The 113,822-nt window shown below is 68.8% G+C and carries 95 protein-coding genes and 14 pseudogenes; 54 read left to right on the top strand and 55 right to left on the bottom strand.

Going from position 1 to position 113,822, the window contains the following annotated elements:
* Positions 1 to 386: 386 nt before the first annotated feature.
* Positions 387 to 833, top strand: coding sequence for a hypothetical protein (locus IPZ69_RS07445; RefSeq protein ID WP_235453195.1), 447 nt, complete (start codon positions 387 to 389; stop codon positions 831 to 833).
* 65 nt (positions 834 to 898) lie between these two features.
* Here the strand turns inward: IPZ69_RS07445 and IPZ69_RS07440 are convergent, their stop codons facing one another.
* The 6 genes from IPZ69_RS07440 to IPZ69_RS07415 all read right to left on the bottom strand — a co-directional run bounded on the left by IPZ69_RS07440 (position 899) and on the right by IPZ69_RS07415 (position 7,964).
* On the bottom strand, positions 899 to 2,041 hold the full coding sequence (locus IPZ69_RS07440) for a hypothetical protein (RefSeq protein WP_235453194.1): 1,143 nt from the start codon (positions 2,039 to 2,041) through the stop codon (positions 899 to 901).
* Between the two features lie 321 nt (positions 2,042 to 2,362).
* On the bottom strand, positions 2,363 to 2,977 hold the full coding sequence (locus IPZ69_RS07435) for an O-methyltransferase (RefSeq protein ID WP_235453193.1): 615 nt from the start codon (positions 2,975 to 2,977) through the stop codon (positions 2,363 to 2,365).
* Positions 2,974 to 4,452: an O-antigen ligase family protein gene (locus IPZ69_RS07430; protein WP_235453192.1), complete on the bottom strand. Its 1,479-nt coding sequence runs from the start codon at positions 4,450 to 4,452 to the stop codon at positions 2,974 to 2,976. The genes IPZ69_RS07435 and IPZ69_RS07430 overlap by 4 nt, the downstream gene beginning before the upstream one ends.
* A 204-nt stretch (positions 4,453 to 4,656) precedes the next feature.
* Positions 4,657 to 5,514, bottom strand: a complete 858-nt coding sequence (locus IPZ69_RS07425) for a glutaminyl-peptide cyclotransferase (protein WP_235453191.1) — start codon at positions 5,512 to 5,514, stop codon at positions 4,657 to 4,659.
* The gene (locus tag IPZ69_RS07420) at positions 5,507 to 7,396 is read right to left on the bottom strand and encodes a DUF4012 domain-containing protein (RefSeq protein ID WP_235453190.1); all 1,890 of its coding nucleotides are present in this window, start codon (positions 7,394 to 7,396) and stop codon (positions 5,507 to 5,509) included. Before IPZ69_RS07420 ends, IPZ69_RS07425 begins: the two co-directional genes overlap by 8 nt.
* Before the next feature lie 10 nt (positions 7,397 to 7,406).
* Positions 7,407 to 7,964 (bottom strand): LPXTG cell wall anchor domain-containing protein, encoded by a 558-nt coding sequence (locus IPZ69_RS07415; protein WP_235453217.1) that lies wholly within the window; start codon positions 7,962 to 7,964, stop codon positions 7,407 to 7,409.
* A 517-nt stretch (positions 7,965 to 8,481) separates the two neighbouring features.
* On the opposite strand from IPZ69_RS07415, the gene IPZ69_RS07410 reads away from it, so the two are divergent.
* Both IPZ69_RS07410 and IPZ69_RS07405 read left to right on the top strand, forming a co-directional pair.
* On the top strand, positions 8,482 to 9,939 hold the full coding sequence (locus IPZ69_RS07410) for a polysaccharide biosynthesis tyrosine autokinase (RefSeq protein WP_235453189.1): 1,458 nt from the start codon (positions 8,482 to 8,484) through the stop codon (positions 9,937 to 9,939).
* Positions 9,936 to 10,550 carry an arsenate reductase/protein-tyrosine-phosphatase family protein gene (locus tag IPZ69_RS07405; RefSeq protein ID WP_235453188.1) on the top strand — a complete coding sequence of 205 codons (615 nt, stop codon included), beginning with the start codon at positions 9,936 to 9,938 and terminating at the stop codon, positions 10,548 to 10,550. The genes IPZ69_RS07410 and IPZ69_RS07405 overlap by 4 nt, the downstream gene beginning before the upstream one ends.
* Positions 10,551 to 10,726: 176 nt before the next feature.
* Here IPZ69_RS07405 and IPZ69_RS07400 read toward each other — a convergent pair whose 3' ends face one another.
* Both IPZ69_RS07400 and IPZ69_RS07395 read right to left on the bottom strand, forming a co-directional pair.
* Positions 10,727 to 13,360: a TIM-barrel domain-containing protein gene (locus IPZ69_RS07400; protein ID WP_445330168.1), complete on the bottom strand. Its 2,634-nt coding sequence runs from the start codon at positions 13,358 to 13,360 to the stop codon at positions 10,727 to 10,729.
* Positions 13,361 to 13,694: 334 nt separating this feature from the next.
* Complete coding sequence (locus tag IPZ69_RS07395; RefSeq protein ID WP_235453187.1) at positions 13,695 to 13,985, bottom strand: hypothetical protein; 291 nt, start codon at positions 13,983 to 13,985, stop codon at positions 13,695 to 13,697.
* A 29-nt stretch (positions 13,986 to 14,014) separates the two neighbouring features.
* Here IPZ69_RS07395 and IPZ69_RS07390 point away from each other — a divergent pair, with 29 nt between their 5' ends.
* Both IPZ69_RS07390 and IPZ69_RS07385 read left to right on the top strand, forming a co-directional pair.
* Positions 14,015 to 14,521 carry an allene oxide cyclase barrel-like domain-containing protein gene (locus tag IPZ69_RS07390; RefSeq protein WP_235453186.1) on the top strand — a complete coding sequence of 169 codons (507 nt, stop codon included), beginning with the start codon at positions 14,015 to 14,017 and terminating at the stop codon, positions 14,519 to 14,521.
* Positions 14,522 to 15,003: 482 nt separating this feature from the next.
* Positions 15,004 to 15,747 carry an MBL fold metallo-hydrolase gene (locus tag IPZ69_RS07385; RefSeq protein WP_235453185.1) on the top strand — a complete coding sequence of 248 codons (744 nt, stop codon included), beginning with the start codon at positions 15,004 to 15,006 and terminating at the stop codon, positions 15,745 to 15,747.
* Positions 15,748 to 15,984: 237 nt separating this feature from the next.
* Here IPZ69_RS07385 and IPZ69_RS07380 read toward each other — a convergent pair.
* A pseudogene (locus IPZ69_RS07380) lies at positions 15,985 to 16,203 on the bottom strand (transposase); the annotation flags it as partial.
* 152 nt (positions 16,204 to 16,355) lie between these two features.
* On the opposite strand from IPZ69_RS07380, the gene IPZ69_RS07375 reads away from it, so the two are divergent.
* From IPZ69_RS07375 to IPZ69_RS07360, 4 genes are all read left to right on the top strand, one after another.
* On the top strand, positions 16,356 to 16,949 hold the full coding sequence (locus IPZ69_RS07375) for a dihydrofolate reductase family protein (RefSeq protein WP_235453184.1): 594 nt from the start codon (positions 16,356 to 16,358) through the stop codon (positions 16,947 to 16,949).
* Positions 16,946 to 17,299 carry a YciI family protein gene (locus tag IPZ69_RS07370; RefSeq protein WP_235453183.1) on the top strand — a complete coding sequence of 118 codons (354 nt, stop codon included), beginning with the start codon at positions 16,946 to 16,948 and terminating at the stop codon, positions 17,297 to 17,299. The genes IPZ69_RS07375 and IPZ69_RS07370 overlap by 4 nt, the downstream gene beginning before the upstream one ends.
* Before the next feature lie 63 nt (positions 17,300 to 17,362).
* Positions 17,363 to 18,598 (top strand): RNA polymerase sigma factor, encoded by a 1,236-nt coding sequence (locus IPZ69_RS07365; RefSeq protein ID WP_235453215.1) that lies wholly within the window; start codon positions 17,363 to 17,365, stop codon positions 18,596 to 18,598.
* A gap of 519 nt (positions 18,599 to 19,117) precedes the next feature.
* Positions 19,118 to 19,882, top strand: coding sequence for an MBL fold metallo-hydrolase (locus tag IPZ69_RS07360; RefSeq protein WP_235453182.1), 765 nt, complete (start codon positions 19,118 to 19,120; stop codon positions 19,880 to 19,882).
* A gap of 741 nt (positions 19,883 to 20,623) precedes the next feature.
* On the opposite strand, the gene IPZ69_RS07355 is transcribed toward IPZ69_RS07360, so the two are convergent.
* Positions 20,624 to 21,295, bottom strand: coding sequence for an SMI1/KNR4 family protein (locus IPZ69_RS07355; protein WP_235453181.1), 672 nt, complete (start codon positions 21,293 to 21,295; stop codon positions 20,624 to 20,626).
* Between the two features lie 601 nt (positions 21,296 to 21,896).
* Here IPZ69_RS07355 and IPZ69_RS07350 point away from each other — a divergent pair.
* The 3 genes from IPZ69_RS07350 (at position 21,897) to IPZ69_RS07340 (ending at position 23,862) form a co-directional block, all read left to right on the top strand.
* On the top strand, positions 21,897 to 23,120 hold the full coding sequence (locus IPZ69_RS07350; RefSeq protein WP_235453180.1) for a branched-chain amino acid ABC transporter substrate-binding protein: 1,224 nt from the start codon (positions 21,897 to 21,899) through the stop codon (positions 23,118 to 23,120).
* Positions 23,121 to 23,308: 188 nt separating this feature from the next.
* The gene (locus tag IPZ69_RS07345) at positions 23,309 to 23,524 is read left to right on the top strand and encodes a hypothetical protein (protein WP_235453179.1); all 216 of its coding nucleotides are present in this window, start codon (positions 23,309 to 23,311) and stop codon (positions 23,522 to 23,524) included.
* 191 nt (positions 23,525 to 23,715) lie between these two features.
* A complete protein-coding gene (locus tag IPZ69_RS07340) occupies positions 23,716 to 23,862 on the top strand; it encodes a hypothetical protein (protein WP_235453178.1) in 147 nt (48 codons plus the stop codon).
* A 513-nt stretch (positions 23,863 to 24,375) separates the two neighbouring features.
* On the opposite strand, the gene IPZ69_RS07335 is transcribed toward IPZ69_RS07340, so the two are convergent.
* Positions 24,376 to 26,850, bottom strand: coding sequence for a SpoIIE family protein phosphatase (locus IPZ69_RS07335; protein ID WP_235453177.1), 2,475 nt, complete (start codon positions 26,848 to 26,850; stop codon positions 24,376 to 24,378).
* Between the two features lie 375 nt (positions 26,851 to 27,225).
* Entirely contained in the window at positions 27,226 to 27,924 is a 699-nt protein-coding gene (locus IPZ69_RS07330; protein ID WP_235453176.1) for an SDR family oxidoreductase, read from the bottom strand.
* Between the two features lie 575 nt (positions 27,925 to 28,499).
* On the opposite strand from IPZ69_RS07330, the gene IPZ69_RS07325 reads away from it, so the two are divergent.
* Positions 28,500 to 28,943, top strand: a complete 444-nt coding sequence (locus IPZ69_RS07325; RefSeq protein WP_235453175.1) for a winged helix-turn-helix transcriptional regulator — start codon at positions 28,500 to 28,502, stop codon at positions 28,941 to 28,943.
* Positions 28,944 to 30,053: 1,110 nt separating this feature from the next.
* On the opposite strand, the gene IPZ69_RS07320 is transcribed toward IPZ69_RS07325, so the two are convergent.
* The 4 genes from IPZ69_RS07320 to IPZ69_RS07305 form a co-directional block, all read right to left on the bottom strand.
* Complete coding sequence (locus tag IPZ69_RS07320) at positions 30,054 to 30,563, bottom strand: molybdenum cofactor biosysynthesis protein (protein ID WP_235453174.1); 510 nt, start codon at positions 30,561 to 30,563, stop codon at positions 30,054 to 30,056.
* Between the two features lie 831 nt (positions 30,564 to 31,394).
* A complete protein-coding gene (locus IPZ69_RS07315; protein WP_308407434.1) occupies positions 31,395 to 31,607 on the bottom strand; it encodes a hypothetical protein in 213 nt (70 codons plus the stop codon).
* A gap of 96 nt (positions 31,608 to 31,703) precedes the next feature.
* Entirely contained in the window at positions 31,704 to 32,471 is a 768-nt protein-coding gene (locus tag IPZ69_RS07310; RefSeq protein ID WP_235453173.1) for a hypothetical protein, read from the bottom strand.
* Positions 32,472 to 32,561: 90 nt separating this feature from the next.
* On the bottom strand, positions 32,562 to 33,146 hold the full coding sequence (locus IPZ69_RS07305; protein WP_374292941.1) for an RNA polymerase sigma factor: 585 nt from the start codon (positions 33,144 to 33,146) through the stop codon (positions 32,562 to 32,564).
* A gap of 958 nt (positions 33,147 to 34,104) precedes the next feature.
* Here IPZ69_RS07305 and IPZ69_RS07300 point away from each other — a divergent pair.
* The 3 genes from IPZ69_RS07300 (at position 34,105) to IPZ69_RS07290 (ending at position 38,828) form a co-directional block, all read left to right on the top strand.
* Complete coding sequence (locus IPZ69_RS07300) at positions 34,105 to 34,731, top strand: hypothetical protein (RefSeq protein WP_235453171.1); 627 nt, start codon at positions 34,105 to 34,107, stop codon at positions 34,729 to 34,731.
* Positions 34,732 to 34,747: 16 nt separating this feature from the next.
* Positions 34,748 to 37,084 carry a bifunctional polysaccharide deacetylase/glycosyltransferase family 2 protein gene (locus IPZ69_RS07295; RefSeq protein WP_308407433.1) on the top strand — a complete coding sequence of 779 codons (2,337 nt, stop codon included), beginning with the start codon at positions 34,748 to 34,750 and terminating at the stop codon, positions 37,082 to 37,084.
* 448 nt (positions 37,085 to 37,532) lie between these two features.
* Positions 37,533 to 38,828 (top strand): hypothetical protein, encoded by a 1,296-nt coding sequence (locus IPZ69_RS07290; protein ID WP_235453170.1) that lies wholly within the window; start codon positions 37,533 to 37,535, stop codon positions 38,826 to 38,828.
* Between the two features lie 30 nt (positions 38,829 to 38,858).
* Here IPZ69_RS07290 and IPZ69_RS47700 read toward each other — a convergent pair.
* The 5 genes and pseudogenes from IPZ69_RS47700 to IPZ69_RS07270 all read right to left on the bottom strand — a co-directional run.
* Positions 38,859 to 39,299, bottom strand: a pseudogene (locus tag IPZ69_RS47700) (cation:proton antiporter domain-containing protein); the annotation flags it as partial.
* Positions 39,300 to 39,345: 46 nt separating this feature from the next.
* On the bottom strand, positions 39,346 to 40,089 hold the full coding sequence (locus tag IPZ69_RS07285) for an SDR family oxidoreductase (RefSeq protein ID WP_235453169.1): 744 nt from the start codon (positions 40,087 to 40,089) through the stop codon (positions 39,346 to 39,348).
* A 162-nt stretch (positions 40,090 to 40,251) separates the two neighbouring features.
* Positions 40,252 to 40,386 (bottom strand): annotated as a pseudogene (locus tag IPZ69_RS07280) (IS630 family transposase); the annotation flags it as partial.
* 1 nt (position 40,387) lies between these two features.
* A pseudogene (locus tag IPZ69_RS07275) lies at positions 40,388 to 40,495 on the bottom strand (transposase); the annotation flags it as partial.
* Positions 40,496 to 40,733: 238 nt separating this feature from the next.
* Positions 40,734 to 40,961: a hypothetical protein gene (locus tag IPZ69_RS07270; protein WP_235453168.1), complete on the bottom strand. Its 228-nt coding sequence runs from the start codon at positions 40,959 to 40,961 to the stop codon at positions 40,734 to 40,736.
* 456 nt (positions 40,962 to 41,417) lie between these two features.
* On the opposite strand from IPZ69_RS07270, the gene IPZ69_RS07265 reads away from it, so the two are divergent.
* Positions 41,418 to 42,620 carry an alpha/beta hydrolase gene (locus tag IPZ69_RS07265; protein ID WP_235453167.1) on the top strand — a complete coding sequence of 401 codons (1,203 nt, stop codon included), beginning with the start codon at positions 41,418 to 41,420 and terminating at the stop codon, positions 42,618 to 42,620.
* 630 nt (positions 42,621 to 43,250) lie between these two features.
* Here the strand turns inward: IPZ69_RS07265 and IPZ69_RS07260 are convergent.
* A complete protein-coding gene (locus tag IPZ69_RS07260; protein WP_235453166.1) occupies positions 43,251 to 43,862 on the bottom strand; it encodes a DUF6585 family protein in 612 nt (203 codons plus the stop codon).
* A gap of 495 nt (positions 43,863 to 44,357) precedes the next feature.
* Positions 44,358 to 44,864, bottom strand: a pseudogene (locus IPZ69_RS07255) (IS5 family transposase); the annotation flags it as partial.
* A gap of 42 nt (positions 44,865 to 44,906) precedes the next feature.
* Between IPZ69_RS07255 and IPZ69_RS07250 the strand changes: the two are divergent.
* On the top strand, positions 44,907 to 45,248 hold the full coding sequence (locus IPZ69_RS07250; RefSeq protein WP_235453216.1) for a hypothetical protein: 342 nt from the start codon (positions 44,907 to 44,909) through the stop codon (positions 45,246 to 45,248).
* Between the two features lie 363 nt (positions 45,249 to 45,611).
* Here the strand turns inward: IPZ69_RS07250 and IPZ69_RS07245 are convergent, their stop codons facing one another.
* Positions 45,612 to 46,196 (bottom strand): GNAT family N-acetyltransferase, encoded by a 585-nt coding sequence (locus tag IPZ69_RS07245; RefSeq protein ID WP_235453165.1) that lies wholly within the window; start codon positions 46,194 to 46,196, stop codon positions 45,612 to 45,614.
* 244 nt (positions 46,197 to 46,440) lie between these two features.
* Between IPZ69_RS07245 and IPZ69_RS07240 the strand changes: the two are divergent.
* Positions 46,441 to 47,041: pseudogene (locus tag IPZ69_RS07240) on the top strand (IS5/IS1182 family transposase); the annotation flags it as partial.
* A 15-nt stretch (positions 47,042 to 47,056) separates the two neighbouring features.
* On the opposite strand, the gene IPZ69_RS07235 reads toward IPZ69_RS07240, so the two are convergent.
* Complete coding sequence (locus IPZ69_RS07235; RefSeq protein WP_235453164.1) at positions 47,057 to 47,482, bottom strand: VOC family protein; 426 nt, start codon at positions 47,480 to 47,482, stop codon at positions 47,057 to 47,059.
* Positions 47,483 to 48,007: 525 nt separating this feature from the next.
* On the opposite strand from IPZ69_RS07235, the pseudogene IPZ69_RS47360 reads away from it, so the two are divergent.
* Positions 48,008 to 48,362, top strand: a pseudogene (locus tag IPZ69_RS47360) (IS630 family transposase); the annotation flags it as partial.
* Positions 48,363 to 48,477: 115 nt separating this feature from the next.
* Here the strand turns inward: IPZ69_RS47360 and IPZ69_RS07230 are convergent.
* From IPZ69_RS07230 to IPZ69_RS46890, 3 genes are all read right to left on the bottom strand, one after another.
* Complete coding sequence (locus IPZ69_RS07230; RefSeq protein WP_235453163.1) at positions 48,478 to 49,308, bottom strand: hypothetical protein; 831 nt, start codon at positions 49,306 to 49,308, stop codon at positions 48,478 to 48,480.
* A 636-nt stretch (positions 49,309 to 49,944) separates the two neighbouring features.
* Positions 49,945 to 50,328 carry a hypothetical protein gene (locus tag IPZ69_RS07225; protein ID WP_235453162.1) on the bottom strand — a complete coding sequence of 128 codons (384 nt, stop codon included), beginning with the start codon at positions 50,326 to 50,328 and terminating at the stop codon, positions 49,945 to 49,947.
* Positions 50,329 to 50,669: 341 nt separating this feature from the next.
* Positions 50,670 to 50,801 (bottom strand): hypothetical protein, encoded by a 132-nt coding sequence (locus IPZ69_RS46890; RefSeq protein ID WP_268834319.1) that lies wholly within the window; start codon positions 50,799 to 50,801, stop codon positions 50,670 to 50,672.
* A gap of 71 nt (positions 50,802 to 50,872) precedes the next feature.
* Here IPZ69_RS46890 and IPZ69_RS07220 point away from each other — a divergent pair, with 71 nt between their 5' ends.
* The 3 genes from IPZ69_RS07220 to IPZ69_RS07210 all read left to right on the top strand — a co-directional run bounded on the left by IPZ69_RS07220 (position 50,873) and on the right by IPZ69_RS07210 (position 53,213).
* A complete protein-coding gene (locus IPZ69_RS07220) occupies positions 50,873 to 51,154 on the top strand; it encodes a hypothetical protein (RefSeq protein WP_235453161.1) in 282 nt (93 codons plus the stop codon).
* A 148-nt stretch (positions 51,155 to 51,302) separates the two neighbouring features.
* The gene (locus IPZ69_RS07215) at positions 51,303 to 52,127 is read left to right on the top strand and encodes a hypothetical protein (RefSeq protein ID WP_235453160.1); all 825 of its coding nucleotides are present in this window, start codon (positions 51,303 to 51,305) and stop codon (positions 52,125 to 52,127) included.
* Positions 52,128 to 52,475: 348 nt separating this feature from the next.
* A complete protein-coding gene (locus IPZ69_RS07210; RefSeq protein WP_235453159.1) occupies positions 52,476 to 53,213 on the top strand; it encodes an amidase domain-containing protein in 738 nt (245 codons plus the stop codon).
* A 290-nt stretch (positions 53,214 to 53,503) separates the two neighbouring features.
* Here the strand turns inward: IPZ69_RS07210 and IPZ69_RS07205 are convergent, their stop codons facing one another.
* Entirely contained in the window at positions 53,504 to 53,872 is a 369-nt protein-coding gene (locus IPZ69_RS07205; RefSeq protein WP_235453158.1) for a VOC family protein, read from the bottom strand.
* Positions 53,873 to 54,436: 564 nt separating this feature from the next.
* Here IPZ69_RS07205 and IPZ69_RS07200 point away from each other — a divergent pair.
* Positions 54,437 to 54,884: pseudogene (locus IPZ69_RS07200) on the top strand (transposase); the annotation flags it as partial.
* 64 nt (positions 54,885 to 54,948) lie between these two features.
* Here the strand turns inward: IPZ69_RS07200 and IPZ69_RS07195 are convergent.
* Positions 54,949 to 55,689: a class I SAM-dependent methyltransferase gene (locus IPZ69_RS07195; RefSeq protein ID WP_235453157.1), complete on the bottom strand. Its 741-nt coding sequence runs from the start codon at positions 55,687 to 55,689 to the stop codon at positions 54,949 to 54,951.
* A 137-nt stretch (positions 55,690 to 55,826) separates the two neighbouring features.
* On the opposite strand from IPZ69_RS07195, the pseudogene IPZ69_RS07190 reads away from it, so the two are divergent.
* Positions 55,827 to 56,128: pseudogene (locus IPZ69_RS07190) on the top strand (lamin tail domain-containing protein).
* Positions 56,129 to 56,307: 179 nt separating this feature from the next.
* On the opposite strand, the gene IPZ69_RS07185 reads toward IPZ69_RS07190, so the two are convergent.
* The gene (locus IPZ69_RS07185) at positions 56,308 to 56,739 is read right to left on the bottom strand and encodes a cupin domain-containing protein (protein ID WP_235453156.1); all 432 of its coding nucleotides are present in this window, start codon (positions 56,737 to 56,739) and stop codon (positions 56,308 to 56,310) included.
* 1,139 nt (positions 56,740 to 57,878) lie between these two features.
* Between IPZ69_RS07185 and IPZ69_RS07180 the strand changes: the two genes are divergently transcribed.
* The 5 genes from IPZ69_RS07180 to IPZ69_RS07160 all read left to right on the top strand — a co-directional run bounded on the left by IPZ69_RS07180 (position 57,879) and on the right by IPZ69_RS07160 (position 62,633).
* Positions 57,879 to 58,964 (top strand): S-(hydroxymethyl)mycothiol dehydrogenase, encoded by a 1,086-nt coding sequence (locus tag IPZ69_RS07180; RefSeq protein WP_235453155.1) that lies wholly within the window; start codon positions 57,879 to 57,881, stop codon positions 58,962 to 58,964.
* Positions 58,964 to 59,596: an MBL fold metallo-hydrolase gene (locus tag IPZ69_RS07175; protein WP_235453154.1), complete on the top strand. Its 633-nt coding sequence runs from the start codon at positions 58,964 to 58,966 to the stop codon at positions 59,594 to 59,596. Before IPZ69_RS07180 ends, IPZ69_RS07175 begins: the two co-directional genes overlap by 1 nt.
* A 253-nt stretch (positions 59,597 to 59,849) precedes the next feature.
* Positions 59,850 to 60,212: a bifunctional 3-phenylpropionate/cinnamic acid dioxygenase ferredoxin subunit gene (locus IPZ69_RS07170; RefSeq protein ID WP_235453153.1), complete on the top strand. Its 363-nt coding sequence runs from the start codon at positions 59,850 to 59,852 to the stop codon at positions 60,210 to 60,212.
* Positions 60,209 to 61,372 carry an NAD(P)/FAD-dependent oxidoreductase gene (locus IPZ69_RS07165; RefSeq protein WP_235453152.1) on the top strand — a complete coding sequence of 388 codons (1,164 nt, stop codon included), beginning with the start codon at positions 60,209 to 60,211 and terminating at the stop codon, positions 61,370 to 61,372. Before IPZ69_RS07170 ends, IPZ69_RS07165 begins: the two co-directional genes overlap by 4 nt.
* A gap of 130 nt (positions 61,373 to 61,502) precedes the next feature.
* Entirely contained in the window at positions 61,503 to 62,633 is a 1,131-nt protein-coding gene (locus IPZ69_RS07160; protein WP_235453151.1) for an aromatic ring-hydroxylating oxygenase subunit alpha, read from the top strand.
* 12 nt (positions 62,634 to 62,645) lie between these two features.
* Here the strand turns inward: IPZ69_RS07160 and IPZ69_RS07155 are convergent, their stop codons facing one another.
* Entirely contained in the window at positions 62,646 to 63,443 is a 798-nt protein-coding gene (locus IPZ69_RS07155) for an IclR family transcriptional regulator (RefSeq protein ID WP_235453150.1), read from the bottom strand.
* Positions 63,444 to 63,594: 151 nt separating this feature from the next.
* Between IPZ69_RS07155 and betA the strand changes: the two genes are divergently transcribed.
* Positions 63,595 to 65,265 carry a choline dehydrogenase gene (gene betA / locus IPZ69_RS07150; protein ID WP_235453149.1) on the top strand — a complete coding sequence of 557 codons (1,671 nt, stop codon included), beginning with the start codon at positions 63,595 to 63,597 and terminating at the stop codon, positions 65,263 to 65,265.
* A 3-nt stretch (positions 65,266 to 65,268) separates the two neighbouring features.
* Complete coding sequence (locus IPZ69_RS07145; protein WP_235453148.1) at positions 65,269 to 66,105, top strand: 5,10-methylenetetrahydrofolate reductase; 837 nt, start codon at positions 65,269 to 65,271, stop codon at positions 66,103 to 66,105.
* 58 nt (positions 66,106 to 66,163) lie between these two features.
* Here IPZ69_RS07145 and purU read toward each other — a convergent pair whose 3' ends face one another.
* Complete coding sequence (purU, locus tag IPZ69_RS07140; RefSeq protein WP_235453147.1) at positions 66,164 to 67,045, bottom strand: formyltetrahydrofolate deformylase; 882 nt, start codon at positions 67,043 to 67,045, stop codon at positions 66,164 to 66,166.
* A gap of 218 nt (positions 67,046 to 67,263) precedes the next feature.
* Between purU and IPZ69_RS07135 the strand changes: the two genes are divergently transcribed.
* From IPZ69_RS07135 to IPZ69_RS07085, 11 genes and pseudogenes are all read left to right on the top strand, one after another.
* Positions 67,264 to 68,733: an aldehyde dehydrogenase family protein gene (locus IPZ69_RS07135; protein WP_235453146.1), complete on the top strand. Its 1,470-nt coding sequence runs from the start codon at positions 67,264 to 67,266 to the stop codon at positions 68,731 to 68,733.
* 20 nt (positions 68,734 to 68,753) lie between these two features.
* Positions 68,754 to 69,842 (top strand): quaternary amine ABC transporter ATP-binding protein, encoded by a 1,089-nt coding sequence (locus IPZ69_RS07130; RefSeq protein ID WP_235453145.1) that lies wholly within the window; start codon positions 68,754 to 68,756, stop codon positions 69,840 to 69,842.
* Positions 69,842 to 71,842, top strand: coding sequence for an ABC transporter permease (locus IPZ69_RS07125; protein WP_235453144.1), 2,001 nt, complete (start codon positions 69,842 to 69,844; stop codon positions 71,840 to 71,842). The genes IPZ69_RS07130 and IPZ69_RS07125 overlap by 1 nt, the downstream gene beginning before the upstream one ends.
* Before the next feature lie 12 nt (positions 71,843 to 71,854).
* Positions 71,855 to 72,817 carry an ABC transporter substrate-binding protein gene (locus IPZ69_RS07120; protein WP_235453143.1) on the top strand — a complete coding sequence of 321 codons (963 nt, stop codon included), beginning with the start codon at positions 71,855 to 71,857 and terminating at the stop codon, positions 72,815 to 72,817.
* A 218-nt stretch (positions 72,818 to 73,035) separates the two neighbouring features.
* Positions 73,036 to 75,474 carry a GcvT family protein gene (locus tag IPZ69_RS07115; protein WP_235453142.1) on the top strand — a complete coding sequence of 813 codons (2,439 nt, stop codon included), beginning with the start codon at positions 73,036 to 73,038 and terminating at the stop codon, positions 75,472 to 75,474.
* A 22-nt stretch (positions 75,475 to 75,496) separates the two neighbouring features.
* Complete coding sequence (locus IPZ69_RS07110; RefSeq protein ID WP_235453141.1) at positions 75,497 to 76,354, top strand: bifunctional methylenetetrahydrofolate dehydrogenase/methenyltetrahydrofolate cyclohydrolase; 858 nt, start codon at positions 75,497 to 75,499, stop codon at positions 76,352 to 76,354.
* Positions 76,351 to 77,646 (top strand): serine hydroxymethyltransferase, encoded by a 1,296-nt coding sequence (gene glyA, locus IPZ69_RS07105; protein ID WP_235453140.1) that lies wholly within the window; start codon positions 76,351 to 76,353, stop codon positions 77,644 to 77,646. Before IPZ69_RS07110 ends, glyA begins: the two co-directional genes overlap by 4 nt.
* A complete protein-coding gene (locus IPZ69_RS07100) occupies positions 77,643 to 78,875 on the top strand; it encodes a sarcosine oxidase subunit beta family protein (protein WP_235453139.1) in 1,233 nt (410 codons plus the stop codon). The genes glyA and IPZ69_RS07100 overlap by 4 nt, the downstream gene beginning before the upstream one ends.
* A gap of 11 nt (positions 78,876 to 78,886) precedes the next feature.
* Positions 78,887 to 82,120 carry a sarcosine oxidase subunit alpha family protein gene (locus IPZ69_RS07095; RefSeq protein WP_235453138.1) on the top strand — a complete coding sequence of 1,078 codons (3,234 nt, stop codon included), beginning with the start codon at positions 78,887 to 78,889 and terminating at the stop codon, positions 82,118 to 82,120.
* Positions 82,113 to 82,721, top strand: coding sequence for a sarcosine oxidase subunit gamma (locus tag IPZ69_RS07090; RefSeq protein WP_235453137.1), 609 nt, complete (start codon positions 82,113 to 82,115; stop codon positions 82,719 to 82,721). Before IPZ69_RS07095 ends, IPZ69_RS07090 begins: the two co-directional genes overlap by 8 nt.
* Positions 82,722 to 83,146: 425 nt before the next feature.
* A pseudogene (locus IPZ69_RS07085) lies at positions 83,147 to 83,281 on the top strand (enoyl-CoA hydratase-related protein); the annotation flags it as partial.
* A 343-nt stretch (positions 83,282 to 83,624) separates the two neighbouring features.
* Here the strand turns inward: IPZ69_RS07085 and IPZ69_RS07080 are convergent.
* Positions 83,625 to 84,128 (bottom strand): hypothetical protein, encoded by a 504-nt coding sequence (locus tag IPZ69_RS07080; protein ID WP_235453136.1) that lies wholly within the window; start codon positions 84,126 to 84,128, stop codon positions 83,625 to 83,627.
* Positions 84,128 to 85,351, bottom strand: coding sequence for a tyrosinase family protein (locus tag IPZ69_RS07075; RefSeq protein WP_235453135.1), 1,224 nt, complete (start codon positions 85,349 to 85,351; stop codon positions 84,128 to 84,130). The genes IPZ69_RS07080 and IPZ69_RS07075 overlap by 1 nt, the downstream gene beginning before the upstream one ends.
* A gap of 258 nt (positions 85,352 to 85,609) precedes the next feature.
* On the opposite strand from IPZ69_RS07075, the gene IPZ69_RS07070 reads away from it, so the two are divergent.
* The 4 genes from IPZ69_RS07070 (at position 85,610) to IPZ69_RS07055 (ending at position 89,733) form a co-directional block, all read left to right on the top strand.
* The gene (locus IPZ69_RS07070; RefSeq protein ID WP_235453134.1) at positions 85,610 to 86,311 is read left to right on the top strand and encodes a hypothetical protein; all 702 of its coding nucleotides are present in this window, start codon (positions 85,610 to 85,612) and stop codon (positions 86,309 to 86,311) included.
* A 505-nt stretch (positions 86,312 to 86,816) separates the two neighbouring features.
* Positions 86,817 to 87,053: a hypothetical protein gene (locus IPZ69_RS07065; protein ID WP_235453133.1), complete on the top strand. Its 237-nt coding sequence runs from the start codon at positions 86,817 to 86,819 to the stop codon at positions 87,051 to 87,053.
* Positions 87,046 to 88,134: a response regulator gene (locus tag IPZ69_RS07060; protein ID WP_235453132.1), complete on the top strand. Its 1,089-nt coding sequence runs from the start codon at positions 87,046 to 87,048 to the stop codon at positions 88,132 to 88,134. The genes IPZ69_RS07065 and IPZ69_RS07060 overlap by 8 nt, the downstream gene beginning before the upstream one ends.
* Before the next feature lie 492 nt (positions 88,135 to 88,626).
* On the top strand, positions 88,627 to 89,733 hold the full coding sequence (locus IPZ69_RS07055) for a ferritin-like domain-containing protein (protein WP_235453131.1): 1,107 nt from the start codon (positions 88,627 to 88,629) through the stop codon (positions 89,731 to 89,733).
* A gap of 75 nt (positions 89,734 to 89,808) precedes the next feature.
* Here IPZ69_RS07055 and IPZ69_RS07050 read toward each other — a convergent pair.
* Positions 89,809 to 90,271 (bottom strand): annotated as a pseudogene (locus IPZ69_RS07050) (IS5/IS1182 family transposase); the annotation flags it as partial.
* Positions 90,272 to 90,671: 400 nt separating this feature from the next.
* Positions 90,672 to 90,794 carry a trypco2 family protein gene (locus IPZ69_RS46885; RefSeq protein WP_268834317.1) on the bottom strand — a complete coding sequence of 41 codons (123 nt, stop codon included), beginning with the start codon at positions 90,792 to 90,794 and terminating at the stop codon, positions 90,672 to 90,674.
* Positions 90,795 to 91,133: 339 nt separating this feature from the next.
* On the opposite strand from IPZ69_RS46885, the gene IPZ69_RS07045 reads away from it, so the two are divergent.
* Positions 91,134 to 91,553 (top strand): hypothetical protein, encoded by a 420-nt coding sequence (locus IPZ69_RS07045; RefSeq protein WP_235453130.1) that lies wholly within the window; start codon positions 91,134 to 91,136, stop codon positions 91,551 to 91,553.
* Positions 91,554 to 91,912: 359 nt separating this feature from the next.
* A pseudogene (locus IPZ69_RS07040) lies at positions 91,913 to 92,445 on the top strand (transposase).
* Here the strand turns inward: IPZ69_RS07040 and IPZ69_RS07035 are convergent.
* The 4 genes from IPZ69_RS07035 to IPZ69_RS46880 all read right to left on the bottom strand — a co-directional run bounded on the left by IPZ69_RS07035 (position 92,435) and on the right by IPZ69_RS46880 (position 95,861).
* Complete coding sequence (locus IPZ69_RS07035; RefSeq protein WP_235453129.1) at positions 92,435 to 92,716, bottom strand: hypothetical protein; 282 nt, start codon at positions 92,714 to 92,716, stop codon at positions 92,435 to 92,437. The pseudogene IPZ69_RS07040 and the gene IPZ69_RS07035 overlap by 11 nt on opposite strands.
* A 123-nt stretch (positions 92,717 to 92,839) precedes the next feature.
* Positions 92,840 to 93,259, bottom strand: a complete 420-nt coding sequence (locus IPZ69_RS07030) for a roadblock/LC7 domain-containing protein (protein ID WP_235453128.1) — start codon at positions 93,257 to 93,259, stop codon at positions 92,840 to 92,842.
* Positions 93,256 to 95,229, bottom strand: a complete 1,974-nt coding sequence (locus IPZ69_RS07025) for a sensor histidine kinase (protein WP_235453127.1) — start codon at positions 95,227 to 95,229, stop codon at positions 93,256 to 93,258. The genes IPZ69_RS07030 and IPZ69_RS07025 overlap by 4 nt, the downstream gene beginning before the upstream one ends.
* Positions 95,230 to 95,735: 506 nt before the next feature.
* Positions 95,736 to 95,861, bottom strand: a complete 126-nt coding sequence (locus IPZ69_RS46880) for a hypothetical protein (protein ID WP_268834316.1) — start codon at positions 95,859 to 95,861, stop codon at positions 95,736 to 95,738.
* Between the two features lie 141 nt (positions 95,862 to 96,002).
* Here IPZ69_RS46880 and IPZ69_RS07020 point away from each other — a divergent pair, with 141 nt between their 5' ends.
* Positions 96,003 to 96,365: an aldo/keto reductase gene (locus IPZ69_RS07020; protein ID WP_374292923.1), complete on the top strand. Its 363-nt coding sequence runs from the start codon at positions 96,003 to 96,005 to the stop codon at positions 96,363 to 96,365.
* A 139-nt stretch (positions 96,366 to 96,504) separates the two neighbouring features.
* Here IPZ69_RS07020 and IPZ69_RS07015 read toward each other — a convergent pair whose 3' ends face one another.
* The gene (locus IPZ69_RS07015) at positions 96,505 to 97,620 is read right to left on the bottom strand and encodes a serine hydrolase domain-containing protein (protein WP_235453126.1); all 1,116 of its coding nucleotides are present in this window, start codon (positions 97,618 to 97,620) and stop codon (positions 96,505 to 96,507) included.
* 272 nt (positions 97,621 to 97,892) lie between these two features.
* On the opposite strand from IPZ69_RS07015, the gene IPZ69_RS07010 reads away from it, so the two are divergent.
* Positions 97,893 to 98,774 (top strand): AraC family transcriptional regulator, encoded by an 882-nt coding sequence (locus tag IPZ69_RS07010; RefSeq protein ID WP_235453125.1) that lies wholly within the window; start codon positions 97,893 to 97,895, stop codon positions 98,772 to 98,774.
* 158 nt (positions 98,775 to 98,932) lie between these two features.
* Here IPZ69_RS07010 and IPZ69_RS07005 read toward each other — a convergent pair whose 3' ends face one another.
* Positions 98,933 to 99,565: a DUF1345 domain-containing protein gene (locus IPZ69_RS07005; RefSeq protein ID WP_235453124.1), complete on the bottom strand. Its 633-nt coding sequence runs from the start codon at positions 99,563 to 99,565 to the stop codon at positions 98,933 to 98,935.
* A 565-nt stretch (positions 99,566 to 100,130) separates the two neighbouring features.
* On the opposite strand from IPZ69_RS07005, the gene IPZ69_RS07000 reads away from it, so the two are divergent.
* The gene (locus IPZ69_RS07000; RefSeq protein WP_235453123.1) at positions 100,131 to 100,454 is read left to right on the top strand and encodes a hypothetical protein; all 324 of its coding nucleotides are present in this window, start codon (positions 100,131 to 100,133) and stop codon (positions 100,452 to 100,454) included.
* A gap of 631 nt (positions 100,455 to 101,085) precedes the next feature.
* Here the strand turns inward: IPZ69_RS07000 and IPZ69_RS06995 are convergent.
* The 6 genes from IPZ69_RS06995 to IPZ69_RS06970 form a co-directional block, all read right to left on the bottom strand.
* Positions 101,086 to 101,634: an SMI1/KNR4 family protein gene (locus IPZ69_RS06995; protein WP_235453122.1), complete on the bottom strand. Its 549-nt coding sequence runs from the start codon at positions 101,632 to 101,634 to the stop codon at positions 101,086 to 101,088.
* 145 nt (positions 101,635 to 101,779) lie between these two features.
* A complete protein-coding gene (locus IPZ69_RS06990) occupies positions 101,780 to 102,253 on the bottom strand; it encodes a hypothetical protein (protein WP_235453121.1) in 474 nt (157 codons plus the stop codon).
* 239 nt (positions 102,254 to 102,492) lie between these two features.
* Positions 102,493 to 104,385 (bottom strand): endonuclease/exonuclease/phosphatase family protein, encoded by a 1,893-nt coding sequence (locus tag IPZ69_RS06985; protein ID WP_235453120.1) that lies wholly within the window; start codon positions 104,383 to 104,385, stop codon positions 102,493 to 102,495.
* A gap of 329 nt (positions 104,386 to 104,714) precedes the next feature.
* Positions 104,715 to 105,566: an NAD(P)H-binding protein gene (locus tag IPZ69_RS06980; RefSeq protein WP_235453119.1), complete on the bottom strand. Its 852-nt coding sequence runs from the start codon at positions 105,564 to 105,566 to the stop codon at positions 104,715 to 104,717.
* A 189-nt stretch (positions 105,567 to 105,755) separates the two neighbouring features.
* On the bottom strand, positions 105,756 to 106,373 hold the full coding sequence (locus tag IPZ69_RS06975; protein ID WP_235453213.1) for an SUKH-4 family immunity protein: 618 nt from the start codon (positions 106,371 to 106,373) through the stop codon (positions 105,756 to 105,758).
* A gap of 303 nt (positions 106,374 to 106,676) precedes the next feature.
* A complete protein-coding gene (locus tag IPZ69_RS06970; RefSeq protein ID WP_235453118.1) occupies positions 106,677 to 106,871 on the bottom strand; it encodes a hypothetical protein in 195 nt (64 codons plus the stop codon).
* A gap of 413 nt (positions 106,872 to 107,284) precedes the next feature.
* Between IPZ69_RS06970 and IPZ69_RS06965 the strand changes: the two genes are divergently transcribed.
* On the top strand, positions 107,285 to 107,740 hold the full coding sequence (locus IPZ69_RS06965) for a VOC family protein (RefSeq protein ID WP_235453117.1): 456 nt from the start codon (positions 107,285 to 107,287) through the stop codon (positions 107,738 to 107,740).
* A 6-nt stretch (positions 107,741 to 107,746) separates the two neighbouring features.
* Here the strand turns inward: IPZ69_RS06965 and IPZ69_RS06960 are convergent, their stop codons facing one another.
* Together IPZ69_RS06960 and IPZ69_RS06955 are read right to left on the bottom strand one after the other, a co-directional pair.
* A complete protein-coding gene (locus IPZ69_RS06960; protein ID WP_235453116.1) occupies positions 107,747 to 108,304 on the bottom strand; it encodes a transposase in 558 nt (185 codons plus the stop codon).
* 61 nt (positions 108,305 to 108,365) lie between these two features.
* Entirely contained in the window at positions 108,366 to 108,950 is a 585-nt protein-coding gene (locus tag IPZ69_RS06955) for a TetR/AcrR family transcriptional regulator (protein ID WP_235453115.1), read from the bottom strand.
* Between the two features lie 96 nt (positions 108,951 to 109,046).
* Between IPZ69_RS06955 and IPZ69_RS06950 the strand changes: the two genes are divergently transcribed.
* Positions 109,047 to 110,291 (top strand): NADH:flavin oxidoreductase/NADH oxidase family protein, encoded by a 1,245-nt coding sequence (locus IPZ69_RS06950; protein WP_235453114.1) that lies wholly within the window; start codon positions 109,047 to 109,049, stop codon positions 110,289 to 110,291.
* Positions 110,292 to 110,356: 65 nt separating this feature from the next.
* On the opposite strand, the pseudogene IPZ69_RS06945 reads toward IPZ69_RS06950, so the two are convergent.
* From IPZ69_RS06945 to IPZ69_RS06930, 4 genes and pseudogenes are all read right to left on the bottom strand, one after another.
* Positions 110,357 to 111,870, bottom strand: a pseudogene (locus IPZ69_RS06945) (succinic semialdehyde dehydrogenase).
* Between the two features lie 14 nt (positions 111,871 to 111,884).
* Positions 111,885 to 112,292: pseudogene (locus IPZ69_RS06940) on the bottom strand (acetoacetate decarboxylase); the annotation flags it as partial.
* Entirely contained in the window at positions 112,253 to 112,534 is a 282-nt protein-coding gene (locus IPZ69_RS06935; RefSeq protein WP_235453113.1) for a hypothetical protein, read from the bottom strand. The pseudogene IPZ69_RS06940 and the gene IPZ69_RS06935, both read right to left, overlap by 40 nt.
* Entirely contained in the window at positions 112,531 to 113,487 is a 957-nt protein-coding gene (locus tag IPZ69_RS06930) for a tyrosine-type recombinase/integrase (RefSeq protein WP_235453112.1), read from the bottom strand. The genes IPZ69_RS06935 and IPZ69_RS06930 overlap by 4 nt, the downstream gene beginning before the upstream one ends.
* Between the last annotated feature and the right edge of the window lie 335 nt (positions 113,488 to 113,822).

Here is a 113,822-nt window from a genome sequence, read left to right as displayed (position 1 = left end):
GCATCGGCGCGGACTCGTTGGCCGTCGCCCTGAAGGCCAGGCTGGCGAGACCTGCTCGAGCGACGGTTGCGATGAGCCCCTGGCCGGGTGTCGCCTGTCGAAGCGTCGGGATCAAGAATCTTGCGGTGGTGGGACTTTATGCGACGCTACGCTCCAAGCCATGGGATTTCCTTGTCCGGAGACTCGGTGACACGCCTCTCGTCGTGACGTCCGAGCGAGAGGCCTCTGACTGGATCGCGGCAGGAGGCCGCGCTCGTCCCGTGGTTTGGGGAGGCACGTTCGGGAGTTCGCTGAGCAAGCCGAAGTCCCAATCTGTGCCCCGAGTCTTCGTGGGGGGCACGTCGGACAGAGACGCGAGGGCGCTCGGCCGCTTCGTGGAGTCCGTGATGCGTGATCGCGTGGCCGTGGAGCTTGTGATCGCGGACGGATCGGGACCCAGACGATGGGCCGGTCGCCGGGCTACGGTCGAATGGCTGCCCTACATTCCTCAATCGCAATTCACTGACGCCCTCTCACGTTCGCATGCCGTGTATCTCCCCGTACGGGAGACGGGTCGATCCGCCGGACAGATGGTCCTGGTCGCCTCGATGGAGGCCGGTCTGCCCACGCTGGTTCACCCCAACGAGAGTTTGCGGCCCTACCGCGGCGAAGGGATTGAGGGCGTTGATGCAGTGGAGCATCCGCTCGACCGGCTGATCCAGATGGCCGACACGACGGAGACCGCACGTCGAAGCATTCGCAAGCGTTGGGAACGCGACTTCAGCCTGGGCGCATTCTCATCCAATGTCCTCTGTGCGCTCGGTCGGATGGGTTGGCCTGAGCCGACCCGGTGAGCGGCGCGAAACCTTGGCTCTGCGGGTGCCCGAGCGTGCTCAGCGCCGCTTGATCCCGCGACCCGCTACGCGCCGACTGTTGACGCGATCCAGATCGCGACGAGCATGGCCGTCGCCGTGCGCGCACCGATGGTCATCACCTTGTCACGCAGAGCGGCAAGCAGGAACGCGGCTGTTGCCGCGTCGACAAGGGCTTGGGCGGCGACCAGGTTCGTCAGGTTGAGCTCGCCCTCGGTCGCAGTGGCGACACTCGCAAGGACCACGATGGGCAGCACCAGCAGGGTCACGATCGAGGATTTCGCCGCCAGGAACCGGAACGCAACGCGCTGCGCAGCGGCTGCCGTGGCGGCTGCCACCAGCCAGGTTGCGACCGCGACGGTCAGGAGAAGTCGGCTGCCGGGGAAGAAGGTTGTTGCGACCACCCCTGACAGCCCGAGAACCAGCAATGCGACACCAGTGAGTCGCATGTACCTGCGCGCTGCACATGGTGAATCCGTATCGGCATGCACAAGGGTGGGCAGTACGGCGTTCACGAAGACGGACGCCACTGAGCCCACGAGTTTGGTCACTACCGCCAGGACCGTGAGGGCACTGGGCGGGAGAAGGACGGCCAACGAGGAGAGTACGGCCAGCCCCCCGTAGCCCGTCCCGGCGCGGGCCAGGTACCACCAAGCCGCCTGTGCCCCTGTTGACTGCTCCGGAAGGCGGCTGACGGCATCGCTTCCAATGCGCCGACGGACCATGAACCCGAGGTAGCCCGCGTTTCCCACGACCAACGCCAAGAGCATGACAGTGAGCGCCTGTTTCTCGTTCCCCCAAGGGAAGAGCAGAGCAATGACCGCGAGGGTGTTGGCCGGGAGCGCGACTGCCGCGAACCATTGGGACTCACCGGTCGATTCCGCTGCCACACCTCGTGACCAGATCATCGACTGGAGCGCGCTGTTGACGGCTGACAGCACAAGGAGTGGAACAAGGTCGGCAGTCACGCGGCCTCTGGTCGCCAACCAAACGATGCCCGTCGCCGTCACGAGGACTGCGAGGACTGGAACGAACGAGGCCAACCGGCGAGCCGCCCTCCTGCCGATCGAGGCTTGCCGGTTGATCATCAGTGGGTACATCACACCCACAGTGAGGATCTGCGAGGGCAGGAGTCCCAGGCTGAACAGGTAGAAGTACGTGTCCGTCGCATTCGAGCCTCCTTCGGACATCCAAAGGATCATTGCGAGTTGAAGCGCGCCCACGGCCTGGGAAGCGATGGAAAGTGCGGGGGACCTCATGATCCGACGCTCAGTGGTCCGCCCAGGCGGAAGAGAGAGCAACCCCATGTAAAGCCCCTTCCTGCCGCACCCTTGGGTGAGCCCGCCCGATACGTACCTGTCGAGTTCAATTCCGAAAAGACACAGCGAAATCAACTACCGTGTCGCCGGGCCGGCAGTGAATGAATCTCCATCAGAATGAGTACGCGGTTGAGCGTGCCGCCCCCTTGGCCCGCCAAGTACAGGTCAGTTTCTGTACGTCCTCATACTGGGCTAGGCCGGCCTGCGCCACACGGTGGTAACCCCCGCGATGGCCTTCGAGGGGGTGAGACCTCGGTAGGCAACATGCGGCCACGCTGCGGCGATCACGAACGCTTCGGAATATCGGGTGCGATCGGAGTCGTCGAGGATGAGGAGCCCACCCGGACGTACCTTCTCCATCGCGGAGTGCAGGCAACGGATCCGATTGCGTCCGTCGACGAGAACGACGTCGAAGTACCCGTCGGCGTAGTCCGCGATTGCACCGACGTACCCCGCGAAGTCGTCGTCGGCCGCCCGGTACAGGACCTGGCAGTTGTCCCTCTCCGAGACGGCCTCTTCCACGGCACGGAACCATTTCTCATCGTGCTCGACCGTGACAACCTGGCCGACGCGGTCGGCGAACCACAGCGTGGAACCGCCTCCGCCGAACTCGAACACGCGGCTTTCATTCGTCAGGTGTTTCTCAAGGCGCTCGATGACCCTGAACGGCAGCCACGGCACTCGGGTCGTCAGGGGAGACTTCCGAAGGGCGCGTCCCCAAGCCGGCAGAAAGCGGGCCTGGCCCGGGTCGCTGGCTACGATCTGCGCGATGCCGGCGATACGACCGACGCGGCTTGTTTCCCTCATGTCCACTCCTCAGTAGGGCGGTGTCGCGGGGTGTGGGCGACCATGCGCCGCGGCGGCCGTGGGCTCTCCGTCGTACTCACCCCATCAGGTCTTTCGTGAGATGTGTGGTATTGCTCGCCGTCTACGGCATCGTGTTCCGGCTGATCGCTGACTGGGACTGATCGAGCCGCAAGCACAAGCCCGAGCAGCAGCCACGTGATCGGGGAGAACGAGGCGTTCGAGAACAGGTTGTTGACCACGACGACGGCGAGGCCCTGACCCGCAACGGTTCGCGCACTCGCGGCCGCCGCGCCAATGAGTAGCAAGATCAATGGGGCGGCCAGGTACTTCGCGTCAACCCACAGGGAGAGCACCCAGTTGCTCCCGACGCTGTTCTCGGATCGTGGGTCGTAGATGCCGGAGACACCCACGCGGCCGCTCGCGCTGATGCCGTGCCCAAACCATGGCGCAGTCTCGGCCAGCTGGATCAGGGTCTCTGCCTGCTGCACCCGCGCTCGGCCAGAGACGTCGCTGGCGTTTGAGAAGAAGATCGACTGAGCCCGAGCTGTGAGGTCGGTTCTCAGGCCGGGCGACGCTGCCAAGCCAACGCCGGCGAAGGCCACGAGGAACAGGAGAGTTGGAACAGTTCGGCTCTTCGCCTGCCGACTTTCTCGGCGTCGACCTACCAGCGAGAACGCCACGTGGAGCACAACGGCCGCAGCCAGCCCGACCCATGCGGCTCGGGCGAAGGCCAGGGCGAGGGTGGCTGCGTTGAGAGCGAGCACCAGGTTGCGCAACGTTGACCGCGGCAACATCCGCCACGCCAGGACGAGACCGATTGCGCCGAAGAGGCCGAGCCAGTCGGGCTCGGGGTAGATCCCCTGCGGGCGGCCGAGCGAACTGATGTTGTGGTGCCACAGTTCGACACCGGGGACGCCGCTCACCTGAATGAGGGCGACCACGGACGCGAGGGTTGAGGTCGACAGGACGCCATACAGCATCAGGCGACGGTCGTCCCGGTCGCTCTTGGCCGCGATCATGATTGCGTTGCCGGCCAGGGCGAGCAACTGCAAGCCCAGGGTGGCATTGTTCACCAGGTCGCCTGTGAGCGCGGTGATGGCAACCGGGATCACGGCAAGCCCGAGTCCGATGGCGACGCCCCAGCGGCCAGGCTTCGCCTTTGCGCTCAGCAACCAGAAGACCGTGACCACCGTGAATACGTGGACGTGCGCAAACTGGACGCCGATCAGCGCGGCAGTGGCACCGACTCCCCAAGCCAACGCGTTCGAGCGGCGCTTGTAGGTCGCCTTCGACCGCATCAGCGGGGTTTTCGTGATCCGGGACTCGCGCACCACCCGGGTCGGGTGGCGAAGGCTCGCGCCGTCGTTCCAGACGCGCCGCACCTCCGCATCCGGAAATGTCTCGACCATGACGTCGCGCACCTTTTCGGAGCCACCCATCGAACTGATCCAATCAAGGGCGATAACGCCGCTCATGATGACCCACGGGCCATCGACGGAATGCGAACTATGTCAGGACACTAGTGGTTTGGTCGGCCACCGCTGGTCTTTTGGCAGGGCTCCGGAGTGTTCCCGGTTCGTCCAGGTTGATCACGGTGGGGGAGGAAGGAGCGCAAGCCCCGTGCGGTGCGTCGTGGCGGCGGTCCGCCCAGGCGCCGGCTCCTGCCGCCGCACCCCGGTTCAGCCGCTGTGGCCGCCCGTCTGTCGAGCCGGAACCAATGCCACCTTGAACATTTTGGGCCAGAACTTCCCGGTGATCAGGAACTGATCCGTGCCCGGGATCGCCGCGATGCCGTTCAGCGTGGAACCAGTGACGAGTTCGTCGCCGCGCAGCAGGCCCGAGGCGTCGATGCTCGCCGTCACCGCTCCGGTGGCGGGATCGATGCGCACGATGCGGTTGGTGAAGAGCACGTTGGCGTACACAGCGGCGCCGACGCACTCCAACTCGTTCAACTCCGTCACCGGCCGGCCCCCTTCGGTCACGGTGACCTCGCCCGTCTTCGCGAGCGTCCCGGGGTCGCGGAACGTCAGCCGTGACGAGCCGTCACTGGTCACCAGCCGGTGCCGAGCCCGCTGGAGGCACACGCCCCAGCCGTCGTCCGGGTACGGGACGCGACGCAGCTCCGCGAGCGTCTTGGCGTCGCGCTCGATGGCGATCCGGTTTTGCCAGGTGAGCTGCCACAGGGTTCGGCCGAGCACGGTGATGCCCTCACCGAACAAGGGTCCGGGGAGTGCCGCGCGGACCGTGGGCGTCTTGCCGGGAGGCCCTGCTCGTACCGAGGACCGGCCAAAGATGCCGGTGCCTTCGTAGAGCGTGTGGCCGGCCATCTCGAGTCCCTGGGTGAACGCCTGCGGGTCGTGCGGCAGGGTCTTGAGCACCTTGACCCGCAGGTGCTCGACCCGGTGCGCCGCCGCCTGCTGCCCGTCCATGGCTCGGCCTGCCGGGTCGTCGAGGGCACGGTCTGCCGGTGGGCGTGACGCGAGCAGCAGTGCGGCCGCGAGCACGGCCCCTGCCGCGCGGCCCACACGCTCAGACACGGCAGGCGCCTCCTGGCTTGAGTGTGGTCCGCTGCGGCGTCGCCAGGGATTGCCGCAGCAGGGTCGGCGCGCCGTCCGCGTGCGGCTCCAGGAGATGCAGCACCAGGGTGCGGCTGGAGGTGGCGGGCAGTTCCAGGTCCAGCGTGAACACGGAGTGGCCGCGTTCGACGGCGGGTGCGAGCAGCGCGCGGCGGCCATCCAGGGTTGCGTCGACGAGGGTGGCTCCGACCCCGGCGTAGTACGACACCATGAGTCGGTTGTCACCCGGCCGGGTTCGGTAGGGAGGGGAGTCCGCCCTCATGGTCACGTAGTCGGGTAGGCCGGAGGTCGGCGCCCGGTTGGTCAGGGTCATGGTCGCGGTGACCGTGCGGTGGCCGCCGGAGCATGCGCCTGCTTCCCAGGTCAGGCTTCGGCCGAGGTAGTAGTCCAGTTTGCCGCCGGCCGCGTTGTTCACCACCAGTCCCGCGAAGGGGCCGGGAGTGTTCGGGAGCGTGCCTGAATAGGGGCGGGACTCCAGGACGCGCTGTTCCGCCGCGTGGGCGCTCCAGACCTTCAGCCGTCCGTCCCGCTGGGCGTCGTTCACGGCGACGAGCAGTGCGGGCAGTCGAAGCGTGTCGTCGAGCGCACCCATCAGCCGTGCGGCGGCGGCACGGGCGGCGTCGACGAAGAACGCCTTGCGCCGGGCGATGTCGTCGTACTTCGAGTAGCTGGCCCGTTCGGTGAGGTCCACGACGTTGTCGGCGGTGAGCTCGGTGCCGTCGGCCATGCGGGCCGGGCCGGTGACCCGCAGGAGACGGCTCAGCGTGACAGGGTCCACGGCGATCGCCCCGTCCACGCGTTCGCCGGTGTGCTTGCGCCATGCCGCTGCCCAGATGCGGGCCGCGTAGGGGAAGTGCGGGCTCATGTTGGAGTTGGGCCACACGTGGATGGGGTCGCTGCCCGCGTAGCGGGCGTCGAAGTCGGCTCCGAGGTCGACGTCCGGCATCGCCGTTTCCATCATCTCCGTGTTGTTGCCGAACCGCTCGAAGGACAGCCGGCCCCGGTCGGCTCGCAGCACGGCGAAGGCGCCCGGGACGCCCCCTGTGCCGCGTGCCTCGGCGATGTTCTGGAACGCGAGGAAGTAGCGCCGTTGTCCTTGCGTGCCGAGCATGGGCGGCAGGACGCGAGCCGCCACGGCGGCGTCGGTCATCACCGGGGCGAGGCGGTCCAGCTGCCGTTGCAGTCCGGCACGGGCTCGGTCGGCCGGTGTCAGCCAGGTGGACCGGGGCAGACTGTGCACGTCGGTCCGCACCTCGGCAACGACGCCTGCCGCCCGGACGATTTCCGGCCCGTGCCGCTGCAACGCCGTGAGCGCGTCGGACATGCCGCCGCCGCTTCCGTGCGCCGTGGACGGCGGCAGGACGCCGGTCAGCGAGGGCAGTACGTCGCCGGCCAGCCGGTCCGCCGCGTACGCGGCGCCGCGCACGGTTCTCACGGGACCTCCGAGAAAGGGCAGCTCGGCGGCGGAGCACCAGGCCGGCCCGGTGGTGAGACGATGCGCCCGAGACGCGTGCGCGGCGGCCGAGCGCACGGCCTGTTCCGCTACCCCGGCGGGCGCGGTCGCCTTGCCGGAGGCGGAGCCGGGCGCCGCCGCCACCGAGTGCCGCAGCGCGTCGAGGTCCTGCTGGGCCGCGAGCAGTTCCCAGCGGGCGATCAACCCGGTGACGCCGATCCAGAGGGCGCCGGCCAGCGGGAGCAGCGCGATGGCCAGGATTGCTTGGCTGAGCACGCGGCGGCGACCCGGTGCCCGTTCGCCGGAGCGGTTTGCCCCGGGCATGCGGATGGCGTCCCGGCCGGGGCCGGGACGCCGTTGTACCGCCGTACGGATGTCTCGCTCCGTCATGAACTGCCCGTCATGAGCTGCGGCGACGGCGCACGACCAGCATCGTGCCAACGCCGGCCACGACCAACGCTGCCGCGGTGCCGCCCACGGTCAAGGCCTTCGCACTGCCCGTCTCCGCGAGGCTTTCGCCGTTCTGGTGTTGAGTCTGGTGCTGGTAGTCCACCGGGTCGGCGGCTTTGTCGCGTCCGTAGGATCCGTTGTCTCCGTCGTCATGTCCGTCGTGCCCACCGGGGGGCTCTGGCTTGTCCGATTGGGTGGGCCGGTCGGTCGGTTTCGGGGGCTTGGTCGGTTTCGGGGGCTTGGTCGGACTGGGTGTCGGAGTCGGCGTCGGGGTGCCAACGATCCCGCCCTTCACATAGATGGTGGCGCCGACGCTGCGGTCAGGGTTGTCCGAGGTGAGCCGGAAGACGTGCCAGCCGCCAGGGGCCGTCTCCGGGATGGTCACAGTCCCCGCCACCGATCCGTCGTCCCCGGCCTGGAAATGGCCGAGGACGATCGGCCTTGACTCCAGCAGTGCCGTGACGCCCTGCCCGGAATCGAAGATTCCCGGGGGCGTGTCGAAGCTCAACAGTCCTCCCGTCGTCACCGTGGTGGTGCTGACGTTCAGGGGCGGGGGCGACCCCGGATATGGCTGTGCGTAGGCGGCCTGCGCACCAACCAGGGGTGCCGCGATGAGCATGGCAGCCGACGCGGCCGATGCCAGGGCGACCCGGCATCTGGGCGACGTTGTCATCTTCTTCACTCTCCTCGACTCGACTTCAGTCCGGGCCAGGCTGCGGCGCCGGCCGTAACCAAGATCTGGGTACCAAGACCTTGCTACATGGGGTAAATGAGATATATAGGCATATGCCGGTGCGGCGGCGCCCAGAAGCCACCGGATGGTGGAGCGCTTGTCCGCCATTGGCCAGCCCTCCGCGTCGAGTGGCGGGGCGGCCTGCGCCAACGGTGTCGTCCGGCAGTCCGACATAGGGGTGCCTCCCCCGCTTTGAGCGCGCGAGTCCCTATCTTCGGCTGTGCACATAGGGAACAGAACGTTAGATTTCGGACGGTCTCCTCGATCTGCGAGGGGCTATGAGGGGTGCAGCTTGGATCTCCACGGATTCCTGAAAGCGATTGCCAGGCACTGGCCGGTCGTCGTGGTCTGTCTGGTTCTCGCGATCGGGGCGGCACTCGCCGCGACAGGCCTGAGCACCCCCGTCTACGAGTCGAGGACCCAGCTCTTCGTCGCCACCCGCACCAGTGAGGACACCGCCCAGCTGAACCAGGGGCAGAGCTTCTCGCAGGCGCGCGTTCAGTCGTACGCCTCGATCGTGACGACCCGTCAGGTAACCGCACCCGTGGTGAAGAAGCTGGGGCTGCGCACCACACCGGAGGAACTGGCTTCCCGGATCACCGCCGTCGCCCCGCTCAACACCGTGCTCATCGACATCACCGTCCGGGATACCGTGCCCCAGCGGGCGGCACGCATCGCCAACGCCGTGGCGGAGCGGTTCAGCGCGGTCGTCGAGCGGCTGGAGACGCCCAAGCGCACCGTCCTGCGGCCTGGCAAGGACGACGCGGACGATGCCCCGCCGGTCTCGCCCGTCTCCCTGGGCGTCACCCAGGAGGCCGTCGCCCCCACCGGTCCGGTCTCGCCCCGACCGCTGCTGAACCTGGCCGCGGGCGTGCTCGGCGGTCTGCTGCTCGGCGCCGGACTCGTCGCACTGCGCGAGACCCTCGACACCACACTCAAGACGAGCGAGGCGCTGGGCGAGTTCACCGCGCTGCCGGGGCTCGGCACCATCCCTTACGACAGGAACGCCCCCAGGCAACCGCTCGTCAGCGCCGACGTTCGCTCCAACCGCGCAGAGGCCTTCCGCAAGCTCCGCACCAATTTGCAGTTCTCCCAGGTCGACGACCCGCCGCGGATCATCGTGGTGACGAGCTCGGTGCCCGGTGAGGGCAAGACCAACACCGCGGTGAACCTCGCCCTCTCGCTCGCCGAGGCAGGCGTTTCCACCTGCCTGGTGGACGCCGACCTGCGCCGTCCGTGCGTGGCCGGCACCTTCGGCCTCGTCCGGGACGCCGGTCTGACCACGGTGCTGATCGGACGGGCCCGCATCGAGGACGTGATGCAGCAGGCCGAGGGCCGGCTCTCGGTGCTCGCCAGCGGCGCGGTGCCGCCGAATCCAACGGAGCTGCTTGCCTCGGCGCGCATGGGAGAAGTGCTGTGCGAGCTGGCGGACACCTACGAGGTCGTGATCGTCGACACCGCGCCGCTGCTGCCGGTCGCCGACACCGTCGGACTCGCCTCGCTCGCCCAGGGCGCGCTGCTCGTCGTCCGAGCCGCGAAGACCAGCCGGGACCAGGTCCGCACCGCCGCGGAATCACTGAACCGCGTGGGTGTCCGCGTTCTCGGCACCGTCTTCAACATGGCTCCGGTCCCCAGGGGGAACCGTTACGGCAGCTACGGATCGTACGGCGAGCTGCCCGCTCCTCGTGTGTCGGATCGCCGGGAGGAGGCCGACGCGGCCGTGTCGGGGCATCTCGCGGGCGAGAAATGACCCGGGTCCTGTTCGTCTGCACGGGCAACGTGCACCGATCGGTGCTCGCCGAGCGGCTGCTGGCCGCGCGGCTTCCACCCGACTCGGCCGTGTGGCCGGAGAGCGCCGGCACGGAGGCGTGGGCCCGGGCCGGCATGGAGAGCTCCACCAGGGCGGTGCTGGAGAAGCTGGGCGGTGACGGCTCCGGCTTCGCGGCCCGCCCGCTCACCGCACAACTCGTCGCGGGAGCGGCCTTGGTCCTCGGGCTCGCGCGCGAGCACCGGGAGGCGGCCGTGCGGCTCGCGCCGTCGTCGATGCGGCGCTGCTTCACCCTGAAGGAGTTCGTGCGTCTCGCCGCGGGGGGAGTCGGCCAAGTCCAGGGCGGGAAGGGCGCGGCGACCGCGTACGGCGGCGAACCGGACGGGGAGGGCCCGCGGGTCGTGGACAGTGTCGACGTCGTGGTCGCGGCAGCGGCCGGCCGCCGGGGTACCGCCGCCCCGGTCCCGTCGGCCGAGGACGACGTCGCGGACCCGTGGGGGAGCCCCGACCTTGTGCTGTACGGGTGCGCCCGCGAGATCGACGGGGCGGTGAGCACGCTCGCCCGGCTGCTGGGCGGCGGGACATGTGTCTGAATCGCGGGTCGATGGAAGAGCCCGACCGCGAGGAAGAGCAGGCTGTCGAAAGCTGAGCGCTAGGCGCCCGTCGGGGCCGGCGGCACCGGCCCGGCCATCGGCCGGTGGCTGTTGAGTCCACGCCAATAGTTGGGTCTGGCCCAGAGTGTCCCTTTGGGCCAGACCCTAAGAGCTCTCTACCGAAGGCGCAGCGTGAAGCCCCGATCCAGGCTCAGGCTCGGAGTACGGATGGTCGTCACACGACTGGCGGTGTCGTAGGACCAGGCGGAGTCCGGGAGTTGACGCCCGTCGAGGAACACGTGCGTAGGTGCCCTGCCCTCGTGCACAGTGAACCGGTACGACCGCTCGTCCACCTTGCCCGTGTACGCGCCCCTGCTCGCGCCGACCGTGACCGTCGTCCCTCCGTCGCCGGTGTGCACCGACGCCCGCTGAGTGGCCGCCGCCCCCTTGGCGAAGTCGCGGGTCACGCCGTCGTCCTCGTAGAGCGTGTAATGGCTCGTGCCGTGTGTCGACGGGTACACGTCCCAGTCCAGCTCGTGCCGGTCGCGGGTCTGCCAACTCGTCGTCCCCTCGGGCCACATGGGGACGATCGCGCCCTCGCGCACGAAGAGCGGCAGCGTGTCGAGCGGGGCGTGGTAGCCGTTGACGGTGGTCGGGCCCTGGTACGTGCGGCCGCTCCAGTAGTCGGTCCAGGTGCCCTTGGGCAGGTAGATGCCGTCACGGGTGTCGGAGTCCTGGTAGACCGGGGCGACGAGGAAGTCGCTGCCCGACAGGAACTCGTACTTGGCCTGCGCGCCCAGTGTGTTCGGGTCGTCCGGGTACTCCAGCCACAGCGGACGCACCGCACCCACCCCCGACTTCGCCGCCTCGGCGGACAGGGTGTACATGTACGGCAGTAGCCGTTCCTTGAGCTGAAGGTACTTGCGGTTGACCGAGGTGTACGGCTCGCCGTCGAGCCACGGCTGCTGGTCGGCGGGCTTGCCCGTGGTGATGTCGCTGGCCCAGCCGTCCATGGTCATGATGGCCGGCAGGAACGCCTTCCACTGGAGGTCGCGGGCGTACATCTTCGCGTCGTGGCGGTAGATGCTGCCCACGTCACCGGTGTTGTAGGCGATGCCGGACATGGTCGCCCCGGCGTACGTCGGGATCTGCCAGCGGATGTAGTCCCAGGACAGCTTCTGGTCGCCGCTCCACAGGACCCCGCAGCGCTGGGCGCCCGCCCAGGAGACGGGCAGCCACACGAACCCGCGCGCGTCGCTGTTGTCCTCGATCCCCTTCTTCGCCGCGTCGCACGCGTCCAGCGCGAACTTGTAGCCGTTGCCGACCCAGGCCACGTCCAGCTTGGCCACCCGCTGACCGGCCTTGACCTGGTCGGCGAGCTTGCCGATGCCGTCCTGGGTCCACAGGCCGAGCTGAGCCTGGTGGTCCTGCAGGCCCTTCGCGGTCTGCTCCAGGTTCTCGTACCCGCAGCCGTACCCGTCGTTGACCAGCATCCAGCCCAGCGGCATCTGGTGCTCGGTGTAGCCGTCGGCGATCTTCAGCGCGTCCAGGGTGTGCCGCTCGCCCCGGTTGGCGTTGTGCAGATAACAGTCGGAGTCGCCGGGTTCCAGGCCGTAGACCGGAGGCATGAAGGGCCTGCCCACCAGGGCCGTGTACTTGCCGATGACCTGCTTGGGACCGCCGAGGAAGTAGTAGGCGTCCAGCCGTCGTTCCTGCTGCCCCGTCGTCACCGGCGAGCCGAACGTGTAGATGCCCGGCGCGAAGGTGTTGCGGAGTACGCCGTAGCCCGCGCTGGAGAGGTAGAATGGCTGGGAGTTGTTGTAGCCGCCCTCGTTCCAGTCGAAGCTGTTGGCCACGTACATGGTCTGCCCGCGGTGCGAGAAGCTGCCGTTCTGCTCGCCGCCGCCGAAGAACTGCTCGTCCGCTCCCCGCTGAAGGCTTTGCCGCATCCCGCCGGTGGACCAGCGCAGCGGCTTGTCCTCCTGCCAGATCCGGGTGCGGTTGTCGGGCTTGTACAGCCCGAACCGCAGCGGCTTCTTGTACACCCGCAGTACGGCCTCGGGGGAGCGGATGCCGTAATAGTCGCCTGTGTCGAAGGATGACGTGTGGCGCTGGAGCGCGGGCTCGTTGCGCACGATGGCCGTGCCCGCCGGGTCGCTCAGCGAGCCCGACGGGTCGGCCTGAAGCCGGAGCCGACCCCCGGTCAGGAAGTCCGCGCGGGTCGTGAGCGTGCCCGCTCCGATCGTGTAGCTGCCGTCCCGGCCCGAGAAGGACGTGAGATTCCCGGCATCGGTGGTCGCGGGCAGATACGCGGTGCCCGTGAACGAGTTGTCGTGCACGTCGTACGGCACGACCAGGACGTGGTACGTCCCGGTAGCCCTCGGGATCACCGTGGCCTCCGGGTCGGCGGTGCCGGCGCTGGACGCCACCTGCTTGCCATGATCGTCGTAGACGTACAGGTCGAAGTCGTCGGCGGGCTTCTCCCACTTGATCGACAGGGGTACGCCGCCCTCGGGGTTGTCGTCCCAGTAGCCGTCCGGCACCGAGACGGTCAGGTCGAAACGGTCGCAGACCTTGCTGTCGGGGTCGGCAGCGGCATCGGGGCAGCTCTCGACGCCGCCGCCGGTGCCCTTGGCGTAGACGGGGCTCTGCCAATCGACGCTGCTGTGAGCCGAGTCGAGCACAGCGCCGGCCGTTGTCGTGGCGGCCTCCGCGGGCGCCGGGGCGGAGAGCACCGTCCCGGCCAGGACGGCCGCCAGCCCCAGCGGAACCCAGGACGGCCACGGCACACGGTGTCGGAGTCTTCTCACGTCGGAACAGCTCCCATCGCACCATCGCGGACTGACTGATCTTGCGCTTGTTGCGCGGAGTCGCTCGAAATGAGCCTCAAGCGAGCAACTTCACGCACGAAGCCTCAAGGTTGACGCAGGGTCATGTCAATATGGCGGAGGGGAACACGGTCGGCTCCTACGGATGGCGGGGCAGAGGGGTTCCAGTTGGAGATGCTGGTTCGACCCCACAGTGACCTGGAACCGATGGTGTTCGTTGAAGCGGCCCGAATCGCCGGACCGGGCTGACATGACTGCTGTACGGCAGTCGATCCCGCCCTGGCCGGGAGGGGTCTCCGGCCCTGCCGCCCCTGCCTCATAGCGCTCGTTCGATCTCGCGAAGATCGCCCACGTGCTCGCGCTCCAGCTCCACCGCCACGTCGCTCGCGGGCCAGACGCTGCACCCGTCGGCTTCGTCGGCTTCGTCGGCCTGGGCGTAGTCGTAATCCTGGAAGTAGTGGGGGCTGCCCTCGACATCGGCGAGGGCAGCGCGCGGTCCGCCGGGCCGTCTCCCGTCCCGGTTTGGTCCGACTGATCTGACGGTGGGTCCCGCCGGGACGTTCCGGGCGGCGGCAGAGCCGAGGTTATGAATGCGGTACCTGACCATCCATGCACTTCAACCTCAGGAGCCACACGATGCGCCCCATCAGGACAGCCAGTATCGGCACGGCCACTGCGCTGGTCACCCTTCTCGCCTGCGCGCCTGTCGCGGGCGCAGCGACGGACACCGATTTCGCCCAGGCCAAGGGCGGAGACCGAGTCATCACACTCATCGGCCATCTCGCGCAGCAGTCGCGCTTCCCGGTCAACCCCGGCGGTAGCCCCGCCCAGGGCGATCGGACCGTCTTCCGCTCGGACCTCTTCGACCAGCTCGGCAACCAGGTCGGCGACACCGGCGGCACCTGCACCACCACCCGGGTCGACAACGGTGGCGCGGAGGAGTGCGTCGTGAACTACAACCTCCCGGGCGGCCAACTCACCGTGCAGGGAATGGTCTTCGGCATTCTCAACCCGGGCCCTCCCCCTTCGTTCGACAACGCGATCACCGGCGGCACCGGGGCATACGACCGGGCTCGTGGATGGGTCCACGCCGACACGATCGGTACCGGCACGAGGCGCTTCACGATCGACCTCGACCGCTGACGGACCCTGCACCCGCCCCCGCCCGGTGAGAAGGCTGGGCCGTCCACGGCTCGGCCCATCGGCTCGATTGGTCCCACTAGTGGCGCCGCAACCAGGCTCCATCCCAGGCCATCCACCGTCAGCTACAAGTCGCCCAGGCATGAAGATCGCGATGTATAGCTGGAATACTCGGGGATCAGGCGCCACTCAGCTGGGCGGCGACGGCGTTGTGCAGGGTGGGCGAGTGCTGCTCGCTCGCCGGGGCGCCGTTCATCACTCATATCGGGCAGCGTCCGCTCGTCGCCCGCGCGGGCGCGCGTGGCCTCGAACGGGTCCTCCCGGACCGGTCGGGGTGCCGGTAAGGCCGGCGGTGCCCTCGGCCGAGGCAACCGCCCCGGGGGGGCGGCGGCGCCGCTCGACAGTGCGCGGCAGCAGCGGGGCCACCCACGCACAAGACCCGTAGCTCAACTCATTCTGAAACGATCAGTAAGTAAGGTCGCCGCATGCGACTCACCGTTCTCGGCGGCTGCGGAGCCTGGCCGACCGCACAACAGGCCTGCAGTGGCTATCTCGTTGAGCACGACGGATTCCGGCTGCTGATCGACCCGGGGTACGCGACCTTCCCCCGGCTCCTTGACCACGTCACCCCCGACGGGGTCGACGCCGTGCTCGTCAGCCACGGTCACCCCGACCACTGCGCCGACCTCAACCCGCTGCTGCGGGCCCGTGGCCTGAGCGACACACCTGCGCCCGCGCTGCCGTTGCACGCCCCGCATGGGGCGCTCGACGCGGTACTGGCGCTGGACAAGCCGAGCATGCTGGCCGCCGCGTACACGCTGTGCCCCTTCCGGCCGGGGGAGCAGTTCGGGATCGGCCCGTTCGCCGTCGATACCTGGGAGCTGCCGCACTTCGTGCCCAACGCGGGCCTACGGCTGACCGCCGGCGGCACCACCCTCGCGTACACCGGCGACACCGGGCCGAGCCCCGAGATCGTCCGGCTCGCCCGCGGTGCCGACCTGTTCCTGTCCGAGGCCACGTATCTGTACGAAGTGCCCGACCCGGGCGATGCCCCGTACCTGCTCACCGCGCGCGGCGCCGGACAGTACGCCGCCGCGGCCGCCACCGGACGGCTGCTGCTCACCCATCTGTGGCCCGGCACCGACGCCGACGCGGCGACCAGGGCGGCGGGGAAGGCGTACGGCGGGCCGGTGGCCATAGCGACCACCGGCCTCGTCGTCGAGCTCTAGCTGCTACCCCGGGGCCGGACCGGGAACCTACCGGCTCCACGTCGGCTCCGGGTCGCCGATGGCACCGGCTCATCGACCGCGGCGTCCTCGGCCAGTTGGCTGCCGTCGTCCCGGCGCCCGAACGCGCGCTCCACGATCCAGCGTTGGGCGCCGAATCCGGAGCCGTGCTCGGTGCCTTGGCGGGCGATCAACGGTCTCACGCGTAGCCGCGGTCGGTCGGCACGACGTCCGGTCGGCCCGCTGTAACCGGGGCCGCACCCCGGCCCCGGTCCACGCGGCCAGGCGGCGCCAGCAGCTCATGCCCGAGCCGAAGCCGAGTTCCTGCGGCAGGTGTTGCCAGGCGATCCCGATGTGCAGGACGAACAGGACGCCCTGGAACACCAGCTGGTCCGGATCCCGATTGCGGCCACGATGCGGGGCCCGACGCTCGACCCTGGGCGGCAGCGGCTCGATCACCTCCCAGAGCTGACCACCTCGAAGATCGTTTCGTTAGGAGTCCTTCGCGCTCAATTCAGCAGCATGATCGGCGGGAACCGGTGACGGATGGCTGTCGATTTCGCCCGGGCGCGTTCGTGTAGGGGGTGAGACCGAGCGAAGGAGTGTGGATCATGGCCAGGATCACGGTGACCGAGAGTGTGACGCTGGACGGCGTGATGCAGGGGCTGGGGCGGCCCGACGAGGACAACCGCGACGGGTTCCGGCACGGCGGCTGGGGCCCCGCCTACATGGACGCCGTGATGATGGAGGTGATGGGCCGGGGCATGGCCGCGACCGGGGCGATGCTCTTCGGCCGACGGACCTACCTGGACTTCTTCGGTGCCTGGGCCGACCGCACCGACGGCAACCCGTTCACCCAGAAGCTGAACGGAGCTGTGAAGTACGTTGCGTCGCGGAGCCTGGCCGAGCCGCTGCCCTGGCAGAATTCCACCCTGCTGAGCGGCGACGCCGGCGAGACGGTGGCGGCGCTGAAGAAGGAGTTGGACGAGGATCTCGTCGTGCTCGGCAGCGGCGAGCTTGTCCGGTCGCTGGCCGCGGCCGGGCTGGTGGACCGGTATGTGCTGTCGATCCACCCGCTGGTCCTCGGATCGGGGCGGCGGCTCTTCGCGGACAGCGCTCCGCTCGCCCGGTTCCGGCTGGTGGAGAGCGTGTCCACCGGCACCGGCGTGGTGATCGCGACGTACGAGCGGAGTGAGGCGCGATGAAGCAGTACCTGCTCAGCATCTACCAGCCTGAGGGCGGCGTCCCCGAGCCGGAGGTCCTGGCCCGGGTGATGGCCGAACTCGTGGACCTGCGCCAGGAGTTGGAGTCCACCGGAGCGTGGGTGTTCGGAGCAGGCCTGCACGACCCAAGTACCGCCACGGTGCTGCGACCGCAGGGTGGGCAGGTGCTGGTCACCGACGGCCCGTTCGCCGAGGGCAAGGAGTTCCTGGGCGGTTTCACCATCGTCAGGGCGGCCGACCTGGACGCCGCGCTGTCCTGGGGGCGGCGCTATGCACTGGCCACGGGCCTGCCGGTCGAGGTCCGGCCGTTCCAGGGCAAGGCCGAGGACTGACGCGTGGCGGACGCGAGCGACGCCGCCACGGCCGGACATGCCGGCGGCCCGGCCGTACCCGCTGTGCCCGCAGTGTCCGCCGTGGAGATCGAGCGGGTCTTCCGGGAGGAGTACGGGCGCTCCGTCGCTGTCCTGGTACGGCTCGTCGGCGACATCGACCTCGCCGAGGAAGCGGTCCAGGACGCGTTCGAGAAGGCGGTCGAGCGCTGGCCGTCCGTCGGGCTGCCGCCCAGCCCGGCGGGCTGGATCATCACCACCGCCCGCAACCGGGCCATCGACCGGCAGCGCCGGGAGGCGTCCCGCGGCAGTCGGCAGGCCCAGGCCTTGCTGCTGTACACCCAGGACGATCCGGTGGAGGAGGGGCCTGTGCACGACGACCGGCTGCGGTTGATCTTCACCTGTTGCCACCCTGCCCTTGCCGAGCCCGCACAGGTCGCGCTCACTCTGCGGCTGCTCGGCGGACTGAGTACCGCCGAGATCGCCCGCGCCCTGCTGGTGAGCGAGCCGACCATGGCCCAGCGGATCGCCCGTGCCAAGGCGAAGATCCGCGACGCCGGGATCCCTTACCGCCTCCCCGCCGACACCGACCTGCCGGAGCGGCTGCGGCCGGTCCTGGCCGTGGTCTACCTGATCTACAACGAGGGCTACCTCTCCGCCGGTTTCGGCGGTGAACCCTCGCGCGAGCAGCTGTGCGCGGAGGCGATCCGGCTGGGCCGGCTGCTCGTCGAGCTGATGCCGGACGAGCCCGAAGCGCTGGGCCTGCTCGCGTTGATGCTGCTGATCCAGTCGCGCCGGCCTGCACGGGTCACCCCGGACGGCGCCCTGGTGCTGCTGGCAGACCAGGACCGCTCCCGATGGGACCGCGAACTCGTCGCCCAGGGCCAGGCCCTGGTCCGCCGCTGCCTGCGGCGCGGCCGACCGGGGCCGTACCAGATCCAGGCAGCCGTCAACGCCGTGCACAGCGACGCCCCGACAGCCGCCGCCACCGACTGGCGACAGATCGTCCAGCTCTACGACCAGCAGATGGCGCTCGCGCCCACCCCGGTCGTAGCGCTCCACCGTGCGGTAGCGGTCGCCGAGACCGACGGCCCCGCCGCAGCGCTGGCCCTGGTTGAACCGCTCGCCCTGGACGGCTACTACCTCTGGCACGCCGTCCGGGCCGACCTGCTGCAGCGGCTGGACCGCCCCGACGAGGCGGTCCCGGCGTACAAAGCGGCACTCGCCCGCACCCGCAACCCCGCCGAACGCGACCAACTGGAGCGCAAACTCCGCGCCCTCAGCCCTCCCCAAGCGCACTGAGGCGCAGGACGTCGCGGGTCAGTGCGGTGGCCTGGATGCCGTAGCCAACCATTACCGCGACCAGCGCGTAGGCACCGGCCAGGGACCCCATCCACCCTGCCATCAGCGAGGCAGACCGGCAGGCGCGTGCCGAGTACGCCGCCGACACGGCCGGCGCGGTGGAGGAACCCACCGCCGAGTACGCGCCGCACCTCAGCGGCGACGATCTCGCGGGTGAGTAAATTGCGTCCGTCATGGTGTTCCGGCGCGTGCACGAATTCGACCAGCGCCCGCCCCAGCCGTCCACTGAGAAGACGATGGCGAGTTCACCGCCCGTGCGACGGCCAAGACCATGAGCCCGGCGAACCTGTGAGATCACAGCGCTAGCTCGCCCTGCGGACGGCCGGTCAGCGGATGACGTGAACGCCGGCGACAACGTCTTTCACCTCAACCACAACATCGCGCCCAGTGGGTGCTGAAAGCGATGAATTTGGCTGCGGTTCGCAGTCTCAGCGCTGTAACCAACCGATTGGAGTGGAGATGGGCAAGCTGAATCAGGTGGCCGACGGCGTCTGGGTACGGCAGAGCGAGTGGGTCTGGAGCAATTCCATCGTGGTGCGAGGGGAGGACGGGTTGATCCTGATCGATCCCGGCATCGATGGCTCCGAGTTGAACCAACTCGCCGATGACGTGGACCGGCTCGGCATTCCGGTGGTCGCCGGTTTCTGCACCCATCCCCACTGGGACCATCTGCTCTGGCATCCCCGGTTCGGCGACGTGCCGCGCTACGCAACCCCCGCCGCCGCCCACCTTGCCAGTCAAGCCCGAGAGCGGGCGCAGGCGATGGCGGCGGAGAGCGCGTCCGGTATCCCTCTCGACGTGGTCGCGCTCGTCACCCCGCTGCCCGCGGACGGCGGACCGGTACCGGGCGAGATCATCGAGCATCAGGCGCACGCTGTCGGTCACGCCGCGGTCCTCCTCGCGGATCGGGGCGTCCTGCTCGCCGGCGACATGCTCTCCGACGTCCTGATCCCGCTCTTCGACTTTCGCCAAGACGATCAGGTGGGAGCCTACGAGGCCGCGCTCGGCCGGCTGGGTGAGGCCGCCCGGCACGTCGATGTCGTGGTCCCCGGCCACGGTGCCGTTGCCGAAGGTCCCGAGGTGGCGGCCCGCCTCGCCGCCGATCACGCCTACATCGATGCGCTCCGGCGAGGAGAGGAACCGGTCGACGCGCGCCTGGGGCCGCATGCGGACTGGCTCTCCGGCCCCCACCGGTCGAACCTGGAGCAGGCCCGAGGGCGGTAGGGCCCGGGCGGTCCCTGGCGGGTCTGCCGGATCGACACCCAGACCAAGCTGGTCGGCTCGATGGTGGTCCCGCCGGGAGACCTCCCCACCCCCTGCTCCTCCTCACCCGGATCTTGCAGCAAGCCATCAACTGCGAGTCGACGGAGCGCTCACGGGGGCGAAAGAAGCGATAACTGTGTGTTTATCGAAGGCCACGCAAGCCGAGCTGTGCGAGTCGGGACTCGCCCCGTGACAACCGCGCCAGTCCCGGCAACCGATCTGGAGACCGGTGGTCCCAAGACAAGCCGCCACCCGGAGCCACTTCACAACGCCTGATCTTCACAAACCACCTGCGAATTGGGGCCAGTTGGAGCCGCCTTGGTGGGGTCTGACACAGCGTCGTAGGTGCGCTTCGACTCCCTCGGCCCCGGCTACGGGTCGTGCGACGAGTACGCACCCGTGAGTAGACGCCAGAGCGGCCGCATACCGGGGGGCCCGAACCAGGTCGGCTCAGGAAACGAGTGCGCACAGCTCTACACGAGGCTGATGACCGGCGGAACGTGGGGCCTGTTCGCTTGAACCGCAATGGCTGCACCGGTCCGAAGTGGGACGAGAAGTGCGGTCGGGACCCCGTGCCGGAAGAGCAGAACGAAGCCGTGCAAGAACGCTGACACGGTCTGCGCGTGGAAGAAGGTGGGCTGACCTGCCCTTTGACTGACCGGTCCTGTGGCCGGAACATTCCGTGGTGTTTCGGCCTCAGTGCTATGCGAAGCGTGTCCAGTTCGGGTCCAGTGGATAGGAGGGGCCGTCCCACGCCAGGGCCTGATCGACGAGTCCGGGCACGTTCTTGTCCTGGTGCCCGTCCGCGTACTCCACGCCGCGGTTCTCGTACAGGGCATCGGCGACTTCGATGAGGTAGTCGGCGAACGAGGGCCACACGCCCAGCTTGGGGATGCCGGCCTCCTCGAAGGTTCCGATGCGTCCGTAGCCGGGTCCTGGGGTGCAGTCCGTGAACAGCCCGTACAGCCCGCTGCGGTCGGTCGCGGCGAAGGCGAGGTACCGCATTGCGGGGTCGACCGGCATGCCGATGGTGTGGGGGCCTTCGTCCCAGTACGGCAGATGCTGTACCGGAGGGATCCCATGCTTCCTCGGCAGCAGCCAGGCTGTCTCCTGTCCTTGCGGCGCGAGCCCGGTTTCGGGTTCGGGTGTCCAGCCGAAGTCGGCCGGGTGGCCGGTGCCGTTGCGGAGGCCGTAGAAGGCTCTGAGGCCCGGTGGCACGGTGAGGTCGAGTTCCTGCTCAACCGCAAGGATGTCGGGTTCCGGGGCGGGTGGAGGAAGCATCCGGTAGGAGCGTGGGGCGTTCTGCCTCAGCCACGCTTCGATCCTCGCCCAGGCGCCCGCTACAGCCTCTTCCTGCTGTCGGTCGTCGGTCATGCCCGCGACCCTACGGTTCTCTTGCGCGCGCAATGCCTGTATCCGGACAAGCGCCCTGGTCACTGCCGACGCGATCGACCGATGCATGCAAGAGGCCACCGTCGCCGTGTCCCACCACCACATCGACCGGCCGCCGGACCCCCGCAAGCGCCCCCTGCCACCTGGACGCCACCGCCACGTCATGGTGTGCGCCGGCAGCGGCGGCACCACGAACGCCTGCGCAGGTGCTGCACCAGCGCAGACGAAGACGCAGGGCGTGAAGACCACGACGGACTTGTGTGTCTCGTCGACGTGGGTGGTGCCCATCCTGGCCACGCCGACGCCGACGCCGACGCCGACGCCGACGCCGACGCCGATGGCCGCGGCGCCAGAGTCATCCCCAGGCCGCCATCGCCACGCCTCGGTAGCGCTGTTCCCGTACCGTGCTGCGACCGTCGTCGGGCTCTCGTAGCGGAGCCCCCACCTGGCTCGCCCATAACAAGAGAATCACATCGCTTCTTCCCTTCTGCTGGTTTCGGAGGACGGCATCTAAGGTCGCGCCAGCCGCTGCGCCGGAAGATCCCGGCAATGCGGCATGCGCCTCGAAGGGAAAGGACCGATCGTGCGCAAGCGTTCTCTCATAGCTGTCACCGCCGCGTTCGCCGCTGGAGCGCTCTCGCTCACAGCGTGCGGCTCTCGTGACGCAGGATCAGCCGACGACTCCTCCGGCGGTTCCACCGTCGTCACCATCGGCTTCGATGCCCCTCTGACCGGTGACCTGTCGGCTCTCGGCATCGGTATGAAGAACTCGGTCGACCTCGCCGTCAACCAGGCCAACGAGAACAAGGAGGTTCCGGGCGTCACCTTCAAGGTCGTGGCGCTCGACGACCAGGCCCAGCCGTCCTCCGGCCAGCAGAACGCCACCAAGCTCGTCGCCGACAAGAACGTGCTCGGCGTCGTCGGCCCGCTGAACTCTTCCGTGGCCCAGTCCATGCAGAAGGTCTTCGACACCGCCCAGGTGTCCGAGGTCTCGGTGAACACCAACCCCGCCCTCACCCAGGGTGACAAGTGGGACACGGGCGAGAAGGTACGACCGTTCAAGACGTACTTCCGCACCGCGACCACGGACGCCATCCAGGGCCCGTACGCCGCCGAGTACCTGTACAACACCGCCAAGAAGAAGAAGGTCTTCGTCGTCGACGACAAGAAGACCTACGGCGCCGGCCTGGCCGCGACCTTCTCCGCCCACTTCAAGAAGCTCGGCGGCACGGTGGTCGGCAACGACCACGTCAACCCCGACGCCAAGGACTTCTCAGCCGTCGCCACCAAGATCAAGAACTCGGGCGCGGACGTCGTCTACTACGGCGGTGAGTACCCGGCGGCCGGCCCGCTCAGCGCACAGGTCAAGAAGGCGGGCGCCGCGATCCCGCTCATCGGCGGCGACGCGATCTACAGCGATGAGTACCTCAAGCTCACCGGCCCGCGCGGCGAAGGCGACCTGGCCACCTCGGTCGGTGCGCCCGTCGAGAGCCTGCCCTCCGCGAAGAAGTTCATCGCGGACTACAAGGCGGCCGGGTACAAGGAGGCGTACGGAGCCTATGGCGGCTTCTCCTACGACTCTGCCTGGGCGATCATCCAGGCAGTGAAGGCCGTGGCCAAGGACGGAAAGCTGCCCTCCGACGCCCGCGCCAAGGTCACCGAGGCCCTGCAGAAGGTCTCCTTCGACGGGGTCATGGGCAAGGTCTCCTTCGACGAGTACGGCGACGCCACCAACAAGCAGCTCACCGTCTACAAGGTCAAGAGCGGTGCCTGGAAGGCCGAGACCACCGGCACGTTCACCGGCTGACCGAACCCGGTCACTGAGTGAGCCGCGCGCGACGCGGCACGTCTCGCTCTTCCGGGCGGGCGGCGGCCGTTCGCTCGCAGCGACACGAGGCCGGGCTGCCCCTCCCCATACGGGACGGGGCAGCCCGGCCACGCCGGTACTGCGCCCGCGGCAGTCGGGCGCGCCTCCGTCAGCGGCAGGGAGAAGGGGTGAGCGCTGCTCCCTACGGCTCCACAGGCCGGATGGGGGATGCCGAGTACGACCACTTGATCAGCCTGCAGCTCCGCGGCGACCCCGACGACCGGCGCAACCTCTGCGTGCAGCCGCCGGGCCCCGGCCACAGGACGGGCGGCGGGGTCTACAGCAAGAAGAACCCGGTGGACACGAGGCTGCAAGCACACCGCGGTCTGCTCCGGCAAGGTTGACCTCGCGGCCGCGTAGCGCGCCATTGCCGCTGACTGGAGCACTGCCCTGATCAGCCGCGGACTCGGCCGAAGCCGGTCGGCTGCTGCGCCGCGATGCACGGTGCCGTTGGCGCGAGCCAACCTCAGCGGGGCTGCTGAGGCGGCTCGCCCCCGGTTGAGCCGGGCGGAGGCTCTGGGGGCAGGATGCCTTCGTGCCCACCATGGTTGTTGAGATCCACGTGCCGTTGCTACCGACGCCCGACCTGCAGGACGGCTCCTACCCGTTTCCCTGGATCGAGGAGGTCGAGGACTTCCTGTCCGATCTCGAAGACCAAGGTGACATGGAAGTCTTCGATTAGGGAGAGGAGGACGGGGACGTCTACGTCTTCTTCGTCACCGGAGCCAGTCAGGGAGATCTTCTGGCGGTGGCGTCCCGCGTGGCCATGCTGCCCGGGGTCCCGGCGGGAACCATTGCGGTCGTCGGTACCGACGAGGCCGAGGAGTTCGGTCTGGGACGACGGGTGGCGCTTCCACTACCTGCGCTCTGAAGGCCGGTGTGGCGCCTCCGTCCCCTGCTGCGTGCCCGGTGATCTGCCCCTTGGGCAGGGTGAACGTGGTTTCGGTGTGTGGCTCAGAAGACCTGGAGGAAGCAGCCGCAAGCGATGGCGATCACGGCCGCTGCTACCACGACCGCGTTGAGTATTTTGGAGAGTTTCACGGGGATCCTTTGTTGTGGGATGGGTGGAACAGTTGCGTCCGCATGGGCGGCACGGGGCGGCGTCCGCACGGCCTCGTCACCGGTCAACATGGCCTCGTCACCGGTCAGGGGGAGGGGCACGCCCCGGCTGGCACAGGGTGTGTGCGGGTGCGAGTTACTGGCTGGGTGTCAGTTGCTGTTCGGCCCAGACGAGTTTTCCCTCCAGAGTGTGCCGGGTTCCCCATCTGCGGGACAGTTGCGAGACGAGGAGGAGGCCGCGGCCGTTCTCGTCCATCGTGTGGGGGCGGCGCAGGCGCGGGTGGCTGTTGCTGGTGTCGTAGACCTCACAGGTCAGTACCTCGTGGTGGATGAGGCGCAGGCCGATCGTGCCGTCGCTGTGCCGGATGGCGTTCGTGACCATTTCGCTGACGATCAGTTCCGTGGACGGGGACAGGTAATCCAGTCCCCACTGGGCCAGTTGCCCGGTGGCCAGGGCCCGGGCGCGGCCGGCGGCGGCCGGGTCGGCCGGAAGCTGCCACGAGGCGACTTGGTCCGGGCCCAGTGAGCGGGTCTGGGCGAGGAGCAGGGTGACGTCGTCGCCCGGTGCGCTGGCCGAGAGCGTGTCCACCACCGATGCACCCAGTTCGTCCGGCGGGAGGCCGGGCTGTGCCAGGGCGGTTCCCAGGCGCTGCATTCCGGTGTCGATGTCCTGGTTGCGGTCCTCGATCAGGCCGTCGGTGTAGAGGGCGAGCACGCTGTCCTCGGGCAGCTGGAGTGTCACGGATTCGAAGGGGACCAGTCCGAGGCCGAGCGGTGCTCCGGCGGGCAGATCCGGAAAGGTGACGCCTCCGTGTGGATCGATGATCGCGGGCGGCGGGTGGCCGGCCCGCGCGATTGTGCAGCTCCGGGTCACCGGGTCGTACACGGCATACAGGCATGTGGCGGCCATCGTCGCGCCGGACGCGTCCCCGGGGTCGGCATCGGCCTCGGCGAGGCGGATGACCTGCTCGTCGAGACGGGCCATCAGTTCATCGGGAGGTATGTCCATGCCGGCCAGGGTGCGCACGGCGGTGCGGAGTTGGCCCATCGTCGCGGCCGCATTGATGCCGTGCCCCACCACGTCTCCGACGACCAGGGCCACCCGGGCGCCTGGCAGCGCAATCACGTCGAACCAGTCGCCCCCGACGCCGTGGTGACTGTCCGCCGGCACGTAGCGCCAGGCCACGTCGGCGGCGGACCCGCCCGTTGCGTGGTGGGGGAGCAGGTGGCGCTGCAGGGCCAGGGCCGCGGATCGTTCGCGCGCGTACTGGCGGGCGTTGTCCAAGGCCAGTGCGGCCCAGCTGACCAGTTCTTCGGCCAGGAGCAGGTCGTCCTCCTCGAACGGCGCGCGGTCAGCCGTCCGCACGAACATCGCCACGCCCAGCACGGCGCCGCGCGCGTGGATCGGGACGATCATCCGCGAGTGCGCCGTGCCCTCGTGAATCGCCGCCGGCGCCGCATCGTGGCTCTCCGCCCAGGTTCCGGGCGAGGTGTCCAGCACCGGCTCGAAGTGGGACTTTCCAGAGTGCAGGACGCCGACGAAGGGCGACGCCGGTGGGACGGGGACCGGCTCCCCCCGCAAGGTGGGGGAGTCTGGGGCCCCTTGGTGGATCGAGGCCAGGCCCGCACGGCGGAAGGCGCGGGGGTGTCCGCCCTGCGGGCCGAGGGGGGCCAGGGGCCCCTCGCCGAGGGGAACCGACTCGGCCAGGTCGACGGTGGCGTAGTCCGCGAGGAGCGGCACCGCGAGGTCGGCCAGCTCCTGACCGGTCTGCATCACATCCAGGGTGGTTCCGATCCGCTTGCTGGCCTCGCCCAGGATCGCCAGACGCTCGCGTGCCCGTCGGCTGTCGGTGACATCCACGCTCACAGCGCACACGCCCAGGGCCCGGCCCTGTGCGTCGTCGAGGCGGAAGAGGGAGGCCGTCAGCGTACGTTCCTTGCGTGCCTGCGCCGGCAGGAACGCCCGGTATTCCACGTTGAGCGTTGGGACGCCGCTCCGCAGCACCTGGCGCATCAGGGCCTCAAGCGTTTCGGCTTCGCTGCCGGGGGCCGCCTCTGTCAGTCGGCGCCCCAGCCGCCGGGTGAGGGGGATGCCGTCCTTGAGGCCCTGGGTGTCGTTCACCCAGGTGCAGCGCAGCTCGGTGTCGCGGATCGCGACACCGACCGGCAGGCGGCTGGGGAGATGCAGCGCCCCCGGGAGCGCATCCAGCGCCGCCCCGTCCGCCGCCCACGAGGGAGGCGTTGCCTTGTCGCTCGCCGATACGACCCACTGGGCCCGGCCGTCCTGTCCGGACAGCGACTGCACACACAGACGTACGTCGATCCTGTGGCCGTTGCGGTGACGGATCTTCGCGAAGCCGGACCAGCGGCCGGGGGCAGTTTCCTGCTCGAAGAACGCGGAGACTTTCGCCCGGTCTTCACCGTCCGCCAGAAGAATGGCAGCGGAGCGGCCCACCACGTCCGCGGGCGCGTAGCCGACCAGCCGCTCGGCGGCCTGGGTCCACCCGACGACCCTCTCGTCCGCATCCAGCAGGGCTATGGCCGCGCCGGTGCCGGCCGCGTCAACGGCTGTTTGGGCTACGGTGAATGCCGCTTCCATGGAACTGCCCATCGATCGTCCTTTCTGTGTCCCCCACGTCTGCGTCTGTCGCGCCTGCGTCCGCCGTGGCGAGGCGTACCTGCTGGTCGGCGTCGGCGGTTGTGCTCGCGCGCCGGTCACCGGCTGCCCGCTGTGCTGCCATCCCCCACGTGCCGGGATTCGTGCGGGCCGCCCGCGGTCCGGAAGGAGTGCCCGCCCGGCGGCAGACCCCGGGAGCGGACGTGCGCAAGGGGCGGGATTTTCAGGCCGGCCGGGTCTGCAACACCCAGCGCAAGAACCTCGTGCGTCGGCCGCTTGCGGCCTTGGCGGGCGCACCGCCGACCGGGGGAAAGGCCGCTGCGTCCGTTCCCCGGAGAGCAGGGCTTCACCGCCGGGTGCCGCGTGGCATCAGATGCCGGAAGGCGCGCTGACCGGCTGCGACAGTGCGGCTTTGATGCGCCGGGTCTCCTCGTCGGCGAGGACTTCGAACTGGTCGCCGGTCAGGGCGTCCATGGTCAGCTCGGCCACGGTGGCGGGGCTGACCTTCGGTGCGTTCGTCCAGGCGCTGAGTTCCGTGTCCACGAAACCGGCATGCACCCCGACCACCAGGGTTCCTTGCGGGTGCAGGGCCTGCCGCAGGGAGTCCGTCAGTGACCACTGCGCGGCCTTGGAGGCCGCGTATCCGGGGAACTGTGGTTGGCCGACCCAGGACGCCAGCGACAGCATGTTGACCAGTGCTCCACCGCCGTTGCGCGCCAGGACCGGGGCGAAGGCCCGGGACACCGCCCAGGTGCCGAAGTAGTTGACCTCCATCGCCTGGTGCGCACCGTCGAAGGTGCCTTCCAGGAGCTTGGTGCTCCCGCCGCCGACTCCCGCGTTGTTGATCACGATGGAGACGTCGTTCGCGAGAGCGGCGGCCGCGGCGACGTCCTCATGGTCGGTGACGTCCAGGCGCAGCGGGACGAGGTCGGCATCTGTCACGTCGGCCGGGTCGCGGACGCCGGCGTAGACCTTCGCTGCGCCGTGGTTGATCAGTGCGCGGGCGAACGCACGGCCGATGCCGCGATTGGCGCCCGTCACGAGGGCGACTGATCCTTTGATCTCCATCGTGCTTCCTTTGCAACAGGCACGCCCTGTTCGGGCGGGCTCTTGGCAGGTGGTCGCGCCGGCCGGGGAGGACCGGGATAGACGGGGGAATCCGGATGCGATCGGCTTGACGGCCGCTGCCGCACCATCCGGCGCGGCCGGATGGGCATCCCGCGGTCCGGCGTTCCCGAGCGGCCCGCGTCCAGCACGCCGCTCATGAGTCTCAGGCTAGCCTCTAGATTTAAATATGCAAGCCAGGGTGGGGGGAATTTGAGTGCATTTCCTAGCTAGGTGCTGCACTTTTCTGGGTGTCGTGTGGTACTTCGGCCGCTGGGTGTGCGAGGTGTGCAGGCAGTGGCAGTGGCAGTGGCAGTGGCAGTGGCAGCGGCGGGCGGGCAGAGGGGTGGTGGGGTGCGGGCTCGGGGCATGTGGCCTCGTCTGAGACGTGCCGGTCGAAGCGGTGGCCGCGCACCTGAATTGCAATATGAAACTCAGGGGGTAAACTCTTTCCTGCACCGTGCCGCAGTCGGCACAAACGGGACGTGGCACCACGTGGGAGGTGGACAGTGCCAGCCGAACGGCAGTGGTCAGACCCCATGAATGACGAACCAGCGTGCTCCATCGAGCGAAGTCTGCAGATACTCGGCGAGCGCTGGTCCTTCCTGGTGCTCCGCGAGATCTTCGCCGGCAAGCACAAGTTCGCCGAGATCCAGTCAGCCCTGGGCATCGCATCGAACCTGCTGAGCGCCCGGCTCAAGCTTCTTGTCGAAAGCGGCGTGCTGCGCACGAAGACCTATCAGGAGCCGGGCAGCAGGCCGCGGCAGAGCTACCACCTGACAGAGGCGGGGCGAGACCTGCGGGTGGTGCTGTCCGCACTCCAGCAGTGGGGCGACCTCCATCGCCCACGCCCCTCGGGCCCCTCCGCGCTACGGCGGACGCGTTCCGGCTCGCCCGTTCATGTGGGGTTCGTCGACGACGACGGTCACGAGGTGCCCCCCGCTGACGTGGTCATCGTCACGGACGCGGTGGCCAGGACCTGACCGACGCTGCGGGCAGGCCGGGCCGGACCTTCTGTGCTGGCGGCTGGAGAGCCCTCGCTCTTCCGGTCGAGTGGCGCCCGTGGATGATGAAGCGTCAGCGTATGGGGACTTGCCGACGACTTCGTCCGCCCACATGGGCGCCGTCACTACCGGCGGCGCCTGCCGCAGAGGCGGCGGTCTTGAGAGGACGGGTGTCCGTGCCTGCGCTGCACGCTCTCGCTCGCTACCACCTTGGCCAGCGCGACGTCGTGATCGGCGGCATTCGCCTCGATCTGTAACTCGCCCAGGATCCGCTGCCAGGTGTCGTCCGTTGGCCAGCGGCGGTGCTGCTCGTAGACGTGCCAAGCCCACGACCAGCGCGAGAACCCCCGACGGCCGTCACACCAGCCCTTTGCCCTGCGCCTTCACGGTGGCGGAGGCTCACTGCACACAATGCACACCCCTCGGCGCCGACTGCATCGCCGACCAGGCCATCGCCTTCGAGTGGCACTGGCAGGCACTGACCCGCCACTATGCGCAGTCACAACAGTCAGCGCCCACGCCCTGCTCTTGCCACTTCGTATATGAGACAAACCGCAGGTCACCCCAGCACAAGGCAGCCGCGATGCCCCTTGCACGGCCAGTGCGCACAGCGATCTGCGCACTACGCGCCACCCACCGAGACCGGAGGACCCATGCGTGCCCATCCATGGCGACGGCCTTGGGAATGGACTGGCGCAGAACATCACCGTGTAAGCCGTGGCGAGCGCCCGGCGAGGCATCGCCCTGTACGTGATCCACGGGCCGGTCGTTGTCAGCGGGCGTGCCCAGGACGGGGGAGTGGCTAGCCTGGACGACGACCTGGCTCAGCAGGCGCACGCGGTTGCGTAGACCGTACGGAAAACACCGGGGGAGTGGCGCGCCCGGCCCCCGTGTCAAACGAGGCGTACCTCAGCGAACTGCTCGCCTACACGGCCCGCGACCCCGTGTCAGGCACGCACCGAGCACCGAACGACCCGCCGCACCGGACACCAATGTCACGACCCACAGAGTCGAGAAAAGGGGCCAATGGCTCCGTAGGCCGCCCCAGGGAAGGGGCACAAAGATCGGGGAGCCTCGAGCGCGCGTCGGCTAAGACGGGCTCCGCTCCTCCTCCACGACCGCGAACTCCGCCATCCCCACGGTGAGTACGCCGTCCGTCAGCGGTGTGCACCGTACGCCGCCCTTGCCCCGCAGGGCGCGCTGCGCGCCCGGACCGACGATGGCGTCCATCCACGCGCAGGGCCGGGCCGGACGGTGGACGGCCAGCAGGACGGGGCCCGCGCCGGTGTCCAGCGATATTGTCGAGCCCACATGCGCGTCGATATCGACGCCACGGAGCAGGATGTTCCGGCGGGTGAGCCCGAGGTCCGTTTGCGGATTGATGTCCAGTGGCAGGTTCTCTGCCGACATGAGCGTGATGGCGGCGTCGCGATGAGCCGGGCGTGCGTAGTAGCGGTCGCCCACGATGCCCAGGTTCCGTCGTACCTCGACGCTCCGGACCAGTTCCTCCCCGGTCGCGGCGGAGGGGCCCTCGGACGGCCGCCCCATGTACCGGTGCACCGGCGACACCAGCAACTGCACGACTTCCACCACGGACATGCCTGCCACCCTAATGTGTGGGCGCCGACGAGCGACTCGTCAGGGTACGTGCCCGCTGCTGCTTGTCCCACTGAGCCCGCGAAAGGGCGATGGGCCGCGGGAGCCGGACGCCGTCCACGTACAGGTCGACGCGCTCGTTGTAAGAAGACGACCCTCGCTCCCGGTCCGCGTTGGGCGGAACTGCTGAGCCCGTGACCAGCGTGGATGCCAGGACTAGTTGTCGTCATCTGCCAACGTCGGTTCGCCTCGGACGGCCCAGAGACGGCCCAAGGAATGTCTAGAGCTGGTCTCGCCACCACGGGACGTCGGGGGAATGAGCGCGGATGACCTCGGCTCGTCTGAGGATCTTGGAGTCGAGATCCCATACGAGCATGCGCAGCTCTCGTGCCGACTTCTTGGGTAGGGCATGCAGGATCTCTTCGAGGTGATCGCGGAAGTATCCGGGATCGCAGCCACACTCTGGGATCCCACACCTGGTCGAAGTGAAGCGATCAGCGATCCTCTTCAGCGGGCCGTGAGCGAGGGCAGCCCAGTGCCAGAAGGCCTTCTCCGTGGCGCCCGGCCAGAAGCGCATGTGTTCGAGCCTGCGGATGTGGGCTCTGCACGCCCCGGACAGCCTGTTGATCGGCGGATACGGGTAGCGGAAGTAGTGCCTGGGGAGGCGTACGGGGAGGCTGTCCCGTACGGCAGATGGGCGCCTACGCGGCATTGCCCTTTCGGCTGTGAGTCATGGTGACAAGGTACCGTCGGTCGCGCGGATGATCTAGAGCCTGCGCAGGGGCACGCGGTCGGCGTAGCGAACTTGGCCGGGTGCTGCTTTGGCGCCAGTGATCACGGCTCCGTAAGCTCCGGCGCGTCGGGCAGTCGGTGGATTTGCCACGGACGGCTGTTGATGCGCAGCTCGCGTAGGTCGTGGCACTGGTTGCCGCTGAGGTTCAAGGCGTCGGTGATGTGGCGGAACGTGGTGTGGGTGACTCCGCGGCTTCGGGCTTCGGCCTCGAAGTGGTCCACCTGGACCAAGACAACCTCGGGGTCGAGCTGCACCGGGGGCTGCTCGCTGAGCCACGCGGACTTGTTGCGCGCGGCGACTGATCGATGTTCAGCCGCAGCTGCATTGCGCTGCCGCCGTTGGATCTACCACTACTTGTGCTTCTCGTTGCCCTTGTCGCTGCTTGCCCGGCCGCTCGCTCCGGCAGTGCTGTCCGCGCCACCGTTTTCGTTGCCGGACGCGCCGGTGTTCCCTGCCGAGCCCTTGCCCGAATCCGCAGCGCCCGTGTGGCCCGGCCCGCTCCGCGCGGCTGTCGCCCGCGCGAGTTGCTCGGAGCAGTACGCGGCGACCTTGTCCCGCCCGCCCGCGGCGGCGACGAGTCGCTGCCAGGCCGTCGAGTCCATCGCCTTGCCGCCGTCCTTCACGTGCTCGTAGGTGCGGCAGTGGGCCTCGGTGTCCTGGGCGGTGGCAGGGCGCTTCGTCGGGCCGAGGTCGCCGGACGACGCCGACGACGCGCCCGGTCGGTCTGGAGTGACCGCCGACGGGTGCGTCGCCCCCCGGTCGCGACCACCTGCGGATGAGCCCACCGAACCGATGGCAGCGACCGCGACACCGCCCAGGGCGACACTGGCGAACACCGCGCCGAACGTCGTCTTGAGACGGCGCCCGGCACGCTGCCCCGCGGGCAGCCGCCAGTCGTCCCGGCGCCGAGTACGTGCCTGGTGCGCGCCCGCGTCGCGAGCGGCCCGGAAAGCGGCCACCGCTCGTTGTTCGGCCTCGGGGTCGAGATCACCTCCGCGCATGACGGCGGCCAGCACTGTCTCCAGCGCGGAGTCGTCGCGCACGTCCCCAGGGCCCGACGTGCCGCCGGTGTGCACGCGGCGGCGGGGAACGCCCTCGCCGCTCAGCCGCTCACCCATGTCCGTTTCCGTTCCTGTCCGACGTGCTCGATTCATTCGGGGCGCCGGACCCTGGTGCCTGGATTGCCTGCCCTCTACTGCCGGCGTCGTTCATGCCGACTCTCCCAGCGTCCGGGAAGCCTCACCCGTCACGCTTTCTCCGACTTCGTCGCCGACGCCCAGCTGGCGGGCGAGGCGTTTCAGGCCTCGGTGGGCGGCGGTGCGTACCGCTCCCGGGCGTTTGCCGAGGACGCGTGCGGCGGTGGGGCCGTCCAGACCGATGACGACCCGCAGGAGCACTGCCTCGGCCTGGTCCCGCGGCAGCCCGCGGACCAGTTCCAGGGCCTGCCCGGTGGAGAGGGACTCCAAGGCCTGTTCATGCGTGCTGTGCGGGCTGGGCAGGTCCAGCACGTCCTGCTCGGTCCCGCCCGCCCGGGGCCGCACGCGCTGGCGGCGTAGATGGTCCAGCGCCCGGTGCCGGGCGATGGTCGCGGTCCAGCCGCGGAACCCGGCTCCGTCGCCCTTGAAGCGTCCGAGGTCGCGGGCGATCTCCAGCCAGGCGTCGGACGCCACGTCCTCGGCGTCGTCGCCGACGAGTCCGCGCAGATAGCCGAGCAGGCCCGGCTGCACGATCCGGTAGGCGACCGCGAAGGCCGCCTCGTCGCCGTCCTGGGCGCGAGCGACTGCCACCGTCAAATTCTGGTCGTTCGCCTGTACGCGCCCGGGTTGTCGTGCCTGGCCCAAGACTGTCCTCGTTCGCACGGGATCCACTTCGAGTCCGTGCCGTCCCATGTGCTCCGGTCGCGACGACGGCCTCATGGTGACCAGCGTCAGCCAGAACAGAAGTGTCACAACGCATCAGGCGTCCTTCGCGTTCTCGCCGGAGTCGCTCGCCGGCGCGCTGTCGCCACCCCGGCCGGGACCAAGTGGGCGCGGCAGCTCGTTGGCGCTCCGCTGATCCGGTGCCTGACCGGCACCGTCCCCGCCGGGTGACGCTTCGCGCCGACCATGCGCTGTGTGAGTGCCGAGTCCGTGCGGAGCGGGCTCTGGTCGACCGCCCGGCGGTCGTAGGCACGCGTCTTTCCCAGACCACTCTCCGTGTTGCTCTTGACTCCCCCCGAGAGTGGCACGGAGAGGTACGGGGGCGGCCGGACCCCGCCCACCTCACGGGGTCCGGCCGCCCCACATACGCATCGGACCAGCGGCGGGCGGTCAGGCGTGGATCACGGACCGTACCGGGGTCGTCGATCCGGGTTCGGGTGTGGCTCTCCATCGAGTCGCGGTCAGCCACCGCGGCGAGCCGTATCCCCTGAAGCAGCGGGGGCCTCATGCCGTCGTCCTGCTGGTTCCGTCGTTGGCCGACTCATCCCTTGCAGTCCATGCGTTTTCAGTCGATTTGGTCTGTTCTGCGAGGTCGAGGTGTAACACATCCGGCCGAGTTGGCCCTTTACACTTCGGGCGACCGCGTGGGTCGGCCAGGACAGGGGCACGACTCGTGCAGTGGACGGACGATAGCGGCGGAGCGTACGGCGAGGATCCGTACGGAGGCGTTGGGTACGGGTATGCCCACGGCTACGAGCACAGCGGAAGTGCCACCAGCGGCACAGCCACGCACCCCTGGGACCCGGTACAACCCGCGCAACCGATGTACCCGATGGGAAGCGCCCGTGTGGCGGGGACGGGCCCCTACGCCACCGGGCCGTATCCCTACGCTGCCGGGACGGGGCCTGCCACGACGGCGTGGGCCGCTGCCCACGGCGACGTCCTCACCGTGCCGCCTTCAGAACTCGACACACCCAGCTCTCCCGTACCAGGATCGGACACGCCGAAGAGCGAGTCGGTGCGGCCGGTCTTCGTCGACTCCTCGGGGCGACGCCAGCGCCGCGTGCTGCGCGCCGCCCGGCTGCTGGTCATCCCCGCCGGTGGCTACGTCGCTCTGCTGATCAGCGCTGTGCTGGGCGGACCCAGCCTCGACGCCCCGTTCGTCCCGCAACTGGACTCCACGCACCCGACCACGCCCCATGTGTCCGCGCCCGACGCTTCCCCCGGCACAGGCCACTCCGCAGGGAGCGAGAGCCCTGCCGCAGTGCACAAGAACTCCCGCCCCACGGCGGCGCGGAAGACCTCCGGCCCCGCCGACCGTCCGGCAGCCGCCACCTCTGCGGCCACACCCGTGCCCGCCGCGGCGCCCAGCGGTATCGCGTCCCCGGCCGTAACCTCCACTCCCCATCACACATCCAGGGGCCGCGCGGTCGGCTCGTCCCACAACCCCGTGAAGTGATCCAAGGCCCCCTGACGTGACCAACCGCAGACTCCGCAACCCGCTTCCTCGTCGCGGCCGCACCCGCCAGATCACACCTCGCGCCCATTGGCTGCTGCTGAGCGTGTTCGTGGTGACCTTGTCGATGGCCCTTCTGCTGCAGGGTTACACCAAACACATGTTCGGCATCACCTCGGACAGCGTGACCGGTGCCCGTGGCCGGAACGACGCGGTGCCCAGCCAGGTGGTCCACGGTGGCCCGGTGATCGCGAACGCCGCCACCTCCGCGCACACAGCCCGGGTGAAGGCCCGCACCATCGCACTGACCTTCGACGACGGCCCGGATCCCGTGTGGACGCCGCGCATCCTGGATGTGCTGCGTCGCAACCATGTGCGCGCGACGTTCTTCGTCGTGGGCACTCAGGTCGTGGCCCATCCGGAGCTGGTCCGCCGGATCGTCGCCGAGGGCCACCAGATCGGTATCCACACCTTCACCCATCCGGACCTGGCCCGCCTCGCCCCCTGGCAGCGGTCCCTGGAGCTGCGCGAGACGCAGCTTGCGGTGGCCGGCGCCGCCGGGGTCACCACCGCACTGCTGAGGCCGCCCTACTCCTCGGAGAACGACGCGCTGGACGACGCCGACTGGTCCGTCCTCCAGCAGGCCGACAAGGCGGGCTATGTCACGGTGCTCACCACCCAGGACGCCGAGGACTGGCAGCGCCCCGGTGTGGACCGCATCATCGCCAACGCGACCCCGCACGGCCATGGCGGGCAGGTCGTGCTGATGCACGACGCCGGTGGTGACCGGTCACAGACCGTCGCCGCTCTGAGCGCCCTGATCCCTCGGCTCAAGGCACAGGGCTTCAAGTTCGCGACGGTCGGTGCCGCGGTCGGCATGGCCGCACCCGTCCAGCGCGCCGGGCTCGGCGACCATCTGCAGGGGCTCGCCCTCATCAAGGTGCTGCAGGCCGGCGACTGGGTCGTGTGGTTGCTGGGCCTGCTGATGTACGCGGCCGGGGCGATCAGTGTGCTGCGTGCGGTGGTCGTGCTGGTCGCGGCCCGGCGGCACCGGCGCCTGCGGGCCAAGGGCGGCGTCCGGTCCTGGGGGCCGCCGGTGAACGAGCCGGTCAGTGTCATCGTCCCCGCGTACAACGAGAGCGCCGGAATCGAGGCGGCCGTACGCTCCCTGCTCGCCTCCGACCATCCGGTCGAGATCATTGTGGTGGACGACGGTTCGACCGACGGCACCGCCGACCTGGTGGAGTCGCTCCGCCTGCCGGTGCGGGTGATCCGGCAGCGGAACGCGGGCAAGCCCGCCGCGCTCAACACCGGGCTCGCCGCCGCCTCCTTCGACCTGGTGGTCATGGTCGACGGCGACACGGTCTTCGAACCCGACACCGTCCGCGCCATTGTGCAGCCCTTCGCCGACCCACGCGTGGGCGCCGTCTCGGGCAACGCCAAGGTCATCAACCGGGGCGGCCTGCTGGGCCGTTGGCAGCACATCGAGTACGTGGTCGGGTTCAACCTCGACCGCCGCCTGTTCGACCTCGCCGAATGCATGCCGACGGTTCCCGGAGCGGTCGGCGCGTTCCGCCGCCGGGCGCTGCTGGCCCTCGGCGGCGTCAGTGACGTCACCCTCGCCGAGGACACCGACCTCACCATGGCGCTGTGCCGCGCCGGCTGGCGCGTGGTGTACGAGGAGGGCGCGAGGGCTTGGACCGAGGCGCCCGCGTCACTGAACGCCCTGTGGCGCCAGCGATACCGTTGGTGCTACGGCACCCTGCAAGCGATGTGGAAGCATCGCGGCGCGCTGGTGCAGCGCGGCCCGGCCGGGAAACTGGGCCGCCGAGGCCTGGTCTATCTGCTGCTCTTCCAGCTACTACTGCCCTTGCTCGCTCCCGTCGTGGACATCTTCGCCCTGTACGGGCTGGTCTTCCTCGACCCGGTCCGGGTCATCGGGCTCTGGCTCGCCGTCTTGCTGTTGCAACTCCTTATGGGCCTGTACGCGTTCCGCTTGGACGGAGAACGCCCGGGGCCGCTGTGGAGCCTGCCGCTGCAACAGTTCGTCTACCGTCAGCTGATGTACCTCGTCGTCATCCAGTCCGTCTTCACCGCCGTGTCGGGCTCACGGCTGCGGTGGCAGCGCATGGAGCGGTACGGCAGCCTGCAGGCCCCGGGAGGCGCCGAGGCGCCCCACAAGGACCGCACCCCGCAACAGTCCGGCTTTGCGCAGCCAGCGCCGTACGAGGGCTATCCGCAGCCAGTGCCGTACGACGCCCTCCACCAGCCGGCGCCCCACGACGGCCTTCCGCAGCCCCCGCCCCACGACGGCTTCCGGCAGCCCGCACCCCACGAGACACCGCAGTGGTACTGAACGGAGAGAAGTGACGCGGAGGTCCTCTAACTTGCGCCTGCCTACCCGATCGGAGCTGTGGCCTGCTGCAGCTGTCGACGGTTGTCAACGCTGTTCATCATTGAGAGCCGTTCCACGGCCCAGAGACAGTCCCGGGATCCATACTCGGGCCCGCTTCCATCCCGTCCGCCGTTGACCCACACACCGTGGTTCCACTGTGGCTGGCCAAGTGGGCCCCTGACTGATTGCAGTCAGGGGCTGTTGCGCTCTCAGGCGGCTGGCAGCCATGGCGCACGTCGAGGAGCGCCTGTGGTGACGGTGACTCCGACACTTGTCCGTACCGCATGTGACGTTCGAGCATGCAGGTGCGCTGGGTACTGGGGGCAGCCTGTGTGACGGCTGCGCTCAAGTCACCGAAATAAACTGGAGGATGAGAGTGGCTCCGCGTGCAGCACGTCATCGGCGTTCGGTGAAGCGTCGTGTTCTTGCCGGCGTTTCTGTCGCGGCGGCGGCCGGGATCGCGTTCACGGCGACGATGGTCCTGAACGCCCAGGCTGCCTGGACGTCGGGGTGGAACGTGTCGGCCGCCGGCTGGACTCCTGACGATTCGCCCACGGTGTCGGTCGACCGGCAGGGTGACGCCCTGCTGGCCTGGAATGCCTGCGACCTGTCGACACCGGGCTGCTACTACCGGATCCAGGCCAGAGTGAAGACCGCGAGCGGTACGGTGACTGCGATCCGCACCCTGTCGCCGGACGGTGCCGCGCCGTCCTGGCCGCAGGCCGACTCCGACGACACCGGTGACTCGGCCGTGGTCTGGCAACAGGACAGTCAGGTCGTGGGCCGACGGGTCTCGGCCTCCGGCAGCCTTGTCGGGCCGCTCCAGAAATTGTCCACCTCGGCGCCCGCGACGACTCCGGTGGTCGCCGTGACGCCGGGCGGCACCGCGATGGCGGCGTGGACGGAGGTCCGCGACGGAAGCTGGTACGCGGTCGCCCGCCGCCTCAAGCTCGACGGAACCGTCGGCGCAGCCATCACCCTCGGCTCGAGCTCGGCCGACAGGCCGGCCATCGGCGTCGACCGCAACGGCCAGTTCGTCGTCGCCTGGGCGCGGGCCTCGGACGTCGTCGCCAAGCGGATCACGTCGACGTCGGTCTCCTCGACGAAGGTGCTCACCTCGCCGATCGCGTCGTACGGCGGCTTCGGCATGGTGCGGGTCGGCGTCGACCGGGACGGCGACGCGGTCATCACCTACCACTCCGGCGGCGGTGCCCGCTCACAGGTATGGGCCTCTCGCTGGAGCCGTACCGGTACGTTGGCGGCCCCTCTGCGTATCTCGGCCTCTACGGACAACGTGGGCTTCCACCACGCCCTCGCGACCGACCTCGACGGCGACTCGATGATCGTGTGGACCCGCTACAACAGCAGCGGAAAACTCGAGCTGCTGGGCCGCCGCCTGTCAGCCGCCGGTGCCCGGGGCGCGGTCACCAGCCTAGGTCTCGGCGACCGCCCCGACCTGGCCCTCGACGACGACGGCGACGGCATGCTGGTCTTCCATACGGTCGTCCCCAAGTCGACGCCCCCGTACAGCTACACCAAGACCAGCGCCCGCCTGATCAGCCGTTCCGGCACCTTCGGCACCACGAAGACACTCACGTCGGACGGCCGGGTACCCCAGGTCGACAGCCGCCCGACCGCCCGGTTCACGGTGATCTGGCAGCAGGAGAGCTTCCCGTACACGATCAAGTCGGTCACTGGTCCCTGACCGGCTTCGATTGCCGGTCACGAAGAAGACGGGCACGAGGAATCCATAGCCGAGGCCCTCCAGTTTGACGTGGAACTGCGGATGCGTCCGTTCGGCGTCGGGGTCGACCAGCCGCAGCACGGCCCCGGCGATGAAGGCACCCAAAATCGCTTCGAATCCGAGATGGAGGGCGACCGCGGACAGACCAACAATCAGAACCATTGTCAGGCGGACCCGGATTTGGGTGCTCGTATCCGCCAGATGCACTACGGCCTCGGACAGCCACATGGAGCGCCCGGCACGCATCGATGCCACCACGATGAGCCCCACCAGGCACGCAAGGCTGAGCAACAGAACCAGCCTGGAGGTTGGGCCCGATGAATGCTCGGAGAAGAACAACGACAGCAGCACTACAGCGCTGATCTGACCTGCGGAGGCTCCACCGATGGTCAGTTGGCCGACCGGCAAGCAGGCTGAGAAACGGGCATCCACCGGGCCGCGATCGCGGTGGTGGGTGGGGCTCGGCGCCGGAGTGCCGCTACTGCGGCATTGCGAGCCATACGTCGAAGGTGGTGGGCGCGATGCGGGCGTCCTCGCCGGGCAGGAGTACGTCGCCGGCCATCTCGGGTCCCAGCAGCGATGACCAGGTGGGCACGAGCTTGACCGTGTGTCCGCGTGCGTCGTTGGTGCGCCGGGCCATGTCCACCAGGTCCTGCGGTTCCGGGCCGGCGACGTCTCGGTAACGTCCTTGCGGTGTGCCCGTGGCGATCTCGGCGAGGATGTCGGCCACATCCGCGGGGGCGATCGGCTGGACGAGCAGCGGTGGGATCGGGGCGACGCCGTCTTGTTCGGTCCAGCTCGTCATCGTCGCGGCGAAGTCGTGGAACTGCGTGAAGGGAACAATCGTCCACGGCACCGGGCTCTCGGCCACGAGGTGCTCCTGCTCACGCTTGCCGGCGTAGTGTGCGTTGCCTTCGACACGGTCGATGCCGACGATCGAGAGCAGTACATGGTGCCGGACACCGGCTCGTTCCTCGGCGGCGAGCAGGTTCCGGGTGGCGGTGCCGAAGTACGCCACCGCGTCGTCCCGGTCGGTTGCCTCGTAGCTCATGGCGTCCACGACTGCGTCGACACCGGTCAGGGCGGAGTCGAGGCCGCGCCCGGTGATCATGTCCACGCCGAGTGAGCGGCTGATACGAACGACTTCGTGTCCGGCCTGCTCCAAAGCGGCGACGGTGCGGGCCCCGATGTTCCCGGTTGCTCCGGCGACGGCGATTCGCATGGCGCTCTCTCCTCTGTCATGTGCGATGCCTCCCAGCCTTCCCCCGCTGTTGGCATCCGTAAGCCCCATGCGCTGCCGTCCACCGCCGCCCTACCGAACGGCAAGCCAGATCACGGTTGCACCGCATAACGCAGTCGGGGTGAAGTGGACGTGGAAGCCTCACACCAGGTGCACATTCAGATCGGCCGGCACACCCTTGTCTATCGTGACCAGGAACTTCTTGAACTCGATGGCCCGGTGGCGGTGGTGCAGTTCACCGATGACGGTCCCGTCGGCGAGGTTGAAGTCAGCGAACAGGTGCCGTGCCGGAGAACTGCCGCTGCACCCCGGCCGAGCGCACCCGCTTCCTCAGGACGCCGGTGTCGTCCACGATGAGCACGGCATCCCGGTCGCCCAGGTGGTTCATCGCCGCGAAGTGGGATTGCACGGCGCCTCGGCGTGCCGGACGGCCGCCCACCCAGGCAGCGATCAAAGACACTCGTGTTACGGCTGGCCCGAGAGAATCCAAGGTGGGGCCATTGAGGCATCCAAGGCCCACCCTCAAACAGTCGACCGTCGTCCTCTGCAAATGGCGTATTGGACGAGCGACCATCCGCTTTCCGAACGTGATCCGTTGGTTCTGGGTGGGCGAGCATGAGCCCCAGTCAGCGTCGGGAGAGTTGAGCGAGGTTCGTCCGCTCGTCTGGCTCGTGGAGGTGGCTGGGGTCCCGCATCGCGCCCCGCGCCAGCTCCGCCACTGCCGAAGACGGCTCAGCCGATATCTCAGCCATCATGGCCCCGCCATCCACCAGACGCTGAAGCGCGCGTTCCGCCTCGCCAAGCGGGGCCAGCAGCAGCGACAACACGAGCGTCGGCACGAACAAGCCGAGCATCGACTGGTTCTGCTGCCGAGCCCGCTCACCCCACCCAAGCAACTGCCCGTACGCTGCGAGCGCTGTGCCCAGCCCGTCACCGGCGCCCCTAACATCGGCGACGAAAACGCCCCGCCCGAGGACGGCCGGCACCGCCCCGACTGCCGTACCGACCTCTCTCGGCAGCCTCCGGTACTGCTCAAAGCCCCCTTCGGCCGGACGACCAACACCTGACCGTCAACGTGATGCGCGCGCCCCGCACTCGCCCCGCCTCCGGACGGGTTTTCGGGCCTGCAGCGCGGTCGCTGGCGTGCTATCCCCGTGCGCCCCGCCGATCGGAGGAGCCGCGCCCACCCGATCAGTCACCATCCGTGCGCCCCGCCGTCCCGGCTCCCCGTACGGCCCGGGGGCGGCGGAGATGCTGACCACCCACGGGAACAACCGTTCCTCAGGGCGAACAAGCAATCGGAGGCGACCATGTCACAACTGACTCTCGTCAACCACAAGGTCAAGCACAAATCGACCATCCCGGCGAATTCCGGCGAAGAGATCGAACTCTTCGTACGGGAATACAAGGCTGCCGGATCCGGTGGTACACCCAAGCCGGTTCTCATGCTCCACGGCAGGAGCGTTCCGGCCCTGCCCGGCTTCGACCTCGTGCTCCCTGCGAAGGGCAGCTCAGCGCACCCGGACACCAGCTACAGCTGGGCGCAGGACCTGGCGGGCAAGGGCTACGACGTGTTCGTCATGGACCTCCAGGGCTCCGGGCTCTCCCCCCGCCCGAAGATGGAGGACCCGTGCAACGCCAACCCGGCCCAGCGGGGCCTCTTGGAGACCAATCCCGGCACGGGGACCTGCTCCCCGACAGCGCCCTACCCACACCAACTGGGCAACTCCCAGAGCGAATGGGACGAGCTGGCCACCGTCGTCAAGTTCATCAGGGCGCGGTGCAGCAACGAGAAGGTCTCCTTCATCGGCTGGTCCGCGGCCGCGTTCGTCATGGGTCCGTACGCGCTGCAGAATCCGGGGGACGTGGCGAGAATGTTCCTTCTCGCACCCATCTTTCCCCCGAACGGCCGGTGGTCGACGCACGCCGCCGCACCCTTCGCTCCACCTCCCGGAACGGGTCTGCCGACGCAGCCCGAGTCCAAGCCGCCCGCGGTCTTCGGCTTCCCGATGAACCTGACCAGCAAGGCGGGCCTGCAAGCCACCATCAGTGACAAGGAGCTGGCCGGCCACGTCTGGCAGGCCATCATGGACTGCGACAGCATCGGCGAGAAGTGGGGCGGCCCCATCGCGGGGACACCCGAAGGCGTCATGCGGTGGCGCAACTCCTACTGGTGGGGCTGGAACACGAGCACCGTGCCGTACGGCTCCACGCTCGGCACCGCTGTGCCAGTGTGCATCGTCTACGGAGACCGGGACACGACGGCCAACACGTCGGAGGAGCTGGGGCCGGTGCTCCACTTTTCCGTTCCGAAGCTCTACAAGGCGATTCCGGGTGCCGACAAGCTGATGATCCGTGTCGAGGGCTGGGACCACAATCCGGTCTGGGAACGTCGGGCCAACCAGGTCCTGCAGCAGATGTCCTGGAAGTGGCTCGAAGACAAAAAGGTGTACGGCGTCGAGACCGGAAGCTGGGTGATGGACGCGGACGGCGTGGTGACGGAATTGGAGTGAGTCCCCGGCCGCGGGAGACACGCGGACGAGCGGGGGCCGACCTGACACCGGGCCCGGCGTGAGCACGGCCCGGTGTCGGCGGCTGGAACCGAAGACCAATGACCACCGCCCGGACAGACATGTCCGACCGACTGGCCCAACCGGCCAAGAGGCACGCTCTGGCCGTCACCCTGGCGGAAAACCAGCAGTCCGAGGTCCGCACCAGGGGTCGCGAGGCGCACCTGCCCCGGGCTGGTACGCGGACCGTGCAGACGAAGTGCCCTTGTGCCCGCCCGGTAGGCCACAGCAGGTCGCAGCGAAGGTCTACGTGACGCCGGCCCGGCACCATCGGCGGGGCTGTGTCGGCGCCGGGCCAGTCGCGAAGACCCGATTGAGGTGGAGTGGGTCGGCGGCCGCGGCCAGGCGGGCGAGGGGAGAGCACTGTTCGCTGATGCCGTGGCATCCGTGCAGGGGGGCGCTGGGTGTCTGATCGTACGGCGGTGACGGCGTCGACATACGCGCGACCGCCCAGGGTGACCAGGTCGCGGGCCGCGAGCATGCCGAGCCCAGCGGCCTGCGCGCGCAGTTGCTCGACGCTGATGTGACCGTGGGTGTCCATCCAATGCCTTGCCTTCGACCGTGCTCCGGCGGTCAGGCGTCCTGGCGCGGCCAGCCGTATCGGAGCTGCTCCACGAGGGCGAGGAAGAGGAAGAGATTCGGGATCTTCTTGACCGGCATCCTTGCCCAGGGCAGCTTCTTGCCGACCTTGCGCAGCACCAGCACTCCCTGTGAGAGCTCGGCCTTCTCGATCTGCGGCCACGTCAGGCTGTCCTTTGAGGTGGCCGCACCGCCCAGGTTCACCGAGAGCTCCCCGTAGGTCAGGGTCCCGCCCTGCTCCAGCCCGGCGAGCAGTCCGGGGAGCTGTGCCCGGGTGATCTCCTGCTGCAACGCCGGGCCCCAGCGCTCGGGCTGGGCGTAGAAGCCGGTGACCTTGAGCGTCGTACCGTCCGCGCGGTGGAGCGTGTAGACGTAGGTGGTGCCGACATATACGCCGTTTGCGTACCGCTCGGTGATCTCCTGAAGCACCGTCATCGTGTCCCAGCGGAAAACGGACACTTCGCCGCTCTTCCCCACCTCGGCCAGGCCATGCTCGAAGAGGTGCAGTCGGCGGGCAGCCTGCTTGCGCGAGAGATTGGGCGTCTGGGCAGCGAGCCAGAGGAAGTAGGCGCCCAGGGGAGGAAGGATCAGGGAAACGGTCCCCATCAGCAGAAGGGCGGCCAGTCGCACAGGGCCGACACGCTTCGGCAGGAACGTCTCACGCAGCTGTCCGAGGCCTTCGGTCCCCGGAGGTGCCGTCTGGGGGGTTGATGTCTGCCCGGGGTCCTGCTGAGCGGCGGATCTTACCATGCGTCGTACTCCTTACCGTGGCGTTTCAGAAATTCTGTGACCATTGTGCGGTCGGGCCCAACGGCGGTACGCGCCGGGGGGCTCGGCGGGCACCGGAACCGGCACGCCGGCCCGGAGGCCGAGGATCCACACGCGGCGACCAAGGCGACCGGCCGATGAAGATCGACGAATATGCCGCCACACACCACGCCAGGAACGCGACGCTCGCGGGGGTCCGCATAGGACGGACTCGTGGCCCTCGGCCCGGGACCAGGAGGCTCTCTCGGGCTGCATGCCGGCTGCTGCCGCCCGTCGAAGCGCGGGTCTTCGCGGTCCCCCGCAGTCCGCCGTCCAGCCCCGCCCGCTAGTAGCGCGTTCGTAGCGGCGGTGTAAGCGTCGGCAGCCGGACAGCCAGGCCATGCTGCGCTCGACGACTCACCGGTGGTAGCCGAGGCGCTGGGAGGAATCGATGCCGGGGCGGGCGATGCGCGGGACGACGCCCCGGCCGCGGAGCCATCGGCGCGGGTGGTCGTAGTCGTAATCCTTGTCCGCATGGAGCCGTGCGGGTCGGCGGCGACGCGGGCCCCGCCGGCCTCGGACTGGCGGCATTTCCCTTGACCAGTGGCTGGAGAGCGAGGCTGTCGTGGGTGTTGGCGGCGGTGATCGCTACCGAGATCGGCAGGCCGTTGCGGTCCACGGTTAAGTGGATTGTTGACCCGTTCTTGCCACGGCCGGTCGGGTTCGGTCCCGCCAGCTGCCCCCTTTGAGAGCACGGACGCTGACGGAGTCGATCGCGCACCGAGACCAGTCCAACTTGCTGGCGGCACCGAGTTCGTCGAGGATCACGCGGTGGAGCCGGGCCCTGACACGGGCTTGGGACTACTGGGCGAAACGGCGATAGACCGCCGCCAGGACCTCACGGTGCCGACCCCCGCCATCGGCGAGACCGCCTGGGGCTTTGGAGAGCTCCTGCGGGCCCAACTGCCCGGTACACAGGTGGTCCGGGTCACCGTCGAGGGGGATCTCACCAGGGCGTTCGCCCCAGTGGCCCTCGCGGCGAGTGAGCCCGGCGGAGGGGTGGTTGCGGTGGCCCGGGACATCCACCGGCCCCCCTCTGTCGCTGCGTCGCTTGAGCGGCTGCTCCGGATCCGCCCGGACACGGTCGTGGTCGAGATGGGACTGCCCCCACGCGCCCCCGCCACCTCCCACCGCGTTCCTGGACACCCATGGATCGTCCCGAGCCTGTGCAGTTGCCGCCATTGAAGTCCTGCTCGGCCGTCCATACCGGACGGGGCTGCAACACTGACAGGCCGGCAGCGGACGGCGGCCGACGGGTGTCGGCCGGCGGCTTGCCGTCCCGGTCGACGCGCTGGGCCTGGGACGGAACTTGGGAGGGGGTCGGTGGTGCAGCGCCGCGCTGGGCCTGCCGCTGTACGGCACGCAGGGTCGGCCCCGCAAGCGGGGTGCCGGGCGGCTGACGGCATGACACCATCACCGCGTCGGCCTGGGCAGGCTTGCCGGAGTTCCGCGTCTCATCGCAGAGTTGAGCGTTGTTCAGAGCAACAACGGATGCCCATTCGCTGGACACCGCGCCGTGTCCACTAGGTACGACAAGCTCGCGGTCCGCTACGAGGCGACTGTCCTCGTCGCGGCCATCAATGAATGGCTGTGACCAGCGTCGTTGAGAGTGATCCAGTAGCGGCGTTTGAGCCCGGCTTCGGTGCTGCGCACATCCTCGAGGATGCCGCCATTGCTTTCGATGGTGCGCGCCGAGCCGAGGTTGCCGTCGTCACAGGTGAGGAGGACCCGGTCGAGACCGAGCGCCGGCGCCTTCAGCAGCACCGCTCCCAGCGCCCACGAGGCCAGTCCTCGCCTCCTGGCGGAAGGCCGAATGCTGTAGCCGATGTTTCCGCCGCCTTCCAACAGAAAGGCGTTCAGATAGTGCCGAAGGTCGATGGCCCCGAGGTACGTCTCGCCGCTGACGATCCACCAGTGCGTAGCGTGGACGCGTCCTTCCCCGACAGGCAGCGAACGGTCCGATTGCTGCCGCAGTCGCTCGACCCACGAGGCGAACCCTTCCGGGCTGTCGAGGTCGTCGTCACCAACCAGACGCAGGCCAGCACCGTCCTGGTGAGCACCAGGCTGCCACTCGTCACGTGCCGTGAGCCACGAGGAATGCAACTGTTCCGTGGGAGTGATCAGTTCAGCCATGCGAGGGACCATAACACCCGCACCCCTGTGTGATCAGGCACTTTCTACCAAGGCGGGAGCCTGGCCCGTCGGATGGGGTGCAGGTAGCCAGATCGAAAGCGAGATCGTCTCATTCCGTCGCGATTGCTCAACCACTACCTTGATCCACTTTCGACACAGCCCCAGCCATCTGGGCAGCGTGCGGCAGGAGTTGCGGCCCTCGACATCCTGGGCCCGGGCCTGAGGGGGCCCGGGCTACGGGCCGCCTTGGCGGGACCTACCCGACGAGCTCGGCTCATTGCAGGCCGCCAACAAACGGCTGATCAGATGGGCTGTCGACGGCACTTGGGAAATGATCCTCACCGCCGTCATGGCGGCAGCAGACGCCGATGACGGCATCGAATGGATGGTGTCAGTGGACTCCACGGTCGTCCGGGTCCCCCAGCGCCCTTGCCGGAGCACTCATAAGGGGGCGACCCGCTCCGGCGAGCCCGCCGACCACGCGCTCGGACGCTCCCGCGGCGGGCTGAGTACCAAGTTCCGCCTGGCCGCGGACGGCCGGGCACGGAGCCCCGCCTTCACCGTCACCGCAGGCCAGGCAGGTGATGCACCAGTCCGCGGCGCCGGGGCATCCGTGCGGTCATCCCACAGCCGTACGACCAAGTCAGCCACCGCCTGCGACGAGGCCGACTTGGTGGCCGCCTGCCGGCTTCGACACCGAGGCATACAAGCGGCGCAACACCGTCGAGCGGTGCATCAACCGCCTCAAGCAGTGGCGCGGCCTGGCCACACGAAACGACATACTCGCGATCGCCTACCAGGCCGCACTCCACCTCGCGAGCATCCTCATCTGGACCCGACACTGACCAAGGAGCCAGAACCTAGCCGATCCGTTCGGCCAGAGCGACGATGATTCCCGAGGGACCGCGGAGGTTGCAGAGTCGGTAGATGTTCTCGTACTGCGCCACCTCGCCGAGGAGTTCGGCGCCATGGCGGCGCAGGCGGGTGATCGTATCGTCGATGTCGTCGACGGCGAACATGACACGGTGCAGGCCCAGAGTGTTGGGTGGCGGGTTGAGCGGTCCGGCAGTGATCGCCGCGGGGGAGTGGAACTTCGTCAGCTCCAGCTTGCCGTGGCCGTCCGGGGTGCGCATCATCGCGATGGCGCTGCGGACCCCGTCGAGGCCGACCGTCTGGTCTGCGTAGATTCCCTCGATCTGCGCTTCGCCTTCGAGCTCCATGCCGAGCTCGGTGAAGAAGGCGATGGCAGCCTCCAGGTCGTCGACGACGATACCTACGTTGTCCATCCGCTGAATAGTCAAGGGGTGCTCCTTCTTCGTCGCGCAGTCCGTTCCGGCTACTGGTACCCCTGAGACGGAGCCGGTGCCGCATTCTCGACACCCGGAAGTGTCGATGTTTTGGGGGCTTCACCTTGCCGACGAGGCCAGCGCAAGATTGAGCCTCAAGCGATAGCCAGGCCGCGATCGGCAGGCCTCTGAGCGGGGCCGTACGACTCAAAGGATGTGAGGGATTCATCCGAAAGCGCGAATCTGCGGGGCTGTCGCACTCCTTCTTCCTCCACAAGGGTGACGGACTGTCAGTGGCGCTTACTAGCCTCCGGCCACGACGACTCGACCGCGCCTGCATGGCGCACGCTTCGGGGTGGTGACCGGTGAGCCTGACGTCCGGGCCAAGGAATCCCCGCACGCCACTGCGCCGGTTCCTCGACTGGGAACTGTCTGCCGGCGCCCGCCCATTGCGTCTGAACTTCTGTGCACGGCACCGCGATGAACGCGTGCTTCTGCCGCCGCCACGGCGTCGGCGGAGATCGCCAAGCCAAGTCCACCGACCACGACCCGCCGTTCTCCACCTGGAGCCTGACCAAGCCGGCGGACTTCCTGGTCGCCGAGAGGGTGGTCGACGAAGGAGCTGGGCCAGCCGCGCCTGCGATGCCCAGGTCGACCACCTCTACGCGATCGCCGACGGCGAGGTGGTACCCGAGGACGGCGAGCCCGAAGTGGTCTTCTGCACAGACGAGTTCGGCCCGCTCAACTTGATCCCCACTCCGGCCGACACTGGGCTGCGCGCGGTGGCAGGCACAAAGCCCCCGACCGCGGCCTCCGCCGCAAGCGCTGGGTCACCCATAACCGGTACGGCGGGGTACGACACCTGTTCGCCACCCTGGACAGCCACGCCAGCGACCGACGTCTATGCACCGTCATCGACACGGTGAACGTCACCTGATACGGCACCAGCGCATCCCCGACGCTCCGGGCCTCGTCGCGGTGCGGCCCAGCCTGCGTTAGCCCATGAACACGTCGACGAGCTGCCAGAGGGTGAGCCACAGTCCCACAGCGAGGAGACCCGCCAGCATGGGGGTCACGACGACCCCGACCACCACGTACACGAGCACCGGCTGAGGGGCGTACAGCTTGTCGGGGTGGCGTAGGTCATAGCGCACCTCGATCCTGCGCGGGTCGCGACTGACGATCTTCCCGCTGCCGACGTAGGTGCGTGCCCGGCCCTCCGGATCGGTGAACCGCCAGATCTCCTTGTGCGCGCTGTTTCGTCCTGCGAAGGTCGCGGCGACCGTGATGCCGTTACGACGGGTGGACCAGTGCTCACGCATAATGCCGCCGGCCAGCTGCAGATAGCGGCCCGCGGCAAGCAGGAGCAGCGCCCCGAAGAGTGGCAGGAGCCACTGGCCCGGCTCTCCCGTCGCCGCGACGCAAACCACGAGGGCGGCCCAGAGGACCACCGCGCACACGGCCGCCGCGACCGCTCTGGAGTGCCCTGCCAGGAACAGCCGCCACGCCGGAGCCGCAGGCGTCTCCTCACTCACTAGCTCCATACCGTCGCGAGAAGCACGCCGTTCGGGCAGCACCGAGGTCACCGCCGAGACGAAGGCCGTCACGGCCGCCGGGGAGGACCGGGTCACCACGAAGACGGTGGGATCGCCTCCGGCGCTGGTCAGTTCGATCTCGGCCGTGTCGCCCCTGGCCCCGGCCGTCCGTACCTCCTGGATCGCCTGCACCGGAATGCGCCGGTGGGTGCCGTTCTGCTCCAGCAGGACCGACCGGCCTTCGAAATGGGCCGTGGTGCCACGGCCTCGCAGGATCAGGGGGGAGATCACACCGGTATGACCACGCATGGGGCAACAAGGTTGTCCGCGGAACAGCCGTCGGTTTCGCGGACACCGGCAACGGACCGGAAGCGAAGGGGCCTTCGGGGCGCGCGCGGGTCCTCGTCGTCCCGGCGACGGACCTTGGCCGGGCTTCGGCGCCGGCGTTCCTCATATCGTGAAGTGTCCCCACGCCGGCTGCCCGGCGGAGCCGGCAGGACCTGGGTGCGGGCCGACTACCTGTCGACGTCCGCAGAGGCGAACGTTGCCTGATGCGGCACTAGCCGCATCGGTGATCGTGTCCGGCGCGCCGGCTGAAGCGGTGCCGATCGCGGCCGGGCAGGCCTGACTCTGGTCCGTAACTGGAGAGCGGCGATGGCGAGATGATGTATCCGTCGTGCACGGGACGTCAGCCGGGCCCGGCGGACCTGGCCGGGGCCGGCTGACGAGGATAGAGAAGACCGCTACGCGATGCCGGGGTCGACCTGCGTATTGAGGTCCCCGGAGGCCGCTCGCCTGTCCGCGTCATGCTGGTCGACGTGGCCGATGGCGCCGCGCGATGGATGCGCACCCCTCGATGAGTCGCACCAGGAATTGCGTGTGTGCCTGCGTGCCGTGTCGGCTTCCCACCGGAGTCCTTTGTGGTGGTCAGTAGGCGGCGACCCCCTGGACGCTGGTGCTCCCGAATATCAGCCAGAAGTTGGTGCCGTCCCTGACGTCGGTGGCCGCCAGCCCCCAAGTATTGGCATAGAGCGTGCGGAAGCCGTTGCAGTAGTAGCCGCCGCTGGACGGCGCGAAGCAGGTCTCCACCTCGGTCTGCTGGTTGACCTTGACGTTGATGTCGTTGCAGTAGGACGTGGTGTAGGTGGAGCTGTAGGGAGGCCAATGGCCGTTGGGATCGGTTCCGTTGATGGACTTGAGGTGGTCGCGGCAGTACGTGGCTGTGGCGGAGGCCGGGGCCGCGGGAACGAGCAGCACTCCGGCCGCGGCGGACGCTGCCGCGGCGAGCGCGATCATTCTTCGTGTGTTCATAGTCCTCACCTGTCATATGCAGGTCGTGGGGAGTCGGACCCGCCCAGTGTGGCGAAGGCCGGTCTGAGCGGCAATGCTTCCAACGCCCTCTCGTAGATGGTCAGTTGAGGGCACACGGAGTGGCCGGGGCGGCAACTTCGGCTTGTGCGCCGTCTCCAGGTCGTCGGGTGGTCAGGCACTCGCACCAGGCGCGCCCCGGAAGTCGCCGCCGCGCTGAACAACGGCGCGAAGTCCACAATCCGCACCGTCTGTCGGGAACCCGTTCGAGATCTTGGGGCTTGTGACGTGCACGAAGCAGTTGACGTACTTCTGAATGTCATGGCTCTTGGGAACCGAATGGTTCAGCGCCAGCTCATTCGGTAGTCCGGCTCACCGACGGCATGCTCATCGAGCGCGAAACGGTCCGTGAGCGATGCGCCCAGTACCGCTGCGCGGGCGCCTTTCACCAGTTCGTCGCGCTGAATGCTTGCCATTCCGGCGCCGCCGTCGGGGAGGCCGACCGGGCCTGCCTCGGACGGTCCTGATCAGAGACGGAGCGCAAGGTGTGCTCGGCCCCCAGATTGAGGTGCCGCAGGTGTTCGTTGCCGAATATGCGTTGGCGTTCGTTCAGCGGTACCTCGACGGTGTCTCTGCCGCGACCGCCGAACAGATCACGTACAAACTCGCCGAACACCTCGCGCGTCGATACCGCAACCCCTTGGGTTCGCGCACGCGCTGCACTGCGGCATGGACCATTCCTGTGAAACACCGGCTCAAGCAGATCCCATACCGCCCGCCCCTGGTCGACGGCTGCCTGGCCGACGGCGGTCTGGCCCTGGGCAGCTGAGGGGCACGGAGACCGGGGCCGCGCAAGCTGCATTGCCGGGACGACGATCGGGCGCCAGGCTCCGCGTCGAGCGCGTCCACCGGCCGTGGTGGTCCTTGGCGCGTCAATCCCCTCCGTTGCCGCCGGACAGGGGCGGTACCTTGCCGCCATGTGTATCTCGACCGGCGAGGCCGCGTTCTCCGGCACGATCGTGTACTGCGGGCGGCAGCACCACGACGTGTACGGCCTCATCCATGTCCTGGGCTACCAGAACACCGCCGTCAACCTGGCGGACGGGCCGAACGCCATGCTGCTGCACCTGCCCACCAGGCAGCTCACCCCTCGGCACTTCCTCTCCGCCGGGCGCACCGGCGACGTCCTGCACCGCATGGTCGCCGCCGTCGAATCCGTCGCAGCCGCAGCTGACGACATCGCGTGGATGAGCGCGGAACCCCAACCCGTCCAGGTCTTCGACCACGACGTCTACACGGTGCTCCTGGCAGAAGACCCCACCGCAGTCCCCGCCGCGCTGCGGCAGGTGCCGCCGCACCGGCGTCCCGATCTCGACCCGGACCTTCTACGCTTCTACGCCGACCACTTCCCCGACCACACCATCGCCGTGTGCTGCTTCGACAACGCCGACGCGCAAAGCGCCAAGCCACTGCTGTTGTGGTACCCGCCCCTCGACCCCGACCGGCTGACCGTGCCGGCCTTGGACAGCCACACCGGCAAGGCGCCGGACCTCGACGCCGCCGTGCCCGTGGACCACTGGGTCCTGTTCTCCACCGACCAGGCCCCCGCTGGCTGGGGCACCCCCGTCGACTACCCCGGGGACATGCGTCACCGCCTGCGCGCCTTCCTCCCCGCCGCCGTCGTGGGCCGGCGCTACGGCGAAGGGCAGGCCCTGCCCAACGGAGACTTCACCATTGGTCACAGCGACCTGCTCGCCGGCGACCTCGACCGCATCGAGCGCCTGCAACCGACCCACCGCTGAAGGGCGGGAGCGCCAGGCCATCGCACGTTCGCCGAACCCCACATCACCCGATCAAGTTCCGTAGCCGATCAGCAAGGTCAGTACCTCCACCTGGTCGGCCATTCCTCCGGCCGCCGGCTCCGCTGCGAGGCGGCGCAGTGGGCAGCGGAAGCCTCGCTCGGCGACACGCCGGGGTGGAGCTCAGGAAATGGGTGGAGGGGATTTCCTTCGGCCTACCGAGTGAGTTTTTGATCCGGACCCTGGTATGCGGTCGCTCCGCGGACAAAATCGTCGTGAGGCGCGGCAGCGTGTTGCCGCGCAACTGCACGACCGCGCGCGATACCTGTGAACTGCCGAGAGGTGACCGCCATGTCCTTCCTGGGTAAATCCCTTCACACTTTTCCCGCTGTCACCCTGGGAGTTGCACTTGTGGGGATGAGCGCCGGTCCCGTGCAAGCGGTTCCCGTCGGGCACCAGAAAACACAGAAAACCGCCCGGGCTTCCGACGAATGGCGCGAGACGGCCGTCAAGTACGCGGATGCCCACTGGAACTGGACCACATGGGACGACAGCACCCCCCGGGCGAAGGACGGCCAGGCACAGCCCTACTTCGAGTGCGCCGAGTTCGTCGCTCGCGCCCTTGCCGCGGGAGGCCTCGTCCCCGGACTGAAGCCGGGTGACCCTCAAGACTCCTACTACCACTACATGGCGCCGAACGGCAAGGAATACGATCTCCTGCTGATCTCGGACGTGATCGGCTACCGAAGTCTGTACGACTTCATCATGGACTACGATCTCGGCGCGGACGTCGGCGACGATCCCGCCAAGGCTCGGCCCGGCGACATGGTGGTCATCTTCAACTCGGACTACTCGAACAAGCTGCATACGGGTCTCGTGGCGCAAGAGGTGAAGGGCGACATGGATTCGACCGTCGACGCCCACAACAATGCGCACTACCGGCGCACGTACCAGAAATTCGACGCGGACGGACGCGCTCACGTCGTCCATATCGATCCGGGTGTGATCAAATCACAGAAGCCCGTCGTTCAGCCGCCCTCCGACCCGGATCTCATCCGATCCCACGCCAGCCACGTCCGCCCCTCCTAGCAGGCCTTCGTCGTGCGGCGTGTTCACGCCGGCAGGCACCGGTGCCCGGGCGGTGTAACCGCCGCGGCCTGCGCGAGAGGACGAAGCCGCCCGCGTCCTCGGGACCGTCAGCAGGGTGCGGCGGAACAGGATCGCCGTGTCGGAGCCCGCGAACAGCAGGGGCGCCGGCCGGGAGCCAGGTCCGCCGGTCACGCCTGTTTCGCGCGTTGCCCATCCTGACGAACACCGAGGCCACTACGGGCGATTGATCCTGCAGCTAGCTCACGATCAGCACATGCCCCGGAGCAGCGTCACTGAGTCGGGATCGGCTGGGTGAGGTTCACCGGGTTGCCGTCGGGGTCCTGGATGTGGGCGACGCGCTGGCCCCACGGCATGTCGTTGGGGCCGCTGCGGACCGAGCCGCCCAGCGCGGTCACCCGGCCGAGCGTCTCGTCGACGTCGTCGACACCGATGCTGAGCAGGATCCGCGATGCCACCACGGTCCCCGGGTTCGTCTTGGCCACCAGCCCGAGGTCGGTGTCGCCGATGCGCAAGCCGAGGTAGAAGGCCGGGCCTTCCGCCGGTATCCGGAAGATCTCCTCGGCGCCGAACAATTTCGTATAGAAGCCAAGCAGGACGTCCTGGTCGGCAGTGATGATCACTGGCTGGATGGTGGACATGGCACTCCTGTCGAGAACGGTCGTGTCGCTGGGTAGACCGTTCGAGGACGGTGAACTCATCGGCAAACCACCCCGCAAGGCGATCACTACACTCCAGACTGCCGCCCGCGACCAGTACGAGCAGCCCGAAACGGATCACACCACCCCTGCTGACCAGCCACTTCAACATGGCGCAGCCTCAATGAACCTGGTGTAGCGGACTTCTCCTACGGCAAGACGGAGATGCGCCGCCACGACCCGAAAGGTTCGCTCAGCGAGCGCGGACTGCTGTGGGCGTACCGGCTGCTCTCAGAGCACGGTCAACGGGCCTCCCGAGCCCTCTTCACTGGGCCTGCACTGTGTGCGTGCGCGGCCGGCCAGCCGCCGATTCGCACGAGGCACCTGGGGTGGCCTGCGGATGTCATGTTGCGAGGTGCTGCGGGGTGTGCGCACGAAGGCGGACCGTGTGTCCGTTTCTGCTTCCGTCTGTCACCTGTCACCTGTCACCTGTCACCTGTCCGCTGCCGCAGCGGGCGCCGTGGTGGGGGCGATGGCGCTGCCGACCTCAGCTGCGGCTGCGACGGTGGGCACGGCGGCGTCGAGGTCCGGCGCCTGGCGCTGCTGATCACGCCGGGCCAGTGGGGCGACGCCCCGCAGCTCATCCCGGTCATGGAACGCATCCGTGTCCACCGTTCGGGTGATGGGCATCCGCGCACCCGATCCGACCACCTGGGCGGCGATAAGGCGTATTCCTCCCGGCGCAACCGCCGCTACCTGCGACGTCGCCAGATCAAGCACACCATTCCCGAGCCCCGAGATCAGCCGGCCCAACGCAAAGGACGCGGCAGCAGGGGCGGACGGCCCGCCGGCTTCGACAAGACGATCTACAAACGCAGGAACGAAGTGGAGCGGACGATCAACGCGTCGAAGAACTTCCGGGCCGTGACCACACACTTCGACAAACGCGCCTACGTCTTCCACGTGGACCGTCACCCTCGCCTCGACCCGGCTCTGGCTCTGGCTCCGCCCATGATCAGCCGGACAGGCCCTCGGCCTGCCCGGTGCGGGGATGCCTTCACGTCTCGGCGCGCCGGAGCCTACGGTTTGTGGGTTACCCAGAGCAGTTCCGCCGGCCAGCGGTGTGCCCAGTCGGGTGGGTCGGTTTCGTTGTACCCGTTGGGTGTTCCGAGTTCGGGCCGCGGCTCGATGAGGTCGTCGATGATGAGACCCGCGCCGCGCAGGACCTTGACCCAGTCGCCGTAGGTGAGCTGATAGCTGGTCGCGCCGTCGCCTTCGGCGATCGTGCTCAGCCCGAAGTAGTCCTGCTGCAGCGTCGTGGTCACGCGGCTGGCGGCTTCGTCGTAGCAAGCTTCGAACCATGGGCTGGCGACGTTGAACACCAGGCGCCCGCCTCGGCTCAAGACGCGTGCGGCCTGCGGGACGGCCAGGTGCGGGGGCGCCCAGCTGAGCCCACCGAAGTCGCAGAACACCAGGTCGAAGCTGTCGGCGGCGAAGGGGAGTTGTTCGGCGGCGCCTTGCACCAGCGGGTAGCGGGCCGCTCCCATCGCGCGGGCCGCTGCCGCGAGTTGGGCTTCGGACAGGTCGAGCCTGACCACGGTGGCGCCCTCGGCGGCGAGCGCCCTGGACCACTGGCCGGCGCCGCAGCCGAGTTCGAGGACGCGCTTGCCGGTGACGTCGCCCAGGGCGTGCAGGTGCGCGTCGGGGATGGAGTACATGCCCCACAGCCGGGGTGTGGCGCCGGTTTGCGGGTCGTGCTCGTGCTGGTAGGCGCTGCTGATCCGGTTCCAGAGCCGCCGGTTGGCGGGGATGCTGTCCACGTGCCGACTCCAGCACTGCCTGCCGGGGGCGGTCAACACGATTAGGGCACTGGCCGGCCCTCGCCTCGGTCCGGCCCTGGCTCGGCCCATGATCCGTCGGACGAGCCCAAGGGCCATGACGATCGCGCCCGGGGGCGATCAGTGAGGTGCAGTACGACTCCCCGGGCCGGGACGATCGCTCCAACTGCTCGCTGAACAAGGAGTGTGCGGACCTCACCAAGACCACTCGCTGGGTGGTGAAGCTGGACGGCTGGACCTTCTCGAGCGAGGCGGGCCACACCTATATCTACCGCCACTTCCGCCTGGAGGGACGCTCGACCCCGTCCGGGTCCACACGGGTGAGGGTCGCGACAGCCGCACGGACGTGTACCAGGACCGGCGCAACCACGTCTGGAACAACGACACCGGCACCCCCCGCCACGGCGGCGTGCGTCGCTGACGCGACTGCGGGTGCCGTCAGCCGGCCACACCGGCCCGGTCCCCGCGGTGCCCGCACCACCGTTCATCGTGTCGGTGCCGCCTCCTCGTGCGCCGCCTGCCACCCTTATCCGGGGTGGCGGACCGCCTCGACCACCAGCATTCCGGACTCCGCACGCTTGTCGCTCTCGCGGGTCATTCTTAGGAGGGACGCGGGGCGCGCAGGTGCGCCCGTTCCTTCAGTTCCTCCTCGTCGACCAACGTGAGCATCGGCTGACCCGGCGCGCACACCATCGTCACCACGAATTTGGTCGCTGCGTCCGACAGGGCGTTGCCGTCCTGGTAGTGGATCACGTCACCGCCTGGTTCCCAGAACGTCCCGCCGGCCTTGACCACACGCTCCGGCTCACCCTCGAGCTCGAACCGGAGCGCGCCCTCCATCACGTAGCCGAACGACGGGCCCGAGTGGCGATGCGGAGGGAGTCCGGGGTGACCGGGAGGCCAGTCGACGAGGATGGTCATTCCCGAACCACCTTCGGGAAAGAAGGGCGGAGTGACTTCCTGCAGCAACTTGACTTCGGGCGGCAAGGAGGCCTCGTGGGCGGTCCCGTGCTCTGGGTTCTTCTCTGACATGTACTACACCTCCGTAAGCCTGCCCGGAATGGGCGATCTTGCGTCGGCCGCCGCATTCCGGACGGGTACATCGGCCCACTCGTTCGGCGGTGACCAAGTTCGCCGGTTCCCGGCTCACACATCTCGCTTCGCGATGAGGACAAGCCGTAGCCCACGTCCGTGACAGGCCGTGTGCCTTCTGCCTCGCTCACGCGGTCTTGAGACCACCCTGCCTCTCGTCGGCGGCGGCCACAATCCGGGAGTCGGCGGCATCGAGACCGCATCGCACCATGTCATCGACGGGCATCCAGCTACCTGAGGTTTTCGGTTCGGGGTGACGTCATCGCGGTGTTGTGAGCAGTCTGGTCTGAGCGATGAATCCGTCGAGCACGCTCGGCCGGTACGGCATGCGTTTGAGGCGGGTGCGGGCCAGCCCGGCGGCGGCTGGTTCGACGTCATCCCGCTGCCGGGCATCCGGGTGACACTGGTGGTCGGCGACCTCGTGTGCCACGGGTTGCACGCCCCGGTGACCATCGCCCGGTCACGGACCGCAGTGCTGAACTTCCCCGTCTCCGCACTGAACCTGCCATCGGACGAACTGCTGAGCACGTCAATGAGAGGGTGACCCGGCTGGGTAACCAGACGGCGGACTCCGACGACGACCATGCACCGCTGATCGGTGCCACCTGCCTCTACGCCATTTGAGCCCCGGTCGGCGGGCAGCGCACGCTGTCCCGGGACGGGCGCGTCGCACCGGCTGTGGTGGATGCCCGATGGTCTGAACGAGGAACGCGGACGGGACATCGACGAGTGCTTGGAGATGATGCGTTCGGTCGTCGCCGGGGCGGGCCGGATGCCGGAAAGGTGATCTGGGTCGAGCAGAGCCTCGACCGCACCCGGCAACCGGACGTGACGGCACTGATGGGCGAGATGGCCTGGTGAGCGGATGGGGGGGTGCGGCCTGGCGGTAGGCCGCAGGGCACCGCGCGCGCCCCGGCCCAGGGTGCGTGCTGGCGTGGTCCGGCTTCCTGAGCGGTGTGCTGTGCGCCGACGCCTTGACCCTCGGTCGGCGCTCCACGATGCTTTGTTGCGGCACATGAGATGTGTGCCGTAATGAGAAACGCTCGACATCAGACCCGGACACCAGTCGAGGAGTGGCCATGACGCACCAGGTCCGTGCAGTCGTCGCGCGGGAGCAGGGCGCCCCCGTCAGCCTGGAAACGATCATCGTGCCGGACCCCGGTCCGGGTGAGGCGCTGGTGAAGGTCGAGGCCTGCGGGGTGTGCCACACCGATCTGCACTATCGCGAGGGTGGCATCAACGACGACTTCCCCTTCCTGCTGGGCCACGAGGCCGCGGGCGTGGTGGAGGCGGTGGGGGAGGGTGTCACCGACGTCGCCCCGGGTGACTTCGTCATCCTCAACTGGCGTGCCGTGTGCGGGCAGTGCCGGGCCTGTCTGCGTGGACGGCCGTGGTACTGCTTCGACACCCACAACGCGAAGCAGAAGATGACCCTGCTCGACGGGACCGAGTTGTCCCCGGCGCTGGGCATCGGCGCGTTCGCGGAGAAGACGCTGGTGGCGGCGGGGCAGTGCACCAAGGTCGACCGGGCCGCGTCGCCGGCCGCCGCCGGACTGCTGGGGTGCGGGGTGATGGCGGGCATCGGCGCCGCCATCAACACCGGTAACGTCGGGCGCGGCGACACTGTGGCCGTCATCGGCTGCGGTGGTGTCGGGGACGCGGCGGTCGTCGGGGCGAACCTGGCGGGCGCGGCGAAGATCATCGCTGTGGACCTCGACGACCGGAAGCTGGCCACCGCCGTGAAACTGGGCGCGACCCATACCGTCAACTCCCAGCAGACTGATCCAGTCGAGGCGATCCGTGAACTGACCGCCGGCTTCGGCGCCGATGTCGTCATCGAGGCGGTCGGCCGCCCGGAGACGTACAAGCAGGCCTTCTATGCCCGCGACCTGGCCGGCACGGTCGTCCTGGTCGGTGTGCCGACTCCCGAGATGAAGCTCGAACTGCCGCTGCTGGACGTGTTCGGCCGAGGTGGCGCGCTCAAGTCCTCCTGGTACGGGGACTGCCTGCCCTCTCGTGACTTCCCGATGCTCATCGACCTCCATCTGCAGGGCCGCCTGCCGTTGGACGCGTTCGTCACGGAGACCATCGCGCTGGACGAGGTGGAGAAGGCGTTCGAGCGGATGCACGCCGGCGACGTCCTGCGCTCGGTGGTGGTGTTCTGATGACATCCGCCCGCATTGAACGCCTCGTCACTTCGGGGACGTTCTCCCTGGACGGCGGCACCTGGGACGTCGACAACAACGTGTGGATCATCGGCGACGACCGCGAGGCCGTCGTCGTCGACGCCGCGCACGACGCCGAGGCCATCGCCGAGGCGCTCGGCGGGCGCAGCCTGCGAGCCATTGTGTGCACCCACGCCCACAACGACCATATCGACGCCGCGCCGGCACTCGCGGCACGCACCCGTGCCCCGATCCTGCTCCATGGCGACGACCTGCCACTGTGGAAGCAGACTCACCCCGACCGGAAGCCCGACGGCGAACTGGCCGACGGCCAGGTGCTCGCGGTGGCGGGTGTCGAGCTGACCGTGTTGCACACGCCCGGCCACGCACCCGGCGCGGTCTGCCTGTACGCACCGGGTCTCACCGCGCTCTTCAGCGGTGACACGCTCTTCGCGGGCGGGCCGGGGGCGACGGGAAGGTCGTACAGCGACTTCCCCACCATCGTCGACTCGATCCGGCACCGTCTGCTCACGCTGCCGGGTGACACCGTCGTCCACACCGGACACGGGGCTACGACCACCATTGCCGCCGAGGCGCCGCATCTTCAGGAGTGGATCGACCGGGGCTTCTGACCGTCCGGCAGGCGCGGGGCAGTTCACGCCCGTCTCCTCGTCCCTTGTGGGGCGGGGAGACGGGCTGCCTTCATGTGCCCTGCAGTGGTCGGATTTCTCTTTCGTTCTGTTCCCTATCGCGCACAGCGTTGCGCAGAGGGGAACGGAAACGTCGGGGTGTCTCGGCTCGGGAACGCCTTGACAAGGGTTCTGGGCGACTTCAGACTGATGTTGCGCTTACTGCAATCCGTTTCGCTATACGCACCGAGGTGTCATGATGATTCCCGCGTGCCGTCTCGTGGATCTTCCGCGAGGCGAGGCTTTCCGGCTCGACATCGATCCGCCGGTCTCGGTGTTCCACACCGACGATGGCGAGGTCTTCGCCATCGACGACACCTGCACCCATCAGGACGCCTCGCTCGCCGACGGCTGGCTGGAGGGCTGCGAGGTGGAATGCCCGCTGCATGCCTCGAAGTTCGACCTGAGGACCGGCGCCGTCGACGCCCCGCCGGCCAAGCTCCCGGTCCGGACGCACGAGGTCGTGGTCGAGGACGGCATGATCTACGTCCGTGTGTCCACGGAGGCGCCCAACCTGCCGCCCTGCATCGCTTCCCGGCTCGCCGGGGGGCCCGCGTGAGGACCGTGGCCGTGGTGGGCGCCTCGCTGGCCGGTTTGTCGGCGGCGCGGTCGCTGCGGAAGCAGGGCTACGACGGGCGGCTGGTCGTCATCGGCGACGAGTGGCACCGCCCGTACGACAGGCCGCCACTGTCCAAGGAGTTCTTGGCCGGCACCGTCGGCGAAGCGGACCTGGCCCTGGAGACGGACGAAGAGGACCTGGGGGCGGAGTGGCTGCTCGGCACCCGCGCCACCGGACTCGACCGCACCGACCGCGCCGTCCGGCTCGCCGGTGGACGCGAGTTGCGCGCCGACGGCATCGTCATCGCGACCGGCGCTGCCGCACGCACCCTGCCGGGCAGCGAGGGCCTCGCCGGAGTGCACCTGCTGCGCACCCTCGACGACGCCCGCGCCTTGCGCGACGAACTGGCCCTGGGTGGACGGCTGGTCGTGATCGGCGGCGGATTCATCGGCGCCGAAGTCGCCTCCACCGCGTACACCCTCGGACTCGACGTGACGGTCGTCGAGGTGGCCCCGACGCCGCTCGCCGGACCGCTGGGCGAGGCGATGGGCGGCATCGTCTCCGGCCTGCACGCGGACCACGGTGTACGGCTGTTGTGCGGTGTCGGCGTCAAGGGGCTGAGTGGGGAGACCCGGGTGGACGCCGTCCTGCTGGCGGACGGACGCAGCCTCGCCGCCGACATCGTGGTCGTCGGTGTCGGCGCGAGCCCGTGTGTCGAGTGGCTGGAAGGCTCCGGCGTCGCGCTCGACAACGGCGTCAAGTGCGGCGCCGACGGCCGCACCAGCCTGGCCGGCGTGGTCGCGGTCGGCGACTGTGCCAACTGGTACGACCCCCGGGTCGGCGCCCACCGCAGGGTCGAACACTGGACCGGTGCGCGGGAGCGTCCCGACGCCGCCGTCGCCACGCTGCTGGCGGGCGGTGCCGCGCAGCCGGGTGTGCCCCGGCCGCCGTACTTCTGGTCGGATCAGTACGGCGTGAAGATCCAGTTCGCCGGCCACGCGGCCGGCGCCGACAGTGTGACCGTCGAGGCCGGTGCGGCGGACGACCGCGACGTCCTGGCCGTCTACCGGCGAGGCGGTCAGCCGGTGGCCGTGCTCGGGATGAATCAGCCGCGGCTGTTCACCCGCTGGCGCAAGCAGCTCGCCGCCGCCATGTCTTGACAGCACTCATGCGGCATCCCATGCTGCGGTTGCCTATGGCGCGCAGTGTTGCTGAGTACACAACGCCGTCCGGAGTCGATCTTCCCGGCGCGTGAATGACCCCTCCACGACGTTTCCCGAGGAGTGCACCGTGACCTCGACCAGCCTGCCGGACAGCCTGATCGCCACCCTCCCCGGCTCCTCCTACACGGATCCCGGGATCTTCGCCCAGGAGCAGGAGCGCATATTCGAGACCATGTGGTTCTGCGTCGCGCGCGCCTCCGAACTGGCGAAGCCCGGGGCCTTCCGCACCGTCGACGTGGGCCGCGAGAGCATCCTGGTCACGCGTGCCAGGGACAACTCCGTCCGCGCCTACTTCAACGTCTGCCGGCACCGCGGGGCCAAGCTCTGCACGGAGGAGAGCGGCGAGGTCAAGCGGGCCTTCCAGTGCCCGTACCACGCCTGGACATATGACCTGAACGGCAAGCTGGTCGCCGCGCCCAACCTCACGAAGATGCCGGACGTCGGCCGTACCGAGTACGGCCTGGTGAGCGTGGCCACCCGCGAATGGCTCGGCTACGTCTGGGTCTGCCTCGCCGAGAACCCGCCCTCCTTCGAGGAGGACGTCGTAGGCGAAGTCGTGGGCCGTCTCGGCGACGTGGAATCGATCGAGCGCTACGACATCGACAACCTCTCGGTGGGCAAGCGGATCGTCTACGACGTCAAGGCGAACTGGAAGCTCATCATCGAGAACTTCATGGAGTGCTACCACTGCGCCACGATCCACCCCGAACTCACCGAGGTGCTCCCCGAGTTCGCCGACGGCTATGCCGCCCAGTACTACGTCGGTCACGGCGCCGAGTTCGGTGAGGAGGTCCAGGGCTTCACCGTCGACGGTTCCGAGGGCCTGGACCGCATCCCCGGGGTGTCCGAGGGCCAGGACCGCCGCTACTACGCGATCACCGTCAAGCCGCAGGTCTTCATCAACCTCGTCCCCGACCACGTGATCTTCCACCGGATGTACCCGGTGGCAGTCGACCGCACGATCGTCGAGTGCGACTGGCTCTACCTCCCGCACGTCGTCGACAGCGGCAAGGACGTCAGCCGGTCCGTGGAACTCTTCGACCGGGTCAACCGCCAGGACTTCGACGCGTGCGAGCGCACCCAGCCCGGAATGAGCTCCCGGATGTACGCCAAGGGCGGCGTCCTCGTCCCCAGCGAGCACCACATCGGGGCCTTCCACGACTGGGTGAACGAGCGCCTGGGCGTCCGTCCGCAGTAGACGAGGCGTCGGTCAGCCCAGGTAGCCCATCCGGTGGCTGATCTCCTCCGCGCCCTTGAGCAGGACCGGGGAGAGCTCGTGCAGACGCTCCTCGGTGAAGCGGTACGAGGGCCCGGAGGCGCTGAGCGCCGCGATGACCTGGCCGTCCCGGTCGCGGATCGGCGCGGCCATCGCGTGCAGACCGATCTCCAGCTCCTCCACGGTCCACGCGTAGCCGCGCTCCCGGGCCTCGGCGAGGTTCTTCTCCAGCTTCGCCTTCGTGGTGATGGTGTGCGGGGTGACCTTCTTCAGGCCGGCCTCGGACAGCAGCGCGGCGCGCTCCTTGGTGGGCAGGTGCGCCAGCAGGATCTTGCCGCTGGACGTGGCGTGCAGTGGGGTCAGCTCCCCGACCCAGTTGTGCGCGGCGACGGCCGCCGGGCCGCGCACCTGGTAGAGATTGATCGCGTAGTGCTCCTGCATGACGGCGATGTTGACGGTCTCGCCGATCTCCTCGGCGAGCCGCTCGCACACCGGGCGGCCCTGCTGGGTGATGTCGAGGCGTCCCGTGACGGCGCCGGCCAGGCGTACGATGCCGAAGCCGAGACGGTACTTTCCGCGCTCGCCCGCCTGCTCCACCAGGCCGCGCGCCTCCAGGGCGCCGAGCAGCCGGAACGCGGTGGACTTGTGGACGTCGATCTCGGCGGCCACCTCGCTGACGCCGGCCTCGCCGCGCTGGGCCAGGATCTCGAGGACGCTGATGGCTCGGTCGACCGACTGTACGCCGCCGGCCTGCGAATTTGACGTTTCGGTGTCTTGGCTGTGGTTGCTCACAACGAAACTATACGCGTAGTAAACAACGCAGGTGCAAGTAACCGGGCTGAAATGAAGGCCTTGCAAGTTGCGTGGCTCGCAACCTGGTGCGTATAGCGCTACCGGTACTAGCATGCCTCGCGTATCTACGGCGCGAGCGAGACGAGGCACCATGGCTCCCCTGCAATACGACTTCGTCATCGTCGGCGGCGGTTCGGCCGGCAGCGCACTGGCGAACAGGCTCTCCGCAGATCCGGCGAACCGGGTGCTGGTCCTGGAGGCCGGCCGGTCCGACTACCCGTGGGACGTCTTCATCCACATGCCCGCGGCGCTGACCTATCCGATCGGCAGCCGCTTCTACGACTGGAAGTACGAGTCCGAGCCCGAGCCCCACATGGGCGGCCGGCGCGTCTACCACGCGCGCGGCAAGGTGCTGGGCGGCTCCAGCAGCATCAACGGCATGATCTTCCAGCGCGGCAACCCCATGGACTACGAGCGCTGGGCGGCCGATCCGGGCATGGAGAGCTGGGACTATGCGCACTGTCTGCCGTACTTCCGGCGGATGGAGAACTGTCTGGCCGCCGACCCGGACGACGAGTTCCGTGGCCATGACGGGCCCCTCGTGCTGGAACGCGGCCCCGCGACCAACCCGCTCTTCGGTGCCTTCCTCAAGGCCACCGAGGAGGCGGGCTACGCCCCCACGGACGACGTCAACGGCTACCGGCAGGAGGGTTTCGCCAAGTTCGACCGCAATGTCCACCGTGGACGCCGGCTCTCGGCCTCCAAGGCGTACCTCAAGCCCGCGATGAAGCGGCCCAACCTCACGGTCAGGACCCGCGCCCTCGTCACCCGCGTCCTGTTCGAGGGCAAGCGCGCCGTCGGGGTCGAGTACCAGCGCGGCCGCGGCGAGCTCCAGCAGGTCCGCGCCAAGGAGGTCATTCTCTGCGGCGGGGCGATCAACTCCCCGCAGCTGCTGCAGCTCTCCGGCGTCGGCAACGCCGAGGAGCTGAGCGCCCTCGGCATCGACGTCGTCCACGACCTCCCGGGCGTCGGCGAGAACATGCAGGACCACCTGGAGGTGTACGTCCAGTACGCCTGCAAGCAGCCGGTGTCCATGCAGCCGTACATGGCGAAGTGGCGCGCCCCCTTCATCGGGCTGCAGTGGCTGTTCCGCAAGGGCCCGGCCGCCACCAACCACTTCGAAGCCGGTGGCTTCGCCCGCAGCAACGAGCAGGTGGACTATCCCAACCTGATGTTCCACTTCCTGCCCGTCGCGGTCCGCTACGACGGCTCCTCGCCGGCCGGCGGCCACGGTTACCAGGTGCACGTCGGGCCCATGTACTCCGACGCCATCGGCTCGGTGAAGATCAAGAGCAGGGATCCGCGCGAGCACCCGGCGCTGCGCTTCAACTACCTCTCCACCGAGCAGGACCGCCGCGAATGGGTCGAGGCGATCCGCGTCGCCCGCAAGCTCCTGAACCAGCCCGCGCTCGCCCCGTACAACGCCGGGGAGGTCTCGCCCGGTCCCGTGGTGGAGACGGACGAGGAGATCCTCGACTGGGTCGCGAAGGAGGGCGAGACCGCCCTGCACCCGTCCTGCACCTGCAAGATGGGGACCGACGAGATGGCCGTCGTCGACCCGGCCAGCATGCGCGTGCACGGGCTGGAGGGCCTGCGCGTGGTGGACGCCTCCGTCATGCCCTATGTCACCAACGGCAACATCTACGCACCGGTGATGATGATCGCCGAGAAGGCCGCCGACCTGATCCTGGGCAAGGAGCCGCAGGCGCCGTCGAAGGCCGCGTACTACCGCCACCGTGACGCCCAGAAGCAGGCCGGGTAGACCTTGGGTGCCGTAGGGCTGCGGCCGCTGCTGGACAGCGTCCGCTACGAGGTGCTGCCCGCGAAGGCGACCGAGGACAAGGTCCTCGCCCATGTCCCGCGCGACATCGTCGTCACCGTGACGGCGTCGCCGGTGAAGGGTCTGGAACCGACCCTCGATCTGGCCGGCCGGCTCGCGGCGCACGGCTACCGCATCGTCCCGCACGTGCCCGCGCGGCTGCTGCGGGACGACGCGCACCTGAAGGAGGTCGTCGACCGGCTCCGTGCGGCGGGCGTGGACGACGTCTTCGTCCCGGCGGGCGACGCCGACCCGCAGGCCGGGGCCTACGACGGCGCCCTGCCGGTGCTGCGCAGGCTGACCGAGCTGGGCCGGCCCTTCACCCACGTCGGGGTCACCGGCTATCCCGAGAGCCATCCGCTCATCCACGACGACATCACCATCCAGGCCATGTGGGACAAGCGCGAGCACGCCACGTACATCGTGAGCAACCTCTGCTTCGACCCGCGCGTACTGGGGGAATGGGTCGCTCGGATCCGGCGCCGGGACGTCACCCTGCCCGTCCACCTGGGCGTCGCGGGGCCCGTGCAGCGGGCGAAGCTGCTGGCGATGGCGACGAAGATCGGTGTGGGGGAGTCGACGCGCTTCCTGACCAAGCACGCCTCGTGGTTCCTGCGGTTCGCGGCGCCCGGGGGGTACTCACCGGACAGGCTGCTGGGGAGCTGCGGGGAGGCCCTCACCGCGCCCTCGGCGGGAGTGGCGGGGCTGCACCTGTTCACCTTCAACCAGATCGCCGAGACCGAGCGATGGCGCCGCGCGCTGCTGGACCGACTGGGCGGCTGAAGGCCGTATACGACCGCGGGCGGGCTGGAGATCCAGCCCGCCCGCCGAGTCGTGTCGCTCAGCGGAAGACCACCGTGCGGTTGCCGTCCACCATGACGCGGCTCTCGCTGTGCCACTTCACCGCATGTGCGAGTACCTGCGCCTCCACGTCCCGGCCGACCGTGACCAGCTCCCCGGGGTCGAGCGAATGGTCCACCCGGACCACGTCCTGCTCGATGATCTGCCCTTCGTCCAGGTCGGGCGTCACGTAGTGCGCCGTCGCGCCGACGAGCTTCACCCCGCGGTCGTAGGCCTGCTCGTAGGGGCGTGCGCCCTTGAAACTGGGCAGGAAGGAGTGGTGGATGTTGATGGCGCGGCCTTCGAGCTGCTTGCACAGGTCGTCGGAGAGGATCTGCATGTACCGGGCGAGCACCACCAGGTCGACGTCCAGCTCGCGCGTCAGCTCCAGCAGCCGTGCCTCGGCCTCGGCCTTGGTGTCCCTGGTGACCGGGATGTGGTGGAAGGGGATGCCGTAGGTTTCCGCCAGTCCCTCGAAGTCCCGGTGGTTGGAGACGATCGCGGGGATCTCGATGTTGAGGGAACCCGTGTGCCGGCGGAAGAGCAGGTCGTTCAGGCAGTGGCCGAACTTCGAGACCATGATCAGCGTCCGGGTCGGGGTGGCGGCGTCCCGCAGGGTCCAGGAGATGCGATAGGCCTCCGCCACGGGGCCGAACCGGTAACGCAGGGTTTTCAGATCGACGGTGGGGTCGGAAACGTCGAAGTGGACCCTCATGAAGAAACGGTCCTGGAGCCGATCGTCGAACTGCTGGCTCTCCTGGATGTTTCCGGAGTTCCGGACGAGGAAGCCGCTCACGGCGTGGACCAGTCCCGCGCTGTCGGGACACGAGAGGGTGAGGACGTACTCACGGCCAGGTTGCGGTCGGGGGAAGTTAGGGGACACGTCGGCCTCCGTCGGTGCGTATTGCACAACTGGGTGAGCGATACGCAACATGGTCGGCGCGGCGCACGCTTCCGGTCAAGGGCGGCCGGGCAAGTGCTCACATGGCGAAATCGTCATCGGCCAACCTCTTGACGTATGTCTACACATTCGCGAGTGTGTTCCACCACAAGCAATTGGGTGCACGATGCGCAACGCATTTCAGCTGAAGGGCTTGGCGCGTGGCAGACCTGTATGTGGATGGAGAATGGCGGCATCCGGTGGCCGGAGACCTCCGGGAAATCCGCTGTCCCGCTGACGGCACGCTCTCCGCGACCGTGTCGGAGGGGACACGTCCCGATGCCGAGGCGGCGATCGCCGCGGCCCGCCGCGCCTTCGACGAGGGCCCCTGGCCGCGCACCCCCGAACGCGAGCGCGGCGCGCTGCTGCTGCGTACCGCCGACCTCATCGAGCGCGACGCCAAGGAGTTCGCCCGCGCCGAGTCGCTGGACACCGGCAAGCGGCTGGTGGAGAGCGAGTACGACATCGCCGACGTCGTCTCCTGCTTCCGCTACTACGGCGGACTCGCCGGCACGGACGCCGGCCGCGTGATCGACACCGGCCGCGACGAAGCCGTCAGCCGCGTCGTGTACGAGCCGATCGGCGTGTGCGGTCTGATCACCCCCTGGAACTACCCGCTGCTCCAGGCGTCCTGGAAGGTCGCGCCCGCCCTGCTCGCGGGCAACACGATCGTCCTCAAGCCCAGTGAGCTCACCCCCTCCACCTCGATCCTGCTGATGAAGGCACTTGAGGAGGCCGGGCTCCCGGCCGGCGCCGCCAACCTCGTCCTCGGCACCGGGCCCGAGGTGGGCGCACCGCTCTCCGAGGACCCGGCCGTCGACATGGTCTCCTTCACCGGTGGCCTGGAGACCGGCAAGCGGATCATGGCCACCGCCGCCTCGACGGTGAAGAAGGTGGCGCTGGAGCTCGGCGGCAAGAACCCGAACGTCGTGTTCGCGGACGCCGACTTCGAGACGGCCGTGGACTTCGCGCTCACGGCCGTCTTCCTGCACTCGGGGCAGGTCTGCTCGGCGGGTGCCCGGCTGATCGTCGAGGACTCGCTGCACGACCGGTTCGTCGACGAGGTCGTCCGCCGCGCGCGGCAGATCCGTCTGGGCGGCCCCTTCGACTCCGAGGCCGAGACCGGAGCGTTGATCTCCGCCCAGCACCTGGAGAAGGTCGAGGCGTACGTCGCCGCGGGCCTCGCCGAGGGCGCCGTGCTGCGCTGCGGCGGCGAACGGCCCGGCGATCCTGACCTCGCGAACGGCCACTACTACCCGCCGACCGTCCTCGACGAATGCCGGCAGGACATGCACGTGGTGCACGAGGAGTCCTTCGGACCCGTGCTCACCGTGGAGCGCTTCACCGACGAGGACGATGCCGTACGCATCGCCAACGACACCGAGTACGGACTCGCCGGGGCCGTGTGGACGCAGGACGCCGGAAAGGCTCAGCGAGTCGCCCGGCGGCTGCGGCACGGCACGGTGTGGATCAACGACTACCACCCCTATGTGCCGCAGGCGGAATGGGGTGGCTTCGGGCACTCGGGCGTGGGCCGGGAGCTGGGACCGACCGGCCTGGACGAGTACCGAGAGCCCAAGCACATCTGGCAGAACATCCAACCCCGGCCGCAGCACTGGTTCCGCGGCTGAACGCCGAAAAGAGGTCGATCGTGACCCCCACACAGACCGAGGTGCCGCAGCGGCGCGGCACACCCCAGGACTCGGACGGCTCTCCGGTCATTTCCGTGCGCAATCTGTGGAAGGTGTTCGGGCCGAAGGCCGACCGGGTACCGGGATCGCAGGAGCTGTGTGGCCTCACCCGCCGCGAGCTCATGGACCGCACGGGATGCACCGCCGCCGTACGTGACGCGAGCTTCGACGTCGCGCCGGGCGAGGTCTTCGTCGTCATGGGGCTGTCCGGCTCCGGCAAGTCCACGCTGGTGCGATGTCTGACCCGGCTGATCGAACCCACTGCCGGGGAGGTCGTCTTCGAGGGCCAGGACATCCGCGAGGCCGACGCCAAGCGCCTGCGCGACCTGCGCCGCAGCAAGTTCTCCATGGTCTTCCAGCACTTCGGGCTGCTGCCGCACCGCCGGGTGGTGGACAACGTGGCCTTCGGCCTGGAGATCCGCGGGATGAGCAAGGCCGAACGCACCAAGCGGGCCTTGGAGGTTGTCGAACTGGTCGGCCTCGCCGGATACGAGAACTCCTACCCCGACCAGCTCTCCGGCGGTATGCAGCAGCGCGTCGGTCTCGCCCGCGCGCTCGCCGGTGACCCGGACGTGCTCTTCTTCGACGAGCCGTTCTCGGCGCTGGACCCGCTGATCCGCCGCGACATGCAGAACGAGGTCATCCGGCTGCACCACGAGGTCGGTAAGACGATGGTGTTCATCACCCACGACCTCTCCGAGGCGCTCAAGCTGGGCGACCGCATCCTGATCATGCGCGACGGCAAGACGGTCCAGTGCGGCACCGGCGATGAACTGGTCGGCGCCCCCGCCGACGACTACGTACGCGAGTTCGTCAAGGACGTGCCGCGCGGCGACGTCCTCACCCTGCGGTGGATCATGCGCCCGCCGGAGGACGGCGACGCCCTGGACGGCCCCGAGTTGGGCCCGGACGTCGTGGTGCGGGAAGCCACCCGGGCCGTCCTCGCGGCCGAGAAGCCGGTCAAGGTCGTCGAGGACGGCAAGCTGCTCGGCATCGTCGGTGACGAGGAGATCCTCGCGGTGGTCGCCGGACAGGAAGGCGACATGTGATGACCGTCGCCATGGAGAAACCGGAGCAGACACAGACGGCGGAGCCGATCGCTCCCGCGGTCCGCGTGCGCAGGATCAGCCGGGCCATGGTGGTGGCCGCGATCCTGGTCCTGTGGCTGGTGCTCTTCGCCGTGCTGCGCGGAAAGCAGACCCTGTCCCTGGCCGCGGCGGACCTCACCGGTCTGCACCGCTGGCTCAATGATGTCAACGACTCCATCGGTGCCGACCGCAACTCCAACCCGCTCTTCCTGTACTTCTTCAACGAGATCCGGCTGATCATCGACAACCTGGTCACCTTCATCCAGGACCTGATCTCCCAGCCGTCCGACACCCGGCCGGTCCCGCAGATCGGCTGGCTGGGAGTCGTCGGCCTCACCGGATACGTCTCGTGGGCGGCGGGCAACTGGCGGGTGGCGCTGCTGGCCGTGGCCGGCTTCACCTTCTTCGGGCTGCAGGGCCTGTGGCAGGAGAGCATGGACACCCTGGCCCTCACCCTCTCCGCGGTCGTCGTGGCGCTGCTGTTCGCCATCCCGCTGGGTGTGTGGGCGGGACTGTCCGACCGGGTCAACCGGATCATGACGCCCGTCCTGGACTTCATGCAGACGATGCCGACGTTCGTCTACCTGGCGCCGCTGACGCTGTTCTTCCTCATCGGCGGTGCCTCGGCCGTGATCGCCACCGTCATCTACGCGGCCCCGCCGGCGATTCGCATCACCGCGCACGCCATCCGTTCCGTACCCGAGACGACGGTGGAGGCGGCCGACTCATTGGGCGCGACGCGCCGTCAGTCGTTGCTCAAGGTCCTGCTGCCGATGTCCAAGCGGACCGTGGTGATGGGCGTCAACCAGACCATCATGGCCGCCCTGGCGATGGTGACGATCGCGGCCCTGATCGACGCGCCCGGCCTCGGCAAGACCGTGCTGCAGGCCCTGCAGTCGCTCGACGTCGGTACGGCCTTCAACGCGGGCCTGGCCATCGTGGTCATGGCCATCGTCCTGGACCGGGTCACGACCGCGGCGAGCGCCCGCGAGGAGGCGGCCCGGCGTTCGAGGAACCGTTTCCCGAAGTGGCGCCGGCCGCTGCTGGGGGCGGGGGCGGCGGTCACGGCGGTACTGGTCTACATGTCGCACACCTATGTGTGGGCCGCCGAGTTCCCCGGCGACGGCGGCATGGGCAGCTCCATCGCCGGCGGGGCCGACGACGTCACCACCTGGCTGCAGGACAATCTGTCCGGCCTGACGAACGCCTTCCGCGACACGATCACCAACGGCCTGCTCAATCCCTTCCAGTCGCTGCTCACCGACTCCCCGTGGTGGCTCGTGGGCGCGGTCCTGATCGGACTCGGTGTGGTGCTCGGCGGCTGGCGCGCCGGGATCACCACCGTCGTGTGCCTGGGCCTGCTTCTCGGCACGGGGCTGTGGTCGGACGCCATGACGACGCTGGCGTCGACCGTCGTCGCGACCGTGCTGGTGATGGTGCTCGGTGTCGTCTTCGGGGTGTGGATGGGGCGCAGCATGCTCGTGGACCGGGTGCTGCGGCCCAGCCTGGACGCGGCACAGGTCATGCCGCCGTTCGTCTATCTCGTGCCGTTCCTCGCACTGTTCGGCGCGACCCGCTTCACCGCCATCGTCGCCGCGATCGTCTACGCGGCGCCGGTCGCCATGAAGATCATCGCGGACGGGGTTCGGGCCGTGCCCGAGACCACCGTCGAGGCGGCCACCTCCGCCGGGTGCAACACCTGGCAGATCATCACCAAGGTTCAACTGCCGATGTCACGCAGTGCCCTGACGCTCGCGACCAACCAGGGCCTGATCTACGTGCTGTCGATGGTTGTTGTGGGCGGCCTGGTAGGCGCGGGCGCCCTCGGCTACGACGTCGTGGCCGGATTCTCGCAGGGAGAGCTGTACGGCAAGGGGCTGGCGGCGGGACTCGCCATCGTACTGCTCGGAGTCATGTTCGACCGGATCACTCAGGCAGCGGCGCGACGCGCGAGCGCTTAAGGAGCACGAACCATGGCAAGACACTGGCGAGCCGGCGCGGCCGGCCTGGCCGTCCTCGGCCTCACCCTCACCGCGTGCGGCGGGGCGAAGGTCGGCGACAGCTCCTCCTCCGGCTCCAAGAGCTCCGGCAAGTGCGGCACGTTCAACCTTGCCGTCAACCCGTGGGTGGGCTACGAGGCGGACGCGGCGGTCGTCGCGTACGTCGCGCAGCACAACCTCGGCTGTACGGTCAACAAGAAGGACCTCAAGGAGGAGATCGCCTGGCAGGGCTTCGGCACCGGGGAGGTCGACGCCGTCCTGGAGAACTGGGGTCACGACGACCTGAAGAAGAAGTACATCACCGGGCAGAAGACCGCCGTCGAGGCCGGCCAGACCGGCAACAAGGGCCTCATCGGCTGGTACGTGCCGCCGTGGCTGGCGAAGGCGCACCCGGACATCACCGACTGGAAGAACCTCAACAAGTACGCGTCCCACTTCAAGACCTCCGAGTCGGGCGGCAAGGGTCAGCTCCTCGACGGCGACCCGTCGTACGTCACCAATGACGCGGCACTGGTGAAGAACCTGAAGCTGGACTTCAAGGTGGTGTACGCGGGCAGCGAGACCGCGCTCATCCAGGCCTTCCGGAAGGCCGAGAAGAACAAGGAATGGGTACTCGGCTACTTCTACGAGCCGCAGTGGTTCATGTCCGAGGTGCCCCTGGTCAAGGTCAAGCTGCCCGCGTACAAGACGGGTTGCGACGCGGATGCGGCCAAGGTCGCCTGCGACTATCCCGTCTACGACCTCGACAAGATCGTCAGTGCCAAGTTCGCCAAGTCGGGCAGCCCCGCCTATGACCTGGTGAAGAACTTCAACTGGACCAACGACGACCAGAACACCGTGGCCAAGTACATCGCGGTGGACAAGATGTCGCCCGACGCGGCGGCCGAGAAGTGGGTCGAGGCCAACAAGGACAAGGTGGACGCCTGGGTGAAGTAGCCCGGGGCCGGCAGACGGTCGAACATGCCCGGCGGGCGATGCGCATCCGTGCGCATCGCCCGCCGGGCATCGCCGTGTTCAGGGGTGGGTTCCGGCCTGTCCTCCGACGTCACGGACCCCTTGACACCCTCTCCCCGAGACGGGCACATTGAGTTGCGCAACCTGAAGCATGTTGCGCAGGCAGCAACTGAACCGGTTTTGAAATCGGAGGTGCGGCGATGGCGGGACCCCGAGTGGTCATCATCGGAGCGGGCGTCGTGGGAGCGGCGCTCGCCGACGAGATCTCCGCGCGAGGCTGGACCGAAGTGACCGTGGTCGACCAGGGCCCGCTCCCCGCGACCGGGGGCTCCACCTCACATGCTCCCGGCCTGGTCTTCCAGACGAACTCCTCCAAGACCATGACCGAACTGGCCCGCTACACCGTCGAGAAGTTCCGCTCCCTCGACGTCGACGGCCGGCCCTGTTTCCTCCAGGTCGGCGGCCTCGAAGTGGCCACCACCCCCGAGCGTCTGACCGAACTCCGACGCCGCCACGGCTGGATCACCGCCTGGGGCATCGAGGCCCGGCTGCTGAGCCCCGAGGAATGCGTCGCACAGCACCCCCTGGTCAACCGGGACAGGGTCCTCGGCGGCCTCCTGGTCCCCACGGACGGTCTCGCCAAGGCCGTCCTCGCCGTCGAGGCCCAGATCCGCCGGGCCACCGAACGCGGCGTGCGCTTCCTGGCGCGCCACGAGGTCCTCGATGTGCTGCAGGCCGACGGCGAAGTGACCGGTGTCCGCACCGACCAGGGGGAGATCCCCGCCGACATCGTCGTGTGCTGCGCCGGCATCTGGGGACCGAAGATCGCCCGCATGGCCGGACTGAACCTCCCGCTCACCCCGCTCGCCCACCAGCTCGCCTGGACCGGCCCGGTCCCCGCGCTGGCAGGCCAGACCGAGGAGGCGGTGCGCCCGATCCTGCGCCACCAGGACGGCGACCTCTACTACCGCGACCGCTTCGACACCCTGGGCATCGGCTACTACGGCCACCGCCCGATGCCCGTCTCCGCCGATGACATCCTGTCCGTGGACGAGGCCGAGGCGATGCCGTCGGTCCTGAAGTTCACCGAGGACGACTTCGCCGACGCCTGGACCGAGACCCAGTCCCTGCTCCCCGCGACGAAGGACGCCAAGATCGAGGAGGGCATCAACGGCCTCTTCTCCTTCACCACCGACAACTTCCCGCTGCTCGGCGAGTCCCCGGCGGTCAAGGGCTTCTGGGTCGCCGAGGCCGTCTGGGTCACCCACTCCGCGGGGGTCGGGCGGGCCATGGCCGAATGGCTGGTCGACGGCTACTGCTCGTCCTTCGACCTGCACGAGTGCGACGTCAACCGCTTCGAGCCGCACCAGCTGACCCCGGAGTACGTCCTCGCCCGCGACTGCCAGAACTTCGTCGAGGTCTACGACATCCTCCACCCCCTCCAGCCGTCCGGGAAACCGCGTCCGATCCGCACCAGCCCCTTCTACGCCCGCCAGCAGGAGCGGGGCGCCTGCTTCCTGGAGGCGAACGGCTGGGAGCGCCCGCAGTGGTACGAGGCCAACGCCGCCCTCGTCGAGGGCCGCTCCATCCCGACCCCCAACGACTGGGCCGCGCAGTACTGGTCTCCCATCGTCGGCGCCGAGGCACAGGCCACCCGCGAGACCGTCGCGATGTACGACATGACGGCCCTGAAGCGCCTGGAGGTCTTCGGCCCCGGTGCCGCCGCCTTCCTGGAGCGCCTGTGCACCGGCAAGGTCGCCAAGTCCGTCGGTTCGGTGACGTACACCCTCCTCCTCGACCACGACGGCGGCATCCGCAGCGACGTCACCGTGGCCCGACTGGCCCGCGACCTCTTCCAGGTCGGTGCCAACGGCAACCTCGACCTCGACTGGTTCACCCGCCACCTCCCCGCCGACGGCACGGTCCATGTCCGTGACATCACCCCCGGCACCTGCTGCATCGGCCTGTGGGGACCACTCGCCCGCAAGGTGCTGCAACCCCTCACCGACGAGGACTTCTCGAACGACGGCCTCAAGTACTTCCGCGCCAAGCGCGCCCACATCGGCAGCGTCCCGGTGACGGCGATGCGCCTGTCGTACGTGGGTGAACTCGGCTGGGAGCTGTACACGACAGCCGACCTGGGCCAGAAGCTCTGGGACACCCTGTGGCAGGCGGCCGAGCCGCTGGGCGGCATCGTCGCCGGCCGCGGCGCCTTCAACAGCCTGCGCCTGGAAAAGGGATACCGCTCCTTCGGCACCGACATGACCTACGAGCACGACCCCTACGAGGCCGGCGTCGGCTTCGCCGTCAAGCTCGACAAGGACGACTTCGTCGGCAAGGCGGCGCTGGAGCGGCGCAAGGCAGACGTACGGCGCCGCCTCACCTGCCTCACCGTCGACGACCCGCAGGCCGTCGTCATGGGCAAGGAGCCGGTGTACGACGGCGACCGCGCGGTCGGGTACATCACCAGCGCCGCCTACGGCTACACGATCGGCAAGGGCATCGCGTACGCATGGCTGCCCACGGAACTCACCACCCCCGGCACCACCGTGCACATCGGCTACTTCGACCAGCGCGTCGAGGCCGTCGTCGCCGAGGAGCCCCTGTTCGACCCGACCATGTCCCGTCTTCGTGGCTAGCAGTGGGGAAGAGGTACCGCCGGTGACCGCACGACTGCTCGACGGCAAGACGACGGCCGCCCGGATCCGTGGCGAACTTGCCGAGCGGGTTGCCAAGTTGACCGCGACCGGCCGCCCGCCCGGACTCGGCACCGTCCTGGTCGGCGACGACCCGGGCAGCCACGCCTACGTCGCGGGCAAGCACCGCGACTGCGCGCAGGTGGGCCTCGCCTCCCTCCGCCGCGAACTGCCCGCCGACGCCGGCCAACGGCAGGTCGAGGACGTCATCGACGAACTCAACGCCGACCCGGCCTGCACCGGCTACATCGTCCAGCTCCCGCTGCCGCGCCACCTGGACGCCAACGCCGTACTGGAACGCATGGACCCGGCCAAGGACGCCGACGGCCTGCACCCCGTCAACCTCGGCCGGCTCGTCCTCGGCGTCGACGCCCCGCTGCCCTGCACCCCACGCGGCATCGTCGAACTGCTGCGCCGCTACGAGGTGCCGCTCGCGGGAGCGCGTGTGTGCGTGATCGGACGCGGCATCACCGTGGGACGGCCCATCGGGCTCCTCCTCACCCGCAGGTCGGAGAACGCCACCGTCACCCTGTGCCACACCGGAACCAAGGGCCTGGCCTGGCACGTGCGCGAGGCGGACATCGTCATCGCCGCCGCCGGCTCGCCCGGCCTGATCACCAAGGACATGCTGCGCCCCGGCGCCGCGGTCCTGGACGTCGGCATCACCCGTACCGAGCACGGGCTGGTCGGCGACGTGCACCCGGAGGCCGCCACGGTCGCCGGATGGCTGGCGCCGATGCCCGGGGGCGTGGGCCCCATGACCCGAGCCATGCTGCTCGCCAATGTCGTCGAGGCCGCCGAGAGGAACGCGAACGCCGTATGAACGCGCTGAACACCCCCCTGGTGGACCTGGATCCCGAGGTCCACGCCGCACTCCGAGCCGAACTGCACCGCCAGCAGTCCACCCTCGAAATGATCGCCTCCGAGAACTTCGCGCCCGCCGCGGTGATGGAGGCCCAGGGCTCGGTCCTCACCAACAAGTACGCCGAGGGCTACCCCGGCCGTCGCTACTACGGCGGCTGCGAGCACGTCGACGTCACCGAGCGGCTCGCCATCGAGCGGATCAAGTCCCTCTTCGGCGCGGGCTTCGCCAACGTCCAGCCGCACTCCGGCGCCCAGGCGAACACCGCGGTCTTCTTCGCGCTGCTCCAGCCCGGCGACACCATCCTCGGCCTCGACCTCGCCCACGGCGGGCACCTCACCCACGGCATGCGCATCAACTACAGCGGCAAGATGCTCAACGTCGTGCCTTACCACGTGTCCGAGGCGGACAACCTCGTCGACCTGGACGAGGTGGAGCGGCTCGCCAAGGAACACCGCCCCAAGATGATCATCGCGGGCTGGTCGGCGTACCCGAGGCAGCTGGACTTCGCGGCCTTCCGCCGGATCGCCGACGAGGTGGGTGCCCTCCTCATGGTCGACATGGCCCACTTCGCGGGCCTCGTCGCCGCCGGACTGCACCCCAACCCCGTACCGCACGCCCATGTCACCACCACGACGACCCACAAGACGCTCGGCGGCCCGCGTGGCGGGGTCATCCTCACCAACGAGGCCGACCTCGCCAAGAAGATCAACTCCGCGGTCTTCCCCGGCATGCAGGGCGGCCCGCTGGAGCACGTCATCGCCGCTAAGGCCGTCTCCTTCAAGGTCGCCGCCTCGCCCGAGTTCGCGGAGCGCCAGGCCCGCACCCTCGCAGGCGCCCGCATCCTCGCCGACCGCCTCACCCGCCCGGACGCGGCCGCCGCCGGGGTGAAGGTGCTGACCGGCGGTACGGACGTCCATCTGGTACTGGTGGACCTGCGCGACTCCGAACTGGACGGCAGACAGGCCGAGGACCTGCTCCACGAGATCGGCATCACCGTCAACCGCAACGCCGTGCCCTTCGACCCGCGCCCGCCCATGGTCACCTCTGGCCTGCGCATCGGCACCCCAGCCTTGGCCACCCGAGGATTCACCGACGAGGACTTCGCCGAGGTCGCCGATGTGATCGCGCTGGCACTCCAGCCCGAGCCCGACATCGCCGCCCTGCGCGCCCGCACCGAGGCACTGGCCGCGAAGCACCCGCTCTACCCGCACCTCTCAGGTCCTACAGGTTCTTCAGGAGACGTCCGATGAGCCCCCGCACCCCCGGCGCCGACCTTCCCGAACACCCGGACTGGCTGTGGCGCACGCCCGAGCCGAAGCGGTCCTACGACGTGATCGTCGTCGGCGGTGGCGGACACGGCCTGGCCACCGCCCACTACCTGGCGAAGAACCACGGCATCACCAAGGTCGCCGTACTGGAGAAGGGGTGGCTGGCGGGCGGCAACATGGCCCGCAACACCACGATCATCCGCTCCAACTACCTGTGGGACGAGAGCGCCGGCATCTACGAGCACGCGCTCAAACTGTGGGAGGGGCTGGCGGAGGAGCTCGACTACCCGATCCTCTTCTCCCAGCGCGGAGTGCTCAACCTCGCCCACAGCCTTCAGGACGTCCGCGACAGCGTGCGCCGCGTTGAGGCGAACCGCCTGAACGGCGTGGACGCGCAATGGCTCGACGCCGAGCAGGTCAGGGAGGTCTGCCCGATCGTCAACATCTCCCCGGACGTGCGCTATCCGGTGATGGGCGGCACCTACCAGCCGCGGGCCGGCATCGCCAAGCACGACCACGTCGCCTGGGGCCTGGCCCGCTCGGCGGACGCCGCCGGCATCGACATCATCCAGAACTGCGAGGTCACCGGCCTGGACGTGGTCGGCGGCCGGGTGGTCGGAGTCCAGACCACACTGGGCCCGATCGCCGCGGGCAAGGTGGCGCTCTGCTCGGCCGGCCACACCTCGGTGCTGGCCGCGATGGCGGGCATCGAACTCCCGCTGCAGAGCCACCCGTTGCAGGCGCTGGTCTCCGAACTCCTGGAACCCGTACACCCGACGGTCGTCATGTCCAACGCGGTACACGTGTACGTCAGCCAGGCCCACAAGGGCGAGCTGGTGATGGGCGCGGGCATCGACGCGTACAACTCCTACACCCAGCGCGGCGCCTTCCACATCATCGAAGAGCAGATGTCGGCCGCCCTGGAACTCTTCCCGGTCTTCGCACGTGCCCACGTGCTGCGCACCTGGGGCGGCATCGTCGACGTCAGCCCCGACGCCTCGCCCATCGTCGGACTCAGCCCGGTCGACAACCTCTACCTCAACTGTGGCTGGGGCACGGGCGGGTTCAAAGCCACCCCGGGCGTCGGCTGGGTGTACGCCCACACCATCGCCCACGACACCCCCCACCCCCTCAACGCCCCCTTCTCGCTCGACCGTTTCACCACCGGCGCGCTCGTCGACGAGCACGGCGCGGCCGCGGTGGCCCACTAGGGAGCCGAACCATGCTGCTCATCCCCTGCCCGTGGTGCGGGCCCCGCGACGAGGCCGAGTTCCACTACGGCGGCCAGGCACACGTGCCGTATCCCGAGGACCCGGCGGCCCTGACCGACGAGGAGTGGGCCCGCTATCTCTTCTTCCGTGACAACCCCAAGGGCCCCTTCGCCGAGCGCTGGAGCCACGCGGCAGGCTGCCGCCGCTGGTTCAACGCGGTGCGGGACACGGCGACGAACGAGATCCTCGCCGTGTACCGGGCGGGGGAGCAGCGTCCGGCCGCTGTCGAGCCCCGAACGCCGCAATCAGCCCGTCCGACGCTTGCGGACATGGCCCCCGAGGAGCCGCAGGCGGGTCCGGCAGCGGAGCCCCCGGCGGGGGTCCAGAAAGCGGACCCCCTGGTTTCGGGAGCGAGCGGGGTGGGGGAGGACCAGCCGTTCCGCCTGCCCACCCGCGGCCGCATCCACCGCGACGCGCCCCTGACCTTCACCTTCGACGGCACCGAATACCAGGGCTACCGAGGCGACACCCTCGCCTCCGCCCTCCTCGCCAACGGCGTCATCCAGGCCGGCACCAGCACCAAGCTCGGCCGTCCCCGCGGTATCTTCTCCGCCGGAGTCGAGGAACCCAACGCCGTCGTCCAGATCGAGGCCCCCTTCCCCGAGCCGATGCTCCCCGCGACGACCGTCGAACTGTACGACGGCCTGGTCGCGACCAGCCTCCCGGGCCAGGGCCGCCTCGCCACCGCTCCGGACCCGGCCCGCTACGACGCCGTACACGCCCACTGCGACCTGCTCGTGGTCGGCGCCGGACCGGCCGGCCTCGCCGCGGCGGCAGCCGCCGCCCGCAGCGGAGCACGCGTCATCCTCGCCGACGACCAGCCGGAGCCGGGCGGCAGCCTCCTGGGTACGGCCGAACACCTCGACTGGGTGGACGAGGTCGCCGGACTGCTCGACACCGCCCCCGACGTCCGCGTACTGCGCCGCACCACCGTCTTCGGCCACTACGACGACAACCACCTCCTCGCCGTCGAGCGCCGCACCAACCACCTCGGCGCCCAGGCCCCGGACAACGTCTCGCGTGAACGAGTCTGGCGCATCCGGGCCCGCCGCGTCGTCCTGGCCACCGGCGCCCACGAACGCTCGCTCGCCTTCGCGGACAACGACCGCCCCGGTGTGATGCTGGCCGCCTCGGCCCGCGCCTACGCCAACCGTCACGGTGTCCTGCCCGGCCGCCACGCCGTCGTCTTCACGACCAACGACAGCGCCTACGCGGCGGCGCTGGACCTCACCGCGGCGGGCCTGGACATCACGGCGATCGTCGACACCCGCAGCGAGCCGGGGGAGTGGGCGGAGCGTGCCCGGGCGGCCGGCATCGAGGTGCTGGCCGGGCACGCGGTCACCGGCACGGAGGGCGCCCCGCGACTCACCGCCGTGACCGTCGCGCCGTACGGACAGTCCACGGGGCAGCGGGAGTTCAGCGCCGACCTGCTGCTGGTCTCCGGCGGCTGGAACCCGGTGGCGCACCTGTTCAGTCAGGCGGGCGGCAAGCTGCGCTACGACGAGGCCCTCGGCTCCTTCGTTCCCGACGCCTGCCGCCAGGCGGTCGAGGTCGTGGGCGGCGCCGACGGTGTCCTCGACCTGGCCCGCGCCCTCGCGCAGGGCGCAGCGGCCGGCAGGCGGGCGATCGAGGCCGAGGGCTACACCTCCGAGACGCCCCGCCTCCCGCAGGTGGCCGCGCAGCCGCAGACGCCGGCCATGCAGGTCTTCACCGTTCCCGGCCGGGACGGCGCCCCGCGCTTCGTCGACCTCCAACGCGACGTCACCGTGGACGACTTGGCCCGGGCAACCGGTGCCGGAATGCGCTCGGTCGAGCACACCAAGCGCTACACCACGGCCGGCACGGCCAACGACCAGGGCAAGACCTCCGGCGTCCTGGCCAGTGGCGTGGTCGCCGAACTGCTCGGGGTGGACGTCTCCGCGCTCGGCACGACCACGTTCCGGCCGCCGTACACACCGGTCTCCTTCGCCACGCTCGCGGGCCGCGACCGCGGGACGCTGCACGACCCGGTCCGCACGACGGCCCTGCACGAGTGGCACGTCGCGCACGGCGCCCTGTTCGAGAACGTCGGCCAGTGGAAGCGGCCCTGGTACTACCCGCAGAACGGCGAGGACATGGAGGCGGCCGTGCTGCGCGAATGCGCCGCCGCCCGCGAGGGCGTCGCCTTCATGGACGCCTCCACCCTCGGCAAGATCGACGTGCAGGGCCCGGACGCCGCCGCATTCCTCGACCGGCTCTACACCAACATGATGAGCACCCTGAAGGTCGGCATGATCCGCTACGGCGTGATGTGCCGCCTGGACGGCATGGTCTTCGACGACGGCACGGTCATCCGGCTCGCCCCGGACCGCTTCCTGGTCACCACGACCACGGGCAACGCGGCCGCCGTACTGGACTGGATGGAGGAGTGGCTCCAGACGGAGTGGCCGGAACTGAGGGTCCACTGCACGTCCGTGACCGAGCAGTGGGCCACCGTCGCCCTCGTCGGCCCCCGCTCCCGCGAGGTCCTCGGCGCACTGGCACCCCAACTGGCTGTCGAGAACGAGGACTTCCCGTTCATGGCATGGCGGGAGACGACCGTCGCAGGCGTCGCCGCCAGGGTCTGTCGCATCAGCTTCTCCGGCGAACTGGCCTACGAGATCAACGTGTCGCCGTGGGAGGCCCGTGCCCTCTGGGAGGCACTGTACGAGGCCGGTGCCCAGTACGGCATCACTCCCTACGGCACGGAGACGATGCACGTGCTGCGGGCCGAGAAGGGCTATCCGATCATCGGCCAGGACACCGACGGCACGGTCACTCCCCAGGACCTCGGCATGAGCTGGGCGGTGTCCAAGAAGAAGCCCGACTTCATCGGCAAGCGCTCCTACGCCCGCGCCGACACCGTCCGCCCCGACCGCAAGCACCTCGTCGGCCTGCTCCCCGAGGACCCGGCCGCCTTCCTCCCCGAGGGCACCCACCTGGTCGCCGACAGCGAGCTGCCCGCCCCGCCCGTCCCGATGCTCGGCCACGTCACCTCCAGCTACCGCAGCGCGGCCCTCGGCCGGACGTTCGCGCTCGCCCTGATCAAGGGCGGCCGCGACCGCATCGGCGAACGCCTCTACGCCCCCGTGGGCGACCGCCTGCTCCCGGTGACCGTCGCAAGCCCCGTCCTCTACGACCCCGAGGGAGCCCGCCGCGATGGCTGACACCGCCCTGACCGCACAGCACCGCAGCCCCCTGGCGGACGCGACCGACCGCCTGGCCGCCGCGACGCGCTCCTGCGCGGGCGCGCTCCGGCTGGCCGAACTCCCCTTCCTGGCCCAGGTCAACGTCCGCCTGGACGCCAAGGGGGCGGCAGCGGACGCCGTCGGACTCGCCTTGGACCTCGCCCTGCCCCTCGAACCCAACACCGTCGTACGGGCAGGGGGGTTGACCGCGCTGTGGCTCGGCCCGGACGAATGGCTGCTGGTGGGCCGTCCCGGGATCCAGCGGGACCTGGAGAGCCGGATCCGGTCGGCCGCCGCGGACGAACCGGTGTCCGTCACCGACGTTTCGGCCCAGCGCACCACACTCCTCGTCTCGGGCCCCCGCGCCCGCGACCTGCTGGCCCACGGCTGCCCACTGGACCTGCACCCGCGCGTCTTCGGCCCCGGACGCTGCGCCCAGACCACCCTGGGCCGTGCCCAGGCCGTACTGGTCTCCCGTGACGAACCCAGGGCCGGATTCTGGGTACTGGTCCGCTCGTCCTTCGCGGGCTACCTGACGGACTGGTTGCTGGACGCGGCGACGGAATACGCGTGGTCGTAGGTCGCCGCGACGGTTCTCGGGCCGTCTTCGAACGACGGCACGCGAAGGATCGCGGCTCCCAAGCGATCGACAGCGCAGAGGCGATCGTCCCCAGCACCAGGTCTTGGCCAGGTCGGGCTGCCGCCGGCTGGGCTCTCCTGGACCGACGCCCGCGACCGCTGCCGCGCCGCCCACATCCTTGACGAGGTGGCCGTCATGGGACGGCCCCAGCACAGAGTCGTACCGCCTGCCCGCGTCTGGACGAGAATGTAACTCGCCGTGTCTGGTCGATTATCGGCAAGGTGATGTGAAAGGCCAGGCCAGTTGTCTTGCCGCTGTGGTGCGGGAGCGGCGTCGGATCAGGTCCCCGACCACACTCGCCTACGCGCTCTGGTCAACTCCGCGTTCGTGCCTCGCCGGATCGCGATGCTGGAACCCTTCATGCCGGGCTCACCCGCGCCCGCCGAACCAAGCCGCTCATCGCTGCCGTCGAAGGCGCGGCGGTGGCCGGCGGCCTCGAACTCGTCCTCGCCTGCGACCTCATCACCGCCGCCGACACCGCATTCTTCGCACTGCCCGAAGAGGAGGATCGCTGTGGCGGAATGCGATCTGTTCACCGATGGTGAGGTGATCGGCGAATTGTTTCCGGAGAAGGAGGATTTCTCCGGGGGCGTTGATCCGGTTGGCTTCCGTGCACTTGGTGAGGAAATAGCCCGCGAGGGCGGGAGCGGTGTTCCGGACTCATGGAAGCGCGGTGAGGGTTGGTGCTGCGGGCTCAGTCGGACCCGCTCGGGATGCGTGTGCTGGCCGCAGACGGCGCTGATGTTCATTCGGTGGCAGCGTCGCCCTCGGAGACGCCGAAGTAGCTCACCAGCGAGGCTCCCGCCGCTCCCGCGGCGGCGGCCCCTGACCGTCGTGGCGTGATCAGTGCTCCTGGACGCCTGTGCTGTCGTGGATGAACAGGGTCCGGGTGTCCGAGGAGCTGTAGCGCTCCTTGAATTCAAACTCGTCGGCTTCACCGGCCACCGGTGCGTCCGGCGCTTCGAAGTACAGGACGTACGTCTTGGCCGTGTCGGACTCGCTCTCCAGCTGAAGCCACCCCAGGAAGCCCGCCGCGGGATACGTCCCGGTCGCCTTCACCGTGACCGCACTGGGCGAGCGGGTGACCGCGAACTGGGCTTTGCCGAGCTCAAGGCGCTTGAAACCACCCTCCTTCCAGCGCCGGAAGAGGTCGATCCACTCCTGCGGCCATGGCCCGCCGAGCGCCCTGGTTGGCATGGTGCCGGCTTCCAGGCGTTCGAGGACGTGCTGAGCGTGCTCGACCACGGCGTCGTACTCCCAGAGGTTGAGTCCGAACGGGATCATGTGATCGCGGTCCGTCGCCCTGAACATAGGCTGGATGTGCAGCTCGTACACCGGGGTGCGCATCAGGAGTACACCTCCATGCGTACGTCCTTGAGCTCAACCTCGTCGAGGGGCGGTGCGGGGTGTGGAGGCAGGCCGGTCGGGCTGGGTGCGGGGATGAACTGCAGGCTGAACACGAGGTCGGCGCCGTTCGCGCCCAGCGAGTCCAGCGCATGCGTTACGTCGAAGCGCGCCGTACGGGAGACGGGGTGGTGGGCGGCGGCCGGACCGTCGTGGTGCAGGTGCGGGTGGGCGCGCCACAGGGCCACGTAGCCCACGGCGAACCTGTCCGTGAACTCGCTGTCGTCCGGCTGGAAGAGCACGTCGGAGGGATGAACGTAGCCGCGCAGCATGTAGCTTCCGGTCTGCGGCACCTTGAGTTCGTCGAGTCGTACGAGCAGCCGCTGCCCCTTCGTCTCGGGCACCGCGAGCCCGAGGTGGACAATCTCCTTGTCGCGCAGCTCCGTCGCGAGGTCGGCGCCGCCGAGCGGGGTGAGCGGCTCGGTCGCCAGCAGACTGAGGGGGACCGGGGGCGGCACCGGCACGGCGAATGCTGCTTTGAGCCGGTCGGTGTACTCGTACTCGTAGTCGAGGTCCACGGTGTTGGTGAAGTCGGAGACCTTGTTCCTGGGCTGTGTGGTGAAACCCCTGAGAACGTGGTCCGGCGACGTCAGGAGCGGTGTTCCGTTGCGTTGCTGCCATTCGGCCCACATCAGGTCGATGAAGGCGTGAAAGCTGAAGTAGATCGCGTCCTCGGCCGCCGTCGACGGATTCCCCATGGCTCCGCCGATGTAGAAGCCGTGCATGTAGTCGTGCGGACCCCTTTCGAGCCGTCCTGCGTTTCCGGCGAGATCGCCGTTGGGATAGCCGGCGAACTCCTTCTGGTTCGTCTCCGTCGTGACGATGGAAAGGGTGTCGGGAGGCAGCGCTGCGGCCTGGGAGCTGCGCGGAGACTTCAGCCCGGGCTTCTTGAACGCAAGAGGGAACTTCGCCGGCGTCTGCTCGCTGATCCAGTCCCAGTAGGGAATGGTGACGTTCTGAGTGCGCGGCGGATCGGCTGCTTGGAGCAACTTTTCGAAGTAGTGCAGGTGTGCTCGGTGCCAGGGCAGGAAGAGGTCGCTCTGGTGCTCGCAGGGGCCTGCGGAACCGTTGTGCAGAGACGCCTGGAAAGCGTACCCGGTCGGATCGTTCTCGTTCACCTCCGATCGCTGCCGCAGAATGTCGAGCGCGTGGATATAGTCGTTCAATTGCGTGTCGGTGAGTGAATTGATGTCTTTGCGGGCCTTCGGCATTTTGCCTCCCGTGGGCGCCACTGTGGCGGGCAGGTCGGCCGCCTGCTTCAGCCTTCAGCATCAGGCGAGAGGAAGGCTGTCGCAAACCGACAGAGTGCCCAGTACCTCACGGTGATCGAAGCTTCTGAAGGGCCCCGGCAGAGCAGCGTTGTCGGGTTCCTGGACCGGGCACTCGGCTCCGGTGTCCGATCCCACCCGGCGGCAAGGGAGACTATGCCGCTGCTAGCGGGATTCGGATTTCGGCGGCTTGGGCGCGAGGGCGGTTGCCGGATCCAGCGAAGCGAAATAGTCACGCAACAGCGCGTGAGGAAATCTGTATCCGTTGTCGTCACGGATCAACAGGTGATGGTCGCCGGCCCGGCGGAGAAAACGTCGCAGGCGCAGCGGAACCCGCCCGTGCGCCGGATGCCGACCCGAAGGATCGAAGGGCCCTGGGGCGGAGCCGACACCAGAGGACAGTGGTTCGAGGACGAGACGGAGACCCCAGAACGGAAGCGAGATGACCACACCGGCCACTTGGTGACCGAACGCGCACCGCCCCTCGCAGCGTCCTTCCGCTGCTGGAGAGCCTTCACCAGTTCACGCAGCAGAGTGGCGAAGTCCTCATCCGCCTCGGCCGCGTCCGCAACCGCAAGGGGCGACCCGCCGCTCGGTCCGCTCGGCCACCACGCCCGTCTGAGCCTGTTCCGCCAGCCGATCCAGCACAGGATCCGCGCCCAGCTTCTCCCCGATCAGCTCATGCAGACGATCCATCCCCTCATCAAGGGCACGATCCACCTCTCCATCCGCGCGCCCACCAACCCGACCGGCCTTACGCACCAGATACGTCACCGCAGCGGCTGCGACAACTTCCACACCCGTCACCGCAACACCCTCCCCGTCGACCCGGCCACACCCCGTCACGATGCATCATGAAGCCGAGGCCATAGGCACGAGTGGTGATGCCGCAAAGCCGGCAGGAGAACGTGTGCGAGGGCCATCGGCTCCCGTCGCCTCGCCGTTGTCCGTGAGCTCCTGGCCATCGCATATCAGCGGTGCGCGTGCACCGTCCTTGGTGCTGGACGGGATGACCCACCCCAGCCGCCACTCGTGCGGCACACGGGGTGAACGGTCTGCGGCATCAAACGGTGCTGGCCAAGGAGGGGCGGACAACTGCTGCTGCATGGCCGACGGGCATCGCCCACGTTGCATGCAACGCAACTGGCAACGATGTACAGGCGCGCCATCCTGACCTGGTCAAACGCCATTCTGTGTCAGGGGGTTGACGGCTGCAACACCTCGATTCGGGTGCTGCGCCGAAGATTATGGCGTGCAACAGGTGCGTGACACTCCATGCTTTGTGTCCCAGGCGGCGAACCACCGTTCGCACCGATGACAGGCCTCCTTGCCCTCGGCTAGGGGTCCTGAGGGGGAAGGCACCATGGATAAGCCCTTGTTAACAGCCCGCTCCGCTCTCGTGCTCCTGCTCGCCGTGCTCAGTGGCGCCATTGCCACGGCCCTGTCCCTGACGGCCGGTGAGAATGCATCCCGCAGCACCCTCGCCGGACTGGGCGCCGCCGCATTGGCAGTGCCGTTCTTCAACCGGCTCATCGAGCCCGACCAAGAACGCACCTGCCGGCACACACCAGAGCGGGAAGAGGGAGAGGGACGTGGGTGACCTCAGGCCACTCGGCAGCGATCTGCCCGAGGCGTCGCGTGCCCTTGCCCAGGCACTCAGAGAGCTGTTCGAAGGGCTGGACGTCTCCGTTCGCCGCTACGCCGCCCGACGGCAGTGGGATCCCGGCACGCTCTCGCGATACCTCAACGGCAACCGGATCCCGCCGTGGAAGGCCGTGCAGGAACTGCTGGCCGATCTCGGGGAGCACCGGGGCACGGCCGTCACTACCGATGCCGTCGAAATGGTCCGTGACCTCTACCGGGCCGCAGTCGACTCCGGCTCCTCGCAGCATCACGCGATGGAGGTGATCGAGGAGCAGTTGGCAGACGAGGACCGTCGATCCCGTCGCTCCAGTGTGCAAGGAGACGTTCTGGGCGATGCGCTCCTGGAGCGAACCAGCCGGATCCACGACCTGGAGGTGCGTCTGTCGCAGCTGGAGGCGGACTGGAAGGCCGAGCGCGGGCGCGCGGACGAACTCGCAGCAGCGCACCCCAAGGTCTCCCAGCTCATCGAGGAGCGCGATCTGTTGCAGCAGCAGGTCACCAAGCTGGGCGCGGAACTGCAGAGCATGCGGGACGAGCGAGCCGCTGCCGAAGAACGCTGTAGGCTGCTCGAGCGGCAGCTCGAAACGCTCGAAAGCCCCCAAGCGCTGCCGGGGGCGCCGGACGCCGCGCTGCCGAAGATCCTGGTCGTCGATGACCAGCCGGACAATCTTCTGGCCCTCACCGCGGTGCTCGGCACGCTGGACCAAGAGCTGGTCACCGTCTCGTCCGGGCGCGAGGCACTGAAAGCCCTCCTGGACAACGATGACTTCGCCGTCATCATCATGGATGTACAGATGCCCGAGATGGACGGCTACGAGACAGCTGCCCAGATCAAGCGCCGTCATCGCAACCGAGACGTTCCCATCATCTTCTTGACTGCCATGGGCGCAGATCCCGTGCACGCAAACCAGGGATACCTTGTGGGTGGAGTGGACTACATCACCAAACCGTTCGACCCCTGGGCCTTGCGAGCCAAGGTTGCGGTGTTCACCCAGATCCACATCGAGCGACGGATGACACGCACGACACCCGGCTAGCGGGAACAGTTCCCTCCGACAGACCGTCGCAGTCAAGCGCCCGAGCTGCCGGTGGGTGGCCTGCCAGGATGGTGGGCATAGGCGTCCGGGGTCACCTCGGCCACCGCGCGGCGGTGGCCGACGGCCTCCTCCGGTTGGTCTCGGACAGGGTGCGGCTGATTCCGGCGGCCTCCTGAATAGCGGTCAAGCCTTCCTGGCGCGGCCCCACCCAGAGGTTGTTCAGGGAGCCAGAACTTGTCCGGTGGGTTGGCAGGGGCGGCCGGCGAGCCGGATCCCGCACGATGGCGCCTTCCTCCGCGACATGACCCTAGGGGCGGCTGAGCAGCTGCACAGGACCACCCACAAGGCTTGTGATGGTCAGCGAGCTGTTCGGCAGGGTGCGCTCCTCCGGGCGGGTGGTCCATGCGAACACCTCAGCGGATGTCGCATGTCGTGGCGGTCGTTGCGTCGAGGGTGGGCAGCGACAGTCGTTCGTCGACGAAAGGACACGTTGTGACCACCGTGGAGCTCGGCTACACCAACGACGGGATCGTCCAGCTGATGAGGACGCCGTCGGAACAGCGGTCCCTTGGCTGGCTGCAGAGCGCGCTGCAACAGGCGATCACGCTGGAGATCGCCACTCTGCCGCCGTACCTGTGCGGGTACTGGTCGATCCTCGGCGGCTCGGAGGCGAGTGCGGCCGCACGCAAGGCCATCCTGACGATCATCTACGACGAGATGTCTCACCTGGGACATGTGTGCAACATGCTGACCACGATCGGCGGCCAGCCGCTGCTGGCTGACGAGAAGGTGATCGCGCCGTATCCCTGCCCTCTGCCTGGTGGGGTGCGACCCAAGCTCAACCCCAAGCTAGAGGTCTATCTCAGCGGCTTTACCCGGGAATCCGTCAAGATGTTCTCCGAGATCGAAGCTCCCGAGAAACCGCTCGCCAGCTTCGGTGCCGACGAGGAGGAGTTTCGCTCGATCGGCCTCTTCTACAGCGCCATCCTGGAGGTGTTCGAGCAGCACCTGGACTGGATCAACGGCCGTCGGCAGGTGATCGTAGACATGAAGGGACAGGGAGAGGGAAACAGCCTCTTCGCGATCGAGTCGATCGAGGACGTCCGCCTGGCGATCACGATCATCAAGGAGCAGGGGGAGGGAACCGACAAGACTCCGGAAAACAAGTTTCCCGGATACAAGGGAGAGCTCGCCCACTACTACGTGTTCCGCGAGATTTATCGCGGCAAGAAGCTGGCCAAGGTGAGCGACGACCCGCCGAAGTGGGACTTCGCCGGCGCCGACATCCCTATGCCGAGCGCCTACCCGATGGGAACGGTGCCGAAGGGCGGCTGGGCGAAAAACCCGGACACTGTGCCCGATGAACCGGTACGAAAGGTATTGGACGCCTTCAACATGACGTTCAGCAACCTGTTGCGCGCCCTGGATGACGCATGGAATCAGGACGATCCGAACGAAGCCGACAAGCACTTGTTCAGCGCGTACGCCCACATGAGGTCCCTCGAAGGGGACGCGCTGGATCTGATGCAGATGCCCCTTCCCAAGGACCGGAAGAGGAGCTACGGCCCAGAATTCCGGTACGTCCCACGAAAGCCCTGAACTCCCTGACAGCCGACCCGCACACACGCCGGTCAGCCTCCTGAGGCCGCTACTGACCTTGTTGACGTGGTGTCGTCATGGTGAGGCCGGTTTCAGCGAGGCATCCGTTGATGAGGTTGCTGCGGTACTGGATCTGGCGGAGACCGTGTTGTCGAAGCGCGTGGCGAGTGCCAGGTAGGTCTTCAAGCGGTGGATCAGGCGCTCGATCTCGTTCCTGTGCGCATGGCGTGCCGGGTCAAAGCCGGTGAGCCTTCCGGCATCGCTGCCGCGGCGGTGAGCCTGTTGGTCACGGCGTTCGGGAACAGTGTGTTTGATCTGTCGGCGCCGCAGGTAACGGCGGTTGCGGCGTGATGAGTGAGCATTGTCGCCGCTCAGGTGGTCCGGCCGGATACGGGGGTGCCCGTCGGCCGGACGAGGCACGGGAATGCACTCCTGGACCGGAATTCCCGGCTTTTCTCGGCGCCTGTTTGCGTGCGCTAGCGGCGTGCTGGTGAGCACGGCACACGGTGGAGTCCGCGCTCACCATCGACCAATCGATGGGCCGATTGGCGACAAGGCGACCCCACCGCACCAGAGGCCCGGGCAGGGGTTCCCAGTCCGGTCGTCGATGTGGAGGACGGCATCGTCGCGGCATGCTGTGGGTCCGCGCCAGATGGCGGTCCGATCATCTACGAGGGATCCCCGCCCGCTGGGCCCGTCCACGTCGGGCACACGCACACGTTCCACTCTGCACCCGCGAAACCTTCGACTTCTTCGCCGCGGCCTGCCTACGCCCGCCTACGGTTCGATGTGGCCGGAGACATCGCCGGGGCTTTGCGGCCGGTCGGGAAGGCCGTGGACGAGGAGGTCACGCCGGCGGGCTGCTGCGGGGTAAGAGCGAACTTCACCCGATGAGTACGCGTTCACGCCAGTCCGGCTCCCACATCACCTGTGATCACTCAGGCCTTGAAGCCAGCCTTGGCCTTGGCAGCCGCACGGAACTCCATCGCGAGCTCGAGTTCGACCGGTCCGACCTTGAAGGCGAGGTCCTGCCCCCTGGGCTGCAGCCTTGAGTAGCTCATCCCGCGCTGCCGCCACTGCGTCCGCCAGCTCGATCTCCACCGTCTTACCTTCCCCCGGCCCGACGTCTGAAGCGGACAGGGCATCGTGTCGTGCTGGTCACTCACCGTGGAAGAAGACAGATGCACGGCGCAGGCGGTTCCGTGGTCGGATCGACGAAGGCACTACTGGTGCGCCCAATTGCCGGCACGGTGGCGCCACCGGATTGCTCCCCTGCGATCCCTGCCGTTCCGGTGAAACGGTCACCGTCCGCGATTGCCCGCATACGTCGCGGGCAACGCTGTCTGCTGGGGACGTCACGGTGGCGGCCCCGGCGTTCGACACCGACGAAAGGGTGTGGCGTGGCCGCTATCTCCGACGGTCTCTACCAGATCGCGTTCACCGATGAACAACTCCTCACTGCGATGGGACCGGGGCCCGGCGACCCCCTCATGCTGCTACCCCCGGGCGACGGCATGCAGGAGTGGCGGGTCCGCAGCGACGGCAACAGTGCGTACACGATCGAGGCGACCCATGCCCACCTGCCTCTCTTCGTCAGCTACGAGGGCGACCCGGACATGCACGAGCTGACCATGCTGCTGTCCGATGAACGCGCGTGGAAGCTGTTGCCCGGACACGAGCCGGACTCCTTCGCCATCGCCGTACCGGGCGCCCCCATGCGGCTAGGTATGAGCCTGCTGCGCATCTTCCCGCCACGCGTGGCCCTCGCTCCCGAGTACGGCGACCCGTACCAGGCCTGGACGTTCCGTAAGGCTGGCTGAGCCGTCACCTCGTCATGGGGCTGACCTGGAACCGCGGCTTCACCCTGCCGCCGTGCCGAGATGGTGCGTGACCTGGCGGTCACCGATGGGCCGTCCACCACGACATCATGAGGTGCACCACGATGGATCCGATGGCCGCATTGGCGACGAACGCCAGTTCGCTGACGGCCGGGCCCTGCCGACCGCGGTCCATGGCGGCACGAGATGTACCGACGACTGCAACTGCTCTTTTTCATGCCGCTCCTTCCGGTCCGGCCCGTTGCTGGGAAACACGACGTCCGGACCCTGCGGCTCGCTGGCGGTACCAGCTGGGAGAGGCAGTCCCGCAACGGGTGTGGCGCTTGGTGCGTTGCTTGGTCATGGGTGGGGTGATCTCAGCGGATGATCCGAGGTGGATCGAGCCGGTCTCCGGGCTGACCGAGGGGCAGTTCGACAAGTTGATGGCGTTGGTGCGGCGCCGTGGAGGTGACGTCAAGCGAGGTAGGCCGTGGCGGCTGCCGCTGGCGGACCGGGTCTTGTTGGTGGCAGCGTACTTGCAAGGACACGGTCTACATCGTCGACGGCACCCTGGTACCCACTCGCGAGGGCAGCATCGCCGCCTCCAGCAAGAACTACCGGTATTCGACCAAGCTGCAGGTCGTCATCGACACCGACAGCCGCCTGGTCGTGGCGATTGGTATCCCGCTGCCGGTAGTCGCCATCACTGCAGAGCTTTTGCCGAGTCAGGTGTCGACCGGGCTTGCCGCGGACCCCGGTCATCGCGGATGGTGGCTACCAGGGCACCGGCGTCCTCAACTGGAAGGTCCCACGGGACTGCCGTCTCAAGGGGAACGGTGTTCACCAGGCCATGCTCGCCATCGCCCGGCTTCACAATCTCGCGCTCACGGGATGAGCTGGCTCTGTTTCACAGCGAAGGTGTCCCGTCCGTCCGGCGTCGTGACCCCGTCCGGCGAAGTGGAGACGGTCAGGACTTCGTCGCCGGCCGTCGCCTCGATGTCGCCCTGGACCTCGCACGCCACCGTGACCTTCACCGGGTAGACCGAATCGGGGGTCAGCTCAGCGAACTGCGCGAAGATCGAGCTCTTGTCGATCAAGGACCAACGTTGGCCCGCGGCGTCAACAAACTGAACCTCGACGATGCCGGGAAACGGCTCGTCGTCCACCCAACGAACCGCCTCACAACGCAGCTCAGGCACTCAGGCTCCCGTCCTGGATCCGGACCTCAGCGGCAACGAGCGCCAGTATGCCTGAGACGCCAGCCCTCCGGTATGCGGGGCGTGCTGCCATTATCTCGAGGCCAGGGGAGCGGAGTTGAGGTCGCGTACCAACTGCGGGGTGAGCAGTTCGCCGGCGCGGTCGGCGAGGACGGCCATTTCATAGCCGACCAGGCCGATGTCGCACCCCTCGGCGGCGAGGACCCCGAGACAGCTGCCGTCGCGGATGCGTCCGACCATGAGGAAGCCCCCGAGCATTTCGATCATCACGAGCTTCATGCCGTGGAAGCCGTGTGCCGTTGCCGCGTTCTGGGCGAGGCTGGTGATTCCGGAGACGACGGCGGCGAGGTGATCGGCGCGATCTCGATCGAGGCTGTCCGAGGCGGCCATCAGCAGGCCGTCGGAGGAGACGGCGACCGCGTCGGTGACACCGTCGGCGGTGCGTGCGAACTCCGAGATGAGCCAGCCGAAATTCTGGACGGCGGTGGTCACGATGACGCTCCTTGTGTGCTTTGCGCCTCGGCACGGGCCACACCTGCTCGGAAGCCGTTGAGCAGGGAGGAGACAGCGGGCCTGGCGGTCAGGGGTGCGGTGGAGGGGCCGTCCGCGGGGGCGAGCAGGCGCCTGGGGAGGGCGAGGAGTGCGGACAGACCGCCGCCAGTCGTGTCGAACAGGTGGACTTGGGTGCCGTCGCCGAGGCGGTGGGCGAGTCGGCCGATGACAAGGTGGCCGAGGAACCGGGTGGGCGCGGTGAGGAAAGCCTCCTCGCCAACGTCGGCGAGGCGGGCGTTGGCACGCTCCTTTTCAGCTTCGGACATCCCGACGCCGTGGTCGACGACAGCGAAGCAGTACGTGTCGTCCTCGTTGTCGTACCAGCCGTGCACCTCGACCGGCTCGTTCGGTGGCGAGAAAGTCAGCCCGTTCTCGATGAGTTCGGCGAGGAGGTGGGCGATGTCGGCGACGGCGTGCCCGCGCACCCGCACGGGCTCCACGGCCGCGATCAAGACCCGCCGGTAGTGCTCGACTTCAGCGACGGCGGACTGGACGACTTCCAGGCCGTCGGCGGGTGCTGTCGAGGGCCGCGGCGTATTCTGACCGGCCAGGACCAGAAGACTCTCTGCGTTTCGCCGCATACGGGTGGCGAGATGGTCGAGCTCGAAGAAATCCGCAAGGGCGTCGGGGTCGAGTTCCTTGCGCTCCAAGCGGGTGATGAGGCTGAGCTGACGACGCACGAGGTTCTGGTTGCGGCGGCCGAGATTGGCGAGCGATTCGGTGGTGTTACGGCGCAGACCGGCCTGCTGGGCAGCCAGCTGGACGGCGGTGCGTTCCACCTGGTGCAGGGACGCAGCGACCTCGGCGATCTCCGCCGCACCGCCCAGCATCCGTGCGTCGGCGTGGTCCGGCACGTCGGCCGGCGGGAGGAGCCCAGCATGGTCCTGCGGGGACTGCTGGATCCGGGCGACGGTTGCGGGCAGCCGGTGCTGCGCCACCTGATGGGCGGCCTCTGCGAGCGCACTCAGCGGGCGCGTGAGGGAACGGGAGGCAAAGGCCGCGAGGCCCGCGACGAGCGCGGCCATGAGCGCGCCCGCGACGAGATAGACGGCGAGGCTCGTCTCGGCGTCGTGGCTGAGTCGGTCGGCCCTCTGTCTTGCGTCGTCACCGACCGACTGCTGCACGGCGTACAGATCGTCGACGAGTGCGGTCATCGCATCCCACCAGGCGGTGGCGTCGACGCGCAGCGTGGAGCGGTCGGCGGCGCCTTCCGCCCGGTTCTCGGAGGCGGTGGCGCGTTCGGCGTCCTGCGTGCCGAAGGCGTTCCTCAGAGCCGCGCGCTGGGGTGCGGTGGCGATGTGCCGGAAGCGGGCGAGGGCGGCGACGCGAGTGGCACGTATCTCGGTGAAGGTGAGGAATTCGCGGCCGTGAAAGCCGCCCTGGGCGAACACGCCGCTGAGGAAGCCACGTTCGAGTGCGACTGACTCCTTGGCCGTGGCCAGTTCGTGCAACGCCGCGATGTTGTCGCGGAGTTGACGGTCCGTGCCAGTCGAGGATCCCAAAACCGGGTCGACGGCATTGAGGGCGTCGATGGCGGTGGTGTAGAAGGTGAGGGTCGCGGCACGGTTCGCTGTGTCCCTGTCGGCGGCGTTCCGGATGGCGGCGAGGTGTTGCAAGTGCTGCCGAATGACTTCCTCGGCGGCGCTTTCGCGGCGCATCGCGCGTAGCGCCCTGTCGACGCGCTTGCGGGTACCGGCGAGGGGTGAGCGAAACTCTTCCTCTCCTCCCAACAGACCATTGGTGAGGCCGCGTTCGCGCTGCAGTTGGTGCACGAGAGCCTGGATTCGCAGGCTGAGGCCAACCTCGGAGCGGGTTGTGCGGGCGTCGGTGAGGGCTTCAGCGCTGCCGTGCACGGCAAGGCCGGCCACCGTCAGCAGCAGGCAGATCGGGATGGTGATGACCACCGCCACACGGCCCCTGATGCTCCGCCAGCCAGGGATCGGCCGACGGCCGTGAGACGGTCGGATGCTCCGACGGCGTGCCGAACTGCCCGTTCCTAAGCTGACCTTGGCGGCTGCGCCAAGCTTGCCGAGCGCCGACCGTATCGGCGTCCACACCTTCATAATCACGAAGCTAGTCCGAATGCTGTAGCGGGCGGTTTCCGACCTGTAAGGCCGCGTGGGAGATTCGGTTGCGCCGCCCTCACACCGCGGCCCACGAGAGTGAGACCCCGGATGGCAAGACAGGTGGTCGTCCAAGAGGCAAGGCGGTGTCAGGCACCATCGGCTGCCAAGACATCCCGAGCCGAGGTCGCGCACGGTGTGGCCCAACGCAAGGACAAGGAAGCGAACCCGGCAGGCTCCCCGGGGCAGCGCGCAGCAACTTGCCGACGCGCTTTGTCCTGGTCCTCGGCGACGTACTTTCTCGCTCCGCCCGCACCTCGGGCTGCGACGGGTCGGCCGCGGGGGCTGACCGGTCAGGCGTTGTCCGCCTCGTCCTCCCGGGCGGTGGCCCGGGCGAGCGCGGCGAGGTCCGGAAGCAGCCCGGTCAGTTCCTCCTGCAGCTTGACCATGTGCGCGACGGCCGGTCCGGCGAACCTCACCAGGCGCTTGGGTAGATCCGAGTCCTTTCGCTCCACCCCGGGTAGTACGTTCTCCCACATCTTCACGTGCCGGGTCGCCGCAGGACATCGGGGGAACTACGTACGGCGCCACGGCCGCACCGGGCTGTGGGTCTCCTAGACATGTTCACGGCGTACGCGGAGGCGAGAGGGAACGTGATCGACACCGCCAACCGCTACAGGGAAGGCGGCAGCGAAAGAATCGTCGGCGAGCTGCTGGGCTCGGACCGCGACCGATTCGTGCTCTCCATGAAGTACATGCTGGCCATGGACGGCACCGCCCCCAACGCCGCCGGCAACCACGACAAGAACCTGATCCGTTGCGTGGAGGCCAGCCCGCGGCGGCTGGGCACCGACTACATCGATCTGCTGTGGGTGCACATCTGGGAAGTGGTGAACAACAGTAGGGGTGATTGGCCGGGTCCGAGGCCGAGCCAATGGCCAACGCCCTGGGATCGACTCCGAGCGGGGTCGGCCACTCATTGACAAGTGGGTGTCGACGGGGCCTCGGAGCCGCAGGCCACAGGCCGTCGAGCGTGACTGGCAGTGTCCCCGCCCACCCGCGGAATTGCGAGCGGCAGAGGAGAGGGGCAACCTGTGCGGGCCCAGACCGCTCCGTTGCCTGTCAGTGCAGTCCGCCATAGGCGGCCATGATGATCTCCATGCCGCGGTCGTCCTCCTGCTGGTCTCGGTCGATCATCTGATTTATGACGTAGGCCACCGTCATGCGTGAGCCTGGGTCGCTCGCGACCAGCGAGCCGCCCCAGCCGCCCCAGCCGAAGGTGTTGCCGAACTTGCCGAAGCCCACCGTCCAGCACATCGGCGTCCCCAGGATGCGGTCCTCACCGCGGAACACCTCCTGCCAGGCGGGCTCGCAACCCTGGGGGGACAGCAGCCGCACGCCGCCGGCCGTTCCCCGGTTTGCCAGTACCGACTGAACAACGGCGACAGAGCGAGCGTTGCCGAAGCCGTTCACCGCAGGGATCTGCGCACGGCGCCAGGCCACTGAGTTGGCGTCCTTGACCCGGATCGCGGCACCGGTGACCTCCCGTGGTACGCCGTCCGGTCCGGGCGGACCGCTGGCGGCGTACTCGTCGGTCAGTGACGGCGGCGGGATGAGCGGTGCGACGCGGTCGTCATGCTCGGCGGGGAGCCCGATGTGGAAGTCCGCGCCCAGCGGCTTGGCCACCTCCTCTGCGAAGAACTCGCCGAGGCTGCGGCCGGTGATGCGGCGGACGATCTCACCGATGAGGAACCCGAAGGTGAGCGCGTGATAGCCGGCGGCCGTCCCGGGTTCCCAGTCAGGGGCCCGCGCAGCCAGCTCTGCTGTCACGTTCTCCCAGTCGTAGAGGTCCTCGACCGCCGTCAGCCCGGACAGGTCCGGCAGCCCCGCGGTATGAGACAGCACATGTCGTACCAGCACGCCCTCCTTGCCGGCCGCGGCGAACTCGGGCCAGTAGGCGGCGACCGGCGCGGACAGATCGAGCCGGCCTCGGTCGGCCAGGATGAGCGCGCACAGGGCGGTCATGTTCTTGGTCGTCGAGTTCACGCCGGTGAGGGTGTCGCGCTCCCAGCTGATGGAGCGGTCCGCATCGGCGTACCCGCCCCAGATGTCGACCACCGGATCGCCATCGAGGTAGACAGCGACCGAGGCGCCCACGTCGTGCTTGTCGAGCGAAGCTGCAAGGGCCGAACGTACTGCGGCGAACCGCGGCTCGCATAGCCCCTTAATATCAGTCATGGGTGTAAGCCTCAGATAACGCCGGGACTTCCTGCCCAACAATTCCCGCACCGATTTTGTCGGGCGGGGCGCGTCGAACTTTCTCTAACTCCAGCAAGGCGGCCTGACGGCCGCGCGGTCGGCTCGTGGGCCGACCGGCCGTATCGGTGGTTGCTCCGACAGGCAACACCCCGGCTTTACGCGTCGAGCACGCGCGTTACGACAGCCCGGTGGCTGGTTGGCAGGGTGGGCGTTCCCCACAGGGAAGACACAAGAAGGAAGGACGGAGACGCGTGCTGGAGCGGCTGAATCAGGCGCTGAACCACCTGGAGGCCAGCCTCGAAGGGGAGATCGACATGGCCGAGGTGGCCCGGATCGCCGCGGTGTCGGAGTACCACTTCCGGCGGCTGTTCTCCGCGCTCGCCGGGATGCCGCTCCCGGTCTACGTGCGGCGCCGCCGGATGACGCTCGCCGGGGCCGAGGTGCTGGCGGGGGAGTTGACGCTGCTCGATGTCGCGGTGCGGTACGGGTACGGCTCGGGCGAGGCGTTCGCCCGGGCATTCCGGTCGGTGCACGGCATCGGGCCGGGCGAGGCCCGGCGCACGGGTGCGGTGCTCACGGCACAGCCGCGCATGTCCTTCCGTGTCGTCGTCGAAGGGAGTACGACGATGCGGTACCGGATTGTGGAGAAGGAGTCGTTTCGCATCGTCGGCAAGAAGGCCCGGGTCCCGCTCGTGCACGAGGGGGTCAACGCGGCCGCCGCGGCGCACGTGGAGAGCCTGGACAAGCAGGCGATCGTACGGATGAAGGAGCTGTCCGGCCGGGAGCCGGAGGGGATCCTGTCGGCGGCGGTGTACCTGACCGACAGCCGGGAGGAGGGCGCCGAGGCGGACTACTGGATCGGCGTGGCGACTGGTCCTGAGGCAGCCGCCGAGGAACTCGACGCCCTCGACGTGCCGGCCGGGACCTGGGCGGTCTTCGACAACCACGGTCCCTATCCGAGCGCGCTCCAGGGGTTGTGGCGGGACGTGTTCACGCAGTGGTTCCCCTCGAACTCCTACATGAGCCGGCCAGGCCCGGAGCTCCTGCGGACGCAGCCGGTGGAGATCGGCGCGGAGACCGACTCCCAGCTGTGGATCCCGGTCGTGCGGGGCAGCGGGAGCGGTGGGGCGTGAACACAGCTGCTTTCACAAGCGATCTGTTGCACGAGCAAGATCAACCATGGGCCGTCGGTGTCAGTTTCCGAAGTCGCATGCACAGATGAGCTGGTGATTCGCTGTCGCGTCCAGGGAACCGCGAACGCGCCGCACGGGTTGAACTCGTGATGGAGCCGTCAGCCGCTGACCAGTCCCACGACGAGATTGATGGCGGTGGCGAGGATGCTGGTACCGAAGACGTATGACAGCAGCGCGTGCCGCAGCACGATCGCCCGGATCGCCGAGCTCGACACACTGGTGTCGGAAACCTGATAGGTCATGCCGAGGTTGTAGCTGAAGTAGAGGAAGTCCCGGTACGCCGGCGGCTGGTCCGAGTTGAAGTCGATGCCCTCCGCGTTCTCGTAGTACATGTAGGCGTAGCGGGTGGCGTACGTGAGGTGCAGCGCGGCCCAGGCCAGGAAGACCCCGCCCAATGCGGTCGCGGCCGCGACGTGGCCGGTGTCGGACTTGCCGCGCACAAGCAGCAGCACGATGGCGACCAGTCCGCACAGGGACACCGCGACGACCAACAGCTCCTCGGCGACAGGCCGAAAGTCCTCGCGCCTGGCGTTGCTGTGGGTGTCCCTGGCGTCCATGGGCCACAGCACCACCCAGCCCGCCACGACGAAGAACAGTTCCGTCGCGGCGATACCGGCCAGAACACCCAGCGCTACGTCGGTCGCGAACCACACGGCCACGCCGACCGCGGCTCCGAGGACGACCGCGCCGGCGAGGCGGGGCCCGGCGTCCATGGGCAACCAGGTGCTCATGCACCACCACGGTAGTCCCGTTGCCGCTGGTGAGCTCGGAGGCCGGGCCGACGCCCGGCTGGCCTCGGTCCTGGGGATGGCCGTCGGCCGGAGTACCGTCTTGCGCCTCGTCAGTGCGGTGCCGGAACCAGACATTGCGGCACCGCGGGTGGCCGGTGTCGATGAGTAGGCCACCCGCAAGGGTCGGCGTTACGGCACCGTGCTCGTGGACGTCGGGCCACGCCGCCACTGCCGGAGCACCGGCAGGCCATCCAGATCGCTGACCGCTGGCACGCGGGCATCCGCTACATCCAACTGCACGCCGGCTGCTGAACAGCTGGCCGGTGCGGGGCGCGGTTCGGGCCTGGGTGAGTGTCAGGTCCATCATGCCTGCTCGGAGGTGGTTTGCGGTAGGACGGAGAGCACGTCCGTTCGGTCTTGGCGTAGGGAGTGGTCTGCCCGCAGACTCGTCGTCATCCACTCTCCGGCGTACGTATCGGCACCTGTTCCTGGCTGCCGATGCGTTCGTTTTGCTGTCCCGTCGTGTGACGGAGCTGGCCGGGGGTGGTGGAGCGAAGGGGGATTGATGGATCAGGACATCGTCTTGCGGGCGAGGGTCATGCTGCTGAGCGCCAACCGGCGGGTGGTGCGCGGTGCCGAAGGGTTGTGGATCTACCGGCTTCTGGCACAGGTCGAGCCGGAGGTGTACGGGTCGAAGCTGGCATACGTCCTGGTGGAGGCCAGCGGCTCGACCTTGGTACGGGACCTGCCTGAGCGACGGCTGGCTCTGCTGGACGAGGCGGTGGCGGTGGCAACGGCCCTGAGCCCTGCGAATCCGTACCGGACCAAGGTATTGGCGAGAGCACTGGCCGCCAAGCGGCGGGAACTCGACGGGCGCTCGGCGACGTAACAGCGGTCACTTGGGCTCAGGGCGGCGGCGTACCTCAAGCCGCTCAGCGGGTCAGCCTTGGCAGCCGTACCCTGAGCCCCGGGGGTTCTCTGACCCCGCGACGCCTTCTGCTGATCGCTATCGCGGGGGTTGCCGACACCGCCGGCGGTGACCGGTGCGGTGCTGACAGCGGGCGTTGCGGTCATCAGGACTGCAGCTTGCGTGGCGAGAGTTGTGGCTGTCTTCATCGGATCCTCACTTGGTGATCTGATGCTCGTGTGCGCCCTGCGCTGGGTTCCGGGCCAGGCCCCGCGGGTCCCGGCCCGGAATCTGCTAGAACGCGCCGGCGTTGAGGGCCTTCTGGAGTTGACTGGTGGTGTTGCTGTCCCAGGTGTCCTGGGGTGCCAGACCGAGGCGGTTGTTGAGGAGCCGTTGAAGGGCTGCGCAGGTCGCCGGGCCGAACTGGCCGTCGACGACCAGCAGGGCGGGCGGGGCGACCAGGGCCTCGGGCTTGATGACGCCAGTGTGTACGGCGAGGGCAGGTTAGGCAGAGGCGCCCATACGCCGGGAGTCGTGCGCGGGGCCCGTGCCGGGGGCGTGTGGGGGAGCACTGCCGCCGCTCCGCGAGCTGCGAACGTGCAGGACGGAGCGTTCAGTCCCACCAATCGTTGCCGCTGTGCCAGCGCCGCACCCACTCTTCGAAGCCCCATGCCTGGTCGCCAGGCGCGGGGATGGCGCCGACGTCGGCGACCATCCACACCTCACCGCGGCGGGGACCGGTGGTCAGCAGGAGCCAGAACGACGGCCCGTCTTCGGACCCGAGAACGATGGATCCCTTGTTGAATGCGGCGTCGATCCGCGGGTCCGGGGCCTCGGGGGCGACGCTCTCGTCGTCCTCCCAGATCCAGGCCACCTTTAGGGGGAAGGGCTCCCCGGGCTGCCGCGGGCCAAGTTGGGGCCACGTGTCGGGCAGCCAGCCGAGTGGCTGGAGACCGCCGTCGCCGGCGGGGCCGAGGCTGGAGCCATTGCTGATCTCCGCGACGAAGGTCCTGTACGGCTCCGGAAGGACCACGCGGTTCTCCTCCTCCCACTCTGCGACGGCTTCATGGCCGAGCGCTGGTTCGCGCCATTCCGGTGGGAACGCAGAGCGCAGGAAGTCGAGAGTGGTTTCGGCAGGACGCTGATCATGTGTGGCTGTCACGGCAGCATGCTGACAGAAGGGGCTGACAGCCGATCGCGGCCCCACCCCCGCAGCTGTGCCGCCCGAAGTCATGAACGTCGAACAGGGCCGGACCGAGGCGTCTTGCGAAGTGGTGAACATCTGCTGTCCGTTCTCATGGACAAAGCTACTGGGGGTCTGTCGGAATGTCGGAGCAGACGGGGTCTTCTCCACCGATAGCGGCGGCGAGTTGCTGCATGGTGATGCGGGCGGTTTGGCTCAGGCGGCCGAGCGGCAAGGCGGATGCGTCGTCGTAGATGAGGACCTTCAGCGCGTTGACACGCAACTGATCGGGCTCGGTGAGAGGAGGCAGGCCCGCAAGGAGCTCGTGGTGCGGCCGTACGGTCGCCGCTCTTGCGATATCGGCAAGGGGCGTCTGCTGGATCACTGCTGCAGCGTCCGGGTTTCCGTGTGCGGCAGCGTCTACCACGAGGGAGTGGATGCTCAGCGCCAGCAACGTCTCCAGCAGTGCGTCTGCTGATTTCGGGTTCATGGACCAGTTCTTGAAACGTCTGTGCCGCAGCGTGAGTTCTTCTGGAATCTGATCGGCAGCGGTCACGATGCGCCGGCTCAAGGCGATGCACATCTTCCAGGTGTCCACGGGCGTTCCTCGCATTCAGTGTCCAGGCGCGGGCGCCATGCACTCACGATTCCGCCCCCATCATCAAAGAGCGACTACAGACAGCGTTGTCTCAGGATGTCGCCGGTCACCGGTCGGCCACTGAGCACGAGTGGGGGAGAGGAGGCGGAGGCCGGCCCCTGGGGCCTGAGCCGACTGCCCTGCGTCGGCCCAGGCCCGGTTCGCCTCGCGGCTACCGAGTCACGACTGCGGAGTCACGGCTACGGCACGATCGTCCAGCGCTGACGGGCGTCGTCGCTGCAGTTCTCGATCGTCACGTAGGCCGCCTCCCGCGCCGAGGGCACCAGGCACAGGTGCGCGGCCTCGTTGCGGAAGCGGAGGGAGCCGTCCCCATACATCTCCGCCTGCCAGCGGTGGCCCGTGCCGTCGTCCCTGGCGCCGTGGTCGGTGCAGTCGTGCAGCAGGGAACGTTCGCTGGGCCGGGGCTGGTGGGTGTCCAGGATGTCGACGCACCGTCCGCCGCTGCCGATCCCTTTGAGCCGGAGGATGTTGTCGCCCAGGCCGGCGTATTCCATGGCCCAGCGCTGGGTGTAGGCGCCGTTGTGCCGACGGGTGGTCAGCGGGGTCCCGTCGCGGCCGGGCTCGCCGAATTGGTCCAGGTAGAGGCCGTTCCATGCGCGCAGCCGGACCCGCAGGTCACCGGCCTCCCACGCGCGGTCGGACACCCCGCGGGAATTGTCCCACCACTGCTGGGAGGGACTGTCGCCGCACGCCAGGGCCAGGACCTGCTGCTCGTTCCCCAGACCGGTCAGGCACAGCCCCGGATACACCGAGTTGTGCCAGCGCAGCGGGCCGCCGGGCGCACCCAGGTCGTCGGGTTGCCACTGCGCGAGGGGCGAGTCGCACGACAGCACGATGACGGACAGCGGGAGGAACGGGTTGAGGCCGGGGCACATCCCGGCGGCGCGGTCGGCGAGAGCGCCTCGGGCGCCGGACGCCGCCCCGGGGCTGTCGCCGACGCCGAAGCGGTACCAGTGCCCCTGCACCGTGCCCACACGGAACCGCTGACGCAGGTTGTAGCGCTCCTGGGTGGTGGTCACCTGGCCCCAGGCCCTGTCCTGGGCATCCAGGACCAACCCGGTCCGGGCGTTCTCGAAGCTGGAGGAGAAGTTGTGCACCGGTCCGTCGGGCGCGGCCGGAACGGGAGTGGGAGCCGGTTCGAACTGGACGGGATAGTGGTCCGAGCTGCGCGCCGCGGGAATGTCCGCGTTGAACCGGGGTGTGCCGCGCGTGATCGCGTAGTCGAGTTCGCCACCCTGCTGGTGGGTGGGGCGGTTGGGACGCGCCAGTTGCTCGTCGGCACGCAGGTGCAGAGTCTGAGCCCTGGCCTGCTGGTCGGTACGGTTGCGGATGTCGAGGTTGAAGTCACCGACCATGACCCAGTTCTCGCCGGGCCGGGCAGCCGCGCGGATCCCCGCGAGCAGGTAGGGGACGTCCGTGCCGCGCGCGTGGACGTTGTAGTAGACGGTGTTGCCGATCCGTACACCGAGTGCGCGGCGGTAGCGGTATTCGTCGCGGGGTTCGTCGCGGTCGTACAGCGGGTTCTCGATGACGCGGACCTCTTCCGCGCGGTCGTGTGTGACGACCGCCAGATTGACCCGGCCGCCCTGCCAGCGGTCCTGCCCCGTGGTGCTGTTGCGCCGTGGGTCGGTCTGCAGGTAGTAGACGTGAAGGCGGTGGTGGCGGTAGTCCCACCGCGTGTGGTTCACGTGGTTCGGCAGGCCCGCCGGGAACGGACCGGGGATGGGTATCGACTCACCGGTGCCCCGGGTCTGGAACGGCTCGGGGGGCGGTCCGTTGCCGACCTCCTGGAGGGCGATGACCTGGTGTCGCATCGCCAGCGGTCCGACCTCGCCGTTCCAGCGCAGCCCGCGGTTGGAACCCTGCATGTTGTAGGTGGCGAACGGCAGGCTGCCGTCGGACGCGGGGCTCGCCCGCCGGTCGTCCGCCCGCGCCGAGTAGCCACCCTGCCCGGGGGCGGCACCGACCAGAAGTCCGGCAGCCAGCAAAGCGGAGGTGAGGGCGGCGGTCAGCCGCGATCCACCTGGACCGGAGCGGGCCTTGGCGCGGGACGGGAACAGGGGTAATCGCATCGTGGTCTCCCTTGTAGAGCGATGGAGCGATCTGTGTACGGCTGCGAACAACCGCACGAACGATCTCTTCAGTCTCGACAGGTCCGTGTCAAGAACCCCTCACGCGCCACGCGCCCGGCGTGGGCACGGGTTTCGGCCGTGTGTCAGCCACAGCGCTTGGCCATTCCGCTGCGAGGGCCTTTGGTGCGTCTGAGCGGGTCTGCGTTGGAAGCCGAGACGTGTGCTCGCAGAATTCTCATCGAAGGAGGCAGTTTTCTGGTCAGGCCCCTGCGGCAGCGATTGAGTTGGCCCCACTGAGCGTCGTTGTTGACCCACTCGGCAGTCCCGCTCTATCTCACCTGTGCCGAGAGGACGTCGTGGAGAGCGAGGGGAAGGCGGCCGGTCAGACGGGTGTAGTCGGTGCAGACTCGATCCCAGCGCTGCTCGCGCACCGAGGCGAACATGGACGCGAAGGCGTAGAGCCACCAGGGATCCAGGCCGGTCGCCGCCGTCTCGGCGCAGTACGTCTCAGCCGGGATGTCCACGTAGGCGACAGGCGTCTCCCACGCCTCCGCCGTGACCGAGGCGATGCCTGCCAGGTCCGTCGACTCGGGTCCGGTGATGTCATGGTGACGCCCGGTCGGCTCACCCACCGCGAGCGCGGCGAGGGCGCGGGCCACGTCGTCGCGTGCCACCAGGGAGATCCGGCCGTCCGCGGCCGGAAGCCGCAGCAGCCCGGTCGCACGTGCCTCGGTGAGCCAGGACTGGAAGAACTCGATGTACAGCGAAGCCCTGGCGAACGAGTACGGGATGCCGGAGGCCAGGAGCAAGTCCTCGGTGAGCCGGTTGACCACGGCATAGCAGAACGGGGACGCCATGTCGGCGTCGACGCTGCTCAGCGCTGCGACATGGCCGACGCGCTCGGCTGTCGCGGCAGCGACAACATTGCGGTGGTGCAGCATCACCCGTGCATCAGGCCCGTCACTGGAGACGAAGACCAGAGTGTCCACATCCTTCAGCGCCGCACGCAGCGCGGGCGGATCAGCGTAGTCAGCGACGGCGACCTCCACCTGCGGCGGCAATGCCTCGACAGGCAGCTTCCGCCTGGTCATCGCTACGACGTCCACACCGTTCCGGCCCGCGAGCAACTGCACCACTCGCCCGCCCAGGCCGCCCGCCGCTCCTGTCACCGCGATGCGCATTGCCGCCCCCGTCGCCTTGTCAGTGGACGAGCGTCACACTATCCGGCGCCCGCCCTCGCCCTCCGCGACGTCCGCTCGGCAGTGTTCGGCTGAGAGCCAGCTGCGACGGAAGCTGGTCGTGAGCGATACCGAGACGGCGTGTTGTCTCCCCCGCGGACCGCCAGGTTCGTGGGCGACATCGGCCGGCGATCACCCGTAGAGCGAGCGGGCTCCCGGGGCGTTGCCCTTGAAGCGCTGGCCCGCGGCTATCTCCTCCCCGACCACCGACCAGACGGTCTCGTCGTCCTGGAGGGGGAGCGGGTCCATGCTGCTCGTCTCCTGACGGATACGCTCGACCTCGCGCTCCAAGCGCTCGAAGTCGGCTTCCTCGTCGCCGTCGTCGCTGCTGAAGGTGAACTCCTTGAGCACGCGCTGGAACCGGAGGGTGACCTGGACGAGGGAGGAGACGTCCGTGTGGAGTTCCTGCACGGTCCCCTCGTCGGCATCGAAGGCGTGCACCTTGCCGGAACCGGGGTCGAGGGCGAGGTGAGCGTTGAGCAGCCAGCCGATGACGGGCCATTCGCCCGCATCCTCCGAGGAGTCCTCGAAGTCCTCCGCGTCGACGACGTCCTGGACGAGGGGCAGCCGACCGGAGCCCTCGTCGGGCTCACGCAGCCAGAGCGTCCCGGTGGGAACGCCGGCAGTCTGCAGGAGGCGGGCGCCCTCGGTGTCCGCGGCGAAGGGCGGGAAGGCGGTGGCGGGCCGGGTCGCGAGCCGGCCCTCGCCGAAGATGGCGGCGAGTTCGCTGCGGGTGACGTCGAAAAGCACTGCCGGAACTCCGAACTCGGCGGCGGCATGGGCGCCGTGGGACTCGCAGTGGGCGGAAGCGGCCACAACGACATCGTTGCGGATCGAGGAGCTTGCGGCGACTCCGATTCCGCGGAGTCGCTGCCTCAAACACAGGTTTCCCCTTCCTCGTACCAGGATCGAGGATGGGGCTCTACATCTCCGACATCTCCGACCGGCGAGCAGCATGACCTCCTGAGCGAACCAGCCGGTCCTGTGCGGGGCGCCGCCATCAGAAACGGCGTCTCAACCTTCGCCCGGGTCGTACGGCGGTGACGGTTGGTTTCAGACGGCGTCAAATCGGCTGACGATCCGGCGGAGTTCGCGTGCGTTTCGAGGTGACAGCGCCTGCATCGCGGTGTCGAGGAGAGCACGGGCTTCGAGGGGATCACCGCAGCAGGACCAGTGCACGTTACCCCACTCGTAGTCATCCCACAGTTGACGCTCGGGGCGGTGGACGTAGTCCTTCCACAGACGCATGGCCGCGCTGACGTCTCCTGGCTGCAGATAGTTGCGGGTGCGTTCGAGACGGAGGATCTCGGACAGTGCACGCGAGGACAGGCCGCCGATGTCCGGCCTTGCTTCTGGTGTCCGGTGGCGGGGAAAGCCGGTCCGGACGCGCCCTGGCCGTCTACGCGGCATGGACCTTTCGGTTCGTCGTCATGCCGTACATCGTGCCACGATCTCGAACCGTGTCGAACGGGTTACTTCGCGCGGGTATTCGCCGGACGTGTGAGCGGCCTTTGTCTGATCGTGTGTTCCGACCAAAGTGCATGTGACCACGACGAAGGCGGGGAGGGTGAGTCTGTTGCCTGAAGTTTTCCTCGCCACCCACGGCTAGGGCCTGTCACGAGAGTTGATCGTCTGTCAGTCCTGCCTGGGATGCTCCGAGCATGGAGATGACAGTGCAGCTGACAATCGACTGCTCCGATCCGCAGAGAATGGTGACGTTCTGGGCCGAGGCCCTGGGCTACGTGCCTGAGCCTCCGCCGGGCGGGCACGCCACGTGGCGTGCTTACTGGGCGGCGATGGGGGTGCCCGAGGCAGAGTTGCCGGCCGGTGCCGGGGATATTCCGGAGTCGATCATCGATCCCACGGGACATGGACCGAGGGTGTGGTTCCAGCAGGTTCCGGAGCCGAAGGCCGCCAAGAACCGGTGGCACTTCGATCTGAAGGTCGGTGGGGGCCATGACGTTCCACTGGACATCCGTACACAGCGGGTCAAGGCCACGGTTGAACGGCTGGTCAAAGCTGGTGCCACCGTGCTGCGGATTAAGGATGAGTCGGACATGGGGCTCTACGCCGCCGCCATGCAGGACCCCGAGGGCAACGAATTCGACATCGTCTGAGGGTCGTTACGACGGTGCTGGTCGCAGCCATTCGTTGATGGCTGCGACCAGCACGGTTGATTCGTAGCGGACGGCGAGTACGCCGTACCTCGTGGCGACGGCCCGGTGGCGCTTGAGACGATTGATCCCGCACTCGACCGTGTGCCGCTGCTTGTAGCCGTGCTTGTCGAACATCGGCGGTCGCCCGCCATACGATCCGTGCTTGAGCCGGTTGCGGACCCGGTCCGCCGGAACCGGGATCTTGGCCTTGATCCCGTGTCTGCGCAGGTAGGAGCGGTTACTGCGAGAGTCGTACGCCCTGTCGGCCCGCACCCGGTCCGGCCGCTTGCGCGGCCTGCCGAGCCCCAGCCTCGGCACCCGGATCGCTTCCGGGAGCGCTTCGAACTGCGGGGCATCGCCCCGCTGCTCGGCCGTGATCACGACGGACAAAGGCTTCTGGCCTTGCTCGACCGCGAGATGGATCTTGCTGGTCAGGTCGCCGCGGGATCGTCCGAGGCCGTGGTCGGCCGGTTCGACGAAGACGCCGCCGGGCGCCGTACGGTCCCGCTCTCGATCATCGGCCAAACCTTCTCCCGTACCTGGGCGACGATCTCGGCCTTCTGCTCCTTGGATCATGAGGCAGCCCCTACCGTGCCGCCGACACGGAGAACAGCGCCTGAACGGCCGCGCGCACCTGGGCGTCCACCGCCTCGGGCGTCGAGGAGTCGAGCTTGCCGTCCAGGTGCAGGAAGGCCAGGCCGTGGACGAGCGCCCACACCGTGGTCGACAGGGCGTCCGGGTCCGATCCGGGGAAGGTGGCGTGCACGATGCCGCGGACGTAGCCGGAAATGGCGGCGGTCGCCGCGACGCGCTCCTCGCTGTTCGGATCGCACGGCTCCGCGAACATCACCCGGAACATCGCGGGCCGGTCGAGTGCGAAACGCACGTATGCGACGGCGACCGACGCGAGCTCGTCCGGGGTCTTCGGCGAGGGATGCGCGGCGGCCAGGTGTTCGGCGAGTTCGCGGTACCCCTCGGCGGCGACCGCGGAGACCAGCGCGTCGCGGTCCGCGTAGTGCCGGTAGGGGGCCGTCGCCGAGACGCCGGCTCGCCGTGCCACCGCGCGCAGTGAAAGCCCGGCGCTGCCGTCCTCCTCCAGCAGATCCCGCGCGGCGCGAAGGCAGGCAGCGCGCAGATCGCCGTGGTGATACGAGCTGCTCGCTTGCGGCATGGGTCACACTCCTTGAAGTTTACGGCGCTTACATTCTCGGTTTAATGTGAACGCTGTACACATTGTAGGTGATGGAGATCGAGAGGGGAAAGCAGGATGACCAGCGAACTGTTCTCGCCGTTGTCCCTGCGCTCCGGGCAGGTACTGCGCAATCGGACCGCCAAGGCGGCCATGGAGGAGAACATGGCGGCCGACGGCCAGTTGCCCGGCCGGCAGTTGCTCGGGCTGTACCGGCGCTGGGCCGAGGGCGGTGCCGGACTGCTGATCACGGGCAACGTCATGGTGCACGCCGAGGCGCTGACCGGGCCGGCCGGTGTCGTGCTCGACGAGGCCGCGCCGCTGGAGCCGTTCGTCGAGTGGGCGAAGGCCGGTAAGGCGGGAGGCGGGGCGATCTGGATGCAGATCAACCACCCCGGCCGCCAGATCGGCTCCGACATGCCCGGCGTCGTCTGGGGCCCGTCCGCGGTCGGCGTCGACCTGGGCAGGCACAGCAGCCGCTTCGGCCGCCCCGTCGCCATGACCGCCGGGCAGATCGAGGAGACGGTCACCCGGTACGCGGTCACCGCCCGGCGCGCCGAGCAGGCCGGCTTCGACGGCGTCGAAGTGCACGCCGCGCATGGCTACCTGCTTTCGCAGTTCCTCTCTCCCTTGGTCAACAAGCGCACCGACCAGTGGGGCGGCTCGTTGGAGAACCGGGCCCGGATGCTGCTGGACGTGGTCCGCGCGGTACGGGCCGCCGTCTCGCCCTCCTCCGCGGTCGCGGTCAAGCTCAACTCGGCCGACTTCCAACGCGGCGGCTTCGACGCCGACGACGCGCGCCAGGTGATCGAGATGCTCGCACCGCTTGGCGTCGACCTGGTCGAGCTGTCCGGCGGCAGCTACGAGAGCCCGGCGATGTCCGGCCGCGCGGCCGACGCGCGCACCCAGGCCCGCGAGGCGTACTTCCTCGACCTGGCGAAGGACCTGGTCGGGACCAGCCCGCTGCCGCTGATGCTCACCGGAGGCATCACCCGGCGCGAGACCGCCGAGCGCGTCCTCGACAGCGGCGTGGCGATCGTCGGGATGGGCACCGCCCTCGCCGTCACCCCCGACCTGCCCGAGCGCTGGCGCACCGGCCGCGAGGCCGACCGACAGCTCAGGCCGGTGACCTGGTCGGACAAGGCGCTCGCCGCGGCCGCGAGCATGGCGCAGGTCCGCCATCAGATGCGCCGCATAGCCCGCGGCAGCCGCCCCACGCCCGGCACCCACCCGGCGGTCGCCCTGCTCGCCGAGCGGCGCAAGCAGCGCCGGGCGCTGCGCCGCTACCGCACTTGGCTGAGCACGGGGAGGCGCGCCGCGTAGCGCGAACCGTTGCGACACGACAAGGCGGCGCGGCTCCAACAGAGCCGCGCCGCCTTGTCGTTGGTTCAGCGGGAGCCGATTGTCCTCAGTACCCTCAGGGCGCCGGTCAGCAGCGCGGCCCAGGTCTCGGGCGCGATCCTCGCCGGCGGGGTGAACCCCTGAATACGCTGGTGGGCGACGGTCTGGGCCTCGGTGTACTTGAGGATTCCCTCGGCACCGTGACGGCGCCCGAGGCCGGAGTCGCCCATGCCGCCCATCGGCGCGTCAACGCCGCCCCACGCGGCGGCGAACGCCTCGTTGACGCTCACGGTGCCCGCGTGCAGCCGGGCGGCGACGGTCCGGCCCCGCGCCCCGTCACGGGACCAGACGCCGGCGTTGAGGCCGTACGGCGTGGCGTTGGCCCGCGCGATGGCCTCGCTGTCGTCGCGGACGGGGTAGATCGACACGACGGGCCCGAACGTCTCGTGCTCGTACAGCGTCATGTCCGGGGTGACGTCGGCGAGGATGGTCGGCTCGTAGAACAGCGGCCCCAGGTCCGGGCGCGCCGTGGCACCCGCGAGGATCGTGGCTCCCTTGGCCACGGCGTCGTCGACGTGCTCGGTGACCGTCTGGAGCTGTGCGGGCGTGGTGAGGCTGCCGACGTCGCAACTGAAGTCGTACGAGCCGCCGACCTTGAGCCGCTGAGCACGGGCGACGCATGCGGCCACGAACCGGTCGTGGACCGACTCGGCCACATAGAGGCGCTCGATGGAGACGCAGAGCTGGCCGGCCGAGGGGAAACAGGCGGCGATCGCGCCGTCGGCGGCCTTCTCGATGTCGGCGTCGTCCAGGACCAACATGGCGTTCTTGCCGCCGAGTTCGAGGGAGGCGCCGATGAGCCGCCGACCGGCGTCCCGTGCGATCGTGCGGCCGCTGGCGGTGGAGCCGGTGAACATCATGTAGTCGGCGTTGTCCATCAGCGCGCCGCCGATGGAGCTGCCACGCCCGACCACCATCTGCCAGACCCTGGAGGGCAGTCCGGCCTCCCGCATCAGCTCCAGCGACCACAGCGCGGTGAGCGCGGTCTGGGTGTCGGGCTTCTGGACGACGGCGTTGCCGCCCATGAGCGCGGCGATCGCGTCACTGGCGGCCATGCTCAGCGCAGGGGGATCGCGCCCCGGCGGCGCTTGGGCGCCAGGTACCGGACGCCGTTGCGGGCGTAGTAGCGGGACACGATGGCGATGTCCACGACTTCGAGGAACGCGTCCCGGCGGGTCTTGCCGTTCTCGGCCTGCATCAGCTCCAGGGCCTCGTCCTGGCGGTCGAGGATGAGGTCGTGGAAGCGGAGCAGGATCTGCTTGCGGCGGCTGAGCGGGGTGGCGGCCCAGGCGCGCTGGGCGATACGGGCCCGCGCGAAGGCGTCCTCGACGTCGGAGGGCGCGGAGACCGGCACGTCGGCCAGCGGCGCGCCGGTGTAGGGGGCGGTGGTGGTCACGCGTACGGCGTCGGGTGCGGCGGTGGCCCGTGCCGCCAGCCGTTCGAGCCGGGCCGGAGTCAGGGGCGCCGGCAATGGGGCGGAAGTGGCTTGGGCTGTGGCCATGGCGGGGCTCCTCACTACCGGGTGTGGACCGAGGTCGGGACCGGCATGTGCAGGGCGAGCTGGCCCTCGGTCACGACGTCGAACTGGATGGTCCGGATCGGCTTGAGGGAGCGCAGGTCATCGGCCATGCGCCCCTTCCCCACCGTGAGTTGGAGGTTCCGTGGGACGAGCGCGGTGCCCGCCGAGAGCACGTTGGTCTGGCTCAGGGTCGAGTGCCACGCGCCGTCGATCGACGTGTACGAAGTCAGGGACGAGACGCGACTGCCGCTCGGGTAGCTGTTCTGGGCCGGGGTGGGCGCGGAGAGCGCGAGGTCGGTCCCGCCCGCCTCATTGGCCACCCGCGCGGTCGTGCGGTGCGCGTCGATGTCGACGTCCAGGCCGGTCACCCACTTGGGGAAGCCGTAGCCGTCGTGGCCGCGCAATGTCCGGCCTTGTCCGGGATCCACAGGCAGGACCGCACCTGCTCCAGCGGCCCGAGCAACCGTGCCAGCGCTCCGCGTTCCGCCCGAGCCAGCCGGGAGGAATGCAACAGCCGCGGGCCGGCCTGTACCAGCACCGTGCGCTCCTCGGCGCTCAGTCGCGGCTCCCGGTCCCAGGCATCGCCGTCCAGCGGCCAGGCCCACTCGGGTGCCGCCTTCCCTGCGGCCAGGGCAAGCGCGGTCACCGCCGCCCTCCGGCACCCTCGGCCCCGGCGCTCAGCAGCGCGACCCGCTGGGCATGGATCTGCTCCATCCCGCGCGCGAACCTCTCGGCCAGGTCCCGGGCCGAGAGGTGGATGTAGCGCATGGCGGAGTCGGTGTGCCGGTGTCCGGCGAACGTGGCGATCGCGTGCACCTCCCAGCCCATCCGTGCCAGATCGGTGAGGCACAGGTGCCGCGTGGTGTGCGTGGAGAAGCGCTCCACCCCGGCCTCCACGGCGATCCGGCGCACCACCTTCGACGACGTCCACAGGCTCAGCGGCTGGGCGAAGTTGCGCCGCGACTCGGACAGGAACAGCCCACCGCGGGCCCGGCTGACCGTGGCCCGGTGCACCAGGTACTGCGTGAGCAGGACCCCGGTCGCCGCCGAGTAGGGCACGACCCGCTCCCGGCGGCTGTTGGTGGTCTCCGCCCGCACCCGCACCAGCCGCCGCCCCGGGTCCAGGTCGTCGGTGCGCAGCGAGCACAACTCCTCCCGGCGCAGGGCCGCATCGTAGGCCAAGGCCAGCATGAGTCGGGTGCGTACCGGCTCGTCGGCGGCGACCGCCAGGACGCGCCGCCACTGCTGGTCGCTTGGAATCCAGGGAAGTTTCACCAGCCTCCGCACCAGCCCCCGCCGCTGCCCGCCTCCACGGGGCCCAGGGGTGTAGCGTCCCCGGCCGACGGGATTGTCCTGGCGCAGCCCCTCCTCGACCAGGAAGTCGTAGAACATCCGCACCGACACCAGACGCTGCTGGATTGTCGCGTTCGACAACCCGGCACCCGAGTCCAGAGCCACCACGTTGACGCCCCGACGACTCGGCCGTGAGCCCAACTCCCGTACATGCAGAGCGACATGAGCCCGCGTTGCCCGCGTCGGGTCCACGCTCTCCTGCTCGCACAACTCCAGGTACTCCGCCAGCCCCCGGGCGTAGGGCATCGATCGTCCTCGGCGCCCGTCCCAAGTCCTGCCACACCTGCAGCCAGGCCGCTGCCTGCTCGTGCCGACCGAGTATCGGCCACTTCTCCCTCAGCTCAACCATCCGGTTCCGCTGGTCCCTCAGTGCGTTGGTCCCCGTACGAGTCACCAGCCTCGCAAGTGATTCCACGTAACTTCTAGCGTCGCGATGCGATGTTCCCGCCCCCGACCACGCCCGCAACCGGGCCGGGGACCCTGCCGATAACCCCGCCGACAACTGTCCGCGCTTGTCTGGCGCCTGACGGCGTATCCGCAGGGCACCACGCCCTTTGGCATGGCCGAGTCCCCGACATCCC

Origin of the sequence: Streptomyces olivochromogenes, assembly GCF_021538895.1 — a bacterium.
Taxonomy (GTDB): Bacteria; Actinomycetota; Actinomycetes; order Streptomycetales; family Streptomycetaceae; genus Streptomyces; species Streptomyces olivochromogenes_A.
This window is presented reverse-complemented; position numbering and strand designations above follow the sequence as displayed.

What these genes read in the sequence shown, in the direction of transcription:
- IPZ69_RS07445 (WP_235453195.1), top strand. Translation starts at nt 387, where the DNA reads ATGCGTGATCGCGTGGCCGTGGAGCTTGTGATCGCGGACGGATCGGGA.
- IPZ69_RS07440 (WP_235453194.1), bottom strand. Translation starts at nt 2,041, where the DNA reads ATGTCCGAAGGAGGCTCGAATGCGACGGACACGTACTTCTACCTGTTC.
- IPZ69_RS07435 (WP_235453193.1), bottom strand. Translation starts at nt 2,977, where the DNA reads ATGAGGGAAACAAGCCGCGTCGGTCGTATCGCCGGCATCGCGCAGATC.
- IPZ69_RS07430 (WP_235453192.1), bottom strand. Translation starts at nt 4,452, where the DNA reads ATGAGCGGCGTTATCGCCCTTGATTGGATCAGTTCGATGGGTGGCTCC.
- IPZ69_RS07420 (WP_235453190.1), bottom strand. Translation starts at nt 7,396, where the DNA reads ATGACGGAGCGAGACATCCGTACGGCGGTACAACGGCGTCCCGGCCCC.
- IPZ69_RS07405 (WP_235453188.1), top strand. Translation starts at nt 9,936, where the DNA reads ATGACCCGGGTCCTGTTCGTCTGCACGGGCAACGTGCACCGATCGGTG.
- IPZ69_RS07395 (WP_235453187.1), bottom strand. Translation starts at nt 13,985, where the DNA reads ATGGTCAGGTACCGCATTCATAACCTCGGCTCTGCCGCCGCCCGGAAC.
- IPZ69_RS07390 (WP_235453186.1), top strand. Translation starts at nt 14,015, where the DNA reads ATGCGCCCCATCAGGACAGCCAGTATCGGCACGGCCACTGCGCTGGTC.
- IPZ69_RS07385 (WP_235453185.1), top strand. Translation starts at nt 15,004, where the DNA reads ATGCGACTCACCGTTCTCGGCGGCTGCGGAGCCTGGCCGACCGCACAA.
- IPZ69_RS07375 (WP_235453184.1), top strand. Translation starts at nt 16,356, where the DNA reads ATGGCCAGGATCACGGTGACCGAGAGTGTGACGCTGGACGGCGTGATG.
- IPZ69_RS07370 (WP_235453183.1), top strand. Translation starts at nt 16,946, where the DNA reads ATGAAGCAGTACCTGCTCAGCATCTACCAGCCTGAGGGCGGCGTCCCC.
- IPZ69_RS07360 (WP_235453182.1), top strand. Translation starts at nt 19,118, where the DNA reads ATGGGCAAGCTGAATCAGGTGGCCGACGGCGTCTGGGTACGGCAGAGC.
- IPZ69_RS07355 (WP_235453181.1), bottom strand. Translation starts at nt 21,295, where the DNA reads ATGACCGACGACCGACAGCAGGAAGAGGCTGTAGCGGGCGCCTGGGCG.
- IPZ69_RS07335 (WP_235453177.1), bottom strand. Translation starts at nt 26,850, where the DNA reads ATGGGCAGTTCCATGGAAGCGGCATTCACCGTAGCCCAAACAGCCGTT.
- IPZ69_RS07330 (WP_235453176.1), bottom strand. Translation starts at nt 27,924, where the DNA reads ATGGAGATCAAAGGATCAGTCGCCCTCGTGACGGGCGCCAATCGCGGC.
- IPZ69_RS07325 (WP_235453175.1), top strand. Translation starts at nt 28,500, where the DNA reads ATGAATGACGAACCAGCGTGCTCCATCGAGCGAAGTCTGCAGATACTC.
- IPZ69_RS07320 (WP_235453174.1), bottom strand. Translation starts at nt 30,563, where the DNA reads ATGTCCGTGGTGGAAGTCGTGCAGTTGCTGGTGTCGCCGGTGCACCGG.
- IPZ69_RS07310 (WP_235453173.1), bottom strand. Translation starts at nt 32,471, where the DNA reads ATGGGTGAGCGGCTGAGCGGCGAGGGCGTTCCCCGCCGCCGCGTGCAC.
- IPZ69_RS07300 (WP_235453171.1), top strand. Translation starts at nt 34,105, where the DNA reads ATGGGAAGCGCCCGTGTGGCGGGGACGGGCCCCTACGCCACCGGGCCG.
- IPZ69_RS07285 (WP_235453169.1), bottom strand. Translation starts at nt 40,089, where the DNA reads ATGCGAATCGCCGTCGCCGGAGCAACCGGGAACATCGGGGCCCGCACC.
- IPZ69_RS07270 (WP_235453168.1), bottom strand. Translation starts at nt 40,961, where the DNA reads ATGCTCGGCTTGTTCGTGCCGACGCTCGTGTTGTCGCTGCTGCTGGCC.
- IPZ69_RS07265 (WP_235453167.1), top strand. Translation starts at nt 41,418, where the DNA reads ATGTCACAACTGACTCTCGTCAACCACAAGGTCAAGCACAAATCGACC.
- IPZ69_RS07260 (WP_235453166.1), bottom strand. Translation starts at nt 43,862, where the DNA reads ATGGGGACCGTTTCCCTGATCCTTCCTCCCCTGGGCGCCTACTTCCTC.
- IPZ69_RS07245 (WP_235453165.1), bottom strand. Translation starts at nt 46,196, where the DNA reads ATGGCTGAACTGATCACTCCCACGGAACAGTTGCATTCCTCGTGGCTC.
- IPZ69_RS07235 (WP_235453164.1), bottom strand. Translation starts at nt 47,482, where the DNA reads ATGGACAACGTAGGTATCGTCGTCGACGACCTGGAGGCTGCCATCGCC.
- IPZ69_RS07225 (WP_235453162.1), bottom strand. Translation starts at nt 50,328, where the DNA reads ATGAACACACGAAGAATGATCGCGCTCGCCGCGGCAGCGTCCGCCGCG.
- IPZ69_RS46890 (WP_268834319.1), bottom strand. Translation starts at nt 50,801, where the DNA reads ATGGCAAGCATTCAGCGCGACGAACTGGTGAAAGGCGCCCGCGCAGCG.
- IPZ69_RS07215 (WP_235453160.1), top strand. Translation starts at nt 51,303, where the DNA reads ATGTGTATCTCGACCGGCGAGGCCGCGTTCTCCGGCACGATCGTGTAC.
- IPZ69_RS07210 (WP_235453159.1), top strand. Translation starts at nt 52,476, where the DNA reads ATGTCCTTCCTGGGTAAATCCCTTCACACTTTTCCCGCTGTCACCCTG.
- IPZ69_RS07205 (WP_235453158.1), bottom strand. Translation starts at nt 53,872, where the DNA reads ATGTCCACCATCCAGCCAGTGATCATCACTGCCGACCAGGACGTCCTG.
- IPZ69_RS07185 (WP_235453156.1), bottom strand. Translation starts at nt 56,739, where the DNA reads ATGTCAGAGAAGAACCCAGAGCACGGGACCGCCCACGAGGCCTCCTTG.
- IPZ69_RS07180 (WP_235453155.1), top strand. Translation starts at nt 57,879, where the DNA reads ATGACGCACCAGGTCCGTGCAGTCGTCGCGCGGGAGCAGGGCGCCCCC.
- IPZ69_RS07175 (WP_235453154.1), top strand. Translation starts at nt 58,964, where the DNA reads ATGACATCCGCCCGCATTGAACGCCTCGTCACTTCGGGGACGTTCTCC.
- IPZ69_RS07170 (WP_235453153.1), top strand. Translation starts at nt 59,850, where the DNA reads ATGATGATTCCCGCGTGCCGTCTCGTGGATCTTCCGCGAGGCGAGGCT.
- betA (WP_235453149.1), top strand. Translation starts at nt 63,595, where the DNA reads ATGGCTCCCCTGCAATACGACTTCGTCATCGTCGGCGGCGGTTCGGCC.
- IPZ69_RS07125 (WP_235453144.1), top strand. Translation starts at nt 69,842, where the DNA reads ATGACCGTCGCCATGGAGAAACCGGAGCAGACACAGACGGCGGAGCCG.
- IPZ69_RS07120 (WP_235453143.1), top strand. Translation starts at nt 71,855, where the DNA reads ATGGCAAGACACTGGCGAGCCGGCGCGGCCGGCCTGGCCGTCCTCGGC.
- IPZ69_RS07115 (WP_235453142.1), top strand. Translation starts at nt 73,036, where the DNA reads ATGGCGGGACCCCGAGTGGTCATCATCGGAGCGGGCGTCGTGGGAGCG.
- glyA (WP_235453140.1), top strand. Translation starts at nt 76,351, where the DNA reads ATGAACGCGCTGAACACCCCCCTGGTGGACCTGGATCCCGAGGTCCAC.
- IPZ69_RS07100 (WP_235453139.1), top strand. Translation starts at nt 77,643, where the DNA reads ATGAGCCCCCGCACCCCCGGCGCCGACCTTCCCGAACACCCGGACTGG.
- IPZ69_RS07095 (WP_235453138.1), top strand. Translation starts at nt 78,887, where the DNA reads ATGCTGCTCATCCCCTGCCCGTGGTGCGGGCCCCGCGACGAGGCCGAG.
- IPZ69_RS07090 (WP_235453137.1), top strand. Translation starts at nt 82,113, where the DNA reads ATGGCTGACACCGCCCTGACCGCACAGCACCGCAGCCCCCTGGCGGAC.
- IPZ69_RS07080 (WP_235453136.1), bottom strand. Translation starts at nt 84,128, where the DNA reads ATGCGCACCCCGGTGTACGAGCTGCACATCCAGCCTATGTTCAGGGCG.
- IPZ69_RS07070 (WP_235453134.1), top strand. Translation starts at nt 85,610, where the DNA reads ATGCCGCTGCTAGCGGGATTCGGATTTCGGCGGCTTGGGCGCGAGGGC.
- IPZ69_RS07065 (WP_235453133.1), top strand. Translation starts at nt 86,817, where the DNA reads ATGGATAAGCCCTTGTTAACAGCCCGCTCCGCTCTCGTGCTCCTGCTC.
- IPZ69_RS46885 (WP_268834317.1), bottom strand. Translation starts at nt 90,794, where the DNA reads ATGAGCTACTCAAGGCTGCAGCCCAGGGGGCAGGACCTCGCCTTCAAG.
- IPZ69_RS07020 (WP_374292923.1), top strand. Translation starts at nt 96,003, where the DNA reads ATGTTCACGGCGTACGCGGAGGCGAGAGGGAACGTGATCGACACCGCC.
- IPZ69_RS07015 (WP_235453126.1), bottom strand. Translation starts at nt 97,620, where the DNA reads ATGACTGATATTAAGGGGCTATGCGAGCCGCGGTTCGCCGCAGTACGT.
- IPZ69_RS07005 (WP_235453124.1), bottom strand. Translation starts at nt 99,565, where the DNA reads ATGAGCACCTGGTTGCCCATGGACGCCGGGCCCCGCCTCGCCGGCGCG.
- IPZ69_RS07000 (WP_235453123.1), top strand. Translation starts at nt 100,131, where the DNA reads ATGGATCAGGACATCGTCTTGCGGGCGAGGGTCATGCTGCTGAGCGCC.
- IPZ69_RS06985 (WP_235453120.1), bottom strand. Translation starts at nt 104,385, where the DNA reads ATGCGATTACCCCTGTTCCCGTCCCGCGCCAAGGCCCGCTCCGGTCCA.
- IPZ69_RS06980 (WP_235453119.1), bottom strand. Translation starts at nt 105,566, where the DNA reads ATGCGCATCGCGGTGACAGGAGCGGCGGGCGGCCTGGGCGGGCGAGTG.
- IPZ69_RS06970 (WP_235453118.1), bottom strand. Translation starts at nt 106,871, where the DNA reads ATGCGTCTGTGGAAGGACTACGTCCACCGCCCCGAGCGTCAACTGTGG.
- IPZ69_RS06965 (WP_235453117.1), top strand. Translation starts at nt 107,285, where the DNA reads ATGGAGATGACAGTGCAGCTGACAATCGACTGCTCCGATCCGCAGAGA.
- IPZ69_RS06955 (WP_235453115.1), bottom strand. Translation starts at nt 108,950, where the DNA reads ATGCCGCAAGCGAGCAGCTCGTATCACCACGGCGATCTGCGCGCTGCC.
- IPZ69_RS06950 (WP_235453114.1), top strand. Translation starts at nt 109,047, where the DNA reads ATGACCAGCGAACTGTTCTCGCCGTTGTCCCTGCGCTCCGGGCAGGTA.
- IPZ69_RS06930 (WP_235453112.1), bottom strand. Translation starts at nt 113,487, where the DNA reads ATGCCCTACGCCCGGGGGCTGGCGGAGTACCTGGAGTTGTGCGAGCAG.